Annotated in this window: 103 protein-coding genes and 2 pseudogenes (1 of these 105 cut by a window edge); 33 read left to right on the plus strand and 72 right to left on the minus strand. The window is 70.8% G+C overall.

The window, feature by feature from the left end; all coding sequences use genetic code 11:
* A protein-coding gene (gene secA2, locus ID554_RS01045; protein ID WP_117229793.1) for an accessory Sec system translocase SecA2 crosses the window boundary here: on the minus strand, window positions 1–1,526 show its 5' portion. It extends 769 nt beyond the left edge of the window; only the first 1,526 of its 2,295 coding nucleotides appear in the window; it begins with the start codon at window positions 1,524–1,526; its stop codon lies off the left edge, out of view.
* 347 nt (window positions 1,527–1,873) lie between these two features.
* Between secA2 and ID554_RS01050 the strand changes: the two genes are divergently transcribed.
* From ID554_RS01050 to ctaD, 3 genes are all read left to right on the plus strand, one after another.
* A complete protein-coding gene (locus ID554_RS01050) occupies window positions 1,874–2,860 on the plus strand; it encodes a glucosyl-3-phosphoglycerate synthase (RefSeq protein WP_223884605.1) in 987 nt (328 codons plus the stop codon).
* A 136-nt stretch (window positions 2,861–2,996) separates the two neighbouring features.
* Entirely contained in the window at window positions 2,997–3,722 is a 726-nt protein-coding gene (locus ID554_RS01055) for an ATP-binding protein (protein WP_117229789.1), read from the plus strand.
* 87 nt (window positions 3,723–3,809) lie between these two features.
* Window positions 3,810–5,810 (plus strand): aa3-type cytochrome oxidase subunit I, encoded by a 2,001-nt coding sequence (gene ctaD / locus ID554_RS01060; RefSeq protein ID WP_117229788.1) that lies wholly within the window; start codon window positions 3,810–3,812, stop codon window positions 5,808–5,810.
* Window positions 5,811–5,907: 97 nt separating this feature from the next.
* Here the strand turns inward: ctaD and ID554_RS01065 are convergent, their stop codons facing one another.
* From ID554_RS01065 to ID554_RS01080, 4 genes are all read right to left on the minus strand, one after another.
* Window positions 5,908–6,774 carry a SigB/SigF/SigG family RNA polymerase sigma factor gene (locus ID554_RS01065; RefSeq protein ID WP_117229787.1) on the minus strand — a complete coding sequence of 289 codons (867 nt, stop codon included), beginning with the start codon at window positions 6,772–6,774 and terminating at the stop codon, window positions 5,908–5,910.
* A gap of 218 nt (window positions 6,775–6,992) precedes the next feature.
* Window positions 6,993–8,414: a hypothetical protein gene (locus ID554_RS01070; protein ID WP_117229836.1), complete on the minus strand. Its 1,422-nt coding sequence runs from the start codon at window positions 8,412–8,414 to the stop codon at window positions 6,993–6,995.
* A 75-nt stretch (window positions 8,415–8,489) separates the two neighbouring features.
* Window positions 8,490–9,575, minus strand: a complete 1,086-nt coding sequence (locus ID554_RS01075; protein WP_158573796.1) for a thiamine pyrophosphate-binding protein — start codon at window positions 9,573–9,575, stop codon at window positions 8,490–8,492.
* Window positions 9,568–10,686 carry a baeRF2 domain-containing protein gene (locus ID554_RS01080; RefSeq protein ID WP_117229785.1) on the minus strand — a complete coding sequence of 373 codons (1,119 nt, stop codon included), beginning with the start codon at window positions 10,684–10,686 and terminating at the stop codon, window positions 9,568–9,570. Before ID554_RS01080 ends, ID554_RS01075 begins: the two co-directional genes overlap by 8 nt.
* Before the next feature lie 148 nt (window positions 10,687–10,834).
* Here ID554_RS01080 and ID554_RS01085 point away from each other — a divergent pair, with 148 nt between their 5' ends.
* Window positions 10,835–11,374 carry a hypothetical protein gene (locus tag ID554_RS01085; RefSeq protein WP_117229835.1) on the plus strand — a complete coding sequence of 180 codons (540 nt, stop codon included), beginning with the start codon at window positions 10,835–10,837 and terminating at the stop codon, window positions 11,372–11,374.
* Window positions 11,375–11,378: 4 nt separating this feature from the next.
* Here the strand turns inward: ID554_RS01085 and ID554_RS01090 are convergent, their stop codons facing one another.
* Window positions 11,379–11,726 carry a DUF3817 domain-containing protein gene (locus ID554_RS01090; protein ID WP_117229784.1) on the minus strand — a complete coding sequence of 116 codons (348 nt, stop codon included), beginning with the start codon at window positions 11,724–11,726 and terminating at the stop codon, window positions 11,379–11,381.
* Window positions 11,727–11,827: 101 nt separating this feature from the next.
* Here ID554_RS01090 and ID554_RS01095 point away from each other — a divergent pair, with 101 nt between their 5' ends.
* Together ID554_RS01095 and ID554_RS01100 are read left to right on the plus strand one after the other, a co-directional pair.
* Window positions 11,828–13,306 (plus strand): glutamate--cysteine ligase, encoded by a 1,479-nt coding sequence (locus ID554_RS01095; RefSeq protein WP_117229834.1) that lies wholly within the window; start codon window positions 11,828–11,830, stop codon window positions 13,304–13,306.
* An 87-nt stretch (window positions 13,307–13,393) separates the two neighbouring features.
* Entirely contained in the window at window positions 13,394–14,437 is a 1,044-nt protein-coding gene (locus ID554_RS01100) for a hypothetical protein (protein ID WP_147333529.1), read from the plus strand.
* 57 nt (window positions 14,438–14,494) lie between these two features.
* Here ID554_RS01100 and ID554_RS01105 read toward each other — a convergent pair whose 3' ends face one another.
* The 6 genes from ID554_RS01105 to argG form a co-directional block, all read right to left on the minus strand.
* Window positions 14,495–15,514, minus strand: a complete 1,020-nt coding sequence (locus ID554_RS01105; protein WP_117229782.1) for a LacI family DNA-binding transcriptional regulator — start codon at window positions 15,512–15,514, stop codon at window positions 14,495–14,497.
* A gap of 133 nt (window positions 15,515–15,647) precedes the next feature.
* Window positions 15,648–15,806, minus strand: coding sequence for a hypothetical protein (locus ID554_RS31210; protein WP_223884387.1), 159 nt, complete (start codon window positions 15,804–15,806; stop codon window positions 15,648–15,650).
* A gap of 4 nt (window positions 15,807–15,810) precedes the next feature.
* The gene (locus tag ID554_RS31215; RefSeq protein ID WP_223884388.1) at window positions 15,811–16,026 is read right to left on the minus strand and encodes a hypothetical protein; all 216 of its coding nucleotides are present in this window, start codon (window positions 16,024–16,026) and stop codon (window positions 15,811–15,813) included.
* Between the two features lie 133 nt (window positions 16,027–16,159).
* Entirely contained in the window at window positions 16,160–20,050 is a 3,891-nt protein-coding gene (locus ID554_RS01115; protein ID WP_223884389.1) for a LamG-like jellyroll fold domain-containing protein, read from the minus strand.
* Between the two features lie 589 nt (window positions 20,051–20,639).
* Window positions 20,640–20,963, minus strand: coding sequence for a hypothetical protein (locus tag ID554_RS01120; protein WP_147333528.1), 324 nt, complete (start codon window positions 20,961–20,963; stop codon window positions 20,640–20,642).
* A 159-nt stretch (window positions 20,964–21,122) separates the two neighbouring features.
* Entirely contained in the window at window positions 21,123–22,571 is a 1,449-nt protein-coding gene (gene argG, locus ID554_RS01125) for an argininosuccinate synthase (protein ID WP_117229779.1), read from the minus strand.
* A gap of 469 nt (window positions 22,572–23,040) precedes the next feature.
* Here argG and ID554_RS01130 point away from each other — a divergent pair, with 469 nt between their 5' ends.
* Genes ID554_RS01130 through ID554_RS31225 form a run of 3 tightly spaced genes read left to right on the plus strand, consistent with a single transcriptional unit; the run spans window position 23,041 to window position 24,255 of the window.
* Window positions 23,041–23,388, plus strand: coding sequence for a hypothetical protein (locus ID554_RS01130; protein WP_147333527.1), 348 nt, complete (start codon window positions 23,041–23,043; stop codon window positions 23,386–23,388).
* Window positions 23,389–23,420: 32 nt separating this feature from the next.
* On the plus strand, window positions 23,421–23,948 hold the full coding sequence (locus ID554_RS31220) for a hypothetical protein (RefSeq protein ID WP_223884390.1): 528 nt from the start codon (window positions 23,421–23,423) through the stop codon (window positions 23,946–23,948).
* Entirely contained in the window at window positions 23,932–24,255 is a 324-nt protein-coding gene (locus tag ID554_RS31225) for a hypothetical protein (RefSeq protein WP_223884391.1), read from the plus strand. The genes ID554_RS31220 and ID554_RS31225 overlap by 17 nt, the downstream gene beginning before the upstream one ends.
* A gap of 33 nt (window positions 24,256–24,288) precedes the next feature.
* On the opposite strand, the gene ID554_RS01140 is transcribed toward ID554_RS31225, so the two are convergent.
* A complete protein-coding gene (locus tag ID554_RS01140; RefSeq protein ID WP_117229777.1) occupies window positions 24,289–25,191 on the minus strand; it encodes a LysR family transcriptional regulator in 903 nt (300 codons plus the stop codon).
* Window positions 25,192–25,273: 82 nt separating this feature from the next.
* Here ID554_RS01140 and ID554_RS01145 point away from each other — a divergent pair, with 82 nt between their 5' ends.
* Window positions 25,274–26,263, plus strand: coding sequence for a DMT family transporter (locus tag ID554_RS01145; protein ID WP_117229776.1), 990 nt, complete (start codon window positions 25,274–25,276; stop codon window positions 26,261–26,263).
* 57 nt (window positions 26,264–26,320) lie between these two features.
* On the opposite strand, the gene ID554_RS01150 is transcribed toward ID554_RS01145, so the two are convergent.
* The 6 genes from ID554_RS01150 to ID554_RS01175 all read right to left on the minus strand — a co-directional run bounded on the left by ID554_RS01150 (window position 26,321) and on the right by ID554_RS01175 (window position 31,680).
* The gene (locus ID554_RS01150; RefSeq protein WP_117229775.1) at window positions 26,321–27,499 is read right to left on the minus strand and encodes an acyl-CoA dehydrogenase family protein; all 1,179 of its coding nucleotides are present in this window, start codon (window positions 27,497–27,499) and stop codon (window positions 26,321–26,323) included.
* Window positions 27,496–28,443, minus strand: a complete 948-nt coding sequence (locus ID554_RS01155; protein ID WP_158573795.1) for an NAD(P)-dependent oxidoreductase — start codon at window positions 28,441–28,443, stop codon at window positions 27,496–27,498. The genes ID554_RS01150 and ID554_RS01155 overlap by 4 nt, the downstream gene beginning before the upstream one ends.
* A 5-nt stretch (window positions 28,444–28,448) precedes the next feature.
* The gene (locus ID554_RS01160) at window positions 28,449–28,856 is read right to left on the minus strand and encodes an aldehyde dehydrogenase family protein (RefSeq protein ID WP_223884392.1); all 408 of its coding nucleotides are present in this window, start codon (window positions 28,854–28,856) and stop codon (window positions 28,449–28,451) included.
* A gap of 25 nt (window positions 28,857–28,881) precedes the next feature.
* Window positions 28,882–30,054 carry a helix-turn-helix domain-containing protein gene (locus tag ID554_RS01165; protein ID WP_117229773.1) on the minus strand — a complete coding sequence of 391 codons (1,173 nt, stop codon included), beginning with the start codon at window positions 30,052–30,054 and terminating at the stop codon, window positions 28,882–28,884.
* Entirely contained in the window at window positions 30,038–30,205 is a 168-nt protein-coding gene (locus ID554_RS01170) for a hypothetical protein (protein ID WP_191088693.1), read from the minus strand. Before ID554_RS01170 ends, ID554_RS01165 begins: the two co-directional genes overlap by 17 nt.
* 236 nt (window positions 30,206–30,441) lie before the next feature.
* Window positions 30,442–31,680 (minus strand): helix-turn-helix domain-containing protein, encoded by a 1,239-nt coding sequence (locus ID554_RS01175; protein WP_117229771.1) that lies wholly within the window; start codon window positions 31,678–31,680, stop codon window positions 30,442–30,444.
* 458 nt (window positions 31,681–32,138) lie between these two features.
* Here ID554_RS01175 and ID554_RS01180 point away from each other — a divergent pair, with 458 nt between their 5' ends.
* Window positions 32,139–32,348: a hypothetical protein gene (locus ID554_RS01180; protein WP_147333526.1), complete on the plus strand. Its 210-nt coding sequence runs from the start codon at window positions 32,139–32,141 to the stop codon at window positions 32,346–32,348.
* A gap of 63 nt (window positions 32,349–32,411) precedes the next feature.
* Here ID554_RS01180 and ID554_RS01185 read toward each other — a convergent pair whose 3' ends face one another.
* From ID554_RS01185 to glgX, 4 genes are all read right to left on the minus strand, one after another.
* Window positions 32,412–34,112, minus strand: a complete 1,701-nt coding sequence (locus ID554_RS01185; RefSeq protein WP_117231419.1) for an IS1634 family transposase — start codon at window positions 34,110–34,112, stop codon at window positions 32,412–32,414.
* Window positions 34,113–34,394: 282 nt separating this feature from the next.
* The gene (gene treZ / locus ID554_RS01190; RefSeq protein ID WP_117230095.1) at window positions 34,395–36,119 is read right to left on the minus strand and encodes a malto-oligosyltrehalose trehalohydrolase; all 1,725 of its coding nucleotides are present in this window, start codon (window positions 36,117–36,119) and stop codon (window positions 34,395–34,397) included.
* The gene (treY, locus tag ID554_RS01195) at window positions 36,116–38,419 is read right to left on the minus strand and encodes a malto-oligosyltrehalose synthase (protein WP_117230096.1); all 2,304 of its coding nucleotides are present in this window, start codon (window positions 38,417–38,419) and stop codon (window positions 36,116–36,118) included. Before treY ends, treZ begins: the two co-directional genes overlap by 4 nt.
* Window positions 38,420–38,421: 2 nt before the next feature.
* Window positions 38,422–40,539 (minus strand): glycogen debranching protein GlgX, encoded by a 2,118-nt coding sequence (gene glgX / locus ID554_RS01200; RefSeq protein ID WP_117230097.1) that lies wholly within the window; start codon window positions 40,537–40,539, stop codon window positions 38,422–38,424.
* 327 nt (window positions 40,540–40,866) lie between these two features.
* Between glgX and ID554_RS01205 the strand changes: the two genes are divergently transcribed.
* Window positions 40,867–42,270, plus strand: coding sequence for a glycosyltransferase family 4 protein (locus ID554_RS01205; RefSeq protein ID WP_117230098.1), 1,404 nt, complete (start codon window positions 40,867–40,869; stop codon window positions 42,268–42,270).
* 228 nt (window positions 42,271–42,498) lie between these two features.
* Here ID554_RS01205 and ID554_RS01210 read toward each other — a convergent pair whose 3' ends face one another.
* The 5 genes from ID554_RS01210 to ID554_RS01230 all read right to left on the minus strand — a co-directional run bounded on the left by ID554_RS01210 (window position 42,499) and on the right by ID554_RS01230 (window position 48,317).
* Window positions 42,499–43,782, minus strand: a complete 1,284-nt coding sequence (locus ID554_RS01210; RefSeq protein WP_117230099.1) for a citrate synthase — start codon at window positions 43,780–43,782, stop codon at window positions 42,499–42,501.
* Between the two features lie 257 nt (window positions 43,783–44,039).
* Window positions 44,040–46,070 carry a sulfatase-like hydrolase/transferase gene (locus ID554_RS01215; protein WP_117230135.1) on the minus strand — a complete coding sequence of 677 codons (2,031 nt, stop codon included), beginning with the start codon at window positions 46,068–46,070 and terminating at the stop codon, window positions 44,040–44,042.
* Window positions 46,071–46,116: 46 nt separating this feature from the next.
* Window positions 46,117–47,616: a class I SAM-dependent methyltransferase gene (locus ID554_RS01220; protein ID WP_117230100.1), complete on the minus strand. Its 1,500-nt coding sequence runs from the start codon at window positions 47,614–47,616 to the stop codon at window positions 46,117–46,119.
* Between the two features lie 10 nt (window positions 47,617–47,626).
* Window positions 47,627–47,776 carry a hypothetical protein gene (locus tag ID554_RS01225; RefSeq protein WP_191088694.1) on the minus strand — a complete coding sequence of 50 codons (150 nt, stop codon included), beginning with the start codon at window positions 47,774–47,776 and terminating at the stop codon, window positions 47,627–47,629.
* 316 nt (window positions 47,777–48,092) lie between these two features.
* Window positions 48,093–48,317 (minus strand): hypothetical protein, encoded by a 225-nt coding sequence (locus tag ID554_RS01230; RefSeq protein ID WP_117230101.1) that lies wholly within the window; start codon window positions 48,315–48,317, stop codon window positions 48,093–48,095.
* 166 nt (window positions 48,318–48,483) lie between these two features.
* Here ID554_RS01230 and ID554_RS01235 point away from each other — a divergent pair, with 166 nt between their 5' ends.
* The 3 genes from ID554_RS01235 (at window position 48,484) to ID554_RS01245 (ending at window position 51,152) form a co-directional block, all read left to right on the plus strand.
* Window positions 48,484–49,428: a serine/threonine-protein kinase gene (locus ID554_RS01235; protein ID WP_117230136.1), complete on the plus strand. Its 945-nt coding sequence runs from the start codon at window positions 48,484–48,486 to the stop codon at window positions 49,426–49,428.
* Between the two features lie 53 nt (window positions 49,429–49,481).
* A complete protein-coding gene (locus ID554_RS01240; protein ID WP_117230102.1) occupies window positions 49,482–49,901 on the plus strand; it encodes an OsmC family protein in 420 nt (139 codons plus the stop codon).
* 372 nt (window positions 49,902–50,273) lie between these two features.
* Complete coding sequence (locus ID554_RS01245; RefSeq protein ID WP_117230103.1) at window positions 50,274–51,152, plus strand: hypothetical protein; 879 nt, start codon at window positions 50,274–50,276, stop codon at window positions 51,150–51,152.
* A gap of 81 nt (window positions 51,153–51,233) precedes the next feature.
* Here the strand turns inward: ID554_RS01245 and ID554_RS01250 are convergent, their stop codons facing one another.
* From ID554_RS01250 to ID554_RS01270, 5 genes are all read right to left on the minus strand, one after another.
* Window positions 51,234–51,680 (minus strand): response regulator, encoded by a 447-nt coding sequence (locus tag ID554_RS01250; RefSeq protein WP_117230104.1) that lies wholly within the window; start codon window positions 51,678–51,680, stop codon window positions 51,234–51,236.
* 57 nt (window positions 51,681–51,737) lie between these two features.
* Entirely contained in the window at window positions 51,738–52,097 is a 360-nt protein-coding gene (locus ID554_RS01255; RefSeq protein WP_117230105.1) for an STAS domain-containing protein, read from the minus strand.
* Window positions 52,098–52,174: 77 nt separating this feature from the next.
* Window positions 52,175–52,591 carry a hypothetical protein gene (locus tag ID554_RS01260; RefSeq protein ID WP_223884393.1) on the minus strand — a complete coding sequence of 139 codons (417 nt, stop codon included), beginning with the start codon at window positions 52,589–52,591 and terminating at the stop codon, window positions 52,175–52,177.
* Window positions 52,507–52,698 carry a hypothetical protein gene (locus ID554_RS01265; protein WP_191088695.1) on the minus strand — a complete coding sequence of 64 codons (192 nt, stop codon included), beginning with the start codon at window positions 52,696–52,698 and terminating at the stop codon, window positions 52,507–52,509. The genes ID554_RS01260 and ID554_RS01265 overlap by 85 nt, the downstream gene beginning before the upstream one ends.
* Window positions 52,695–54,224 carry a PP2C family protein-serine/threonine phosphatase gene (locus ID554_RS01270; protein WP_396888447.1) on the minus strand — a complete coding sequence of 510 codons (1,530 nt, stop codon included), beginning with the start codon at window positions 54,222–54,224 and terminating at the stop codon, window positions 52,695–52,697. Before ID554_RS01270 ends, ID554_RS01265 begins: the two co-directional genes overlap by 4 nt.
* Before the next feature lie 528 nt (window positions 54,225–54,752).
* On the opposite strand from ID554_RS01270, the gene ID554_RS01275 reads away from it, so the two are divergent.
* Window positions 54,753–55,079, plus strand: a complete 327-nt coding sequence (locus ID554_RS01275; RefSeq protein ID WP_263407318.1) for an STAS domain-containing protein — start codon at window positions 54,753–54,755, stop codon at window positions 55,077–55,079.
* A gap of 223 nt (window positions 55,080–55,302) precedes the next feature.
* Here ID554_RS01275 and ID554_RS01280 read toward each other — a convergent pair whose 3' ends face one another.
* The 3 genes from ID554_RS01280 to ID554_RS01290 form a co-directional block, all read right to left on the minus strand.
* Complete coding sequence (locus ID554_RS01280) at window positions 55,303–55,605, minus strand: hypothetical protein (RefSeq protein ID WP_117230108.1); 303 nt, start codon at window positions 55,603–55,605, stop codon at window positions 55,303–55,305.
* 381 nt (window positions 55,606–55,986) lie between these two features.
* Window positions 55,987–57,288, minus strand: a complete 1,302-nt coding sequence (locus ID554_RS01285; RefSeq protein WP_117230109.1) for an NAD(P)/FAD-dependent oxidoreductase — start codon at window positions 57,286–57,288, stop codon at window positions 55,987–55,989.
* Between the two features lie 220 nt (window positions 57,289–57,508).
* Window positions 57,509–58,525, minus strand: a complete 1,017-nt coding sequence (locus tag ID554_RS01290; RefSeq protein WP_117230110.1) for a TerC family protein — start codon at window positions 58,523–58,525, stop codon at window positions 57,509–57,511.
* Between the two features lie 258 nt (window positions 58,526–58,783).
* On the opposite strand from ID554_RS01290, the gene ID554_RS01295 reads away from it, so the two are divergent.
* Window positions 58,784–59,956: a CaiB/BaiF CoA transferase family protein gene (locus tag ID554_RS01295; RefSeq protein ID WP_117230137.1), complete on the plus strand. Its 1,173-nt coding sequence runs from the start codon at window positions 58,784–58,786 to the stop codon at window positions 59,954–59,956.
* Window positions 59,957–59,986: 30 nt separating this feature from the next.
* On the opposite strand, the gene ID554_RS01300 is transcribed toward ID554_RS01295, so the two are convergent.
* Window positions 59,987–60,394, minus strand: coding sequence for a DUF2267 domain-containing protein (locus tag ID554_RS01300; protein ID WP_117230111.1), 408 nt, complete (start codon window positions 60,392–60,394; stop codon window positions 59,987–59,989).
* A 143-nt stretch (window positions 60,395–60,537) separates the two neighbouring features.
* On the opposite strand from ID554_RS01300, the gene ID554_RS01305 reads away from it, so the two are divergent.
* Entirely contained in the window at window positions 60,538–60,810 is a 273-nt protein-coding gene (locus ID554_RS01305) for a DUF2795 domain-containing protein (RefSeq protein ID WP_117230112.1), read from the plus strand.
* A gap of 295 nt (window positions 60,811–61,105) precedes the next feature.
* Here the strand turns inward: ID554_RS01305 and ID554_RS01310 are convergent, their stop codons facing one another.
* The 3 genes from ID554_RS01310 to ID554_RS01320 all read right to left on the minus strand — a co-directional run bounded on the left by ID554_RS01310 (window position 61,106) and on the right by ID554_RS01320 (window position 63,510).
* The gene (locus ID554_RS01310) at window positions 61,106–62,077 is read right to left on the minus strand and encodes a pirin family protein (protein WP_117230113.1); all 972 of its coding nucleotides are present in this window, start codon (window positions 62,075–62,077) and stop codon (window positions 61,106–61,108) included.
* 32 nt (window positions 62,078–62,109) lie between these two features.
* Window positions 62,110–63,045: a hypothetical protein gene (locus ID554_RS01315; protein WP_223884394.1), complete on the minus strand. Its 936-nt coding sequence runs from the start codon at window positions 63,043–63,045 to the stop codon at window positions 62,110–62,112.
* Between the two features lie 120 nt (window positions 63,046–63,165).
* Complete coding sequence (locus ID554_RS01320; RefSeq protein WP_117230139.1) at window positions 63,166–63,510, minus strand: MazG-like family protein; 345 nt, start codon at window positions 63,508–63,510, stop codon at window positions 63,166–63,168.
* Between the two features lie 116 nt (window positions 63,511–63,626).
* On the opposite strand from ID554_RS01320, the gene gdhA reads away from it, so the two are divergent.
* Together gdhA and ID554_RS01330 are read left to right on the plus strand one after the other, a co-directional pair.
* Entirely contained in the window at window positions 63,627–64,964 is a 1,338-nt protein-coding gene (gene gdhA / locus ID554_RS01325; protein WP_117230140.1) for an NADP-specific glutamate dehydrogenase, read from the plus strand.
* A gap of 179 nt (window positions 64,965–65,143) precedes the next feature.
* Window positions 65,144–65,890 carry an NADPH-dependent FMN reductase gene (locus ID554_RS01330; RefSeq protein WP_199489273.1) on the plus strand — a complete coding sequence of 249 codons (747 nt, stop codon included), beginning with the start codon at window positions 65,144–65,146 and terminating at the stop codon, window positions 65,888–65,890.
* Here ID554_RS01330 and ID554_RS01335 read toward each other — a convergent pair.
* The 3 genes from ID554_RS01335 to ID554_RS01345 form a co-directional block, all read right to left on the minus strand.
* Entirely contained in the window at window positions 65,887–66,501 is a 615-nt protein-coding gene (locus ID554_RS01335) for a hypothetical protein (protein ID WP_117230114.1), read from the minus strand. The genes ID554_RS01330 and ID554_RS01335 overlap by 4 nt on opposite strands.
* Before the next feature lie 13 nt (window positions 66,502–66,514).
* A complete protein-coding gene (locus ID554_RS01340; protein WP_191088696.1) occupies window positions 66,515–68,299 on the minus strand; it encodes a DUF4012 domain-containing protein in 1,785 nt (594 codons plus the stop codon).
* Window positions 68,300–68,368: 69 nt separating this feature from the next.
* Window positions 68,369–69,628, minus strand: coding sequence for a glycosyltransferase family 4 protein (locus ID554_RS01345; protein ID WP_117230115.1), 1,260 nt, complete (start codon window positions 69,626–69,628; stop codon window positions 68,369–68,371).
* A gap of 162 nt (window positions 69,629–69,790) precedes the next feature.
* Between ID554_RS01345 and ID554_RS01350 the strand changes: the two genes are divergently transcribed.
* A complete protein-coding gene (locus tag ID554_RS01350) occupies window positions 69,791–70,345 on the plus strand; it encodes an arsenate reductase/protein-tyrosine-phosphatase family protein (RefSeq protein ID WP_117230116.1) in 555 nt (184 codons plus the stop codon).
* On the opposite strand, the gene ID554_RS01355 is transcribed toward ID554_RS01350, so the two are convergent.
* The 9 genes from ID554_RS01355 to ID554_RS01395 form a co-directional block, all read right to left on the minus strand.
* A complete protein-coding gene (locus tag ID554_RS01355; RefSeq protein ID WP_117230117.1) occupies window positions 70,326–71,786 on the minus strand; it encodes a polysaccharide biosynthesis tyrosine autokinase in 1,461 nt (486 codons plus the stop codon). The two genes, ID554_RS01350 and ID554_RS01355, sit on opposite strands and share 20 nt — an antisense overlap.
* 305 nt (window positions 71,787–72,091) lie before the next feature.
* Window positions 72,092–72,370: a DUF1622 domain-containing protein gene (locus ID554_RS01360; protein ID WP_117230118.1), complete on the minus strand. Its 279-nt coding sequence runs from the start codon at window positions 72,368–72,370 to the stop codon at window positions 72,092–72,094.
* Window positions 72,367–72,729, minus strand: a complete 363-nt coding sequence (locus tag ID554_RS01365; protein WP_117230119.1) for a DUF1622 domain-containing protein — start codon at window positions 72,727–72,729, stop codon at window positions 72,367–72,369. Before ID554_RS01365 ends, ID554_RS01360 begins: the two co-directional genes overlap by 4 nt.
* A gap of 43 nt (window positions 72,730–72,772) precedes the next feature.
* A complete protein-coding gene (locus ID554_RS01370) occupies window positions 72,773–73,360 on the minus strand; it encodes a TMEM165/GDT1 family protein (protein ID WP_117230120.1) in 588 nt (195 codons plus the stop codon).
* A 258-nt stretch (window positions 73,361–73,618) separates the two neighbouring features.
* The gene (gene egtD, locus ID554_RS01375) at window positions 73,619–74,584 is read right to left on the minus strand and encodes an L-histidine N(alpha)-methyltransferase (RefSeq protein ID WP_117230121.1); all 966 of its coding nucleotides are present in this window, start codon (window positions 74,582–74,584) and stop codon (window positions 73,619–73,621) included.
* A complete protein-coding gene (egtC, locus tag ID554_RS01380; protein ID WP_117230122.1) occupies window positions 74,581–75,366 on the minus strand; it encodes an ergothioneine biosynthesis protein EgtC in 786 nt (261 codons plus the stop codon). Before egtC ends, egtD begins: the two co-directional genes overlap by 4 nt.
* Before the next feature lie 22 nt (window positions 75,367–75,388).
* Window positions 75,389–76,723 (minus strand): ergothioneine biosynthesis protein EgtB, encoded by a 1,335-nt coding sequence (gene egtB, locus ID554_RS01385; RefSeq protein ID WP_117230123.1) that lies wholly within the window; start codon window positions 76,721–76,723, stop codon window positions 75,389–75,391.
* Window positions 76,720–77,955, minus strand: coding sequence for an ergothioneine biosynthesis glutamate--cysteine ligase EgtA (gene egtA / locus ID554_RS01390; protein WP_117230124.1), 1,236 nt, complete (start codon window positions 77,953–77,955; stop codon window positions 76,720–76,722). The genes egtB and egtA overlap by 4 nt, the downstream gene beginning before the upstream one ends.
* A gap of 127 nt (window positions 77,956–78,082) precedes the next feature.
* Window positions 78,083–78,295 (minus strand): hypothetical protein, encoded by a 213-nt coding sequence (locus tag ID554_RS01395; RefSeq protein ID WP_117230125.1) that lies wholly within the window; start codon window positions 78,293–78,295, stop codon window positions 78,083–78,085.
* Between the two features lie 258 nt (window positions 78,296–78,553).
* Here ID554_RS01395 and ID554_RS01400 point away from each other — a divergent pair, with 258 nt between their 5' ends.
* Both ID554_RS01400 and ID554_RS01405 read left to right on the plus strand, forming a co-directional pair.
* Window positions 78,554–79,909 (plus strand): serine/threonine-protein kinase, encoded by a 1,356-nt coding sequence (locus ID554_RS01400; protein ID WP_117230126.1) that lies wholly within the window; start codon window positions 78,554–78,556, stop codon window positions 79,907–79,909.
* Between the two features lie 97 nt (window positions 79,910–80,006).
* Complete coding sequence (locus tag ID554_RS01405) at window positions 80,007–81,269, plus strand: nucleotide sugar dehydrogenase (protein ID WP_117230127.1); 1,263 nt, start codon at window positions 80,007–80,009, stop codon at window positions 81,267–81,269.
* Between the two features lie 106 nt (window positions 81,270–81,375).
* Here ID554_RS01405 and ID554_RS01410 read toward each other — a convergent pair whose 3' ends face one another.
* The 3 genes from ID554_RS01410 to ID554_RS01415 are packed head-to-tail and all read right to left on the minus strand — an operon-like array spanning window position 81,376 to window position 84,396.
* Window positions 81,376–83,520: an ABC transporter permease gene (locus ID554_RS01410; RefSeq protein WP_317985207.1), complete on the minus strand. Its 2,145-nt coding sequence runs from the start codon at window positions 83,518–83,520 to the stop codon at window positions 81,376–81,378.
* Entirely contained in the window at window positions 83,517–83,639 is a 123-nt protein-coding gene (locus tag ID554_RS32270) for a hypothetical protein (protein WP_263407319.1), read from the minus strand. The genes ID554_RS01410 and ID554_RS32270 overlap by 4 nt, the downstream gene beginning before the upstream one ends.
* Window positions 83,640–83,691: 52 nt before the next feature.
* The gene (locus ID554_RS01415) at window positions 83,692–84,396 is read right to left on the minus strand and encodes a DUF305 domain-containing protein (protein WP_117230128.1); all 705 of its coding nucleotides are present in this window, start codon (window positions 84,394–84,396) and stop codon (window positions 83,692–83,694) included.
* 141 nt (window positions 84,397–84,537) lie between these two features.
* Here ID554_RS01415 and ID554_RS01420 point away from each other — a divergent pair, with 141 nt between their 5' ends.
* Window positions 84,538–85,992, plus strand: coding sequence for an LVIVD repeat-containing protein (locus ID554_RS01420; protein ID WP_117230129.1), 1,455 nt, complete (start codon window positions 84,538–84,540; stop codon window positions 85,990–85,992).
* Between the two features lie 125 nt (window positions 85,993–86,117).
* Here the strand turns inward: ID554_RS01420 and ID554_RS01425 are convergent, their stop codons facing one another.
* From ID554_RS01425 to ID554_RS01435, 3 genes are all read right to left on the minus strand, one after another.
* A complete protein-coding gene (locus ID554_RS01425; protein WP_117230130.1) occupies window positions 86,118–87,071 on the minus strand; it encodes a DUF5715 family protein in 954 nt (317 codons plus the stop codon).
* A gap of 158 nt (window positions 87,072–87,229) precedes the next feature.
* The gene (locus ID554_RS01430) at window positions 87,230–87,835 is read right to left on the minus strand and encodes a response regulator transcription factor (protein WP_117230131.1); all 606 of its coding nucleotides are present in this window, start codon (window positions 87,833–87,835) and stop codon (window positions 87,230–87,232) included.
* Window positions 87,832–88,989, minus strand: a complete 1,158-nt coding sequence (locus ID554_RS01435) for a sensor histidine kinase (RefSeq protein ID WP_223884395.1) — start codon at window positions 88,987–88,989, stop codon at window positions 87,832–87,834. The genes ID554_RS01430 and ID554_RS01435 overlap by 4 nt, the downstream gene beginning before the upstream one ends.
* Before the next feature lie 133 nt (window positions 88,990–89,122).
* On the opposite strand from ID554_RS01435, the gene ID554_RS01440 reads away from it, so the two are divergent.
* From ID554_RS01440 to ID554_RS01455, 4 genes and pseudogenes are all read left to right on the plus strand, one after another.
* Window positions 89,123–89,392 (plus strand): hypothetical protein, encoded by a 270-nt coding sequence (locus ID554_RS01440; RefSeq protein ID WP_117230132.1) that lies wholly within the window; start codon window positions 89,123–89,125, stop codon window positions 89,390–89,392.
* Window positions 89,356–89,742, plus strand: coding sequence for a DUF6010 family protein (locus ID554_RS01445; RefSeq protein WP_117230133.1), 387 nt, complete (start codon window positions 89,356–89,358; stop codon window positions 89,740–89,742). Before ID554_RS01440 ends, ID554_RS01445 begins: the two co-directional genes overlap by 37 nt.
* A 105-nt stretch (window positions 89,743–89,847) precedes the next feature.
* On the plus strand, window positions 89,848–91,545 hold the full coding sequence (locus ID554_RS01450; RefSeq protein ID WP_117230134.1) for a DEAD/DEAH box helicase: 1,698 nt from the start codon (window positions 89,848–89,850) through the stop codon (window positions 91,543–91,545).
* A gap of 352 nt (window positions 91,546–91,897) precedes the next feature.
* Window positions 91,898–92,661, plus strand: a pseudogene (locus ID554_RS01455) (IS5 family transposase); the annotation flags it as partial.
* A 358-nt stretch (window positions 92,662–93,019) separates the two neighbouring features.
* Here the strand turns inward: ID554_RS01455 and ltrA (ID554_RS01460) are convergent.
* A complete protein-coding gene (ltrA, locus tag ID554_RS01460; RefSeq protein ID WP_223884098.1) occupies window positions 93,020–94,270 on the minus strand; it encodes a group II intron reverse transcriptase/maturase in 1,251 nt (416 codons plus the stop codon).
* Between the two features lie 739 nt (window positions 94,271–95,009).
* On the opposite strand from ltrA (ID554_RS01460), the gene ID554_RS01465 reads away from it, so the two are divergent.
* Window positions 95,010–95,852 (plus strand): transposase family protein, encoded by an 843-nt coding sequence (locus ID554_RS01465; RefSeq protein WP_396888441.1) that lies wholly within the window; start codon window positions 95,010–95,012, stop codon window positions 95,850–95,852.
* A gap of 7 nt (window positions 95,853–95,859) precedes the next feature.
* Here ID554_RS01465 and ID554_RS01470 read toward each other — a convergent pair whose 3' ends face one another.
* The 4 genes from ID554_RS01470 to ID554_RS01485 form a co-directional block, all read right to left on the minus strand.
* Window positions 95,860–96,306, minus strand: a complete 447-nt coding sequence (locus tag ID554_RS01470) for a DDE-type integrase/transposase/recombinase (protein ID WP_191088697.1) — start codon at window positions 96,304–96,306, stop codon at window positions 95,860–95,862.
* 151 nt (window positions 96,307–96,457) lie between these two features.
* Window positions 96,458–96,751 carry a transposase gene (locus ID554_RS01475; RefSeq protein ID WP_191088698.1) on the minus strand — a complete coding sequence of 98 codons (294 nt, stop codon included), beginning with the start codon at window positions 96,749–96,751 and terminating at the stop codon, window positions 96,458–96,460.
* A gap of 64 nt (window positions 96,752–96,815) precedes the next feature.
* Window positions 96,816–97,937 carry a group II intron reverse transcriptase/maturase gene (ltrA, locus tag ID554_RS01480; protein ID WP_223884396.1) on the minus strand — a complete coding sequence of 374 codons (1,122 nt, stop codon included), beginning with the start codon at window positions 97,935–97,937 and terminating at the stop codon, window positions 96,816–96,818.
* Window positions 97,938–98,391: 454 nt separating this feature from the next.
* Complete coding sequence (locus ID554_RS01485; protein ID WP_191088674.1) at window positions 98,392–99,309, minus strand: IS5 family transposase; 918 nt, start codon at window positions 99,307–99,309, stop codon at window positions 98,392–98,394.
* Between the two features lie 302 nt (window positions 99,310–99,611).
* Here ID554_RS01485 and ID554_RS01490 point away from each other — a divergent pair.
* Both ID554_RS01490 and ID554_RS01495 read left to right on the plus strand, forming a co-directional pair.
* Window positions 99,612–100,169 (plus strand): annotated as a pseudogene (locus ID554_RS01490) (IS630 family transposase); the annotation flags it as partial.
* A gap of 69 nt (window positions 100,170–100,238) precedes the next feature.
* The gene (locus ID554_RS01495; RefSeq protein ID WP_117231265.1) at window positions 100,239–100,799 is read left to right on the plus strand and encodes an IS3 family transposase; all 561 of its coding nucleotides are present in this window, start codon (window positions 100,239–100,241) and stop codon (window positions 100,797–100,799) included.
* Between the two features lie 191 nt (window positions 100,800–100,990).
* On the opposite strand, the gene ID554_RS01500 is transcribed toward ID554_RS01495, so the two are convergent.
* The 5 genes from ID554_RS01500 to ID554_RS01520 all read right to left on the minus strand — a co-directional run bounded on the left by ID554_RS01500 (window position 100,991) and on the right by ID554_RS01520 (window position 109,257).
* A complete protein-coding gene (locus ID554_RS01500; protein ID WP_158573880.1) occupies window positions 100,991–103,285 on the minus strand; it encodes a rhamnogalacturonan lyase family protein in 2,295 nt (764 codons plus the stop codon).
* Window positions 103,286–103,491: 206 nt separating this feature from the next.
* Window positions 103,492–105,003, minus strand: a complete 1,512-nt coding sequence (locus tag ID554_RS01505) for a family 43 glycosylhydrolase (RefSeq protein ID WP_223884397.1) — start codon at window positions 105,001–105,003, stop codon at window positions 103,492–103,494.
* Between the two features lie 383 nt (window positions 105,004–105,386).
* A complete protein-coding gene (gene arfA / locus ID554_RS01510; protein WP_117231263.1) occupies window positions 105,387–106,913 on the minus strand; it encodes an arabinosylfuranosidase ArfA in 1,527 nt (508 codons plus the stop codon).
* A gap of 51 nt (window positions 106,914–106,964) precedes the next feature.
* The gene (locus ID554_RS01515; protein WP_223884398.1) at window positions 106,965–107,576 is read right to left on the minus strand and encodes a carbohydrate ABC transporter permease; all 612 of its coding nucleotides are present in this window, start codon (window positions 107,574–107,576) and stop codon (window positions 106,965–106,967) included.
* A 253-nt stretch (window positions 107,577–107,829) separates the two neighbouring features.
* The gene (locus tag ID554_RS01520; protein WP_199489339.1) at window positions 107,830–109,257 is read right to left on the minus strand and encodes an IS1380 family transposase; all 1,428 of its coding nucleotides are present in this window, start codon (window positions 109,255–109,257) and stop codon (window positions 107,830–107,832) included.
* 127 nt (window positions 109,258–109,384) lie between these two features.
* Here ID554_RS01520 and tnpC point away from each other — a divergent pair, with 127 nt between their 5' ends.
* Window positions 109,385–110,833 carry an IS66 family transposase gene (gene tnpC / locus ID554_RS01525; protein WP_191088556.1) on the plus strand — a complete coding sequence of 483 codons (1,449 nt, stop codon included), beginning with the start codon at window positions 109,385–109,387 and terminating at the stop codon, window positions 110,831–110,833.
* A gap of 45 nt (window positions 110,834–110,878) precedes the next feature.
* Here tnpC and ID554_RS01530 read toward each other — a convergent pair whose 3' ends face one another.
* From ID554_RS01530 to ID554_RS31230, 3 genes are read right to left on the minus strand one after another with little or no spacing between them, the layout of a single operon-like run.
* Window positions 110,879–111,121, minus strand: coding sequence for an ABC transporter permease family protein (locus ID554_RS01530; RefSeq protein WP_147333661.1), 243 nt, complete (start codon window positions 111,119–111,121; stop codon window positions 110,879–110,881).
* Window positions 111,118–112,014 carry a carbohydrate ABC transporter permease gene (locus ID554_RS01535; protein ID WP_223884399.1) on the minus strand — a complete coding sequence of 299 codons (897 nt, stop codon included), beginning with the start codon at window positions 112,012–112,014 and terminating at the stop codon, window positions 111,118–111,120. The genes ID554_RS01530 and ID554_RS01535 overlap by 4 nt, the downstream gene beginning before the upstream one ends.
* Before the next feature lie 50 nt (window positions 112,015–112,064).
* Window positions 112,065–113,162, minus strand: a complete 1,098-nt coding sequence (locus ID554_RS31230) for an ABC transporter substrate-binding protein (protein ID WP_117231388.1) — start codon at window positions 113,160–113,162, stop codon at window positions 112,065–112,067.
* Between the two features lie 86 nt (window positions 113,163–113,248).
* Here ID554_RS31230 and ID554_RS01540 point away from each other — a divergent pair, with 86 nt between their 5' ends.
* On the plus strand, window positions 113,249–114,142 hold the full coding sequence (locus ID554_RS01540; RefSeq protein WP_191088568.1) for an IS982 family transposase: 894 nt from the start codon (window positions 113,249–113,251) through the stop codon (window positions 114,140–114,142).
* A gap of 21 nt (window positions 114,143–114,163) precedes the next feature.
* Here the strand turns inward: ID554_RS01540 and ID554_RS01545 are convergent, their stop codons facing one another.
* Window positions 114,164–115,321 (minus strand): ISAs1 family transposase, encoded by a 1,158-nt coding sequence (locus tag ID554_RS01545; protein ID WP_117230052.1) that lies wholly within the window; start codon window positions 115,319–115,321, stop codon window positions 114,164–114,166.
* Window positions 115,322–115,343 lie beyond the last annotated feature (22 nt).

Consider the following 115,343-nt stretch of genomic DNA (forward strand, 5'->3'; position numbering starts at 1 on the left):
AGGCCGCCCAGCTCGGCGACCTGGTCCCGGTCGATCTGGTCGCTGCCGCCGAGGCGGATGTCCACGCCCCGGCCGGCCATCTGGGTGGAGACGGTCACCGTGCCGTGGGCACCGGCCTCGGCGATGATCGCCGCCTCCTCGTCGTCGTTCTTGGCGTTGAGCACCACGCAGGGCACGCCGGCCGCGTTCAGACCGGCGGCGAGCTGCTCGGACTCCTTGACGTCGAGCGTGCCCACCAGCACCGGACGCCCGTCGGCGTGGCAGCGCTTGATCTCGTCGATCAGCGCCTCTTCCTTCTCGGCCCGGGTGGCGTAGATGCGGTCCGGCTCGTCCACCCGCACACACGGGGTGTTCGGCGGGATCACCGCGACCTCCAGGCCGAAGAACTCCCGGAGTTGGTCGCCGACCAGCACCGCGGTCGCGGTCATGCCGCACACCTTCGGGTAGAGGCCGATGTACGCCTGCACGGCGATCGTGCCCAGCACCTCGCCCTCGGCGGTGGCGTCCAGCCCCTCCTTGGCCTCGACCGCGGCCTGGAGCCCGTCGGGCCAGCGACGCCGCTGGGCGACGCGGCCGCGCATCTCGTCGATCAGCTCGACCGTGCCGTCCCGGACGATGTAGTCCACGTCCCGGTGCAGAAGGGCGTGCGCGTGCAGCGCCACGTTCACGGCCGAGAGCTGCTCGACGTTCTCCTCGTCGTACAGGTCGACGCCGAGCTTGGCCTCGACGGCGGCCAGGCCGCCGGAGGTGAAGGCGGCGCTGCGGCCGTCCTCGGCGACGGTGTAGTGCTTGCCCTTGCGCAGGCCACGCACCAGCCCGGCGGCGGTGTGCACCGGGTCCTGATCGCCCGGGACCGAACCGGCGAGCACCATCGGCACCCGGGCCTCGTCGATCAGGATCGAGTCCGCCTCGTCGACGATGGCGGTGCGCAGCGGCGGCTGGACCCGGTCGGCGATGTCGGTGACGAGCTGGTCGCGCAGGAAGTCGAAGCCCGCCTCACTGACCGAGACGTAGGTCACGTCGCAGGCGTACGCGGCCCGCCGCTCGATCGGGGTGGACGCCTCGTTGACCCACCCGACGGTGAGCCCGAGCAGGGTGTAGACCGGCTCCATCCACTGGGCGTCGCGGCGGGCCAGGTAGTCGTTGACGGTGAGCACGTGCACCGGGCCGTTGCCGAGCCGGACGTGCCCGTACGCGGCGATCGCGGCGGTCAGCGTCTTGCCCTCACCGGTGGCCATCTCGGCGACCTTGCCGGAGAGCAGCGACATCGCGCCGAGCAGCTGGACGTCGTACGGCCGTTGGTCGAGGCCACGACCAGCCGCCTCGCGGCCGAGCGCGCAGATCTCTTCGTAGCTCGACGCGGCGTCGGCGGCCTCGGTGAGCTCGGCGTCGTCGAACGCCGAGACCTTCTCCTCGCGGGCCTCGATGGCCGGCAGCAGCTTCTCCAGCGGGGCCAGATCAACCGTGGTCCCCGGGCGCTGGAGGAACCGGCGGAACCTGGTCTTCAACCGTTGCGACACACCCATGAGCCGCAACGGTACGCGACCGGAGGCCGGTTGTGACGGCCCGACGGGACTGCTGTTGCGTGAGCCTGCCCGGCCGTCTCCTCCGTTCGGCCCGTCGGGAACGGCGAGTCAGCAGGTCAATGGCGTGTCGCGCGCTTGCGGTCCCGGCCACGTTCCCCGTCGGGCAGGTGCCCGGACCGGCCGCAATCAAACGTTCATCCGGCGGGAACGTGCCGGGAGCACGGTGGTGATCAAGCTGGGGGATGGATCCGATTAGCGTGCGGGGTGCTGGGAAATCCGACTCCCGGTCTTCCCGCGACGATCAGGGGGTGCCTGTGCGGAACACTGAATCTCTGGTCTCGCCCGTGGTGGAGGCCTGGGCCACGTATCGGACGACCTCGGCGGCCGACTGGCCGACGCGACGGCTGCTGCGGGCCAAGGGCGACAGCCGGGTCAGCGTGGTGCTGCCGGCGCGCAACGAGGAGGCCACCGTCGGGGCGATCGTGTCGACCATCCGCGAACACCTGATGGACCGGGTGCCGCTGGTCGACGAGCTGATCGTGGTCGACTCGCGGTCGACCGACCGGACCGCCGAGGTGGCGCGGGCGGCCGGCGCCGAGGTGGTCGGCCAGGACGCGATGACCCAGGGCTTGCCCCGGCTGACCGGCAAGGGCGACGCGCTCTGGGCCGGACTGGCCGCGGCGGAGGGCGACGTGGTGGCGTTCGTCGACGCCGACCTGCGGGAGTTCCGCCCACACTTCGTCACCGGCCTGATCGGCCCGCTGCTCACCGACCCGTCGGTCGACTTCGTCAAGGGCTTCTACCACCGGCCCCTGATCAACACCAGCGGCGTGGAGGCCGACGGCGGCGGCCGGGTGACCGAGCTGATGGCCCGTCCGATGCTCAACCTGTTCTGGCCGGAGCTGGCCGGTTTCGTGCAGCCGCTGGCCGGTGAGTACGCCGGCCGCCGCGAGGTGCTTGCCCAGGTGCCCTTCGTCTCCGGCTACGGCGTGGAGACCGCGATGTTGATCGACCTGCTGGAACTCGTCGGGCTGGACGCCCTGGCCCAGGTCGACCTCGGGGAACGCAAGCACCGGCACCAGGACACCGCCGCGCTGGGCCGGATGTCCGCGCAGATCATGCTCACCGCCTGGTCCCGGTTGCAGCGGCGGGGCTGGGCCAGCCCGGACGTGCTGCCCACCGCGCTGCTCACCCAGTTCCGCCGGGGCGGCACCGACGCGCTGCCGAACCTGGACCGGGAGATCGTGGTCAGCGACGTCTCGGTGCAGGAGCGACCGCCCCTGGCGGAGCTGCGGCACCGGGTGCCGCGACGGCGGGTGGTCGCGGCGTCGTAGGACCGCTCGTCGCGGTACCGCTCCCACACGTGCCGGCCGCCCGGGAGGGCGGGTCGCCGCCGCCACGACGCGGTTTCGCCGCACGGCCTCCCGGGTAGTTGGCAGGCCGTGCGGCGGTCGAGTATCGAGGGCGGAGATGGCGAGCCGGATCATCTGTGAGGTGGACGACGGGGCACCGGTCACCGTCGTCCGGCTCGCCGGCACCCTCGACCTGACCACCACGCGCGCGGCGTACCGCGTCCTGGATCGGTGCCTGGCCGCCCAGCCCGACGCCCTGGTGGTGGACCTCTCCGGGCTGCGGGTGGATCACCCGCTGGCGGTGTCGGTCTTCGCCGCCGCCGCACGCCGGGCGGCCGGCTGGCCGGTGGTCCCGATGGTGCTCTGCGCGCCGGGGCCGGCGGTGGAATCGCTGGCCGACTCGGGTGCCTGTCAGGTGGTGCCGATGCGCCGCTCCTGCGACGAGGCGGCCCAGGTGGCCGGCGCGTCGGCCGTGCCCCGGCTGCGGATGCGGCTGGAGCCGGTGGCGGCGGCCTGCCGGCGGGCCCGGGAACTGGTCGTCGACGCCTGCGCGCGGTGGAATCTGCCCGAGGCGGTCGGCCCGGCCTCGGTGGTGCTCAGCGAGCTGGTCGGCAACGTGGTCCGCCACGCCGGCACGCCGATGCAGGTGACCGTGACCCTGCGGCGGCCGTGGCTGCACCTGGCGGTGGTCGACGGCAGCAGCACGCCGGCCCGGCCCGGCGAGTCCGGGCACCGTGACGAGGGCGGCCGGGGCCTGCTGCTGGTACGCGAGCTGGCCGATCGCTGGGGCAGCGCGCCGGCCGGTGACGGAAAGGCCGTCTGGGCCACGCTACCGGCCAATTGACCGAAATTCCCCTTCTCGCCTGGTTACATGGTCGACGGGGCGGGTAGCCACGCCCGTCCTTTTGCGTCGTCAGCGGGGTGAGAGCGCATGCCCGAGCGGGTAACCACCGAACCCGGACGTGACCGAGGGCCGGCCATTCTGGCCCCGGCCCGGTTCGGCGGCTATCCCGGCCCGCTGCGTACGCCGCTCCCCGGCGCGAAGCTGGTCAGGTTCCTGGCCACCACCGACCACAAGCAGATCGGGCTGCTCTATCTGCTGACCTCGTTCGCGTTCTTCGTGCTGGCCGGGATCGAGGCGATGCTGATCCGCGCCGAGCTGGCCCGCCCGGGTATGCAGTTCCTCTCGCCGGAGCAGTACAACCAGTTGTTCACCTCGCACGGCGCCGTGATGCTGCTGCTGTTCGCCACGCCCGCCGCGTTCGGCTTCGGCAACTACATCGTGCCGATCCAGATCGGCGCGCCGGACGTGTCGTTCCCCCGGCTGAACGCGCTGGCCTACTGGCTGTACCTGTTCGGCGGTCTGATGGTGATCGGCGGGTTCTTCACCCCGCAGGGCTCGGCCGACTTCGGGTGGACCGCGTACACGCCGTTGAGCACCGTCGAGCACTCCCCCGGCGTCGGCGCGAACATGTGGGTGGTCGGCCTGGTCGTGTCGGGTCTGGGCACGATCCTCGGCGCGGTCAACCTGATCACCACGATCCTGACCCTGCGTGCCCCCGGCATGACCATGTTCCGGATGCCGATCTTCACCTGGAACATGCTGTTCACCAGCGTGCTGGTGATCCTGGTCTTCCCGCTGCTGGCCGCCGCGCTGCTGGCGCTGACCGCCGACCGGCTGCTCGGCGCGCAGGTGTTCAACCCGGACACCGGCGGCCCGATGCTGTGGCAGCACCTGTTCTGGTTCTTCGGGCACCCCGAGGTCTACATCATCGCGCTGCCGTTCTTCGGCATCATCACCGAGGTCATCCCGGTCTTCTCCCGCAAGCCGATCTTCGGCTACACCGGCCTGGTGCTGGCCACCATCGCGATCACCGTGCTGTCAATGACCGTGTGGGCGCACCACATGTTCGCCACCGGCCAGGTGCTGCTGCCGTTCTTCAGCATCCTCAGCTATCTGATCGCGGTGCCGACCGGGGTGAAGTTCTTCAACTGGATCGGCACGATGTGGAAGGGACAGCTCACCTTCGAGACGCCGATGCTGTTCTCCATCGGATTCCTGGTGACCTTCCTGCTCGGCGGCCTCACCGGTGTGCTGCTGGCCAGCCCGCCCGCCGACTTCCACACCCACGACACCTACTTCGTGGTGGCGCACTTCCACTACGTGGTCTTCGGCACGGTGGTCTTCGCACTCTTCGCCGGCTTCTACTTCTGGTGGCCCAAGATGACCGGGCGGCTGCTCGACGAGCGGCTCGGCAAGCTGCACTTCTGGACCATGTTCATCGGCTTCCACGGCACCTTCCTGGTGCACCACTGGCTGGGCAACGAGGGCATGCCGCGCCGGTACGCCGACTACCTGCCCACCGACGGCTTCACCACGCTCAACACGGTCTCCAGCATCTTCTCGTTCGTGCTCGGCGCGTCCACGTTGTTCTTCATGTGGAACGCCTGGAAGTCCTGGCGCTTCGGCGCCCAGGTGACGGTGGACGACCCGTGGGGCTTCGGCAACTCGCTGGAGTGGGCGACCACCTGCCCGCCGCCGCTGCGCAACTTCGACCGGATGCCGCGGATCCGCTCCGAGCGCCCGGCCTTCGACGCCAAGTACGGCGAACTCGTCTCCGACCTGGGCCGCGACCTTCCCCAACGGGCGGTCAAGCCGCCCCAGGAGTTCCGCGACGAGATCCACCGCGAGACACACCCGCCCGAGTCGCCGGCGCCCGGAGGCGCGCACGGCGCGCCGGAGGCGGAGGCGTACCAGCCCGCGCCGCAGTCCGGGGCCCGGCCGGTGGAGGTGCCGACGCCGGAGGAGGTGCGTCGGCCCAGCTTCGCCGACACCGACGAGCCGGAGGACAACCCGCTGGGCGCGGAACGCCGGGAGCAGAACGACCGGTGGCGGCACCCGCGCGGGCCCGGTGACAGCACCGAGAACTGAGCCCGATCGCACGTACTGCACACCGATCGGGATACGCGGGGGAAAGTGTTAGGAGGGGTCCCCTGCTATGCACGAGGCGTTAGCAGGGGACCCCTCCTTACCGAACCGTCGTCCGCGCCGCCGTCTTCGTGGTCTCGGACTCGGCCGGGCCGTTCTGCCAGGGCGGCGGCGCGTCGGCGAGCATCGCCTGCCGCAGCCAGGTCAGCGCCCGGGACAGCAGCCGGGAGACGTGCATCTGGGAGATGCCGAAGCGGGCGGCGATCTCGGCCTGGGTCTGGTTGCCGTAGAACCGCATGGCCAGGATCCGCCGTTCCCGCCAGGGCAGCCGGTGCAGCAGCCCGCTGACCGTCACCCGGTCGTCGACGGATTCCAGCGAGATGTCCGACTCGCCGACCAGGTCACCGAACTCGGCCGAGCTCTCCCCGCCGACCGGCGCGTTGAGCGACGCCGGGCTGTAGCCGGCCGCCGACTCCAGCGCGGCGAGGATCTCCTGCTCCGGCGTCTCCAACCGCTTGGACAGTTCCGCGACCGTGGGCGCGCGGGACAGCTCGCTGGTCAGCGCCGCCGTCGCCTGCCCGACCTCCAGGATCAGGTCGCGCAACCGGCGGGGCACGTGCACACCCCAGGTGCGATCCCGGAAATGCCGTTTGATCTCACCCACGATGGTGATCGCGGCGTACGCGGTGAACGAGCCGCGTTCCGGGTCGTACCGGTCGACGGCGTTGACCAGCCCCAGACGGGCCACCTGTTCCAGGTCCTCCAGCGGTTCCCCGCGTCCCCGGTAGCGGCGGGCCAACCGGCCCGCGAACGGCAACGCGAAGCGGACCAGGTCGTCACGCGCCTCCTGGCGCCGCTCCGGCGGCACTCCCTCGATCCGTGCCGCGTACGCGAGCGCCGCCGCGTCGAGATCCTCCAGCCCCCGGTCCGTCGGTGGTGGTGTGGTCGTGCTGGTCTGTCCGAACATCCAGCGCCTCCCTCAGGAAGGACCCCGCCCGGATCGGTGGACACCGGGCACGCGCGTGGACACGCACGGGCCGAAGAGTGGGTTGGTGATTGGGATGCCAGCGGGCGACGCCGCGCCACGGCAACGGTGATCAGCCTGTCGCAGCCGGCGGTGTTCCCGCTCCGTAGGTACTCAATCACGGCGGCGCGGCTTCGCGAGGATGTTTCGTCAGCCCCACCTCAACAGATGAGCAGGCCGTGCGGGGTGCCGCTGGCGCGCAGCGTGGCCAGCGCGTCGGGCACCGCCAGCGGCGGCGGGGTGGGCAGGTCGTACGGCTGGGCGCGGAGCACCTCGGTGGCGCGGCGGGTGGGCACGGAGGTCACCGGGTAGCCCCGTGCGGTGGCGCGGTCCAGTGCCCGGCGGCGGCGGCCGAACCCGGCCACGGCCAGCCACTGCGGCAGCCCGGCGAGGGCCGGTGAGCGTACTCCGGGCGGCTCGGGGAGCACGTCGACCGAGACGAACGGCTCGCTGCCGGCCAGCCACCACTCGACCTGCTCGACGTTGCGCCGGGTGGCGTTCTCGCACCAGTACGGCACCATCCCCGCCCGCACCACCTGCCACGGGTCGAGCAGTCGGCCGCATTCCACCACCAACCGGTCACCGGTCTTGCCGGCGGCGCGCAGCCAGCGACGGTACAGGTCGGCGACAGCGGCGCTGAGCACCTCCGGCCCCGGGAAGAGAAGCCGGTGCACGGGATGCCCGGCGCGGGCGGTCCACTCCCGGACGGCGCGGTCCAGACCGGGCTCCACGCCGTGCTCGGCGGCGGCGGGCGGGGCGGAGATCTCCGGCGGCTCCCAGTGCGCGCCGTCGCCCCCGGCTAAGCGCAGCACCTGCCGCAGCGCGTGGCTGTCCGGGTGGAAGTCGACCGGCTCCAGCCCGCTGCCCGGGCAGCCGACCTGGAAGCTGTGCCCGTCGGCGGCGTCGTGCACCGGCCAGGTCCGCGCGTCGCAGAGCACCAGCACCGGCGCACCCGGCGCCAACCGGCCGGCCAGGAACCGCCGGTACGCCACCGGCAGCGTCCGCCACCGGGCGGTCAACGCGACCGTCACCCCGGCCAGCGAGCCCCGACTCGCCGGGCAGTGCACCTGCCGGACGTGCAGGTCGGGGTTCCCGGCGAGCAGCCGACCGGCGAGGGCGGCGCCGTGGTCCAGGGCGGCGCGGGGACTGTCCACCGCACCGCGCGGCCAGTGCGCGGTCATCTCGAAGCCGGCCGGCAGCCACGGCATCCCGAGCGCCATCGCCAGGTGGGCGGCCCCGCCGTGCGGCGAGCCCAGCAGCACTCCCGGGTACCGGCCGTGCGGGTACTGGTCGACGAACCACCGGGCGACCCGGCCCGCGTCGACCTCGGCGGCCTGGCCGGCGGTGAGGGCGACCCGGCCGGCGGTGCGGGCGGCGGCGGCCCGGCGGATCGGGTCCGGGGTGCCCGCGAAGCGGGACGTCGGCCCGACGTGGCCGAGATCCGCGCAGTCGGCGTCGCGCAGCGCGCGGGCGATGGCCGCGACGAGCACCCGGGCGGCACTACCGACCGCGACCACCCGGTCACCGGCCAGTCCCGCACCCGCTGCCGTGAGTCCCGGTCGCGATCCTCGCGCCGGCCCCACCGTGCCCCGTTCGCTCACGCGGCCCGGCTTCCCGCCCGGATGCGGCTTAAACAGGGCATCCCTCCCCGAGTGGGATCAATCAGGTGATCTTCCACCGTCCACCCCGACGGGGCGCAACGCCCCGGCGGAGCCCACACCGGCCGGACCGACCACCAGCTCCAGCAGGCACGGCCGGTCCGCGCCGAGCGCCTCGTCCCCGGCCGCGCCGACCAGCTCCGGGCGGTCGAGGCGGAGGCCGTGCAGGCCGAGCAGGCGCGCCCAGCCGGCGTACGGGACGTCGTCGGCGGGCGGGTGGGGCGACTGCGCGTACCGGGGATGCCCGGATCGGGTGTTCAGCACCAGCAGCACCAGGCGCGGGTCGGGCCACGCCGTCCGGTGCCGGGCGACGGTGACCAGCTCGGCCAGGCCCGAGGCGCGCATCCCCTCGTCGGCGACGACGGCGAGCACCGGGCGGTCCGGGGCGGCCAGCTTCGCGGCCAGCGCGTACGGCAGGGCGGTGCCTGGCGCCCCGTCGGTGCGCAGCACCTCCACGCCGGACGGCACACGCAGGTGCCGGGCGTACCCGGCGACGGTGGCGCCGCCGTCCACGGTCACCGCGCTACCCGGGGGCAGCCGGGCGGCCAGGTCGTCGAGGGCCTGCCACGGATCGACCACCCGGCCGGCGTCCGTCGACGGGCGGCGGACGGACGCCTCGCCGGGCAGCACCAGGCACACCGGTCCGCCGCCGCGCAGGGCGCTGCCCAGCACCTCGTCCACCAGCTCCGGCACCCGGGCCGGGTCGGCGGCGTACCGGACGTGCCGGCACGTCCCGGCGAAGCGCGGGCCGTCGTCGCGGTGCCCGTCCGGCTGCTGCTCGCCGAGCACCGCCAGCACCGGCAGGCCGGCCCGCCGGGCGGCGTCGAGGCCGCCGAGCAGACCCAGCGCGTCCGGTCCGCCGCCGGAGAGGCAGACGCCGACCCCACCGGCGAACCGGGCGTGCCCGGCCGCCATCAGCGCGGCGCTCTCGGCGTGCCGGACGGGTACGAACTCCGGGTCGCCGCCGGCCGCACGCACGGCCTCGACCAGCGGCGCGGTCGCCGCACCCGGCACGCCGTAGACCCGCGCGACCCGCCAGGCCAGCAACCGCGCGACGACCGCGTCCGCGACGGGCGGGTCAGGCACCGCCCCGTCCCGGGGTGACCGGGTCGACGTAGCGCAGCACCGCACCGACGCCCTCCACCAGTTCCGGAGCCTCGTCCGGGCCCAGCACGGTCAACTCGGCGTCGGTACCCACCAGCGCCCGCACCAGCGCCGCGTCGGCGCGTACCCGGGCCGGGTCGGCCACGGTGGCGAGCTGGTTCGGGTCGGTGGCGATGTCGGTGGCCGCCGGGCCGATCCAGAGTTGTCCGTCGGCGGACGGGTCGTCCACCAGCAGCATCGTGTCGACCTGGTGGCGTTGCAGCGCGGCGACCACGGCGTCGAGTCCGGCGCCGACGTCCTCCTGCGTGCCGAAGCGGTCCAGCGCGGCGGTCACCCGCTGGTCGGCCACCTCGGCGATGGTCTGCACGGTCAGGTCGTCGAGCAGGCTCTGGTCGGCCCCCTCCGCCCGGGACCCGGCGTCGGTGCGGACCACCATGTCCTGCCAGCGGGCCGGCATCTGGGCGGCGATCATGCCGGTGGCCCGGATGTCGCCGGCCACCACGACCACCTCGGCGCCGACCCGTTCGGCCAGTTCCACGGTGGCGGCGGTGACGTCGCCCGCGTTGTGGTGCCATGCCTCCATGGCGGCACGCTGGTAGCGCGACTGCGACCAGCCGCCGGGCTTGACCCGACGCAGCGGGAAGCTCTCCCGACCGGCGACGTGCGCCCGCCGGGGCACCCCACCGGCGCTGACCGACATCGCGTCGGCGCCGGTCCGGTCGGCCAGCACCCGCACCCAGGCGACCTGCTCACCCCGCTGGGCCAGCAACGGCATCACGTGCGGCAGCGGCGCGTACGCGGCCAGGTCCCGCCGGGGCGGCGCGGCCAGGTACTCGGAGAGCACCACCCGTCCGTGGGCGCCGAAGACGGCCAGCCCGTAGTCCCCGGGCATCGGGTCGTGGCCACGCACCACCCGGTCGATGGCGGCGATGGTCGGTTCGTCGGCGCCCTGCTCGGCGAGCTGCTGTTGCAGACCGCGCCAGCGCAGGTCGAGTGCCGCGTGGGCGTCCTCGGTGTCCAGCGAGGCGTCCAGGTAGACCGCGCACCACGGACCCGGACGCTGGTAGAGCGGGCGCAGGAAGGACAGCTGCATGCTCGACCCCTTTCCAGCTCGGCCCACCGCTTACCCGCGCCACCCGGCTTGTCACCTGCCAGCCACCGCGTGACCGGTTTTCATTCACGTCGTTCAACCTCGGGAATCGATACGATCTGTAGGCGAAAGCGGACTCTGGGTGGTGGACATGGACACGACGTCGTACTCCCGGCGCAGCCTGCATCCGACCGGTCGGATCCTCACCGCGCAGATCGTGCGGCTGATGGACGGCTACCCCCGGGAGGTGCGCGTGGGGCAGCCGGTGCTGGTGGTGGTGCTGGCCGCCGCCGGGGTGATCGGCCTGCTCGCCAAGCTGGTCCGGGCCGCGCTCAGCGCCGGCTCCGGCACCGGCCGGCGCAGCTTCAAGGAGCTCAAGAAGGGGCCGGAGTACCTGGTCACCCCGGTCCGCCTGCGCGACTCGGACGGCAAGCTGTACGAGGTGGAGCTGCACGGACACCTGCCGCAGAGCGCGCTGCACCCGGCCGACCACGTCCAGCTCACCCTGCGCGACCAGGGCGACCCGGACCTGGCGCCGAAGATCGAGCGGATCGTCAACCTGACCACCGGTCAGCTGCTACGACCCCGCACCGCCACCATGTGGTCGCACCTCGGCCCGCCGCTGCTGCTCCAGGCCATGCTGGGTCTGCTGCTCCTCGCCGGCCTGGCCGCCTGTACCGCCCTGACCTGAGCGGTCAGCCGACCGGCGCGGGCTCCCGTTCCGGCGCGGGGGTGGTGGCGAGCATCCCGCGTCGGCGGGCCCAACGCTCGAAGACGATGGTGGCGAACGGCGGCACCGCGCAGGCCAGCGCCACCACGGTGGCCGTCAGGCTCCACCGCTGCACCCGGGCCACGGCGAGCACGAGCAGCCCGTACACCACGAACAGCGCACCGTGGATCGGGCCGAAGATCTGTACACCCAGCTCGTTGCCGGGCGGACCGTACTTGACCGCCATCCCGGCCAGCAGGCCGGCCCAGGAGATCGCCTCCGCGATCGCCGCCACCACGAACAGTCGGGTCACCTTTTCGCGGACGTCAGCCATGGTATGCGGCGTCGAATCCGTAGTCCGCGCGCGGTCGGGGCTTTCGCCCGGATGCATGGACGTGCGACGTTGTGGGTACCAGGGGTGACAGGGTGGTGACCATGGGCGAGGAAGTCGGCGCGCAGACCTTCAGTCGCCAGGATCGGGCTCGCTACCGGGACAAGGTGCGGCGCTGTCTCGACGTCTTCGCCGAGATGCTGCGCGAGTCCCGGTTCGATGTCGACCGGCCGATGACCGGCCTGGAGATCGAGCTGAACCTGGTCGACGACGACTCCATGCCGGCCATGCGCAACGCCGACGTGCTGCGCGCGGTGGCCGACCCGAGTTTCCAGACCGAGCTCGGGCAGTTCAACGTCGAGATCAACGTGGCGCCCCGGCGGCTGGCCGGCACCGGCCTTCACGAGTTCGAACAGAGCGTACGGGCCAGCCTGAACGCCGCCGACCAACGGGCCCGGACGGTCGGCGCGCACCTGGTGATGATCGGCGTCCTGCCCACCGTGCGCCCCGAGCACCTGACCGCCGCCACGCTGTCGGCCAATCCCCGCTACGCGCTGCTCAACGAGCAGATCTTCGCCGCCCGCGGCGAGGACCTGCGGATCTCGGTCAACGGGGTGGAACGGCTGTCGGTCACCGCCGACACCATCACCCCGGAGGCGGCCTGCACCAGCACCCAGTTCCACATCCAGGTCGGGCCGGCGCAGTTCGCCGACTACTGGAACGCCGCCCAGGCCATCGCCGGGATCCAGGTGGCGCTCGGTGCGAACTCGCCGTTGTTCTTCGGCCGCGAACTGTGGCGGGAGACCCGCATCCCGCTGTTCCAGCAGGCCACCGACACCCGACCCGAGGAGATCAAGACGCAGGGCGTACGGCCCCGGGTGTGGTTCGGGGAACGCTGGATCACCTCGGTCTTCGACCTGTTCGAGGAGAACGTGCGCTACTTCCCGGCGCTGCTGCCGGTCTGCGACGACGAGGACCCGTCGGAGACGCTGGCCGCCGGTGGCGTACCGCACCTGGCCGAGCTGCGGTTGCACAACGGCACCATCTACCGCTGGAACCGGCCCGTCTACGACGTGCTCCGGGGCCGACCGCACCTGCGGGTGGAGAACCGCGTGCTGCCGGCCGGGCCGACCGTGCTCGACACCGTCGCCAACGGCGCGTTCTACTTCGGACTCGTCCGGGCGTTGGCCGAGGCCGACCGGCCACTGTGGTCGCAGATGTCGTTCAGCGCCGCCGAGGAGAACTTCAACTCCTGCGCCCGGCACGGCATCGACGCGCACGTCTTCTGGCCCGGCCTGGGCTACCTGCCGGCCACCGAGCTGGTGCTGCGCCGGCTGCTGCCGCTGGCCCAGCACGGGCTGGACCGGTGGGGCGTCGACCCGGACGAACGGGACCGGCTGCTCGGCGTCATCGAGCAGCGCTGCCTCACCGGCCGTAACGGGGCGAGCTGGCAGGTGGCGACGTTGCACCGGCTGGAGTCGGCCGACCAGCTCGACCGCCCGGAGGCGCTGCGCGGGGTGGTGCGGCACTACGTGGAGCTGATGCACAGCAACCGGCCGGTCCACGAGTGGCCGATACCCTGACGGCCTCCCGACACAGACAGCGACCGGACGGACGCAGACGATTACCGTAGGTGCGATTCCTTACCGCCGGGTCGAGAGGATCCGCCGATGTCACCGTCACGCCGTCACGCCGTCGCCCGTACCGCCATGCTCCTCACCGCGCTCGCCCTCGTCGCCGGCGCCGTCCCTCCGCTGCCCGCCACCGCCGGTCCGCGTACCGTCACCGCCACCACCGGCGAGGTGCGGACCACCGTCCGGGACGCCGCCACCGGCGCCGACGCCCGCGCCTGCCTCGCCCTGGTCCCGGTCGACCGCGACCCGCTCACCGTCGTCTTCCTCGGTGAGGAGCAGCTCGGCCGGCACGGCGGCTGCACCGGGGTCGAGGGAGGCGCGGTGCACATCACCAACGTGACACCCGGCCGGTACCGTCTGCTGGCCGACCCCTACGACATCAGCCGCCACGGCCTCCAGTGGGTCGGCGTGCGTGGCGGTAAAGGGCAACGGGAACGGGCGGCCGTCATCACGGTGCGAGCCGGCCGTACCGTCACCGCCCCGGCGGTCCGGCTCGACCCGCCGGGCACCGTGACCGGGCGGATGACCCGGACCACGGACGGCACGCCGGTCTCCGGCGGTTACGCCGCGCCGATGCCCTCCGTCCCGCATCCCAAGTACGGCAGCCCGGGTGCCATCAGCGACGATGACGGCCGCTACACGCTGACCGGCCTCGGGCCGTACCAGTGGCCGCTGTACTTCACCGGCAACGGCCTGGCCAGCCAGTGGTCCGGCGGGACCGGCGACCGGCGCCAGGCCAGCACGGTCCGGGTACGCGCCGGTCGCACCGTCACCCTCGACCAGGCACTCACCTCCGGCACCGCCCTCAGCGGAACCGTCACCGCCCCGGACATCTCCCACTACGCGCAGGTGGTCGCCTTCCATGCCCGGACCGGTGACGTGGTGGGCGTGGCGGACGCGGGCTCCGACTACACGCTGCGCCTGCTCCCGGGGCAGCGGGTGGTGCTGCGCTGCGACTGCGTGTACGCGCCGAGCCGCTGGTACCCGAACGCCGACGGGATCGGCGGCGCACAGTCCCTGCGCGTACGCGCCACGCCGCTCACCGCCGACTTCGACCTGACCGGCCCTGCCGCGCCCTGACCCGGCGCGCTCGGCGCAGGGCGTCCAGGGTGAGTTCGGCGGCACGGGCGAGGGGTGCTAGGCCGGTGGGGGTGCGCTGCTTTCCCGGTCGTGGAATTCGGGGGCGACGAGCCGCAGCACGTACGGCTCGTTCGTTTCCGCCTCGGCGCCGATCCGGCGGACGAGTTGACGGACGGCCAGCCGCCCGAGGCGGTCGGGGGCACTGTCCACCGACGAGTACGGCAGGGAGAAGAGTTGCGCGAACTCGTCCGAGTAGCGACCGACGACCGACATGTCCCGCGGCACCTCGATGCCGCGCGCGTGCAGCACCATCGGCAGCGCCGCAGCCGCCGCCTCGTTGTCGACGAGCAACCCGGTCGCGTCCGGGTACGCGTCAAGCGCCGCGTGGAGCGACCGGCCGACCGCCGGCTGCCGTGACTCACCGAAGACGGCGTGCAGCACGATCCCGCGCCGCCGCGCCTGGTCCAGCGCGGCGCTCCGCAGGCGCCAGACCCACGCGCCGCCGCGTTGTACCACGAGTTCCGGCTGGGAGATCAGAATGATCTCCCGGTGACCGAGGCGGTGCAGGTGGTCGACCATCGACCGACCGGTCTTTTCGAAATCGAGGTCGAACACGTCGACACCGGAGCAGTCCTCCGGCAGCCCCACCAGGGCGCCGGGCTGGGGAGCGGCCCGCAGCACCGGCAGCCGGGGGTCCTGGTGGGCGACGTTGAGCAGGACGATCCCGTCGACCATGCGGGATCGGGTGATCCGGCTCAGGGCGTGGGCGCCGTCGGCCTCGGTGATGAGCAGGGTGTCGTAGCCCAACTCCCGGCTCGCGTCGCAGACGCCCAGGATGTACTGCAACATGGCCGGGGCGAACTCGCCCTCCAGGAACTGCGCGAGCAGGCCGATCACCATCGTCTGCGAGGTGGCCAGCGCCCGCGCGCCCGCGTTGGGCGTGTAGCCGAGCCGGCGTACGGCGTCGTTCACCCGCTCCCGTACCTCGGCGGAGATCGTCCGCTTACCGGAGAGCGCGTACGACGCGGTGCTACGGGACACCCCGGCCGCCCGGGCGACGTCGCCGATCGTGACCACGAATCCTCCTGTCGTCACTGGGGCACCCGCACCGCCGGTCGGTCCGGCGGTGCGGGTGCCGTGGTTCGGGTGGGGACGACAGCTCAGGGAGTGTCGTGGGGGCGCAGCCGCGGCGGCGCCCCCACCCGTTGTACTACTCGAACAGGGACAGCGTCAGGGTCGAGGTGTACTCGCCCGCGGCGACGTCTGCCGGGGTCCGCAGGAACAGGTCCGCGTCGACCGAGTACTCGCCGCCCGCGACCGCACCCGAGTCGAACGTGGAGACCAGCAGTTCCTGGTCGACCAGACCCACGTTGTTACCCGGCTGGGGTCGGCTCGTCCAGGACGGTCACGACCTCTTCGCCCTCGGACACCAGGCCGTCGTCGTCACCCTCGATCAACCGAGGCTTCCAGCCCAGATGCCCCGCACCGATCGGGTCCTGGCCCTCGCCACCGACGAAGGCGGTCGCCCTGCCCAGCACCGCCCACGCGGCGCCCTCCGGCACCTCGTCCACCGTCCGGGTGTCCGTCACCACCGTCACCCGGCTCAGCCAGGGCCGGCGACGCCACCGCCACCGAACCGGCCAGCATGGCGCCGGCGGCACCCGCCGCGAACAGCCGCTTACGACTGCGTGTGTTCATCCGATACTCCGTTGTCGCTCGCGGTTACTGGGCTTGACGAGGGTCGGCGGCACAGTTCAGGGCGGCGTATTCCTGCGTGACGACGGTCGTCACACTCTCGCCGTCGACCGACCCGGTGGCCGTCACGGTCGCCGACCCTGCTGGCACCGAGGCCGCCCGGGTGTTGAACTGCTGGAACGCGTTCCCACCCGGCGCGATGTCCGCCACCGACCGCTGGCCGTACGCGCTCTCCAGCACGATGTCCACCGGCCCGTCATGGTCGTTACGGGCCTGCACCGCCACGTACGCCCGACCGGCCACACACCGCGCCTGCGCCGTGACGGTGACGGCGATGTTGCCCGGCGTGCCGCTGAACTTCGCGACGGAGATCTTGTCGATCACCGGCGCCTCCTTCGCCCGGAGCAGGATGCCGGGCCAGAGGCTCTCGGCGTACGTCTCGCCGTCGAAGTTGCGTGCCTCCTCGGACGAGAACGTTATGGTGTTACGACCCTGCCTCAACTCCACCGGGACGGTGAGTTCCCAGAAGTTGTTCCGGTGGAAGCTGCCGGGGAAGAGCACACTCTCCACCGCCGACCCGTTGATCGTCAGGTCGGCGCGACGGGTCATCGGGTTCGGGTTGTAGTGCGACGCCTGCGACTGCTCGGGGTTCGCGTACCGGACCCGCATGGCGTAGACCCCCGCGCTGTCGACGTCGACGTCGAAGGTCAGCGTGTTCTGGTTGTCCGCGTCGCCGCCGATGCCGGTGACCGCCTGCCCGCCGCTGGCCAACGTCAGCGGCGTGACCTGCGCCGTACCGGCCGTACGGGCCGCCTCCGCCTCGTACTCGACCACCTTGAGGTTGCCCTCGGTGGGCTCGACCACGATCCGGTCCACCAGCAGCTCGCCGCTGTCCCCGGTGACCGTCACCTTGTTCACCCCGCCGGAGAGCGAGACCGCCACGGCCGTCGACGGCCCGGCGACCCGACCCACGTCGCGTCCGTTGACGGCCAGGTCACCGTTGCCGCCGCCCAGCGTGTGGACCGTGACGGTCGACTCCGCGTCCTCGGCCGAATAGACCCAGAACGTGACGGAGTCGTCGCGGGACACCTCCACCACGCCGGAGCCGGAGACGTCCCGGTCGTCCAGGCGCGGGCCGTCGTACACCGGGGTCGCCCCGGCGAGGTCGGCCAGCTCCGCCTCGTAGCCGACGCGGGCCGCCGCCGGGTTCGGCAGGGCCAGCGTGATCCGGTCCACGAGCGCGTCGCCCCGGGTCGAGCGGCTTCCGTCGAGACTGCGCGCGGCCAGCGAGATGACGTTGCTGCCCTTGGTCAGCCGCACGGTCGTGTCGGCGTGGTCCCAGACCACCCACTTGTAGCCCAGCGGCAGGAACAGCTCCTGCTCGGCGCCGCCGTCGACGCGCAGGAACACGTTGGTCGGCCCCTGCTCCTGCACCAAACCGAAGGTGTTCAGCGAGTTGGCGAAGACGCTCAGGTCGTAATCGCCGTCCTCGGGGACATCGACGGTGAAGTCGAGCACGACGTCCGAGCCGGTCCGCAGTCCGCCGACGTTGTAGCGGCCCGAGGTGTAGAACTTCGACACGTCCGACGGCGAACCCTCCGGTCCGTTACGGCTGTAGCCGCTACCCCGGTGCGCCGCGTCCTCCGCCTCGTAGCTGCCCTTCCACAGGGTGGGGGCGACAGCGCTCGCCGCGCCGGCGCCGGCCGGCGTCAGCACGATCTCGTACGCCGAGGACTCCGACAGCGTCGGCAGATCGTCGCCGAAGTCGAACGCCACCACGCCGTCGGTCACGTCGACGACCCGCTCGGCGATGATCTCGGGCGGGGCCGAGTCACCGATCTGCCCGGTCCACGGGATCTCCCGGATCCACGCCCGCGCCTTGCCGCCGATCACGTCCGGCACGTTGTCGAACCTGATCGACGCCTTACCGGAGGAACCGCCGAAGATCGCCCTGGCCTGGGCGCGCTCCTCATCGAGCGTGGCAACGCCCTGAAGGCTGTAGTTCTGGCCGGGGAAGGGCGGACTGACCTCGACGGTGTGCCCGGTCATGCTGGCGTACGCGTTGAACAGCCACCACTGGCCATTGGCCCGGTTGGCCTGGACCGCCGAGTCGGAAAGATTGCCGTTGATGTTCCAGAAGGCGATCATCGCGTCGATCTTCGACTCCTCGATCGCGGAGATCCACTGGATCATCTGCCCCGGCACCGAGGTGTGGTAGTTGAAGGCGTACTCGTTGACGTTGATCGGCAACTGCCTGCCCTCGTAGCGGGTGCCGGCGAAGACCTCCGCCTCCCACTCGCGGTACCGCGTCACGTTGGTCCGGACCTGGGCCGGGTGGCTCAGCTCGTGCCAGGTGGCGATGTCCGGCACGGTCCCGGCCTCGACGGCGTGCTCAAGGAAGCCCTTGACCTGCGTGTAGAGGACGCTGGTGTTCGGGCCCGAGATCCGCACGTCGGGCAGCTTCTGCTTGATCATCGCGTACGCCTGGTCCCAGGCGCGGAAGTAGTCGGTCGGGTCGTTCAGCCAGCTCACCCGGTTGTAGCTCCACTGGCCGGTGCCGAACATGTTCCCTTCCGGCTCGTTGAACGGCTCGATGACGATGTTGTCGCGGTACTCGGGATCGAGCTGTGCGATCTGGTCGAGCTGCCGTTCGAGGACCTGCATGTAGCCGGAGAGCTTCGCCTCCGGAGTGCTGCCGGGCCACTGGTACGGGAAGCCGCGGTAGAAGTCGGTCGTCCGGACGTATACGTCGCCGCCGGTGCTGTCGGCCAGCGGCTTGACGATCTCCAGCGCGTCGGATCCGGGGTGCTGGGCGCCGTCCTGCCCCTTGGTGGCGACCGTACGGAGGTTCATGCCCTCGATCAGGTTGTTGGTCGGGACCCCCGGGGCGTACAGCCCGTACAGGGCGCCCGCCGCGCCGCCGTGGAAGTCGCCGGTGTCGGTCGCGAGGTCGATGGTCAACTCGCCTTCACGTACCACCGTCACGGTGGCGCTGACCTGCCGTCCGGCCACCGTGCCGGTGACCTGGAAGACACCGGGTCGACCGTAGTCGCCGGGGTCGACGGCGTTCCAGGCGGCGGCGACCGACCGGTCGTAGTCATCGGAGAAGGAGGCGCGGACCGTGGCGGGCAGGGGCGGCGCGGCGCCGATCGTGGTCCGGACGTCGAAGGTGTCCTGCGCCAGTCCGGTCAGGGTGGGAGTGGACCCGACCAGCTCGGCGACCTGCTCGGTGGTGAGCGCCGTGCGGTAGAGGCGGAAGTCGTCGACGGCGCCGGCGAAGAGCGGGTCCTGGTAGAAGGACCGGCCGATGAAACCGGCGGTGCTGCCCGAGCCGGTGAGCAGGTCACCCGCTGAGATGGTGGTCGCGGCCGAGGCCACCGCGACGCCGTCCAGGTAGGTGGTGATCCGGTCGGCGGTCGTGTCGAGGGTGGTGGTGAGCGTACGCCACTGCCCGGCCGGCAGTTGCGCGAAGCCGTTGACCTGCGCCTCGCCGTTGCCGCCGGACGTGGTGACGGCGGTACGGAGCCGGCCGTCGCCGTTGTACGGGGTGCTGAACAGGTAGCGGGTGGTGTTGGTGCCGAGCGCGTACATCCACTGCCAGGGGGCCGTGGCGCCGTCCCACCTGACCCGCGTCGAGACGGTCAGGTCGGAGGCGCCCTGTAGCGCGGCGCGGGGCAGGCTGACGTAGGCACCGTTGGAACTCGGCGCCCCACCCGGCAGTCTGAGCGCCGTCCCACCGCCCGCGCCGTCCACCAGGGACGCCGTCGCGGGGTTCACCAGCGTGCCGGCGAGCCCGTTGCCCGAGCTGTCGGCGACGACCCCGGTGGAGAGGTCGATCCCGCCGAAGTCGTAGTGCAGGGATGGAGACGGCAGGTCGGCGGCGGCGGCCGGCGCCGCGAAGACCGCGGTGCCCACCATGGTGAGTGTCACGGAGAGCGCGACCGCTCGCCGGAATGTTGATCTCGACAACGCCTTCATGTGGCAGCTCCTAGTTGTCGTTCTCGTGGTGGTGGTGCTGGGGCGACCCGCTTCGGCCCGCGGCCGCCGAACCGGCGTCGCCAAGGTGGCCCGCGGAGTGTCGAACCGGTTCGCTAACCGCCTGGGAAGGACCTCCCTCCAATGGAGAAATTGGTCGTCTACGTCGGTGCCGACAGTCCCGAACCGGCAAGGCGAAGCACCCGCGGCCCGCCCTCGCGAAGCCACCGGCGCCATGGGAGTGCGGACCGGATGACACCCGGTCCGCCGCTGTCCGTGAAGCCGCCCAACGAACCATCGGCCCGCTGGTCACCGCATTGTTAACGTTCACTTCCGGGAACGTCAACCCCGCGACAGAACGGAAACGATGTCGCGACGGGAGAACTGTCCCTGTGGGCGAGGGCCCTATGACCCGCCCGGCCATCGACACGGACGCAGGAGTTCGTCGGGTCGGTCGTGATCGTGACGAGCCGGGCGCGGGTCCGTGCCGCTCCCCGCTCCAGCCGTGCGCCGCCCGGCGACCGGGCTGCGGTCAGCCGCCTGCCTGCCACACCGCCCACAGGCCGTACAGGGCCGAGACGCCGAGCGCCACCGTGCCCAGCAGGACCGCCTGGCGGCGCTGCGCACTCGGACGTACCCGGGCGACGACGGTGGCCGCATAGAGCACCGCCACGATGATCGTCCAGGCCCAGGCGGTGGAGATCCGCTCGTCGACCCGGCACCCGGCCGGCGCCGGGTGGACCGCCCGGCACACGTCGACGCGCGGCACCGCCAGATACCAGAAGCCGGCCCAGGCGAGGACCGCGACGGCGCTCGCCACGGCGACCGCCAGCCAGGGTCGCAGCGCTGTGGGCACGGCCACCTCCTTCGGGACACCCGGGGCGTCGGACGTGCGGGACACCCGGGGGCGGTCAGCGTACCGGTCGGGGATCGGCACGCCGGAGGCGGCACCGCCCGCCGCCGACGGTGGGTGACCGTCGACGGCGGGCGGGGAGTCTGGTCGAAGCCCCGGCGGTCAGTCGACGCCGAACTCCATGGCGGCGCGGTCGAGGGCCGCGTCCTCGGTCGAGGAGACGCCCCGGGAGGCGATGGCCTCCGCGCCGCCCTCCGGCATCGCCCCGATCAGCCCGGTCGAGGCGGCCTGCGCGGCACCGACGACCCGCTGCGGCGCGCCGCCGACCATGCCCAGGTTGGCATACTGCTCCAGCTTCGCCCGGGAGTCGGCGATGTCCAGGTTGCGCATGGTGAGCTGGCCGATCCGGTCCGCCGGCCCGAACGCCGAGTCCTCGGTACGCTCCATGGACAGCTTGTCCGGGTGGTAGCTGAAAGCCGGGCCGGTGGTGTCCAGGATCGAGTAGTCCTCGCCCCGCCGCAGTCGCAGCGTCACCTCGCCGCTGACCGCCGTGCCGACCCAGCGCTGCAGCGACTCGCGCAGCATCAACGCCTGCGGGTCCAGCCAGCGGCCCTCGTACATCAGGCGACCGAGACGACGGCCCTCGTTGTGGTAGTTCGCCAGGGTGTCCTCGTTGTGGATGGCGTTGACCAGCCGATCGTAGGCGGCGTGCAGCAACGCCATGCCGGGCGCCTCGTAGATGCCCCGGCTCTTGGCCTCGATGATCCGGTTCTCGATCTGGTCGGACATGCCCAGGCCGTGCCGACCGCCGACGGCGTTGGCCTCCAGCACCAGGTCCACCGCGCTGCCGAACTCCTTGCCGTTGATCGTGACCGGGCGGCCCTGGTCGAAGCCGATCGTCACGTCCTCGGTGGGGATCTCCACCGTCGGGTCCCAGAACCGGACGCCCATGATCGGATTGACCGTCTCGATGCCGGCGTCCAGGTGTTCGAGGGTCTTGGCCTCGTGCGTGGCGCCCCAGATGTTGGCGTCGGTGGAGTACGCCTTCTCGGTGCTGTCCCGGTAGGGCAGGCCGCGCTCCTGCAGCCACTCCGACATCTCCTTGCGCCCACCCAACTCGGTGACGAAGCTGCTGTCCAGCCACGGCTTGTAGATCCGCAGTTGCGGGTTGGCCAGCAGGCCGTACCGGTAGAAGCGCTCGATGTCGTTGCCCTTGAAGGTCGACCCGTCACCCCAGATCTGCACGTCGTCGGCGACCATCGCCCGCACCAGCAGCGTCCCGGTGACCGCGCGCCCCAACGGCGTGGTGTTGAAGTACGCCCTTCCACCCGAGCGGATGTGGAAGGCGCCGCAGGTCAGCGCGGCCAGCCCCTCCTCGACCAGGGCGGCACGGCAGTCGACCAGGCGGGCCAGTTCGGCGCCGTAGCTGAGCGCGCGACCGGGCACCGAGGCGATGTCGGGCTCGTCGTACTGGCCGATGTCAGCGGTGTAGGCGCAGGGCACCGCACCCTTGTCGCGCATCCACGCGACCGCGACCGAGGTGTCGAGTCCGCCGGAGAAGGCAATGCCGACACGTTCGCCCGTGGGCAGGGAGGTAAGAACCTTGGACACAAGGAAGAGTATGCACCATCCCGCATACCCATGCAAGCCGGGTGCAAGGAAGGGCCCCCTACTAACGCCTCGTGCATAGAAAGGGTCCCCTCCTAACGGCAGGCCGGCACATCGGGCAGGCGCGCGCCAGGGCAGGGAGATCCACGAGTTCGAATCCCGCCCACCGTCGTCTGGCCGGCGGAGTTCGTCGACCAGACGATCGGCGACAACGTCGCTGACAGCATGCTGGGCCACGACGCCAAGGAGACCTCACGTCTTCACCTTCCTCTCCTGGGACGTCCACCTGCTCGCCCGCCGGGAGATCATCCTCTGGCACCCGACCGCCCTCTGGGCCTGACCGCCGATTCCGTCTCGATGTCACCCGATCGAACAGCCTTGCAGCCTGCCGGCGACCTACCACAGAGAAGCGGCGCGGGTAGCCTCCCTGACCCGCAGCGCACGCTCGCAAGCCCCGCCGCACGAATTCGCCATGGCCGAGGCCGGCTACGCCCTGAAGACGCGTACCACATCACAGACGCTGGACATGCTCCGTACCGCCCTGGATCTCACCGGCCTCGCGGCGAACGCACCGCGCTTCGACCTCTTCTACCGTCCCCGCCAGAAGGTCTGGGACGGTCTCGCGGGCTTGTGCCTCGGTGAGATCGTCGGTCTAATGTCCACGGACGTGAATGCCAATCGGCGCCTTCCGGTGCCGATGGAAACGCTCGCCCAGCCAGAGCCGACTTTCGCCAGCACCGTGATGGGTCGCCCGGAGGCCGTGAAGTGGTTCGTGGAGCTAGCTCGGGACTCCCCCACCGGAACACCGAAATCCTCGTAGACGTCACGTCGATCATCAGTGCCGAGGATTTCGTGGTTGCCCAGAACCACGGCACTCGCCCCGGCGATCCGTTCGCCCGCCAGTCGTTCGTGGAGTTGATTCAATCCCTGATCTTCATGGAACGGGTCTGGGTCGCCCATCCGGTCCTCGCCCGACCCGGCGCCGCTGACTTCGGCGGTAAGCCGTACCTGCTCCGCGTGCTCGCCGAAGCCGGGCTGCTGCACCCGCTGCAACTCGACGACGCCGAGGCGAGCCGGGTCCGCAGTGCCGAGGAGGAGGCACTGGACGAGTTGCAGAGTCGGCGGGGAGATCAGGTGCTCGGCCAGTTCATCGAGCAGGCGATCGCCTGCGATGACGCCATACCGGGCGAGCGCAACTCGCTGTCGAAACGCATCCACGGTTGGTGCGCCTTTCAGGCGGCACACGTGCGGGTGGCGGGCCACCACACCGATCGCATCGGCACCGCCGACGGTGTGGAGGACCGATCCCTTCGGAATCTGGGCACGAGCGGCGTCGATCGTGCTCCGTGGCCCGCTGCGATCGATGGCACCGCCCGGTGAGGAGGTGTACGTCGCGGCGACCCTCGCGCGGGGCCTCAAGTACCGATCACGAGCTGACGCCACCCGGCTTACCTACCAGGCACATCCGATCCGACGCGACTTCCTGCTGACCTTCGACCCCTCCACCGAACAGGAACTGGTCAACGGGGTCGCGTCGGTGACCGAGTCGGTGCCCGGCGTGCCCAAGGTCGCCGGCATGTGGATCGGCGCACGGGCGATCGGCAAACAGGTCTCCGCCACGGGTACGCCGGTGCAGCGTTTCCTCTACAAAGAGTTCTACCGCGCCTGGAAACGCGCCGGTCGCTGAGGACACGCGGGCCTTCACGCCCCGGGGCCTGGCCTACCGTACGTGCCGGGCGCCGTCGGCGGCCTCGTGTAGGGCGGCGACCGTCGTGCGTACGGCAGGGGTGTGCTCGACGGCGTCGTGTACCACCACGTGGATCGAGCGGATCGGCATGGGGCGGACCGCCCGGACGACTGTCACGCCCTCCGGCAGGTGTGCCGCGCCGAGGGCGGGTAGCACCGTGAGGCCGATGCCGGCCGCGACGAAGGCCAGCGCCGTACGGTAGTCGTGCGCCTCGACCCGGAACGCCGGGCTGAATCCGGCGGCGGTGCACGCTTCGAGGAGTTTGGCGCGACACCAGCCTCGGGCGAAGTCGTTGTCGACCCAGCGTTCCTCGGCGAGTTCGGCCAGGTCCACCTCGTCGTGGCCGGCGAGGGGGTGCCCGGCGGGCAGGACGGCCACGTAGGGGTCGTCGACGATGTGCTGGGCGGTGAAGCCCGAACCGGGGTCGAAGCCGGTGTCCGCGACGACCACCTGGACGTCGGCTCGTTCCTCCCGGCTGTCCGGGATGTGCTCCCGTAGTTGCAGGTCGAGCCGGACGCCGGGAAGTTCGGTGAGGATGCGGCGGACCACGAGCGGCATCCACGCCGCGCCCACCGACGCGAAGTACGCGACGGACAGTGCACCGGTGCGGCCGGTGCGCAGGTCCGCGATGAGCGACTCGGCCGCACCGACCCGGGCGAGCACCCGGTCCGCTTCGGCGGCGAGGGCGTGGCCGGCGGCAGTGGGGCGCAGGCCGCGTCCCGCGCGGGCGAGGAGGGTGAGGCCGGTCTCGCGTTGCAACGCGGTGAGGTGCTGGCTGACGGCGGAGGGTGTGTAGCCGAGGTTGGCGGCGGCGGCCTGGACCGATCCGGACGCGACGACGGAGCGGAAGACCCGGAGGCGGTGGACGTCGAGCACCCCACAACCGTAAAGCACGACTTAATCGTCGTGAAGAAACAGTCGCTGGTGCTGAATCGTCGGGCGTTCGAGAATCAGTCACATGACGCTCACCGAAGCCCCCGCCGGGGCCGCCACCGACGGCTCCCGCGCCACGGCGTACCCCCGACCGGTGGCACGGCGTCGGTCCTGGCCGATCATGGTCGCCGCCGGGACCACGGTGGTGCTGTGGGCCTCGGCGTTCGTCGGCATCCGCTTCGCCGGCCACGACTACTCGCCGGGCGCGATGGCGCTGGGCCGCATGCTGGCGGCGTCCGTCGCGCTGACCGCGTTCATCGCGTTCTACCGGCGCACCCGGGCACCGCACGCCGGGCCGACGCCGGAGGCGCTGACGCCCCGCCGGGCCGCCGTCCTGCCCCGGCGCGGCACGTTGGGGCTGATCATGCTGTGGGGCGTGGCCTGGTTCGGCGGGTACAACGTGGCGCTCAACGCCGCCGAGCGGCTGGTCGACGCCGGGACGGCAGCGCTGCTGGTGTCGGTCGCGCCCATCCTCGTCGCGGTCGCCGCGACGCTCGTGCTCGGCGAGCGGCTCACCGGCCGCCTCGGCGTCGGGGTGACGATCGCCTTCGCGGGGGTCGCGCTGATCGCGGCCGGCGGCTTCACCGGGCACGCCGACAAGGTGGGCGTCGCGCTGGCGGCGCTGTCCGCCGTGCTCTACGCCTTCGGCGTACTGCTGCAGAAACGTCTCCTGGCGCGGGTGGACGCGGTGACGATGACCTGGCTCGGCGCGCTGGCCGGTACGGCGGCCCTGCTGCCGTTCGCACCCACCCTGCTCGCGGAGTTCGCCGCCGCCCCGCTCCCGGCGACCCTGGGCGTGCTGTTCCTCGGCGTGTTCCCGACCGCGATCGGCTTCCTCACCTGGGGCTACGTCCTGTCCCGCTGGACGGCGGGCCGCACCACCGCCGCGACCTACCTGGTGCCGCCGGTCACGGTCCTGCTGTCCTGGACGCTGCTGGGCGAGGTACCCGCGCCGCTCGCCCTGCTGGGCGGTGCGCTCTGCCTGACCGGCGTGGTGTTCGCGACGCGCCGCTGACCCCGACCGACGCGCAGGCCCGCCGGACGACGGGTCGTCGGGCAGGACACGGGCGGGTCAGCGGAAGGCGGCGTGCCCGGTCAGCACCTGGCCGATGATCAACTGATGGACCTCGGACGTGCCCTCGTAGGTGAGCACGGACTCCAGGTTCGCCGAGTGCCGGATCACCGGGTAGTCCAGCGTGATACCGGCGGCGCCGAGCAGCGCCCGGCACTCGCGGGCGATGGCGATGGCTTCCCGGACGCTGTTCAGCTTGCCCAGGCTGATCTGCCGATGGTCCAGCGTGCCAGCATCCTTGAGCGCACCCAGGTGCAGCGCCAGCAGCATTCCCTTGCCCAGTTCCAGTCCCATGTCCGCGAGTTTGAGCTGGGTCGCCTGGTACGCGGCCAACGGCCGGTCGAAGATCTGCCGGCTACGGGTGTAGTCGACGGTGGTCTCCAGGCAGTCGTGGGCGGCGCCGAGAGCACCGAAGACGATGCCGAAGCGTGCCTCGTTGAGGCAGGACAGCGGCCCGGACAGCCCGGCGGCCTCGGGCAGCAGCGCGTCTGCGGGCAACCGGACGTCGTCGAGGACCAGCTCGGAGGTGACCGAGGCGCGCAGCGACTGCTTGCGGGTGATCTCCGGTGCGGTGAACCCGGGGGTGCCGGCCGGCACGAGGAAGCCACGGACACCCTCATCGGTACGAGCCCACACCACCGCGACGTCCGCGATCGACCCGTTGGTGATCCACATCTTGGTGCCGTTGAGCAGCCAGTCATCGCCGTCACGGCGGGCCCGGGTCCGCATGCCCGCAGGATCGGAGCCGAAGTCCGGCTCGGTCAGCCCGAAACAGCCGATCGCCTCGCCGGCGGCCATCCGGGGCAGCCACCGCTGCTTCTGCTCCTCGGAGCCGAACCGCCAGATCGCGTACATGGCCAGCGAGCCCTGCACCGACACCAGCGAGCGCAGGCCCGAGTCGCCCGCCTCCAACTCGAAGCAGGCCAGCCCGTAGGCGGTCGCCGAGGCACCGGCACAACCGTAACCCTCCAGATGCATGCCGAGCACCCCGAGTCGGCCCAGCTCCCGGGCCAGCTCCCGGGCCGGCAGCCGCCCTTCCTCGTACCAGCCGGCGATGTGCGGCCGCACCCGCCGGTCGACGAAGTCGCGTACGGCGGCGCGCAGTTCCCGGCTCTCGTCATCGATGAGGTGCTCGGTGCCGAGATAGGTGAGCGCGGAGGCGGGGACGGTGAGGGTCATCGAGTTCCTTCCGGGAGCAGGTACGCGAGCACGCCACGCGCCACGGCGATCGCCATGGCGTCCAGCGCGTCGTGGGTCATCGCCGCCATGTGCGGAGTGGCCAGGGCCCGGGGATGGTGCAGCAGCGGGTCGGTGAGGGCGGGCGGCTCAGGCGCGAAGACGTCCACCGCGTACCCGCGCAGCCGCCCGGCGTCGAGGGCGGCGAGCACCGCGGCGGCGTCCACCACACCGGCCCGGGCCGTGTTGACCAGCAACGCGTCGGGACGCATCCGGGCCAACGCGGCGGCGCCGATCAGCCCGCTGGTCGCGGGAGTCTGTGGCACGTGCAGGCTGACCACGTCCGACTCGGACAGCAGCCGATCCATCTCGACCAGCCGCACCCCTGGTGGTGGTTCGACTGCGGCGACGTCGTGCGCGAGGACGGTCATACCGAGACCTCGGGCGCGGGCGGCGACGCCCCGGCCGATCGCGCCGCATCCGATCAGGCCGAGGGTCCGCCCGGCGAGCATGGCGCCGGTCAGCTCGGCCGCGACCACCGCCGACGGCAGTGAGCGACCGGTCGGGAACTCGCCTTGCGCCAGTGCCGCGACAGCCCTGGGTAGCTGCCGGGACAGGGTGAGCGCGGCCAGGATCACGAACCCGGCGACGGACTCGGCGTTGGCGCCGGGCGTACTGACCACCGGGATGCCGAGCCGGGCGGCGGCCTCCAGGTCGATGCCGTCGAGACCGGCGCCGTGCCGGCCGACGACCTTGAGCCGGGGTGCCGCCGCCAGCATGTCGGCGGTCACCGAAGAAGAGCGCACCAACAGGGCGTCGGCGGTGGCCAGCGAATCGGCCAGGGTCGCCAGGTCCGTGGCATGCGCGACGTGTACCTCGCCGGCCGCGCGCAGCAGGTCCAGCCCGGCGGTGGCGATCGGTTCGGTGAGGAGGATCCGTGGTGTCATGGCGCTCACCATCCCGTATAGCAGGTGACCGGCACGGTGTAGAAGTCCCGGGCGTAACCGCCCTGCTCCCGCGGGCCGTGGTTGGATGCCCCGGTGCCGCCGAACGGCAGGTGCAGTTCGGTGCCGGCGGTGGGCAGGTTCACGGTGACGATGCCGGCCCGCGCGTCGCGCTTGAACCGTTCCGCCGCAGCCAACGACGTGGTGACGATTCCGGCGGAGAGCCCGTACGCGGTGTCGTTGGCCACGGCGATCGCCTCGTCCAGATCCTCGACCCGGATGACGCAGCTCACCGGGCCGAAGATCTCCTCCCGGGCCACCCGCATCTCGTTGCCCGCCCCGGCGAGCAGGGTGGGCCGCATGAACTGCTTGTCCTGTCCGGGAGCAGCAGGCCGGTACGCCACATGTGCGTCCACCGCCGAAGCGGCCTGGCGCAGATGATCAGCGGGTGAGGCCGACCAGGGTGGCCAGGCGCGCCACACCCGCCGGGGCCGGTCGTCGCCGGGCGATCTCGGCCAGGAGGGTACGCGTCGACGGCCGCACCCGGACCTCGGCCGGCGCCACGCTGTCCGCGCCGACCAGCATCCGTCCCGCCCCGGCCAGGTCACCGGCCGACAGGTACGCCCGCGCCACGTCCACCAGGTAGGCGCCCCGGTACTCCGGCGACAGGCTCCGCCACCCGTCCCGCCGGATCACCGCGTCATGCCGAGCGACCGCCTCCACCGGGTCACCCTGCTCGGCCGCCACCACCACCCGCGCCATCTCCACGGGCAGGGGCCCGAAGCACGTACGCCGCGCGTCGTCTGCGGCCCCGAGCCGGTCGGCGCACTCACCGGCGCGATCCAGCAGGTGTGCCGCCTGGCGGGCCTCGTCGCAGGCCGACGCGGCCAGGGCGGCCTGGACCAGCAGCGTCCCACCCACCGACAGGTCCGCTTCCGACCGTTCAGGCGCGAGTCGATCGGCGGCGGCGAGAGTCACCGCCAGCGCCAACCGCTCACGCCCGCCAGTCCGCAACGCCGCTGCGGTCGCGATCGCGGCCGTACCCGCCAACACCCGATCGCCGCCGGCCACCGTCACCGCACGGTCGGCGGCCAGCCAGGCCAGGTCGGCCTCGCCCAGCTTGACCAGCACCGACGAAGCAACCCGGTAGACCTGCACCAGCACCTCCACCGGCACCGGATCAGGCAGTCCCCGCGTCGCGTCGAGCAACCCGGGCAGTGCGCGGACCACCTGCGGATACCGGGCATGCTGGTACGTCAGCCAGGCGTGCCCGACGTGCCGACGGAGATCGGCCAGCACCACCGGACGAACCGGCACTGGTCCGTTGCCGTACCGGGCCAGGGCTGCCCGCACCTCATCCAGCCCGTCCAACGCTCCCCCACCGGTCGGCGTCGACGACGCCTGCCCGACCAACACCCCAGGATCCACCCGCAGCACCTCGGCGATCGCCTGGATCACCGAGAACTTGTCCAACTGACGGGCACCCCGCTCGACCTTGTCCACCCAGCTCTTCGACTTCCCGAGCCGGTCGGCGAGCGCCTGCTGCGTCAGCCGCCGCCGCGCCCGCCACTGCGCCACCCGCCGACCGATCGGCACCTCACCCCTGCCGGTCACGCCGCCACCGCCGGTCCGGCACCACCCGCGTGACGTCCTCCACGGGTACGCGCTCCGCCTCGGCCTGCGCCAGCAGCCGACGCCTGGCCGCCTCCCGTTCAGCCGCCTGGATCTGCTCGCCCCGACTCCCCGACGTTCCTTCGCCCTGCATTGCCCCTCCGTTCGCAGAGGCGGTGATCCGCTCTGAGGAGGGCATCACCGCCGACAGATGTCAGCGATCAGTGGGCAGGTGCCAGAACAACCGATCGCCACGGCGAGGCTTCCACTACGCAAGGTGCCCACCCAGGTGCGGAAAGTGCGATCTGAGTAGCTGGTCAGAATGAGTGGGACGCGTCGCACCGCAGGTGACCATGATCTGACGACGAAGACTCGGACGGGGTGTACCAGTTAGCGCGAGCAGCCCATCATCTCTGCCAGTTCAGTCAACTCATGCGTCATTGCTCGACGACGGCCAGCCACGATCTGCTCCACGATGTCTCTCGCATATCGCTGCTGCCGCAGCCAAGTCGGCGACATGTCTCGCAAGTGCGTCAACACTGTGGTCGCTTTGCCATAGCGCCGCAGGTGCGTGTACGCCCACGCCACGTCCAAGCGATGGCGCCGCCAAGCTGACCTGCTGATGGTCGGAGCTGGGGGAACCTTTTCGGACAGCTTCAATACACGCTCTGCCTCACCGGCCACTGCCGCTGCCTCGACCCGCTGCATCTGCACCTTGGCGGTGTCGAAGCCACCCACCAACATCAGTTGATCGGCAGGCGGCACCCGCTCTCCGATCCGGACGGCAGCAGCACCCGCAGCGTCGATCAGATCGGTCACCTCGTCCGGCCGGTTGTCACGGGCACATGCGGCGGCGGCACCCAAGAGGAGCCACCCCCAGGCCGCCAACTCACCGGGAGTCGCCCGAGAGAACTGCGGTTCCACCTCGTCGGCCGTTGCGATCGCGAGCCGGGCCGCCTCGCCGATCCTGCCCTGGCGCATCAATAACCAAGTAACCGTTTGGATGACGGTAGCCGCGACGACACGATTACCCGACCGCTGCGCGGAGTCCAGGGCCCCCGACAAAGCCGTCTGTGCCAGGTCCTCGGCCCGCAACTGGATCAGTAGCCCTCCGGCCAACCGCTGAGTACGAGCGAACAGGTCATTGGCCGCGACCAACTCTTCGTCGGTCGCCAGGCCGACTGCCGCTCGCGCGTTCATCAACAATGGAGGCAGCGCTCTCAGCGCGACGGCATAGTCGCCAGCGTTGACGACGCGATCAGCAACATGAAGGTGGGCGCGTAGCGTGTCGAGTCCAGGCGGATCAGTCGTGGGCCCCACCACCGGAGCGCCGGCAAGGCCCCGAACCGGAGCGATCGCACGACGGATCTCTGCCAGAGACAACGGCTGGTGATCCGGCTCGCGCCGAGCAGCGGCCCCCGAGGCGTCTCCAATCAGCGCTGACGTGGGCACTCGCAGGGCGCGCGCGAGTGCGTGCAGAGTTTCGAGTCGGGCAGTACCCCGGCTACCCTGCTCCAGCTTGCGGATGACCTCGATGCTGACGCCGGACCGCTCGGCAAGCTGCTCCTGGGTGAGCGTGGACTCCCGCCGGATCCGCGCCAGACGCTCACCGACAGTCGGACTGCTCATGGGAGTCTCCGATCGAGATCCGCGTGTAGAACGGCGTCAACCTGAGGTGCCGGTTGCCTCTTCGGACGGTACACCTCGATTCCGACAGTGGGACGCCACGATCGCCTCGGAAGCAAAGCCAAAAACCGTCACCTATAGGCGCGACGCATGTGGTCTACTCGGCGATCGTGAACGTGGCAGTGTAGCTGTTCGACACGCCGGGTCGGGAACAGTTGCACTGCCACGAAAAGGGGTCGACGATGACTCGGCACCGGTGCGGGCGAGGCGCAACGAGGGAAGCCGAGGGCAGCGACGGGACCGGTCGTAGGCTCCCCGGGTCGCGCCGCCGGACGGCGCGCCAGATCGGGAGGAAGTCCGTGGCGAGGAACCCGCACGAACCCGGCGAGGTCTCAGCTGTCTCCGGTGTCGAGGTGCCACCGGAGGGCGGGCGCAGAAGCCGGATCCTGATCCTCGGAGCCGTGACGACCGTGCTGGCGGTGGCGGCGGGCCTGACCGTGTGGTTCAGCCGCCCGGCACCGGAGACGGACGACACCTCGGGCGGCCCACCTCGTTCGGTACCCGTCCGATTCGACCCGAGCCAGCAGTTGCTCCGCCTCGGCTATCTGCCTGGCCCCATCGCCTGCGTTCCGCAGCTCGGCGTCGATATAGGCGGCGGATCTGGGCTGTGAGCTGGGCAAACAGCGGTGGGCCCGGTGACGGGGCGTGTCACTAGGCGGCTGTGTTGTCGCAGGTCAGGCGGTTGCGGGTGTGGCGTCGAAGATCCGGGGCGGCTCGGCGATCTTCAGCTTGGTGAGCAGGGCCTTCTGGGGTTGGGACAGCTCGGTGCGCTGGGCGAACGTGCCGGCGGGGCCGGTGAACACGCCCAGGTGCAGCCGGTCGATCTCGGTGCGGATCGCGGTCCAGGTGCGGCCGGTCTCGGTCTCGGCGACCCGGATCAGCAGCAGGGCCAGCCAGCAGAGCAGGATGTGAGCGCGGATGCGGTCCTCGCGGCGGTGGAACACCGGGCGCAGGTCGAGGGTGGTCTTCATGTCGCGCCAGCCGCGTTCGACTTCGAGGAGCTGCTTGTAGCCCAGGGCGATGTCCTCGGCCGACAGTGTCGGGTCGGAGCAGCGCAGCAGGTACTTGCCGTCCAGGCGCTGTTCGGCCTTGACCTTGGCCTGGTCGAGGCGCAGCAGGCCCTTGGGGGTGACGCGCAGGAACCGGTTCAGGCCGGGCTTGGTGGAGATCACGCCGCGTAGCTCGGCGCGTTTGGTGGCCGGCAGCCGGTCGGTGTCGTCGATCAGGTCCGTGAGCTGGGCGATCAGCCGTTGGCGGACAGCGGCGTCCCGGTCGGCGGCCTCGGGGTTGTAGCAGATGACGAACCGGTCGTCGGTGTCGATGTTGACTTCCTTGACCTGCAGGTTCTCCGCGACGGTGGCGTAGCGGCCCTGCCGGGCGAGCGCAGCGTCGGCTTCGCTGGTGCCGGCACGCAGCTTCTCACCCAGGATGTAGTGCCCGCCGCCCTGTTGCAGGAAGCGGCGGTTCTCGGCGGAGGCGAAGCCGCGGTCGGCGACCCAGACGACGCGAGCCAGGCTCCACTCGCGCATGTCGGTCTTGACCTGCCGGATCAGGGCGGAGTCGCTGGTGTTGCCGGGCCAGCACCACACCCGCACGGGAATGCCGGTGCGGGTGACGGCCATCCCGACCACGACCTGGGGCAGGTCGTCGCGGGAGTCCTTGCTCTTGCCATGGGTGCGGAACCCTGCCTGCTTGACCGCCGCCGGATCGTCCTCGGCCACGACCCGGCCCTGCTGGTCACGCCACAGCGGTTCGTCGGCCTCATCGAGTTCGAAGTAGGTGCTGGTGGTGTCGAAGAACAACAGGTCGACCTCAAGGTTGAGCAGGTCGGCGATCTGGTCGTAGACCCCGCGGGTCAACGCGGGCTCGACCTCGATCAACTGGTCCATCGCCCGGTAGCAGGTGTCGTCGGTGACGTGCGGCAGGTCGGGCAGGTACACGTCCTGGCAGACCCAGTCGGCGGCGGCCAGCTTGCTCGACGGGGCCAGGGCCCGGTTGGCGACCAGCGCGAACAGCACCCGTTCGACGTCGACCTCCCGGCGGGACGAGCCGACCAGCGGCCGCAGGACGGTGTCGATGCGCAGCCGGCGCCACAACCCGTCGAGCAGCCACGCCCCGCCCAGCGAACGGGACTCCACAAACGACAGGCCGGCCGGCGCGGCCGCGGCCAGGGCGTCGGCCGGGGCGAGCAACCGCGACAACGCGTCGACCAAGCGGCGGATACCGGCCACGTCGAGCTGGTCTTCGCGGCCGAACGAGTACAACACCCGGGTCTTGGACGCCTTCGCGGCCGGGTCCCACTCGTTGTGAGCCAGTTGCAGGTAGCGGATCGTCTGCCCGTCGCGGGTCTTGCGGGTCGACGCTTTCACGTACACGAGGCACGACCGTACACCGACTATGAGACCAGCAACAGATCAGCAGCTCAACAAAGTTATCCACAGGCAGGCGTGTCACTAGGCGTTTTCGCCGTTCCCGCCAGGCCGCAACGCCCTGAACTGCACCTTCACACCGCGACGCCGACTATATCGACGCTGAGCTGCGGAACGCAGGCATCGACGTCGCCAATTACACCGCCGGGCCGGAGGTTCACCGCCTCGATCTTTACTGATCACGGGACCACCGACGACCCGCACCGGTGGCAAAAGACCACCGGCCGGTCAGAGCGCCACGATCGCTGCCGTCTCCGCCGGTAGTTCGATGCGGTCGCGTTGCACCGTGACGCCCTCCCCCGTGGCCAGCAGCACCCGGCGCGCCACCCCGGGCAGGGTCACCCGCTGCGGCTTGTCCGCGAGGTTCGCCGCCACCAGGCAGCCGCCGCGCCGCATCACCAGGAACCGGTCGCCGTGGCGTACGTCGATGGCGAACAGGTGCGGGTCAGACAGCTCGGGACGGGACTTCCGCAGCGCGATCAGGCGGCGGTGGAACTCGTACATCTGCCGGTGTTCGGGTTTGTCCAGCTCGGCCCAGTCCAACCGGGAGCGGACGAAGGTCTGCCGGTCCTGCGGGTCGGGAACGTCGCCGGGGGGCCAGCCGTGAGCGGCGAACTCGCTGCGGCGGCCGGTCACCACGGCAGCCGCCAACTCGGGCTCCGGGTGCGACGTGAAGTACTGCCACGGCGTCGAGGCCGCCCACTCCTCCCCCATGAACAGCATCGGCGTGAACGGTGCGGTCATCAGCAGGGTCGCGCCGACGCGCAGCAGCGCCGGGGACAGCGTCGCCGACAGGCGATCGCCAATCGCGCGGTTGCCGACCTGGTCATGATTTTGCAGGTACACGACGAAGCGGTGGCCGGGGGTACGCGGGTCGACCGGGCGGCCGTGCTGGCGGTGCCGGAAGCTGGACCAGGTGCCGGTGTGGAAGAACGCGCCGGTGAGCACCTCGGCGAGGCACTCCATGGTGCCGAAGTCGCCGTAGTAGCCCTGCCGTTCGCCGGTGAGCAGGGTGTGCAGGGCGTGGTGGGCGTCGTCGTTCCACTGGGCGTGCAGGCCGTAGCCGCCGGCCTCCCGGGGGCTGATCAGCCGGGGGTCGTTGAGGTCGGACTCGGCGATCAGGGACAGCGGGCGGCCCAGGTGCACCGAGAGCGACTCGACCTCGACGGCGATCTCCTCCAGCAGGTGCACCGCCCGGGAGTCGGGCATCGCGTGGACGGCGTCCAGGCGCAGACCGTCGACGTGGTAGTCACGCAGCCACATCAGGATGCTGTCGGTGATGAAGCGGCGTACGCCGTCGGAGTGCGGGCCGTCCAGGTTGACCGCCTGGCCCCAGGGGGTGTCCCGCTCGCTGAGGTAGGGGGCGAACATCGGCGCGTAGGCCCCGGAGGGCCCGAAATGGTTGTAGACGACGTCGAGGATCACCCCCAGCCCCTTGGCGTGGGCGGCGTCGACCAGCCGTTTGAGGCCGTCCGGGCCGCCGTACGGTTCGTGCGGGGCGAACCAGCAGACGCCGTCGTACCCCCAGTTGTGCTCGCCGTTGAAGGCGTTGACCGGCAGCAGCTCGATCATGTCGACGCCGAGGTCGACCAGGTGGTCGAGCCTGCCGATCGCGGCGTCGAAGGTGCCTTCCGGGGTGAACGTGCCGACGTGCAGTTCGTAGAGGACGCTGCCGGGCAGTTGCCGGCCGGTCCAGGCGCTGTCGGTCCACTCGAACGCCGCGTGCTCGTAGCGGCGGCTCGGGCCGTGCACGCCGGAGGGCTGCCACCGTGACCGGGGGTCGGGCAGCGCCCGATCGTCGTCGTCCAGCAGGAACGCGTAGTCGTCGCCGGCGTCGGGCACCTCGGCCCGCCACCAGCCGCCCCGGGACGCCCGCATCTCGTGGTCGGCGGCGCCCGGCCGGCGCAGTCGGACCCGGGACGCCTCCGGCGCCCAGACGGTGAACTCGGTCATGACGCCTTCCCGGAGCCTTCGGTGGGGGCGAGCAGCGCGACGGGATAGGTGGCGAGCAGATCGGCCAGACGGACCTGAACCTCACTGTAGACCCGTCCGGTGAACTGGCACGACATCTCGTTAACAGGTAGTGACAGGGTGGTGTCGCGCCAGCCGCCGCCCGCCGCCAGGCGCAGCGGGAGCCGGGTGGCGACGGCGAGCGCGCCGCCCCGGTCAAAGGCGACGGCGTGCCGGGCGGCCGGGCCGTGCACGACGACCGGCTGGTAGTCGCCGAACAACTCCGGGCGGTCGCGGCGCAGCCGCAGGGTGCGGGACACCACGAGCAGCTTGGCCGCGCCGCTCTCGTCCACCGGCGGCTGCCAGCCGGCGTCGAGCCGGGCCAGCAGGTCCCGGCGTACGTCGAAGTCGACCGGGCGGCGGTTGTCCGGGTCGACCAGGGAGTCGTCCCACAGCTCGGCGCCCTGGTAGGTGTCGGGTGTTCCGGGCATGGCGAGCTGCACCAGCTTCTGCCCGAGCGAGTTGGACCAGCCGGCCGGGGTGATCTCGGCGGCGAGCGCGGCGAGCGAGGCGTGCACCGCCGGGTCGTCGTACATGGCGTCGACCAGGGCGTGCATCGCCTGCTCGAAGGCCGGGTCGGGGTCGGTCCAACCGGTCGAGGCGGCGGCCTCCCGGGCGGCCTTCTCGGCGTACGCGTGCATCCGCTCGCGCGCGATCGGCCAGGCGCCGACGACGGTCTGCCAGAGCAGGTGGGCCAGCGCGGCGTCCGGCAGCGGCACGGCGGACGTCCAGGCGGTGACCTGCTCGGCCCAGCGGCGCGGCAGCTCGGCGAGCACGGCGAGGCGGGCGCGGACGTCCTCGCCGCGTTTGGTGTCGTGGGTCGACAGCGTGGTCATGCTCGCCGGCCAGCGTTCGTGCCGGGCGGCGGCGAAGCGGTGGAAGCGGCCGGGCAGGGTGCCGAAGTGGGCGGGGCTGCCGCCGACCTCGTTGAGCGCGACGAACCGCGTCCACCGGTAGTAGGCGGTGTCCTCGACGCCCTTGGCCATCACCGCGCCGGTGAACTGCGGGAAGCGGCGGGCCAGCTCGTCGTCGGGGTCGCGCAGCCGCCGGGTCACCGCGTCCAGCGCGCCGGTCAGGTCGGTGCGGCGGCGACCCGCCTCGGCGCGGGCGTTGGCCAGGTGCCGGGCGCCGTCGGGCGGGTAGCCCCGGTAGACCGGGAATGCGGCGGCCAACTCGGCCAGGGCGGCGCGGGCCGCGTCCGGCTCCACGTCGGGAGCGAGCGCGGCCAGCCGGGTCAGCTCGGTGGCGAGCAGCCGGGTGGCGGCGCCGAGCTTCGTGTCGTGGGTCAGGTCGGCCCAGGAGGTGGCCCGGCCGACCAGCCGGGTGTCCAGGGCGGTGAAGGCGGCCTCGGCGTCGCTGTCGACGAAGAGTCCACCGACGGCGTTGAGGGCGTCGTAGCCGGTGGTGCCGTCCACCGGCCAGGACGGCAGCTCCTCGCCGTACTCCAGGATCTTCTCCACCACCAGCCAGGCGTCGGGGGCGGCCTCGCGCAGCCGGGCCAGGTAGCCGCCGGGGTCGCGCAGCCCGTCGGGGTGGTCGACCCGGATGCCGTCGACCTCGCCGGCCGCGACCCAGGCCAGGATCAGCTCGTGGGTGGCGGCGAACACCTCCGGGTCCTCCACCCGCAGCCCGGCCAGGGCGGCGATCGAGAAGAACCGGCGGTACGTCAGCTCGGCGTCGCCGCGTCGCCAGGAGACCAGCTCGTAGTGCTGCCGGTCGTGCACCTCGCGGGGACTGCCGTCGCCGGTGCCGTCGGCGACCGGGAAACGGTGCTCGTGGTAGCGCAGCTCGCCATCGGCGATCTTCAGGTCGGCCAGCGCGTCGGGGTCGTCGGCGAGCACCGGCAGCAGCAGCCGGTCCCGCGTCCAGTCGATGTCGAACCAGCGGGCGTACGCCGAGTCGCGTCCCCGGCGCAGCACGTCCCACCACGCCGGGTTGGCGGCCGGTACGGCGACTCCGGCGTGGTTGGGCACGATGTCCACGACCAGGCCGAGCCCGGCCGCGCGCAGCGCCCGCAGCAGGCGCTGCCGGGCGGGCTCGCCGCCGAGTTCCGGGTTGACCCGACGGTGGTCGACGACGTCGTAGCCGTGCGCGCTGCCCGGCGCGGCGGCCAGCAGCGGCGCGCTGTAGAGGTGGGTGACGCCGAGGTCGGCGAGGTAGCCGGCGAGGCCGGCGGCGGCGTCCAGGTCGAAGCCCGGGCTCACCTGCACCCGGTACGTCGCTCCGACGGGGGTCACGGTCATGGTCAGGCCACCCTCTCCAGCACCACCAGCGAGCGGTCCGGTACGCAGACCGAACCGCCGGTCTCCACGGTGGTGCTCTTGTCCTGGTCGGGTTCGGCGGTGCTGATCACGAGCTCCCAGCGCTGGCCGAACTCGGCCGGCGGCGGGGTGAAGTCCAGTGGCGCGTCGTGGGCGTTGAAGCAGAGCCAGAACGAGGCGTCGTGGTGGCGTTGGCCGTACTGGCCGCGTTCCCGGATGCCCTCGCCGTTGACGAACAGCGCCACCGAGCGGCCGAAGTCGTTGCCCCAGTCCTCGCCGGTCATCTCCCGCCCGTCCGGGGTGTACCAGGCCAGGTCGGGCAGGGGCTCGTCGACCCCGCGACCGTGCACCGGCAGGCCGGTGAAGAAGCGGCGGCGCTGGAACACCTGGTGCTGGCGGCGGAACTCGACCAGCCGGCGGGTGAAGTCGAGCAGGTCGGTGTCGACCGCGTCCCAGTCGACCCAGGCCAGTTCGCTGTCCTGGCAGTACGCGTTGTTGTTGCCCCGTTGGGTGCGGCCCAGTTCGTCGCCGTGGCCGATCATCGGTACGCCCTGGGACAGCAGCAGGGTGGCGATGAAGTTGCGCTGCTGCTTGGCGCGCAGCGCGCGTACGCCCGGATCGTCGGTCTCGCCCTCGACGCCGCAGTTCCAGGAGCGGTTGTGGCTCTCGCCGTCGCGGTTGTCCTCGCCGTTGGCCTCGTTGTGCTTGTCGTTGTAGGAGACCAGGTCGGCCAGGGTGAAGCCGTCGTGGCAGGTGACGAAGTTGATGCTGTGGAAGGGGCGGCGGCCGTCGTCCTGGTAGAGGTCGGCGGAGCCGGAGATCCGGGAGGCGAACTCGGCGAGGGTGGCCGGCTCGCCGCGCCAGAAGTCGCGGACGGTGTCCCGGTACTTGCCGTTCCACTCGGTCCACTGCGGTGGGAAGTTGCCGACCTGGTAGCCGCCGGGGCCGACGTCCCACGGCTCGGCGATCAGCTTGACCCGGCTGACCACCGGGTCCTGCTGCACCACCTCGAAGAAGGTGGAGAGTCGGTCGACCTCGTAGAACTCGCGGGCCAGGGTGGCGGCCAGGTCGAACCGGAAGCCGTCCACGTGCATCTCGGTGACCCAGTACCGCAACGAATCCATGATCAGTTGCAGCGAGTGCGGGTTGCGGACGTTGAGACTGTTGCCGGTGCCGGTGTAGTCGACGTAGAACTGCCGATTATCTTCCGACAGGCGGTAGTAGCTGGGGTTGTCGACGCCCTTGAAGCTGAGCGTCGGGCCGAGGTGGTTGCCCTCGGCGGTGTGGTTGTAGACCACGTCGAGGATGACCTCGATGCCGGCCGCGTGCAGCGCCTTGACCATGCCCCGGAACTCCTGCACCTGCTGGCCCAGGTGGCCGAGTGCCGAGTAGGCGTGGTGCGGGGCGAAGAAGCCGATGGTGTTGTAACCCCAGTAGTTGCGCAGCCCCAAGTCGGCCAGGCGGTGGTCGTTGACGAACTGGTGCACCGGCATCAGCTCGATGGCGGTGATGCCGAGCCGGGTCAGGTGCTCGATCATCGGGGGCGAGGCGATGCCGGCGTACGTGCCGCGCAGCTCCTCGGGGATGCCGGGCAGCCGCATGGTCAGCCCCCGGACGTGCGCCTCGTAGATGACCGAGTGGTGGTACGGGATGCGCGGCGGGGCGTCGTTGCCCCAGTCGAAGTACGGGTTCACCACCACCGACTTGGGCATAAACTGCGCCGAGTCGGTGACGTTCATCCGCTCCGGGTCGCCGTGCTCGTAGTCGTAGACCGCCGGATCCCACTGCACGTCCCCGTCGATCGCCTTGGCGTACGGGTCGATGAGCAGCTTGTGCGGGTTGCACCGCAGCCCGTTGCCCGGCTCGTACGGGCCGTGCACGCGGTAGCCGTACCGCTGGCCGGGCCCGATCCCCGGGATGTACGCGTGCCAGACGTACGCGTCCACCTCGCGCAGTTCGACCCGGCGTTCGTGTCCGACGTCCCACTCGTCGAAGAGGCACAGTTCGATCTTGTCCGCCACCTCGGAGAAGATCGCGAAGTTGGTGCCCAACCCGTCGTACATGGCCCCGAGGGGGTACCGCTCGCCCGGCCAGACCTGCATGTCGCTCCTTCGCACCACGTGTCACGGGCGCGCGCCCGCACCCGTGAGCACACCCGTCCGGGGGATCCCCGCGGATGCGCGCGGCGGTAATGCCCCGCACGGTCCGCCACCAATCCATCCGATCGGGTGAATGCCTGGTATCCGCCCGGCTGATGCGAGATGAACCCTTGTGGTGCCGTCCGTCACTGTGGCCGTCCTCAAGGTGCGGAATCACCCATCATGCCGTTTCCTTGTTACCGGGCAAGCTCTCGCGTGCCCGAAACCCTACGCTGTTCCCCCGCCGCCACCGACGCCGGCGCGTTTTCTGCTGCACGGACGGAGACTGATGTGACGACCCTGCGGGTCGGTGGGCGTACCGCCACCGCCGCGGACCGGATCCACCGGCCCACCCTCACCTCGCGCCCCCAGATCCCGGCCCAGCCCGGTCCGGCCACCCCGCCGCGCACCCACCGCATCCTGATGCTGTCGTGGGAGTTCCCGCCGGTGCTCGTGGGCGGCCTGGGCCGGCACGTACACGCGCTCTCGGTGGCCCTGGCCGCTGCCGGCCACGAGGTCACCGTCGTCACACGTCACTGCGAGGGCGCTCCGCTGGAGGAGTACGTCGACGGCGTCCGGGTCGTCCGCGCCGCCGAGGACCCGGTGGCCTTCCCGCTGGCCACCGAGAGCCTGCTGGCCTGGACGATGGCGTTCAACCACACGCTGACCCGGGCCGCGCTGCGCGCCGCCTCCTCCGGCGGCTACGACGTCATCCACGCGCACGACTGGCTGGTGGCGCACGCCGCGATGACCCTGCGCGACCACCTGGACCTGCCGCTGGTCAGCACCATCCACGCCACCGAGGCGGGTCGGCACCAGGGCTGGCTGCCCGAGGAGATGAACCGCACCATCCACGGCGTCGAGCACTGGCTCAGCACCGAGTCGACCCGGGTGGTGGTCTGCTCCGGGTACATGCGCGAGGAGGTCAGCGCCCTGTTCGGCGTACCGACCGACCGCGTCGACGTGGTCCCCAACGGCGTGGAGCCGCACCGGTGGCGGGTGTCGGCCAGCGCGGTGGCGCAGGCCCGGGCCCGATTCGCCGGGGACGGCCCACTGGTCACGTTCGCCGGGCGACTGGTCTACGAGAAGGGCGTGCAGCACCTGATCGCCAGCCTGCCCAAGCTGCGGGAGCGGCACCCCGGGCTGCGTGCGGTGATCGTCGGCGACGGGCCGTACCGTGGCGAACTGGAGGCCGACGTGCACCGGCTCGGCCTGGGCGGCATGGTCAGCCTGCCCGGCTTCCTCGGCGGCACCGACCTGCCCGCGGTGATGGCCGCCTCGGACTGCTTCGCGGTGCCCAGCATCTACGAGCCGTTCGGCATGGTGGCACTGGAGGGCGCCGCCGCCGGCGCCCCGCTCGCGGTCGCCGAGACCGGCGGCCTCGCCGAGATCGTCGAGCCGGGCGTCACCGGGATGACCTTCCGGCCGCACGACCCGGACGCGCTGACCGACGCGGTGCACGCGGTGCTCTCCGACCGGGAGCGCGCCCGCATGCTGGCCCGTCGCGCCCGCGCCATGGTGCACGAGCAGTACGGCTGGGCGGCCATCGCCAGCCGCACCGGCTCGGCGTACGCGACGGCCATCGCCCAGGCCCCGAACGTCGCCGCCGAACGCGCCGCCCAGCAGATGGCGCTCGGCCGGTCGCGCCCGGTGGTCCCGGACGGCAACCTGCTGGCCGCCGCCGGCCTGCGCTGACCGACACCAGCACCGTCGCACGACACGGCCCTGGCTCCCGCCGAACGCTGGAGCCGGGGCCGGCACCGTTCCGGCCGCACAGCGGAAGGGCCGCGTGGGCACTGTCCGGGTGAGGCCGCCGCCGGCCCGGAGTGGCCAGCCCGGCGGTCGGTGGCGGCGGCAGCGGTGTCGTTGTAAGGAAGGGTCCCCTCCTAACGCCTGCGGTATAGGAGGGGACCCTTCCTAACATCAGCGCTTCTCGAAGGGGAGGTAGTCCCGTTCGGTGGCACCGGTGTAGACCTGCCGCGGGCGGCCGATCTTGGTCTCCGGGTCGTTGATCATCTCGCGCCACTGCGCGATCCAGCCCGGCAGCCGGCCCAGGGCGAACAGCACGGTGAACATCTTGGTCGGGAAGCCCATCGCCTTGTAGATGAGCCCGGTGTAGAAGTCCACGTTCGGGTAGAGCCGGCGGGATACGAAGAAGTCGTCGGCGAGCGCGATCTCCTCCAGCTGCATCGCGATGTCCAGCAGCGGGTCCGGCTTGGCCATCCGGCCGAGCACGTCCTGCGCCGCGTTCTTGACGATCGCGGCACGCGGGTCGTAGTTCTTGTAGACCCGGTGGCCGAAGCCCATCAGCTTGACGCCGTCCTGCTTGTCCTTGACCTTGCGGACGAAGGACTGCACGTCGCCGCCCTCGGCCTGGATCCGCTCCAGCATCTCCAGCACCGCCTGGTTGGCTCCGCCGTGCAGCGGGCCGAACAGCGCGTTCACGCCGGCCGAGACCGAGGCGAAGAGGTTGGCGTTGCTGGAGCCGACCAGCCGCACGGTCGACGTTGAGCAGTTCTGCTCGTGGTCGGCGTGCAGGATGAACAGCATGTCCAGCACGCGGGCGATCACCGGGTCGACCTCGTACGGCTCCGCCGGCACGCCGAACGTCATCCGCAGGAAGTTCTCCACGTAGCCCAGCGAGTTGTCCGGGTACAGCAGCGGCTGCCCGATCGACTTCTTGTAGGCGTACGAGGCGATGGTGGGCACCTTCGCCATCAGCCGAACCGTGGACATCTCCACGTGCTCGGCGTCGAACGGGTCCAGACTGTCCTGGTAGAAGGTGGAGATGGCGCTGACGGCCGAGGAGAGCACGGCCATCGGGTGCGCGTCCCGGGGGAACCCGTCGAAGAACCGGCGCATCTCCTCGTGCAGCAGCGAGTGCCGCCGGATCCGCTCGGTGAACTCGGTCAGCTGCTCGGTGGAGGGCAGCTCACCGTAGATCAGGAGGTAGGAGACCTCCAGGAAGGAGCTCTTCTCGGCCAACTGCTCGATGGGGTAGCCACGGTAGCGCAGAATGCCCGCATCGCCGTCGATATAGGTAATCGCGGACGAACAGGCGGCGGTATTGACGAAACCGGGATCGTAGGTCGTCATCCCGGTCTCCTTCAGCAGCTTGCCCACGCCGATCCCGGCGGGGCCCTCGACCGCAGGATGTACCGGCATCGACAGCTGCCCGCCGGGGTGATCGAGCTTGACTTCCGTCATGTGGTTCCTCGCTTCGCCGGCAGATCTACGTTGAATTGCCTTCGCTTCTACCGTAATTGCGGTTGCGGCGACACCGCCTGCCGTGGTTCGGCGGTGAGGTATGCGTCACCCGATTCCCGACCACACGGCTGGGAAACCCCGACGACGAGGACGAACAGGCACGAAGGAAGCACGAAGAGTGTCAGTTCGCGGCAGATGCGGAACTGTCCGAGCGCTCAGTCACGCGGCCCTCGTGGGGCGACGGCGGCGCGTCGGTTTCAGGCGATGGCGAGCCGGCGCAGGTCCCCGGCGGCGCCGACGAGATACAGGTCGAGCCGGTTGGCACCGGGGCGGAAGAGCCGGTCGTCGGCGAGCAGCGCGGCGAAACGGCGACCGCCTGCGTCCGGGGACACGACCGGCACCACGGCCCCGACCACCCCGTTGACCGCCACCGCCAGCGACGTGCCGTCGGCGACCCGGTCGGGCACGGTGCCCCAGACCATCGCCGGCAACCGCCCGTCGTCCGGGTCGACGGCCCGGAAGGCGTCCTGTCCGCCGACGACAGCGGTGCCGCCGGACGGCGCGTCACCCACACTGGTCCCGACCAGGGGGTGCGGCTGCGGCGGCGGCATCGCGGCGGGCACTCCCCCAGGGATCGGCATGGGCTGCGACGGCCGGTCGTAGAAGACCTTGCCCGGCTCGGTACGCGGCGCCTGCCGGGCCGAGCGGCCGTCGACCTGCCACGGCAGCCGGATGGCCGCCTCGTCGGCGATGGTGGGCAGCAGGTCGACGTGTTCCCAGTTGCGATCGTCCACCCGCCCGGCGCGCTGCCCCGGCGTCCGGACGAACGTCGGCACCCAGGCCACCTGATCGGGGGCGGCACGGATGGCGCCCTCGCCCCGGCCCTGCGCCCCCTCGGTGAAGCTGACGCCGTGGTCGGCGGTGACCACCACCAGCGCCCGGTCCCACAGCCCGCTGGCGCGCAGCGTACGGATCGTCTCGCCGATCAGCCGGTCGGTGTAGCCGAGCTGCGCCAGGTGCCGCTGCCGGGCCAGGTCGACCCACCCCTCCCCCTCGTTCGGAAAGTCCTCGGGGGCCTCGTAACGCGCACCTGACGGCAGGTACGCCCACGGGCTGTGCGGCATCAGCAGGTGCAGGAAGTGCAGCGTCGGCCGGGACGACGGGGTCAGGCCGTTCAGGAAGCTGGTGAACCGGGCCGGCTGGTTGACGTTGAGGCTGTCCCAGCGGAACTTCGGGTCGTTCGGCACCGGTTCGGCGGCGTCGATACCCGCCTCCTCGGCGGTGCGCTCCCGGTACGAGTCCTCCGGGTCGATCCGGCTGTCGTGCGGTGCGGTGATCTGGCGTGCCAGCTTCCCGGTCTCCCGGACCAGCACCCCGATCCCCTGTTCCGGGGCGACCGGCTGCTCGCAGCGGCTGGGCGGGCAGAGCCGGGTGATGCTCTCCTCGGCCCGGATGTCGTACAGGCCGCCGAAGGCGGTGAAGAGGTTGTCCGGGTAGTGCGAGTAGTGCGGGGCGAACGGCTGGGCCGGGTAGCGGCCGGTCAGCATGGCCGGCAGCGCGTACGGCGTCCAGCCGCTGACCCCGGTCGAGTTGCGGTACCAGGTGGAGCCGGCGGCCAACTCGGCGAAGTGCGGGTAGCGGGCCGTGTCGACGCCGCCGTCCGCGCCGAGCAGCGAGACCAGCGGCAACTCGTCCAGCACCAGCATGACCACCGGCGGATGCAGGTCGCCGATCGCCGTACCGGCCGCGCCGCCGTCGCCCCGGGGCAGCACCACCGGCCCGGTCGGCGAGGCGAACAGGAACAACCCGACGAAGAGCAGCGGCCCCACGGCGGCCACCCGCAGCACCCGCCCCGGGGCCCGCCACCGCCGGTGGGCGAGCGCCGCCGCCACCCCGGCCACCGCCGCCACCAGCAGCAACGGTACGCCCCGCAGCGGCGTGACGTGCCGGCCGACCTGCACCGCCAGCGCGCCGACCAGCAGGCCGACCAGCAGGGTGTGCGTCGCCGCCCGGGTGGGGCGTCCGGCCAGCCCGGACAGCATGCCGAGCAGCCCGAGCGCGACGGTGGGCAGCACCGCGACGAGGGCGACCAGCAGCAGGATCTCGCCCCGGTCGGCCCGGTGGAACAGGAAGAAGTCCGGGCTGCGGCCGAGCACGTCCAGCAACGGCTGGGTGACTGCCAGCCCGACCAGGGCGGTCACCTCCAGCACCCGACCGCCCTCGGCCCGCCAGCCGCCCCACCCCCACCGGCGACCGGCTTTCCGGGTGCCGTCCGGGTCGCCGGGCACGACCGGTGCGGCCGGCTCGCTGGCCTCCGTCGCGTCAGCAGGTCGGTCAGCCACCCAGGGCCACCCGGTAGAGGGTGCGGGTGCCCGAGGGCAACTCCAGCCGGTCCTCGACGGTGCCGTGCGCGCCGAGCAGCGCCTCGAAGGTGTCCCGCCGGTAGTCGGGGAAGAGACCGTCGGGCTTGTTCGCCAGCAGTCGGGCGGCCATCGGGTCGTCGGGGTGGACGAACTCCACCACCAGGCGGCCGCCCCGGGCGGCGTACCCGGCGAGGCAGGCGACCACCTCGGGCAGCGGCACGTTGCGGCCGATGGCCAGGTGGTGCACCAGGGCCAGGGCGAGCACGGTGTCCGCGTCGGCGCGGGCGGCGAACGAGGCCCGCTCCACACCGCGCCAACCGCCACCGGGCGACGGGTCGGCAAGGTCCATCACCAGTGGCAGGATCCGCGGCTCGCCCTCGTCGCGCAGCGTCCGGTAGAGCCGGTCGAGCACCGCCGGATCCTGCTCGACGGCGACGACGTAGTCGGCGTGCCGGGCGGCGAGGCGGGCGTACCGGCCGTCGTTGGCGCCAAGGTCGAGCACCAGGCGCGGCCGGGCGGCGCAGGTCAGCGCGGCGACCACGAACCGTTCCTTGCCGGCCCGGTCGTCGCCGGAGTAGCCGCAGGTGCGCTGGTAGTCCACCCAGTGGGTGGCGGGGGGCCGGTGGTCGAGGCGACGGACCAGCTTCTCGATCCCCCGGACGGTGGCCAGCGCCAGTTCCCGGGTGTAGCCGGCGGCCCGCAACTGGGCACGCACGTCGGCGGTGCTGGTGGCGGCGCTGCGCCGCTGCACGCTGCCGTGCAGGTGCACGTGGGTCGGTACGCCCGGCAGCAGCCGCCGTACGCCCCGGAACAGCGGAACCATCTGCTCCGGTTCGATGCCGTCGATCCGGGCCCGCAGCCACGGCTGGAAGTCCAGCCCCAGGTGGGCGCCGAGCATCAGCGGATAGAGCAGCGTCTGGCAGAACTGCCGGTAGCCGGCCCACGGTTCGCCGTCGCGCAGCGGGGCGAACGACCCGACGTCGATGAAGACCGGCTCGATGCCACGCCACTGGAGGTTGTACGCCGAGCCGTCCTTGGTGGTGAAGCCGGCCGGCAGGGCCGCCCGAAGGATCTCCAGGTGCAGCAGGGCCGCATCGCGCAGCATCGCGAAGGACCATTCGTACGGGTGGGAGACGAACGGGATCCGCTCGTGCCGCAGCACCGCCGCCCAGGCCGGGTGTCCCGGGCCGGCCGGGTCTTGCGTGCCGGCCGGTGCGGCGGAGGGCGGCATCTGCGCGGCCGGTAGCTCCTCGGTGCCGCACACCTTGCCGGCCGCGAGCAGGGGCGGGAAGAAGGTGCTGTCCGCCAGGGCCCGCCAGTGCTGTGCCGCCGTCTCGTCCAGGGCCCGCAGCACGTCGTGACCGGCGTGGAAGACCCGGTTGGCCGGGTCGCGGAAGGAGCCGGGCTCGGGCCGCAGCTCGACGCCGGGCAGCGCCGGCCGGATCGACCGTCCGAGGTCGGGGATCGCCATGCCAGGCGGGTCAGTTCTGGTCGGTGGGCTGGCGGCGGAACCGGTCGACGAGTCTGCGCCAGTAGAGTTTGGCCGCCACCGCGACACCGGCGACGCCGCCGACCACCGCCTGCACGATCAGGCTGCCGGATCCCGCGTCCAGGTAGGCCAGGTGCTCCACCGACCGCTCCTTACTCTCGCTGTTCACTAACCCTGCCGACATCAACCGAATTGCACGTTTTGCCGGGCTCCTGCCACCGTACGCGGCTTGTCGCTGCCGGCCGGGCACAAACGCTCACTTCCCCGCGTTCGATTCGATTCCACAGCGCCGGCGATGTAAGGAGGGGTCCCCTGCCGACGACCAGCAGCCCGGCCGTCGACGACCCGCGACCGTCCCCTCCCTCATCATGGTCCCCATCGTGGGCCGACGGGCTGGGCTCCACGTGTGCGGTAGCTGTGTGCCGGCTGCGCGGACCCGCCCTGCGAGTGCGGGCTCGTCACTCGGTCACGCCGACCGGGTCGGTGCGGACGAAGCGCATCGTCCAGGCCCCCGTCCCGTCGGGTCGCTGCCGCGCGTAGAGATGGTCGGCGGCGGGCTCCGGCGCGGACACCGACCGGCGCAGCACCCACAGCCGGGGCGGTGCCCCGTCCGGGCCGGCCGGCAACGCCCGGACCAGGTCGTCGGCCGGGCCGCCAACGAAACGTACGGTCACCTCACTCATCGTGTGCTCCGCTCTCCGTTCGTCCGGTTCGTCGCCGTCCCGGCTCGCACGCTAACGCACCGGCCGCCGCCGGAGGCCGGTTTGCCCTGATCAACGACGGGGTACCGTGCCCGACGCCGCAGACAGGTGGGGCGCGGCACAGCGGCACGAGGGCGAGGAGCGGTCCATGCGGACGCTGGACGGGCGATACCGGCTCGAACAGCGCATCGGCGTCGGCGGGATGTCCGAGGTCTGGCGCGCCCACGACACGGTGCTCGACCGGCCGGTCGCGGTGAAGCTGGTGTCACCGGGGCAGCCGGACGGGGACGCCTCGGTCGAACGGATCCGCGCCGAGGCTCGGTCGGCGGCCCGCCTGGTGCATCCCAACGTCGCCAGCGTGCACGACTTCGGCACCTGCGCCGGCCTGCCCGGTCACGAGCAGCCGTACATCGTGATGGAGCTGGCCGAGGGGCTGACGCTCGCCGCCCACCTGCGCGCCGGGCCGCTGGACTGGCAGATCGCGGTCCGGGTCTGCGCCGAGGTCAGCGCGGCGCTGGCCGCCGCCCACGCGCACGGCATCGTGCACCGCGACGTGAAGCCCGCGAACGTGATGCTCACCCCGTCCGGGGTGAAGGTGCTCGACTTCGGCATCGCCTCCCCGACCGGCGCCGCCGACACCGCCCCCGAGGGCGTGGTGGTCGGTACGCCCGCCTACCTCGCCCCCGAGCAACTGCGCCGGGCGCCCGCCACCCCGGCCGCCGACATGTACGCCCTCGGCGTCCTGCTCTACTGCTGCCTGGCCGGGCGGCTGCCGTACTCGGCGGACAGCGTCACCCAGTTGCTCGCTCCACACGGGCGGCAGCCACCGCGCCCCCTTCCCGAGGTGCCGGGCCTGCCCGCCGAGGTGGCCGACCTGTGCCGGCGGTGCCTCGCCGACGATCCGGCCCTGCGGCCGACCAGCCTGGTCACCGCCCTGCTGCTGGCCGAGGCGGTGGACGCCCGGGTGTACGTGCCGATGCGCCAGCCGCTGCTGCCCCGCCAGGATCCGCCGGTGAGCCCGTGGACCGACCGGGCCGCGGCCGAGGTCACCGAGGCCGCCGCGCGGGTCCAGTGGAGCCATCATCCGCGGTGAGTTTCACCCGATCGGGCTCGGGTAGCCGGGCGGGGAGCGACGGGAGGAACGCGATGAGTTCCTGGCTGAACGAGGTTGCCACGGCCACCGCCGAGGGTGGCCACATCCACACCGACGACGAGGCGCTCTCCACCGGCCTCGCCTCTCCGTTGGCGGCACACTGCAGCGGGCTCACCCCGTCGCAGCTGCTCGCCGCCGCCTTCGCCTCCTGCCTGCACCACGCGGCGGTCGAGGCGGCCGGAGGGATCACCGACGAGGCGCACACCGTGCAGGTACGGGCGGAGGCCAGCCTCGGCCGCGACGACGACGGCCGGTACCGGGCGGACGTGCACGCCTCGATCTCGTCGGTGGGCCTGACCCGCCAGCAGCTCACCGAACTCGTGGAGCAGGCCGACCGGCTGTGGCCGTTCTCCAGCGACGACGGCGGCCGGCACCGACTGACGGTCACCTCGGCGGAGAACGGCCGGCACTGACCCGCCTGGGCGCAGCGGCCCGCACCGCCGACCCTCGCCGATCATGGCGTCGTGGCACCCGGCCCGGGGCGGTGGGGACGGTGGGGCGGGTGGGGACAGGGGGGCCGACCGCCCGGGCGGCGATGACACGGTGGGCCTAGGCGACCCTCCACCGTTCAGGGGAGGCACCGCCGGTCGTCGATAGACGGCAATGAGATCGCTATTTCGTCCTTTTCAGACCGGCAAATCCGTCATAGCGGGAACGACGGATAGCCGAGGTGCATCCGCTATCCGGTGAACCGTGCAGTATCGACCGGTCAACAACCACAAATTGTGACGCATGCCACCAAGCGGGCCGGTGGCATCGGGCCGAGGGCTTTCTAGCCTCGGCGGGTGCATCCCGACGACCCCATCGACCAGAAGCTGACCCCCGAGCCACCGACGAGCCGTACGGCCGACGGAGCATCGTCCGAATGGGCGATACGACGGCACCGCCGCGTGGCATCCCCACGCATCCGTGCCCTGTTGGCCTCCACCCCGGTCCGGGTGGCCCTCGCCACCGGCCTGACCTGCTGCCTCGGCGTGGCGGCGGTGGCCACGGCGAACCGGGACGACGAGACCCCCCGGGCCCAAGTCGCCGAGTCGGTGGCCGATCGCGCCGTGGCCGCCGAGGACGACCCCGCCTCCCGCTCCCTCGATCGCAGCCCCTCACCCACGCCCGCCAGTCCGAGCCCCAGCGCGTCGCCGAGCGCCTCGTCGAAGCCGACGCCGAAGAAGACGCCGAAGAAGACGACCTCACCGAAGCCGAAGAAGACGACGCCCGCCCCGCCGGCCCGCCCCAAGCCGGTCGCCGGGCTGACCCAGTCGCAGATGGACAACGCCAAGGTGATCGTGGACGTCGGCGTGGACCTCGACATCCCGCGCCAGGGACTGGTCGTCGCCGTCGCCACCGCCATGCAGGAGAGCACGCTGCTCAACTACGCCAGCGGGGTGCTGCCCGAATCGCAGAACTACCCGCACCAGGCCATCGGCTGGGACCACGACTCGGTCGGGCTGTTCCAGCAGCGGCCCAGCAGCGGCTGGGGCAGCGTCCGCGACCTGATGCGGCCCGCGTACGCCTCACGCGCCTTCTACGAGGCGCTGCTGAAGGTGCCGGGCTGGCAGCAGATGAGCCTGACCCTGGCCGCCCAGGCCGTGCAGATCTCCGCCTACCCGTACGCGTACGCGCAGCACGAGCAGCGGGCCGCCACGATCGTGGCCGCGCTGACCTGACCCGTCCTCGACGGTCCGGCCCGTCGTCGTACCCGGGCGGCGGCCGGACCGGCGCGGCAGTGCCGACCGTGGCGGCGGGTGTCAGGCGCGCTTGGGCAGCACGACCACCCGGCCGAAGAACTCGTCGATGCGGTGCACGACGTCGTTGAAGTCGTCCAGGTCGATCGGCTTGGTCACGTACGCGTTGGCCTGCAACGTGTAGCTGCTGATGATGTCGGTGTCGGCGTTCGACGTGGTGAGCACGACGATCGGGATGGTCCGCAGGTCCTCGTCGTTCTTGACCTCGCCCAGCACCTGACGTCCGTCCATCCGGGGCATGTTCAGGTCGAGCAGGATGACGTCCGGCCGGTGCGCCCCGATGTGCCGCCCCTCGCGGCGCAGGAACTCCATCGCCTCCTCGCCGTCACTGACCACGTCGATGACCTTGTCGACGGTGGAGCTGGCCAACGCCTCCTCGATCATGAGCACGTCACCCGGGTCGTCGTCGACGACCAGGATGTGTACCGGGTCAAGGGTGCGTGCGCCCATCGTTACCTGCCTCAGGTCTGCGAGGACGGGACCTCCCGGTCCCGCGCTGGCGGAAATCTAGCCCATCCCCGGACGGTCGGTGGTCGCCGGGTCGACGGCGTCAGCACAGTACCCCAGCACCTCGGCGAGACCCGTCACCTTGAGCACCCGCTCCACCCGGCCGGTCGCGCCGGTGACGCGCAACCAGCCACCGTGGGCCGCCGCCCGGTTGTCCCCGCGGACGAAGACCGAGATGCCGGTCGAGTCGCAGAACGTGAGGTCTGTCAGGTCGACGAGCAGCCGTCGCTCCCCGGCGTCGGCCAGCCGGTCGATGACGGCGTTGAGCTCTCCGGCGGTACTCATGTCCAGCTCACCGGAGAGCCGGAGGCGGGTCGGCCCGCCACCGAGACGCTCGGCGTACGTGACGGTGAACGTCACGGTGATCCCTCCCGCCGCCCAGAGACGGATGCTTGCAGTGGCGCAAGTATAGTGCGAGCCTGACGGCCGGCCGGATCTTACGCCTCGGCGCGCGCCGAGCGGGCGCAGCGCGCCGCCACCACCGAGCGGCCCGACCGGAGATATCCGGCGGCGCGGGGGAAGTCCTGCAGGACCCGTGCGTAGTGGCTCAGCACGGTGTCCACCGCGGCCTCCGGCACCCCGCGGCTGTTCAGTACGGCCACCAGCCAGTCGACGAACTCGGTGAACAGCGTGTCGTCGTCGACGTAGAGCGCGGCGGCCAGGAAGTCCAGGATGTACCCGAGGTCGCTGACCGTCGAGTCGAGCTGGGCCGGGATGTAGTCACGAGCTGCCGCATGCCGCTCTGCCAGGTCGGCCAGCGCACTGTCGATCAGCTCGCCGCGCCGCGAGACCAGGGCGGCGTACTCGTCGTCGGCCAGGTGCGCCAGGCGGGCCGGCGACGGTCCCGCCCACAACAGCCCCGGGCCACCTCGATGGCGGCCGGCTCGTCGGCCTCGGCGAGACAGTGCAGATACTCCTCGTACGCGGCGGCGGAGAGGACACCCCTGGTCGCGGTGATCACGAGCCGGTCGTCCCTTCCCCATCGCCGGGCGGGGTGGGCACCGCGTGCAGGTGCCGGTGTGAGCGTGGGTCGCTGCCGGTGGCGCGCAACGCGAGCACCGCGATGTCGTCGTGGTCGCGGTGGGCCAGCCAGTCGCAGGTGACCTGCTCGATCCGCTCGGCCAGGGCGGGCGCGGGCATCCGCTGGCAGCCGCTCACCGCCTGCACCAACCGGTCGGTGCCGAGCTGCTCCTCGCCCCGCCGCCCGCCGCGCGCCTCGGTCACCCCGTCGCTGTAGAGCAGGCACGTCTCACCGGCAGCGAGCCGGACGGTGACCTGGCCGACGCGCGGGTCCGGCACCACGCCGATGAGCATCCCGCGCAGCGGCAACTGCTCCACCTCGCCGGAGGCCCGCAGCAGCAGCGGCGGCAGGTGCCCGCCCCCGGCCAGGGTCAGCGACAGGCCACCGTCGCGGTGCGGCCGGAACACGCCCAGCACCAGCGTGGCGAACCGGCCCTGCCCGTGGGCCAGGGTGGTTTCCAGCAACGCGTCGTTGAGCAGGTGCAACAGTCGGCCGGGCTGCTGCTCGACCCGGTGCAGCGCATGCAGGCACTGGCGGAGCTGACCGGTGAAGACGGCCGCCTCGACGCCCTTGCCGGAGACGTCGCCGAGGAAGAACACCGAGCCGCCGTCGGGCAGCCGGTGGGAGCCGTAGAAGTCACCGCCGATCCGCAGGCCCGCCTGGGCCGGGCGGTACGCCGTCCCCCACTGCACGCCCGGCGCCTCCGCCGGTTCCACCGGCAGCAGGCTGGACTGCAGGGTGTCGGCCACCTCCGCCTGCTCGCGATAGAGCAGCGCGGTGGTCAGGGCCGCACCGGCGCGGGCGGCGAACGCGCGGATCAGGTCGAGGTCCTCCTCGGCGTACCAGTCGCTGGCCGTGCGGGCCACCAGCAGCACGCCGGCGGGCGCGTCCCGGCCGGGCAACTGCACCAGCCGGGCGCAGAGGTCGGCGGCGGACAACCCGGGCAACCACCCCGCCTCGACGGCCTGTTCGACGAGCCAGTCGACGGTGGGCGGCTGTACCCCCTGCAGGCTGTCGGCGACCGCCGGCGGCAGTTCGGTGGCGGACAGCACGCCCCGGTCCACCACCGGCGCCTCGTCGTCGGCGCGGCTGGCCCGCCACCAGCGGGCCCGACCGGAGCGCGGCGCCAGCACCAGCACCGCCACCTCCGCCAGAGTCGGTACGGCGAGCCGGACCACGGCTGCGGCGGCCCGGTCCGGGTGCAGCGGGTTGCCCAGCTTCTCGCCGACCACGGCCAGGAAGGCGGACCTGGCCCGCTCGGCCGCCAGCGCGTCGACGCGTTCGGCGCTCTCGCTGACATCCTCCACGTACCAGCAGTTCCGACCGGCCGACAGCGTCACCCGCCGGGCCCGGAGACGACGGCCGTGGTGGACGAACTCGGTCCGGTCGGCCCGCAGTCCGTCGACCGCGCCGAGCGTGCCGCCCACGGTGATCTCCGGCAGCAGACGTGCGGCGACGGGGCTCACGTGCCACACGGTGTCGTCGGGACCGCACACCACGAGTCCCTCGCGGAGGTGCTCGACCACTTCCGGCCATTCGGCTGCGGCGCGGGAGCGCTCCAGGGCGGAGAGGCCGGCGGGCCGGGACGCATCCGGGTGCCATGCCGAGACCCGGGCGACACGAGGCGGGGCAAACCGTCCGTCGCCGGGCTCGAGATCCCTGACGTCGGCACCCGTCACCAGCTCGGCCCTACTCCTTTGTCGATTCCGCACCCGCGTTGCGCGGTGTGCACGGTCGCGTTCCTCCACCCACCCTACGCTGCTCCCGCCGTACCGCCACCCGACAGCGATCCCGGGGCGGCGGCCCGCAGGGGCGGGGTCGGCCGGGGACGCGGGCGCACCGCCCGCGCCCGGGAGGCGGCGCAGATCAGGGATTGTTACGATCCGGGTCGCCCCTGCCCGCCAACCCCCGCGGAAGGCTGATCGTTGCTGTCACACGGTCGGAGATCCGAGACGACGCCGCTGAGCATGTCCGTCGACCGGTCCGATCCTGCGGTGCCCGTCATCCGGGTGGGCGGCGACCTGGCCTACACCACGGCGACCCCGCTCCGGATGGAGGTCGACCGACTGCTGGGCACCGACCCCGCCACGCTCGTATTCGACTTCACCGAGTTGCAGTTCATCGACAGCACCGGGCTCAGCGTCATCGTGCACGCCTGGCGGGAGGGCCAGCAGCACGGCAGCACGGTGCAGCTGAGTGCGGTGCCCCGGTTCCTGGAAACCATCCTCGACATGACCGGCGTCACCGGGCTGCTCGCCCGTCCGGTCGGTGACGGCGGGCCGGCGACCGGGCCGCAGGGCCAGCCGACGATCACCGCGTGAAACGGTCTCCGGACAGAAACGCCGACCCCGCGACTTGCGTCAGGCGCATGGAAAACCCGACACTGCGTCAACTGCTGGATCGCACCGGCCTGGCCGAGTTGCTGCTCCTGCCGCCGGCTGTGGCGGACGACGGCATCACCGCGGTCGGCTGACCGTACGGCGCGCGGGTCCGGCAGGGGTGGCCCCCGACCCTGGGACCAGGGGCCGGGGGCCGGAGGATGGCTCAGGGCGCCGGGACCGGACGGGTGGCGGCGCGATACGGCTCGGCGGTGCTCTCCGCGTCGTCGGGAGGTCCCGACTCCGGTGGCTGGAACAGATAACGGACGAACTCCCCATCCGTGCCGTCGTCCTCCGCACCGGGCCACTGGCCGGCGCAGTCGACGCCGATCACCTCGCGGCCGGTGCCGTCGGGCTCCTCCAGCAACGCCCACAGCGTCACCGGGTAGCACCGGGTGCTCTCGGCGGTCAGACGCCATCGCGCGTACCAGCCCGGTCGGGCGGGGACGATCTCGACAATCTGCTTCATCGGACCTTCCCTTCCGCGTGCCTCGGAAGTTCATGCCTCACACCGGGTTCCCCGGTCATCCCGAGCGTCCGTCCGGCGCGGGTGAGCGTCCCTCACCCGCGCCGGATGAAGCCTTCCGGCACGGTCCCGGGCAGTCGTCTCGCAGCCCCGCAGCGATCGTTTCGTGCCCCGCCAGGCCCGCAAGCGAGGCAAGCAGGCCGCCGACACCGGCGTGAGCCTGGGCGCCTCCAAGCAGCTCACGCACGACGACGTCGTCCGGCGTGCCGGCGTCGACTTCCGTACCGCCAGGGTCCGCGACCTGCTCGCACCGCCGGCAGCCGGCGGCTGGTCCATGCGGCGTGCACGGGGGCGGCGGACCTGTGGTCCGCCGCCCCGAGCCCGTCAGCGGGCGTGGGTCGGCAACTCCGGCGACTCGCTCTCCAACGGCACCGCGTCGGCGGGGATCAGACCCAGCTGCACCGCCGAGCGGGGCAACGCGGCGTCCAGCAGCCAGTCGACACTCACCCGGGCCCGGTTGCCCGGCATCGCCAGCAGGTGGTAGCCACGGGTGACGGCCTTCGCCGGCAGACCCGACAACGGCACCTTGAGCGGGTTCGCCGCCGCCTGCTTGCCACCGAGGTCGACCACCCAGCCGAGGTCGTGGTGCTGGTACGGTCGGCGCCGCCCCTGCCCGTACGACGCGGCGACATTGTGCGCGGCGAGTTTGCCCTGCCGCTGCGCGTGCTGGGCGGTCATCGTGCAGATCTCGCCGGGCCGGGTCAGGTCGGGCACCGCCGCGGCGTCGCCGCACGCGTACACCTCGGGGAAGCCGGGCACGTTGAGGTACTCGTCGACGACCAGCCGCCCCTTCTCCGTACGCAGGCCCAGGTCCGCCACGAACGGGTCGGGGCGGACCCCGACGCACCAGATCAGGGAACACGTGGGCACGTAGTCCCCGTCGGTGAGCGTTACCCCGTCTGCGGTGGCGACCGCCACCGAGGTGCCCATCCGGACGTCGACCCCGCGTCGGCGCAGCACCCGGTCGGCGGTGCGGGACATCCGCTGGTCCAGCTCGGGCAGCACCCGGGGCGCGACGTCCAGCAACATCCACTGCGGGCGGATCGGCAGCCGGGGGCGCTGGGCGGTCAGCTCGTCGGTGAAGAGCTGACCGTGCGCGGCCACCTCGGTGCCGGTGTAACCGGCGCCCACCACCACGAACGTGGACCGGGCCCGCTGCTCGGCCGGGTCCTCGGCCTGCTCGGCCAGCTCGATCTGGCGCACCACGTGATCGTGCAGGTAGAGCGCCTCGGGCAGGCCCCGGAAACCGTGCGCGTACTCGGTCACGCCGGGGATGGGCAGCAGTTTGTTGACGCTGCCGACGGCGAGGACGAGCCGGTCGTACGCCAGCCGGTTCCGCTCGCCCTCGGGCTGGGTGAACCCGACCCACCGGTTCTGCAGGTCGACGTGGTCCGCCTCGCCGATGACCACCCGGACCCCGTTCAGCGTTCCGGTCAGCGGCACGGCGATCCGACCCGGCTCCACCACTCCGGCGGCCACCTCGGGCAGCAGCGGCAGGTAGAGGAAGTAGTCGGTCGAGTTCAGCAGGACGATCTCGGCCCGGTCGCGGGCCAACCGGGTCAGCGTCTTCGCCGCGTGGTACCCGGCGAAACCGGCCCCCACGATCACCACACGAGGCTTCGTCATCCCGGGCCGGTTCCCGCCCCAAAGGCCGGCAAACGTCGACCCGGTGACCTACCGGCCCGGGGGCCGATCCGGCGGCATCGGGTCGGTCTGGGTCGGCCGCCGGACGGACCAGCCGCCGACCGGGCCGCCTGGTACCCGTCGGCCGCGGTGAGCCGCAGGTCGACGTGCTGCCCGGGTACGTGGCCGGGCGTACCACGCCCGGCTCCGCCACGGTGGCGGGTCACTGCCGTTCGGTGACGACCTCCTTGGAGCCGGGCACCACGTTGCGGGTGGCCCGCAGGCTGGTGATCGTCACGATCGTCAGCACACCGATGATGACCAGCAGCGACGCCAGGGTCGGGATCTCCGGCACACCCTCCCAGATCCCGTGCGCCCAGTGCAGGCCCAGCTTGACGCCGATGAATGCCAGGATGATCGCCAGGCCGTAGGTGAGGTGGACCAGGCGGCTCAGCGCCGCGTGCAGCACGAAGTAGAGCGCCCGCAGGCCCAGCAGCGCGAACGCGTTGGTGGCGAAGACGAGGTACGGGTCCTCGGTGATGCCGTAGACCGCCGGCACCGAGTCCACCGCGAAGACCACGTCGGTGGCGAAGACCGCCACCACGACCAGCGCCAGCGGCGTGAGAGCGCGGCGGCCGTCCACCCGCACGGTCATCCTGGTGCCGTGGTACTCCTGGACCACCGGCATGAACCTGCGCAGCAGCCGGACCGAGCGCATGTTGCCGATGTCCACCGACTGTTCGTGGCCGGTGAACGCGTCCCGCAGCAACTTCGCCGCGGTGAACAACAGGATCAGGGCGAAGATCAGGAACGCGAAGTCCAGCGTCTGCAACGCCGCCGCACCCAACGCGATGAAGATGCCCCGCAGCACCAGCGCGCCGGTGATCCCGAACAGCAGCACCCGCTGCGCCAGCTCGGTCGGCACCGCGAACGCCGCCAGCAGCAGCATGAACACGAACAGGTTGTCCACCGACAGCGACTTCTCGACCAGGTAACCGGTCAGGTACTCGAAGCCCCGTTCGGAGCCGAACTCGGACCACACCCAGGCGCCGAAGGCCAGCGGCAGCGCGATGTAGAAGGTCGACCAGCCCAGCGCTTCCCGCAGGGACACCTCGTGGGGCTTGCGGGTCACCACGAAGTCGAGCACCAGCAGGCCCAGCACACCGGCGATCGTCACCGCCCAGAGCGTGGGCGTACCCACCGTTTGCAAACCGGCAGCAGAATATGACAATTCGGACATGGGGCCTCCTCGAACACCGTGTCATGTTCGAGGTCTCCTTCACCCACCTTTCGATGGGCAACCACCCGAGGCACACCCGGGGCGTGCCGTACTGACCGGTATGGTTCGTGGGAAGTACTCCCCTCGTACCGCCAAGGTTAGGACAGCCCGATCCGGGCCGCCAGGTGGGGGCACCTGATCGGCGTGTTCCGGGCCCGGCCAGGGCGGAACCCGGAGTGACGATGCCGGCACCGGACCCGGACACGAGCGCCTATCGTGATGGCGGTGACCGCAGAGCAGGCGGCCGGCCCGCTGGCCGGCGTACGCGTGGTCGAGCTGGCCGGGATCGGTCCCGGCCCCTTCGCCGCGATGATGCTGGCCGATCTCGGCGCGGACGTGATCCGGGTCGACCGGGTCACCGACGTGGACCCCTCGGCCTTCGGCACCGCCCACCCGGACCTGCTCAACCGGGGACGGCGTTCCGTCGGCGTGGACCTCAAGTCCGCCGGTGGGCGTGAGGTGGTGCTGGCCCTGGTCGACGGCGCGGACGCGCTGATCGAGGGGTTCCGGCCCGGGGTGACCGAGCGCCTCGGCCTCGGTCCGGCCGACTGCCACCGGGTCAACCCGAAGCTGGTGTACGGCCGGATGACCGGCTGGGGGCAGGGTGGCCCGAGCGCCCCGTACGCCGGGCACGACATCGACTACGTCGCGCTGACCGGCGCGCTGCACGGCATCGGGCGGGCGGGTGAGCGGCCGGTGCCGCCACTGAACCTGCTCGGCGACTTCGGCGGCGGCGGGATGATGCTGGCCCTGGGCGTGGTCGCCGCGCTCTACGCGGTGCGGGGCGGCGGCACCGGTCAGGTGATCGACGCGGCCATCGTGGACGGGGTGGCGGTGCTCGGCACACAGATCCACGCGTTGCGGGGGCTCGGGCTCTGGCAGGACCCGCGCGGGGTCAACCTGCTCGACGGCGGCGCGCCGTTCTACGACACCTACGAGTGCGCCGACGGGCGACACGTCGCGGTCGGCGCGCTGGAGCCGCGCTTCTACGAGGAACTGGTGCGCCGCACCGGTTTCCCGCTACCGGGTGACGAGGCGCCGGACCGTACCGACCCGGCGAACTGGCCGGCGTTGCGCGCCGCCTGGGCGCGGTTGTTCCGGACCCGGACCCGGGACGAGTGGGCGGCCCTGCTCACCGCCTCCGACGCCTGCGTGGCGCCGGTCCTGGACTGGGCCGAGGCACCGGAGCACCCGCACCTGACCGCGCGGGACACGTTCGTGGTCCGGGACGGGATGGTCCAGCCTGCCCCGGCCCCGCGCTTCTCCGGCACCCCCACCTCGGTACGCCGACCGCCGCCCTGGCCGGGTGAGCACACCGACGAGGTGCTCGGCGAGATCGGCTACGACCCGGACCGGGTCGCCGCCCTACGGGCCGACGGGGCGGTCGGCTGAACCACCGGCCGCCGCCTCACCGACGCCGCCTCACCGGCGTCGCAGCGTCGCGCCGGGGGCCAGCGCGGGCTCGACCATGTCGCGGTAGTCGCGGGGCAATTGGACCATCAGCGTGTCGAACTCACCGGCCAGCGCCTCGCGCAGCGCGGTGAAGACCGCGCGCACCCCGCCCCGGGCCGCCGACGTCTCGACCCCGATGCGAAACGCCACCCGGGCCGCGAACTCGTCAGCGTCGAAGAGCTGTGCCGCCTCGCCGTCGGGGGTCGCCCGCATCGACTGCTGTAGCGGAGCCGGCAGTTGCAGGGCCAGGTCCAACGCCTCCCCGCCGGTCAGCCGCTCGCCCAGCGTCGTCAGCGTCGCCCGGGTCAGGTCCACCGCCCGCTCCGGCGTGGTACCGGCCCGCCGGGCCACCTGGTCGACGAACGTGTCGTAGTTCATCGCGTACCCCCTCAGCCGGGCGGTTACCCGGCGGAGCGGGCCGGAAACGGCGGCCGAATTTCCACCGGGCCGGGCGTGACGGCAGCAGTGGCGGGTAACCGCGGCCGGTCGTGGCCGGATCGAAGCCGGGAGGAGCCGACACCATGGCGAGTTACGCCGACGTCCTGCAGTACCTGTCCAGCCTGGACTACCCCGCCGGCAAGGACGACGTGGTCCGCGAGGCCGAACGCGAGGGGGCGCCGCCGGACGTGGTGCAGGCCCTGCGCGCGCTGCCGCCGGTGGAGTACACGAACAGTACCGAGGTGGCCCGTTCCGCGCACATCGACGCGAGCGAGGACGCCGACGACGCGCAGCGCGGCGCGGTCGGACGTGACAAGCGTCATCAGCGGGTGTCGCAGCACCTGCGCAGCATCTGACCCGACGGCCGGTCGACGGGCGAGAGCCCGGACCGGCTGTCGGCGTGACGAGGTCGGGGCACCCTACAGGGCTCCGACAGGCGGGCGTCCCGGCCGCGAACCGCGACCGGGAGCGCCGCTACGTAACCGCCTGCCCTGGTGGCACGGCTTGACCCGAACCGGGTCGCCATGACCAGACGGCGACAACCACCCGAACCGGGTGGCTGCTACTGCGGCCACCATACAGCACACCATCAGCCGAACGGACAGGGGGTGCCGACGAAGGTATTTATCCGTTTTGTTCAGCAGGCTGTGGTCAGTCCCGGAAGCCACCGGAGCGGTCGCGGGCCTTGAGTCGGACCGTGGGCAGAGCCGGGGCGGGCAGCGGCGGGTCGGGGTCGTCGGCGACCTGACCGAAGCGCCGCCCGGCCATCCAGTCCTCCCGGGCGGCGGCGATCTCCTCGTGGCTGCGACCGACGAAGTTCCACCACATCACCAGCGGCTCCTCGAACGGCGTCCCGCCGAGCAGCATCAGCCGGGTACCTGGTTCGCCACGCACGGCCAGGACGTCCCGGCCGGCGCCGAGCCAGAGCAGCGCCCCGGGCTCCAGCGACACGTCGTCCACCTCGGCGGCGCCGTCGAGCGCCAGCAGGGCGTACTCGAAGTCGCGCCGCAACGGCACCGCGACCGGGCCCGCCCCGCGCAGGTCGAACTGCGCGCCGAGCAGCGGGATGTGCACCCGGGCCGGCGAGACCTCGCCGCCGAGTTCGCCGACCAGCAGCGTGACGTCCAGGTCGCCGTCGCGCCACCGGGGCAGCTCGGCGTGGTGGGCGAAGTCGGCCGCGCCGGCCCGGGCCCGATCCGGCAGCGCCACCCAGAGCTGCACGCCGTGCATCAGCGGCGGATGGACGGCCGGGGACCGCTCGGAGTGCGCGATGCCGTGACCGGAGGTCATCACGTTGAGCTGGCCGGGCCGGATCGGCTGCACGCTGCCGAGGCTGTCGCGGTGCAGGATCTCGCCGTCGAGCAGCCAGGTCACGGTCTGCAGGCCGGTGTGCGGATGCGGCGGCACCTCCATGCCCGGCCGGTCAGCCACGTCGTCGGGGCCGAAGTGGTCGACGAAACACCAGGCGCCGACCATCCGACGGGTGCGTTGCGGCAGCAGCCGACGCACCGTGGTGTAGCGCCCCAACGGCACGTCGTGGCCGGGCAGCAGGACGCTGCCGGGATCGACCGTGGCCACTCCGGGTGGTCGGGTCTGCGCGGGCATCGACTCGGCACGTTCCACGGCCCGACTGTACGCCCGTGCGCCGGGCCCGCTCAGTTTCCGCGTACGGTCACCACGTTCGCGCCCGCCACCAGGTCCAGGAAGATGCGGTCACCGGCCCGGTCCCAGCCCGGCGAATCGAGCACCGTCTGCGGGGCGACCCCGTCGAGGCGCTCGTCGTACACGGTGACCGCACCGGCACCGGCGACCGACCGGACGCGTACCGGGACGCTGCCGACCACGATGACGTCGAAGCGGTTGACCCCGCCGGTGACCCGCACCACCACCAGCCCCTCGACGGCGGGCAGCCGCAGGCTGGTCCGGGTCGCTCCGCCGGCCAGTTCCAGGCCGCCCAGCCGGGCAGCGGCGAGGTCCAGCCACCGTTCGGCGCTTCCGCCGCTGATCGACAACTGCCAGCGCACTCGGGAGTTGAGCAGCACCTCGACCTCGCCCGGCGCCTCCCCGCCACGAGTGAACCGCAGCCGCACCCGGTCACCGACCAGCTCCGACCGGGGGCGCGTCCCCGACTCGGCCGGGCTGATGATCCGGTACAGCTCCTCCCCCAGGTCCGCCACCCGCAGGTCGAACCGGGTCACCCCGTCGACCAGCTCGAAGGTGGCCCGTCTGCGACCGTCCAGCGGCGCGGTCTCGACCTGTTCGGGGCTCTGCGCCGCCGCCCGCTCCGCGCCACCCAGTCCGCTGGTGCCGTCGGGCGCGGCGGTGACCTCCGGCGTGGGCAGGTCGCCGGAGAAGACCCGGCCGAGCCGGTGCGGATCGGAGAGGATCACCACCACCGCGCCCGCGCCCAGCCCGAGCATCAGCACCGCGGCGGCCGCGAGCAGCCGCGCCCCGGCCGACCAGGTCGGCCGTCCGCCCCCGGTCTCGTCCCGGATCCCGGGCTCGTCCTCACCCACGGGCGCGTCGTCACCCACGGTCACGCCGCCGGTGACTCGCATGTCGTCACCGACGGTGGTCGGTGGTACCGGCACCCCGTCTCCCGACCCCCGCCCCGAGGGTGTCGGACGGTACGCCTCGTGCTCTGACTCGGCCATGCCACGTCCCCTTCCACGGTCCCCTACCAGCAGGTACGCGCCAGGAGGCGGGTCGGATCAGTCAGCGCGGCGACGAACCTCGCCCTCGGCCGGCGGGTCCAGCCGCCCGGCGACCTTGCCGGCGCAGTCCCCGAGGACCTTCCGAGCGTCCAGGCCCAGGCTCTCGATGGCGACCAGGGCGGTGAACGCCACGTCGGCGAGCTCCGCCGCCACGTCCGCCCGGGTGTGCGTGACCCCCTTGCGCGGGTTCTGGCCGAGGAACCCGATCCAGGCGCCCGCCACCTCACCCGCCTCCTCGGTGAGCTTGAGCATCCGGCAGGTCAGCTCCGCCTCCCCGGTGCCGTTGGCCGCGTCCAGCCAGCCACGCGCCGTGCGTACCCTCGTCCAGATCGTCTCGTCCACGCCGCCAGTGAACCTGACGGCGGCCACCATCCGTATTCTGGGGGCACCGCCGTGACGGCGGCGGTGACGAGGCGCGGCAACGACGCCATGCCCGAAACCGGAAGGACGTGTCGGTCATGCCGGAGACGGTCGAGTCGGTGTTCGCCAGTGTGGTCAGCCGCAACCCGGGTGAGCCCGAGTTCCACCAGGCCGTACGGGAGGTGTTGGAGAGCATCGGCCCGGCGCTGGCCCGCCACCCCGAGTACGCCGACGCCCGGATCATCGAGCGGATCTGCGAGCCGGAGCGCCAGGTCATCTTCCGCGTGCCGTGGGAGGACGACCGGGGGCGGGTCCGGGTGAACCGGGGGTTCCGGGTGGAGTTCAACAGCGCCCTCGGCCCGTTCAAGGGCGGTCTGCGCTTCCACCCCTCGGTCTACCTGGGCATCGTGAAGTTCCTCGGCTTCGAGCAGATCTTCAAGAACGCGCTGACCGGGCTGCCGATCGGGGCCGGCAAGGGCGGTGCCGACTTCGATCCGAAGGAATGCTCGGACCGCGAGGTGATGCGGTTCTGCCAGAGCTACATGACCGAGTTGTACCGCCACATCGGCGCGCAGACCGACGTGCCCGCCGGTGACATCGGGGTGGGCGGCCGGGAGATCGGCTACCTGTTCGGCCAGTACAAACGAATCACCAACCGGTACGAGTCGGGCGTGCTCACCGGCAAGGGCCTGTCGTACGGCGGCGCGCAGGCGCGCACCGAGGCGACCGGGTACGGCGCGGTGTTCTTCGCCGAGGAAATGCTCACCCAGAGCGAGGACAGCATGGACGGCAAGCGGGTGGTGGTCTCCGGCGCCGGCAACGTAGCGATCTACGCGATCCAGAAGGTGCACCAACTCGGCGGCAGGGTGGTCGCCTGCTCCGACTCGTCCGGGTACGTCCTGGACGAGAAGGGCATCGACCTCGACGTGCTGCGGGAGGTGAAGGAACGCCGCCGGGACCGGCTCGCCGACTACGTACGCGAGGTGCCGCACGCGGTCGCCGTCTCCGGGCGTACCCCCTGGGAGGTCCCCTGCGACCTGGCCCTGCCGTGCGCGACGCAGAACGAGATCGGCGGCGCCGAGGCCGCGCAGCTCGTCGCCGGCGGCTGTGTCGCGGTGGTGGAGGGCGCGAACATGCCGACCACCCCGGAGGCGGTCCGCATCCTGGGCCGGGCCGGGGTCCGGTTCGCGCCCGGCAAGGCCGCCAACGCCGGTGGGGTGGCGGTCAGCGCCCTGGAGATGCAGCAGAACGCCGCCCGGGAGTCGTGGACGTTCGCGGAATCGGAGCAGCGCCTGCGCGAGACCATGCGCGACATCCACGCCCGGTGCTGGGCCACCGCCGACGAGTACGGCCTACCCGGCGACTACGTGGCCGGCGCCAACATCAACGGCTTCCGCCGAGTAGCCGAGGCGATGCTCGCCCAAGGCCTCATCTGAACCGCTCCCTCCCCTCCTCTCCCCCGCCACCCCAGCCCGGTTGATCAAGAGGTTTCGGTGCTCGACGAGCGCCCGAGAGCACCGAAACCTCTTGATCGACAGCGAGGTCGGCACGCAGACGCTCTACGTCGGATGGATCGCACCGCACGGCGGACGGCGCGACGCCCTCCGGCGTACGCGTGGCCGTGATCTCCGCGAGCGTGCGCAAGGACCGGATGGGGCCGACGATCGCCGACTGGATCGTCGCCGCGCTGGGGAGTTCCGCCGACGTCGATCTGATCGACCTGGCGGACACACTCCTGCCCGACGACAGTCTCCTGTATCCGGGCGGTGGGCCGAAGAGTGCCGTGGCCGACCGGATCGACGCGGCCGACGCCTTCGTCTTCGTGATGCCGGAGTACAACCACAGCTACCCGGCCTCGCTCAAGCGCCTGATCGACTGGCACTACGCGGAGTGGCGCCTGAAGCCCGCGACGATCGTGGCGTACGGCGTGCACGGCGGATACCCCGCGATCGAGCAGCTCCGCGGGGTGCTGGCCGAATTCAACGTCGTGACCACCCGCCGGGTCATCGGCCTGCCCGCGCCGTGGGCGTCCCTGGACGAACAGCAGCGGTACGCGCCGGACGACGGCCTCTCCAGTCGCCTGGCCGGTTGTCTGAACGAGCTGCGGTGGTGGGCGACGTGTTGGCCGACGCACGCCGAACCCGCCCCTTCCCGACGTAGGACCGACCTGGCTGGGCTACGACGAACCCCCACCCGGTTGATCAAGGAATTTTGGTGCTCGACGGGCACCTGCAAGCACCACAACCTCTTGATCAACCGGGTGAGGGGGGCCGAGGCGTGGGGTGGACACGACGGTGCCGGTGCCCGCCGGAGGGAACGGCGGGCACCGGCACCGGTGTTCACTGTGGGTCAGTCGGATTAGCTCGCGCTGCCGAAGCGGCGGCGGCGCCAGAGCACCGTGCCGAGCAGCATGACCGCGCCCGCGGCGACGAGACCGCCACCGACCTTCATCGGCGTGCTCGTGCTGCTGCCGGTGACCGGCAGGTGCTTCTTCTTGTGCAGCACCCGGAGTTCGGTCGACGCGGTCCGGCCGGACTCCCGGCCGACGGCGGTGAAGGTGAGCAGACCGGTCACCGACGGGGTGTACCGGCGGCTGAACTCGCCCCGCGCGTTGGTCCGGGCCGTGAAGGTCAGCGGCGCGCTGGCCTGGAAGGCGACCGGAGCCATCGCGACGGTGCTGCCGTCGCTGCGGCGGGCGGTGCCGGCGGCGGGTGCCGCCAGCGGCCGGGTGGTGACGGTGATGTCGACCGTCTCGTTCGGCCCGAAGTTGCGGCCGGTCAGGATGACCGTCTCACCGAGGATGATGGTGGGTCGGTTCACCGTGAGCGAGGCCAGCACCGGCGGGTAGGGCGGTGGCTGCGGTGTTCCGGTGGCTGTTGGCGCCGGCTGCGGCTGCGCCGCCCCCGCCGCGCTCGGCACGGCTACCACGGCCAAACCGACCGTGAGCGCCATGATGATGCGGGATAGCCGCATTGTTGGTTCCCTCCTACTGAGTACAGCTTGGTGCGGTGACAACATGGGTGGTCCATGGGGTGGCGGTGGGCGTGAGCCACAGTTCGGCCGTGCCGCTGTCCGTCTTGCCGGTCAGCAGCGAGACCTGCAGCGTCCGGGTGTCACCCGGTCCTGTCTCGACGTTCACCGTGGCCACCTGGCGACGTCGCTCGGTCCCGTTGCCCACCGACGTCTCGGTACCGTCGAGGCGGGTGTCGAGCACCGCCCCGCCGGCCGGGCCGTAGACCGAGACCAGGGTCCGAACCGTGTACGGGTCTCCTGCCTGGGCCAGTCCGAGCACGGACTCGGTGAGGCCCGAGGCCGGCGCGGTGGATCGCAACGTCACCCGGAGGTGCAGTTCGCGACGGCCGTCGGCGTGGCAGTCGCCGACGGTGAGGTCGGCGGCCTGCCGGAGGTAGTAGCCGAGCTTCGCGCCACTGCCGTCGTTGAGGAACACGCCGACAGTGGGCACGGTGTCCTGTTCCGGAAGCGTCCCGGCCATCCGACTCTCGTCGAACACCCGTTGTTCCTCCGGATGGGCACTCCAGAACAATATCCGACGTTCTTGTATGGAGCGGCTAAAAGCGGACAATAGCCCGTTCGGGTGTGTGTTACGGGTGAAAAGGGTGTCGAACACGGTCGCGGCGGCGGCGGCGAAGAAGGTGTCCTGCTCCTTCGGGGCCATCTTCTGATAGGTGTCGCTGAGCAGGGTCCGCACTGCGTTCTCCGCGCTGAGCGACACGCCGCCGGGCACCCGAACCGGCCCGGTGGCCTGCAACAGGTACGACAGCACCACCGGGTCGACGGCGAGCACCCCGTCCACGGTGTCGCCACTGTGCCGCCGGTACATCTCCCGATAGAGCGCGGCGGCGGTCGGGAAGTGCGGGCTGAGGTTGACGTCGGCCGGGTACATGCCGGGCAGTTCACCCCAGAGGACGCGCTGCTCGGCCGGGACCTTCAGCGGTGTGGCAAACATCCCCATGCCACTGCTGGCACCCTGGTCGCCCATCTCGATGCGGCCCTTGTCGGCCCGGATCACCGCGTACGCGCCGAACATGCCGCCGGTGGAGCGCAGTTCCGCCGAGTTCTGCGACACCAGCAGGTAGCGCCGTGTGCCGTCCACCCCGAGCAGCGGCGGCAGCAGTCGGGTGGCCTTGCCGGCCGCCGAGGTCATGGTGGCCAGCCGGTCGATCTCGGCGCGCAACTCCTGGAGCGCCTCGCGCACCTGGCCGACCAGCCGGTCGGCGGGCACCGTGGACAACTCGGTGCGGACCCGCTGGATGATGGCGTCCACCTCGACCAACTCGTCACCGACGCCACGCAGACCGGTCAGGTCCAGCCGACCCTCGCGCGGCACCAGGCCACCGAGATCAACCCGCAACAGTGCCGGGAACGCCTGACGGGCCAGGTCGTCGACGGCGATGGAGATCTGCCGGACGGCGGCGAGGTTGGCGCCCGCGTACGGCGTGTGCTGGGCCGTCCACCAGCCGGGGTCGGCGGTGGCCTGACGGGCGGCGCCGGACTGCACCTGCAACGCGGCGAGGGTCCGCTGCGCCCGGTCGGTGTCGCCGCCGACCAGGTGCGCGCTCAGCTCACCGGCCAGCCCGGCGGCGTTGACCAGGTGCGCCCGGGCCTGCCAGCCCCGGAACCCCACCCATCCGGTCACGCCCGCCAACAGCGAGCCGACCACCAGCGTGACGAGCAGGGCGCGGCGCAGCCGGGCCCGTCGCCGCCGGCGCGACCGGCCGCGGGTACGGTGCGGGCTCTCGCGTTCCGTCACACCACTCTCCACTCCGAAATCGGACAGAAGCCACCATTGTTCCTAGCAGGTAACGAGCTTGTTGGTGACTTAATGACGCTCTTGGGTCATATGTGAGTTTCGGTCGTGGCTCATGTTCCGGGTCCGGCCGTCGGCCACTGCCCGCAGCAGCGCCTCGACGCGGTCCACCCCGGCCGGCAGCGACATCTCCCGCAGGTACGCCTCACGACCGCGCCGGCCCATCTCGACACGGGCCGGCGGGGGGATGTGCGCGGCCAGCCAGAACCGGTCCGCCAGGGTGGCCCAGTCCTCCGGCGGGCAGGAGAGCCCGGCCCGGGTCCGCTCGACCAGGGCGGCCGTGTCGCCGCCGGTCGAGACGACGACCGGCGCGCCGCAGGAGAGCGCCGCCTGGAGCTTGTCCGGCACGGCACTGCGCAGAGCCGGTACGTCCCGGGACATCACCAGTTGGTAGTCGGCGGCGGCGTACAGCTCCGGCATGTCCAACGGCGAGCGCCGGTCGACGAACCGGACGTTGTCGGCGCGCAGTTCGTCGGCGAGCCCCCGCACCCGCCGCTCGTCCGCGCCCGAGCCCACCAGGACCAGGTCCACGGTCTTCTCCAACGCGGCGGCGGCCCGTACCGCCGTCTCCAGCCCCTGCCGCGCCCCGATGGTGCCGGCGTGCATCACCACGCACCGGTCGTCGCGGCGCACCAGGCGACATGCGGCAGGTCCGGCCGTGGCTGGCTGGAAGATCCGCTCGTCGGTCCAGTTCAGCACCACCCGCACCTTGGCCGCGTCGACACCGACGCCGACCACCGCGTCCCGCAACGACGGCGCGGTCACCGCCACCACGGTGGCGGCCCGGTAGGTCAGGGTCATCGCCGCGCGGACCCGGGCCGCCCATCGCCCGTCGCCGCCGTCCGGCAGGTCCTCGGCCCACACGTCCGGCACGTGCAGCACCAGCGGGACCGGGCCGAGCAGGCGCAGCAGGGCCGCCGTGGCGAACGCGGTGGCCGGCGGCTGGTGCACGTAGAGCACGTCGACGCCGCTGAAGAACCGGCGCCCGACCAGCGCCGCGCTGCCGGCGAAGGAGAGCCAGGAGGCCATCCGGCCGCGCGGCGTGACATCGCCGGTGCTGTACCGGGGTACCCGCCGCACGGTCAGCCGGCGGCTGTGCGTCTCGTACCGCCAGCGCTGGCGCCAGCCCGGGTACACGTGCCCGCCCGGGTAGTCCGGGAAGCCGGTCAGCACCCGTACCTCGTGGCCCCTGGCGGTCAACTCCTCGGCCAGGCTGCCGGGGATGAAGGCCGGTTCCGGCGGGAAGTGGTACGTCAGCAGGCCGATCCGCATCCCGCCACCTCCCTCGGCGGACGCCGGTCCGGCGCGGCGGCCGGGTCCAGCGGCGGCCCGGCTGCGTACGATGCCGACAACCCCTCTCCGGGCGGTCGCCACCGGCGGCCGTCCCCGGCCGCGGCGCTGCCGCCCACGGTCACGACGTCGAGGGGGTCACCCATGCTCACCGGGGTGCTGTTCGTCTGCCACGCCAACCTGTGCCGGTCGCCGATGGCCGAGTTCACCGCGCGTCGCCTGCTCGCCGGACGGCCGTTGACCGTCGCGAGCGCCGGCACCGACGCCGTCGAGGGCCTGGCGATGCATCCGTTCGCCGCCGAGATCGCCGCCGGGACCGGCGAGGACCCGGCGGCGTTCCGCAGCCGGCGGCTCGCCCCGGAGCACCTCACCGAGGCGGTGCTGGTGCTGACCGCCACCCGACGCCAGCGTTCCATCTGCACCTCGCTGGCGCCGGCGGCACTGCACCGGACGTTCACGGTGCGCCAGTTCGGCCGGCTCGCTGCGGCGGCCGAGCCCGCGACGGACGAGCCGGAGGACTCGCTCCAGGCCGCGGTGGCCGCCGCCGCCCTGGCCCGGGGACGGCTGCAACCCGCCCCGGCCGAAGCCGACGACCTGCGTGACCCGGTCGCCGGCACGGCCGCCGACTTCCGCTCCTGCGCGGAGGAGATCGAGCGGTCCCTGCGCCCTCTGGCGGCGCTCATCGGGGCAGCCGGGTGAGTTCCTGGGTGTGATCGGGCCGGTCGGCGACCGGCTTGCGCTCGGCATGCCGACCGGCACCGGCCCGCCCGGCCTTCGTCGTCGCCGGTGTCTCGGCGACCACCCGGTACGCCTCGTACTGGTAGGCCTCCGCCTTGGGCACCCGGGCCATGTTCAGCACGCAGCCGAGCAGCCGGACCGAGACCGAGTGCAGCGCCCGTGCCGCCGCCGCCACCTGCGCCCGCGAGGTACGCCCCTGCTGGGTGACCAGCAGCGCGCCGTCGGCCTGCACCGCGACCACCACGCCGTCGGTGACCGCGAGCAGCGGCGCGGTGTCGATGATGACGATGTCGGCGGACTCGCGCAGGGCCGTCAACAGGTCCGACATGGCCTTGGAGCCGAGCAGTTCGCTCGGGTTCGGCGGCGCCGAGCCGCTGGGCAGCACCAGCAGGGACTTGTCGCCCCAGCGCTGGACCACGTCGCCGACCTGCACGTCGCCGACGAGCACGTCGGTCAGCCCGACCCCGGAGTCGATGCCCAGATAGTCGCCGACCTTGGGCCGACGCAGGTCGGCGTCGACCAGCAGGACCCGCCAGCCCGCCTCGGCCAGCGCGATGGCCAGGTTGCACGACATGGTGGTCTTGCCCTCGCCCTGCAACGCGCTGGTGACGGCGATGACCCGGGCGGGTTCGTGCACGTCGACGAAGCGCAGGTTGGTGCGGAGCTTGCGGACTGCCTCGGCACGCGCCGAGGTGGCGGCGTCGCCGACGATCAGCGGGGCGCTGCGGGCGCTGGCGTCGATCGGGATCTCGCCGAGCAGCGGGCTTCCGGTCACCCGTTGCAGACCGGCCGCGTCCCGCAGGCGTACGTCGGCCATGCCGCGCAGGATCGCCAGGGCCACGCCGGCCAGCAGGCCGATCAGGGTGCCGATGGCGGTGTTGCGCAGTGGCTGCGGCGAGACCGGGGTGGGGGTGACCCGTGGTCCGCTGACCACCTCGATCTTGATGGGTCCGGCGCTGCCGTCCGGTCGGGCCTCGACCTTCTGCACGAGTTCGACGAACTTCGCCGAGAGTGCCTCGGTCACCCGCAAGGCGCGGGTCTGGTCGGTGTCGGTCACCGACGCCCGCAGCAGGACGGTGCCGGTCTCGGTCGAGGTGCTGACCCGCCGCTGGATCTCCTCGGCGGTCAGCCCGAGCTGTCTGTCCGCGACCGCGGCCTGCGCGAGGCGGTCGCTGGTCAGCAGTTCGGCGTAGGACTTCACCCGCTGTTGCAGGAAGAGACCGCCCTGGTAGGCGTCGGTGACGCCCTGGCTCGGGGTGGTGACGAAGAAGGTGACCGAGGCGACGTAGCGAGGTTGCGCCCGGACGGTGATCAGAGCGGTCAGCCCGAGGGCCACCACGAGGGTGACCAGGACGATCCACCAGCGCTGGCGGACGAGTCGCAGTTGGCGGTACAGGTCCATCAGGCGAGCCTCCGTACCGGGCCGGTAACGCCAAAGAAACTCACGAAAACCCCCAAGGTCTATTTAATCTCGTGAACCATTAAAGCCGCACATAGGCGCTATGTCCGGAGTTAGGGGTTTTCCTCGGCAGAGGACCCGCGCCCGCAATGACCAACCGGACCGACCGTCCGTCGGAATCGCCTCTCGACCGGGAAAAATTCGATTTCTCGGCCGCGACGTGCCGGGCCCGAGCGCGCCTGGCCCCGCTGCACCCGCCGGATGTCACCCAGCCGGCCGCTGGCTGATCCGGCACGGCCTGCGCCCGGTCAGCCTCCGGCGGCCCGGCCGACCGGGTCGGCCGGGCGTGCCGACCGGCGAAAGTTCTCCGTCAACGCGCTGCTGAGCATCCGCCGCAGCAGCACGATCACGACGGTGGCGGCGAGTTCCCGCCAGGTCTGCTCACCGGTCAGCCGCAACAGGCCGGCGGCGACGAGCATGTCCAGCAGCACCCGCAACGCGGTCGACCGGGAACCGGTGGTGACCAGCGCGATCCCGGCGCCAAGCACGCCGAGCGCGGCGACGACGGTGGCCAACACCTGGATCACGACGCCCGCCCCGGCCGGTCGACCTGCCCCTGCTCGCGCTCGATCTCCCGGCCGAGGACGTGATTCAGCACCGTCCGGATGGCGGCGATCGCGGCGAGCTGGCCGATCTGGGCGAAGGTCGGCGACAGCGCGGTCCGCAGGATGTCCGCCGCCAACTGGAACTCCAGGCCGAGCACCAGGAACCGGCCGAGGGTCAACCGGATCCGGGTGAACACGGCGGCGTCGCGGTAGCGGATCCCGTCGACCACGAACCGCAGCGCGGCCCAAGCCGCTCCGACGACGATCACCGCCGCTCCGACGAGTTCCACCGCGATCACCAGTGTGTGGTGACCGCGCTCCAGGAGCACGTCGACGTTCACGCGGGCGACTACCCGGCGGGGCCCCGGGTAGTCGCCCGCGGTGTCAGGTCAGCTCCGCGACCGCCTCCACGATCAGCCAGATGCCGCTGAGCGCGAACAGGGCGGCGGCACCGTACTTGATGGTGCGCTCCGGCAGCTTACGGCCGAGCAGCCGGCCGACGACGATGGCAAGCGCGTCCGCGGCGACCATGCCGATCGTGGAGCCGATCCAGGTGCCGAACCAGCCGTACTGGGTGGCCAGGGTGATGGTGGCCAGCATGGTCTTGTCACCGAGTTCGGCGAGGAAGAACGCGATACCGACGGCGAAGACGGCCGACTTGCCACCCTTGGCCGCCTTGCGCTTCTCGTCCTCGGTGAGCGTGTCCCCGCGCAGGGTCCAGAGACCGAAACCGATGAAGGCCAGCCCGGCCAGCAGGCTGATCCAGCCGGTGGGCAGCGCGGCACCCAGACCGGCGCCGATCGCCACCGACGCCAGGTGCACCACGGCGGTGGCGATGGTGATGCCGATCAGGATCGGCACGGTGCGGTATCTGGTGGCGAATGCCAGGGCCATGAGCTGGGACTTGTCTCCCAGCTCGGCAACGAAGATCACGCCGAAACTGACCGCCAGCGCGACGAGGAACCCCTCCATGATGTCCTTCCGGATCAGGCCGGGAGGAGGATCTGGGGCACCCTCGACCCGGCTGTCAAGCCTGGGTCGAAGGTCTCGCCCACCTCGTCATGACGAGGCCGCGTGGCCGGATGCGGAACGCACCAGTATGTCGACCACGGCGTTGCGGGCTACTCCCCTTCGCTGCGGCACAGCCTAACCGATCGCCGACCGGCCAGACCATCTGGTGACCCGACACACGCCCGGGGTGTTCCGGTGCGCCCGTCATGCGGCAGTGGTTCAGTCCGCACGGGCCAGGGTCACCCCGAACAGGTCGTCGGGGTCGGTCCAGAAGCGCTCGGCGTGGAGCCCGGCCGAGGCCAACTCCGCGGCGATCCCCTCGGGGTGGAACTTCGCCGACACCTCGGTCCGCAACTCCTCCCCCTCGGCGAAGGCGACGTCGAGGTCGAGGACACGCACCCGTACCGGCCGCTGCGCCCGCAGCCGCATCTCGATCCACTCCTGCTCCGGATCCCAGAGCGCGACGTGGGTGAACGCCGCCGGATCGAAGTCGGCGCCCAGTTCACGGTTGAGCACCCGCAGCACGTTGCGGTTGAACTCCGCCGTCACCCCGGCCTCGTCGTCGTACGCGGGCACGATCACCGCCGGGTCCTTCACCAGGTCGGTACCGACCAGCAGCCAGTCCCCCACCTCCAACGCGGCTCGCGTCCGGGTCAGGAACTCGGCCCGCTCGGCCGGCAGCAGGTTGCCGATGGTGCCGCCGAGAAAGATCACCAGTCGCCGCCCACCGGCGGGCAACCGGTCCAGATGCCGGGTGAAGTCGCCGACGATGCCGCGTACCCGAAGCCCGGCATAGTCGGCGGCGAGCGCGGCGGTGGACGCGGCCAGTGCGCTGGCCGACACGTCCAGGGGCACGAACGTGCCCAGACCGCGCCGCCGGGTGAAGGCGTCCAACAGCAGCCGGGTCTTCTCCGACGACCCGGAACCGAGTTCGATGAGCGTCTTCGCGCCGGTCAGCTCGGCGATCTCCGTCGCGTGCGTGGCCAGCACCGCGCGTTCGGCGCGGGTCGGGTAGTACTCGGGCAACCGGGTGATCTCCTCGAAGAGTTCACTGCCCCGTGCGTCGTAGAACCACTTCGGCGGCAACCACTTCGGTACGCCGGTCAGCCCGACCCGGACGTCGTGCCGCAGGCTGCGGCCGATGTCCCGGTCGTCGAGGTGGATCTTCAGCGGCTCGGTGCTCATCCGTCTTCCCTTCCGTCGGGCGGTCGGTGGTGATCGGGTCGGCTCAGGGGGCGCAGGTGCAGCCCGGTGGCGGTGGCGGTGACCAGGTGACCGTCGGGCACCTCCCGCCAGGCCGGGTCGTCGTCGTGTGGTTCCGAGGCCAGCAGCACGGAGTCCGGTGTGGTGCGGACCGACAGGGCGTGCCCGGCCACGCTGGCGACCACCGTGCGACCGTCGGTGAGCAGCAGGTTGAGCCGCGACCCCGGGGCCGCCGCAGCGACCGAGGTGACCGTCTCGGCGACCGCCGGCCCGGGCGACAGCCCCGCGCGCAGCCGGTGCCGGACCAGCGCCCACAGCAGTGCCGAGTCGGTGGTGGCGTCGAGGGTGAGCAGGTCGCGTACCGGCAGGGTGGCGGCCAGCGGCACCACCGAGTCCGGCCAGCCGCGCACCACGCCGTTGTGGCTGAACAGCCATTGGCCCTCGGCGAAGGGCGCGGCGGCGGCGTCCACCACCGCCATGCCGACCGTGGCCGAGCGCACCGCGGCCAGCACCGCGCCCGTCGAGGTGACCGCCGCCAGGTCGGCGATGGTCGGGTCGCTCCAGATCGGCTGCGCCCGCCGGTACCGCACCGGATCGCCGCCGGCCGGCGGGTACCAGCCGACACCGAACCCGTCCGCGTTGATCGTCCCGCCGCCCCGCATGTCGCGGGGGGCCCAGGACTGGCGCACCAGCGAGTACGGCGGATCGAACAGCAGCTCCCGCAGGGTCAGCGGCGGCCCGAGGTAGGCCAGGTGGCGGCACATCAGGCGAACCGGACCACGACCGTCACCGGTCGGCCTCCTCGGGCCGCGCGTCCCGGGCGCAGCGGAAACCGCTGAAGATCTGCCGACGGATCGGGTAGTCCCAGTTGCGGAAGGTGCCCCGGCAGGCGGCCCGGTCGGTGCCGAACGACCCACCGCGCAGCACCCGGTGGTCGTCGCCGAAGAAGACCTCGGAGTACTCCCGGTAGGGGAAGGCGGCGAAGCCGGGATAGCCCCGGAACGGCGTCGACACCCACTCCCACACGTCGCCCATGAGCTGATGCACGCCGAGCGGGGACGCCCCGGCCGGGTACGCGCCGACCGGCGCCGGCCACAGGTGCCGCTGGCCCAGGTTGGCGTGCGCCGAGGTCGGCTCGTCGTCGCCCCACGGGTAGCGGCGGGACCGGCCGGTGGCCGGGTCCCAGCGGGCCGCCTTCTCCCACTCCGCCTCGGTGGGCAGCCGCTTGCCGGCCCAGGTGGCGTACGCCCACGCCTCGTGGAAGCAGACGTGCACCACCGGCTCGTCGTCGCGGACCCGGTCCCACCGGCCGAACCGCCGGTACGCCCAGCCGTCGCCGTCGCGCCGCCAGTGCATCGGCGCGCCCAGTCCAGCCTCCTGCCGGTGCCGCCAGCCCGCCTCGCTCCACCAGCGCGGATCGTCGTACCCGCCGTCGGCGATGAACTCCCGGTACGCCCCGTTGGTCACCGGGGCGGCGTCGATGACGTACGCGGGCAGCTCGACCCGATGGGCCGGGCGTTCGTTGTCCAGCGCCCACGGGTCGGCGTCGGTGCCCATGGTGAACGGGCCGGTCGGCACCAGCACCTCCTCCGCCACCCGGGCGGCCGGCTCGGGCGGCGGCGGCGCGTGCAGCACCGCAGGACCGGTGCGCAGCTGGTGGGTGGCGAGCATCGTCTCATCGTGCTGCTGCTCGTGCTGCACCATCATGCCGAAGGCGAACCCGTCGGTGACCAGCCGACGCTCGTCGAAGGAGACGCCGTCGAGCAGGTCGTACACCTTGTCGCGGACCGTCGCCACGTACGCCCGCGCCTCGGTCGGCGGCAGCAGCGGCAGTGACGGGCGGTCCTTGCGGGGCTGCTTGAAGGCGTCGTAGAGGTCGTCGATGTCGCACCGGACCGGTTCGCGTCCGCCGACGTCCCGGACCAGCCAGAGTTCCTCCTGGTTGCCGATGTGGGCGAGGTCCCAGACCAGCGGGGACATCAGCGGCGAGTGCTGCCGCGTCAGGTCGCCGTCGTCGACCGCCTCGGTCAGCCCGACGGTGCGGGCCCGGGTGCGGTCCAGTTCCGTCGCGATCCGTGCGCGCAGGTCCTCCGTGCCGAGGCCGGTGGTGGTGTCGGTCATCGCTGCCTCCTCTGGGCGGCGTCGCGCCGTCGTCGTACTCCCTGGTCGATCTCGTCGTGCAGGGCCGCCGGCAGGTCGAGCCGGGGCAACGCCGCCAGTGCCAGGTCGAGCAGGCCCACGGCGACGGTGGCCAGACACGGGTCGTGCAGGCCGTGCCGGGCGGCGATGAGCCAGCGGTCGGCCACCGGGAGGGCCAGCGCCATCGCGGCCTCGGTGGTGTCGGTGGCGCCGAGCAGTGCGGCGAGCACCGCCAGCGGCAGCGTCCAACCGCGCCCGGGTTGGGCGTCGACGTAGCGCAGTTCCAGGTAGCCGCGCGGTCGTACCGGTGGGAACAGCGTGCTCACGTGGTATTCGAGATCGTCGACGGTGGGCCGGCGGGGCAAGGCCCCGTCGATCCAGTCGGCGAACGTCACGTCCGGCGGCGGGGTCCAGTCGCCGCTGTCGTCCCGTACACAGAGCAGTGGGGCGGCCAGTGCGTACCGGGCCCAGGCGGCGGCCGGGTCGACACCGGCCGCGTCGGGTGTCCAGACCGGCGCGGTGCGCGCCGGGTCGATGCGGGCCCAGGCCCCCATCCGGGCCGACGCCCACCCGGTGTCCCGACCGGCGTGCCGGCCGGCGGTGGCGAAGGCGGCCAGCAGCGGTGGCCCGGCCGCGTGCACCAGCGCCCACCGGGCGGCGGCCTGCTCGGATCGGCCCGCGTCGAGGCAGACCTGCAGGCCGGCGGTGCTGTACATCATCGTCCGGCCGTCCGGGCCGTACCGGTCGAAGACCCGGCGCATGGCCCGGTAGCGAGGTGTGTCGATCGCCGGTCGCGGCGGCCGGTACGCGTCGATGCCGGTGCGGCCGAGGGCCAGGCCGGCGGCGTCGAGCAGTCGGGTGACCTGGTCGATGTCAGACTGGGTGGCGTCGATCAGAGCGGTGACGGAGGCTTGCGGCGGGGTGGAGATCTCCAGTTGCCCGCCGGGCTCGACGGTCACCGTGCCGCCCCGCAGAAGTCTGCGGGCGGGGCTGGCACGATCCAGGGTGGTGGGGCTGTAGGGCCCCAGTGCCGCTCTCAGCCGGGCGGCGTCGACGTGACGCGTGGGGTCGACGGTCTCGTGGACCGTCCATTCGAGCTCGACACCCGTGTACGTCGGTGGGCCGGTCTTGAAGCAGATCCGGGCGAGATGTCGGGCGGCTGCGGCGCGGTCCCGCAGCACGGGTATGTGATCGACTTCCGGTGAGGTAACCACGCGACGGCCCCCTGTTCCGATGCCGGCTCGGCAAGCGTCACCGTAACGTGCCCCGGTGACATCTTCGCGATGTCGACGCTTCCGTCATCATCTGTCTAACAGCGGCCGGCCGCCCGTCGAGTCGAATTCACATTCCTGTCGCAATCGGCGTGCCGGGCATCGCTTCCGGCCCTTCAAGACCGCCGCCGCCCCCTCGGCCAGCACGGTACGCCGCCACGTTCTCGGCACCGCCGGCCGCGTCCCGCAGGTCGGCGAAGCCGGGGCTCTCCATCGCCTTCTCCCGCTGCCGCTCGGACTTCGACAGGTAGGACCGGCAGTGGCCGGTGTTGCCGGAGTCCACCGGAGGCGACGTACGCCGTCGCCTCCGGTGCGCCCGCCGCCGACGGACTGGGCGGGGCGGTGTGCGAGGGCGGGACGGAGGTCGGTGCGCTGCCGGTCGGGTCGGCCGTCTGACCTCGACCGGCCAGCACCCCACCCGTACGCCCTGACTCACGGTACACGTCACATCACGACACGCCCCGTCACCGGTACGGTCGGCGGTAGGATGCGCGGGCACACCAGGCGCACCCTTCGGCCCCTCTGTGGGTACGGTGGTCACGTGTTGTCTTCGGAGGTCGTACTCAGCGGTCGGTACCGCCTGGACGAACGCGTCGCCACCGGCGGCATGGGTGACGTCTGGCGCGCGTCCGACCTGATCCTCGGCCGGCAGGTCGCGGTGAAGGTGCTGCTGCCCTCGCTGGTCTCCGACCCCGACTTCATCGCCCGTTTCCGCGCCGAGGCCCGGATCATGGCCGCGCTGCGCCACCCGGGCATCGTCCAGGTCTTCGACTGCGGCGAGGACGACCTGCCCGACGGTGGGCGGGCCGACTACCTGGTCATGGAGTTCGTCACCGGCCAGCCGCTGGCCAGGCGGATCGAGGCCGAGGGTCGCCTGGACGTGGGCCTCGCGATGTCGGTGGTGGCGCAGGCGGCGCAGGCGCTGCACGCCGCGCACCTCGGCGGCATCGTGCACCGGGACGTGAAGCCGAGCAACCTGCTGGTGCAGGAGGACGGCACGGTCGTCCTGGTCGACTTCGGGGTGGCCCGGTCCACCAACGTGACGAGCATCACCAGCACGAACGCGGTGCCGGGCACCGCCCTCTACATGGCGCCGGAACAGGCCGCCGGGCGTCCGGTCTCCGGGGCGACCGACCTGTACGCGCTCGGCGCCGTCGCCTACTGCTGCCTGACCGGCAGCCCGCCGTTCACCGGGGACAACCCGCTCCAGGTCGCCGTCCGGCATCTCGACGACCCGCCGCCGGACCTGCCGCCCGACATCCCGGAGGCGGTGCGGGTGCTGGTCGCCCGCGCGCTCGCCAAGGACCCGGCCGACCGGTTCAGCAGCGGCGCGGCGATGGCCGAGGCGGCACGGGCCGCGGTCTCCGACGGGTCCCTGCCGACGGTCCTGGCGCCGGCCGCCGGGGCGTTGCGCGAGCCCGGCCCGGACACCCGCACGGACCTTCCGGCGGGCGGCGCCGCGCCGGCAGGTCGGCGGCGGCGCGGCGCGCTGGTCGGCGCGCTCACCGCCGTGCTGGTCGGGTTCGTGGCGCTCGGCGCGGCCCTCGGCGCGACCAGCGATGCCAACACCCCGGCGGTGCAGCTGCCGACGACCTCGCCGAGCTCCGAGACCGCCGGGCCCGACGAGACGCCGGAGAGCCCCGGGGAGAGCGGTCCCGCCCGCGTCCCGCCACTGCGCCCGGCGGGTTCCACGGCCAGCCCGACCGAATCCCCGTCGGTACAGCCGAGCTCCCCGCAGCCCAGCGAGTCGAGTACGACCGAAACCCCGACCCCGACCCCGACCAGCGCCGAGCCGACCACGCCCAGCGCCACCCCGTCGTCGCAGACGCCCACCACGACGCCGACCACCACCACGCCGCCGGCACCCGAACCGCCGGACAACGGCGAGGCCAGCTGAGTCCCACCAGCCCGTATATCACCGAAACGGACGTACGGGGTCACACTCCGCTCTAGGCTCCTGACCAGCAGGTACTGTCTACCGGTCAGGAGCAAGTGTGAGCCTGGAGAAGTTGGTCGTCATCGGGCAGGGTTACGTCGGCCTGCCGCTGGCCATGCGCGCCGTCGAAGCCGGCCTGGACGTGGTGGGCCTCGACGTCGACACCGACCGGGTCAAGCGGCTCGCCTCGGGTGAGTCCTTCGTGGCGGACATCCCCGCCGACCGGCTCGGCCGGGCGCTGTCCAGCGGTCGCTACCGATCCAGCAGCGAGTACGCCGACGCGCGGGACTTCGACATCTGCGTCATCACCGTGCCGACACCGCTGCGGGACGGCACCCCGGATTTGAGCTACGTGGAGCAGGCCGGTACCGGGATCGCGCCGTACCTGCGACCCGGCTGCACGGTGATCCTCGAATCGACCACCTACCCGGGCACCACCGAGGAGCTGCTGCGCCCGCTGCTGGAGTCGGCCAGCGGGCTGCGCAGCCCCGGCGACTACCACCTGGGGTACAGCCCGGAGCGGATCGACCCGGGCAACCCGACCTGGCGGCTGGAGAACACCCCGAAGGTCGTCTCCGGGGTCGACGAGGCCTCCCTGGCCCGGGTCGACGAGTTCTACCGGCGGCTGGTGGAGCGTACGGTCCCGGTCGACTCGACCCGGGTGGCCGAGTTGACGAAGCTGATCGAGAACACCTTCCGCCAGGTCAACATCGCCCTGGTCAACGAGCTGACGATGCTCTCCCACCAGCTCGACATCGACGTCTGGCAGGCAATCGACGCGGCCGAGACCAAGCCGTTCGGCTTCATGCCGTTCCGGCCCGGCCCCGGCGTCGGCGGGCACTGCCTGCCGATCGACCCGTGCTACCTGTCCTGGCAGGTCAAGCGGCGCCTCGGCCGGCAGTTCCGGTTCATCGAGCTGGCCAACGACATCAACCACGAGATGCCCGAGCACGTGGCGCAGCGGGTGATGGCCGGGCTGAACCGGTCCGGCCGGGCGATCAGCGGCGCCCGGCTGCTGCTGCTCGGGCTGGCGTACAAGCGCAACACCGGCGACATGCGCGACTCCCCGGCGGTGGAGGTGGCCCGGCGGCTGCGGGACCTCGGTGCCGAGGTCCGCGCGGTGGAGCCGTACGCCGAGGCGCATCACCTGCCGGACGGGGTGGCGACCGTGGACCTGACCGAACGGGAGCTGCGGGAGGCGGACGGCGTGGTGGTGGTGACCGACCACGACGCGTTCGACTACGACCTGGTGGCACGGCACGCCCGCTACGTCTTCGACACCCGCAACCGCTGCACCGGCCCCACCATAGAACGCCTTTGACGCCTGAGGCCGTGGCGGTGCACGTTTCACCGTGGCGGTGTGACTGTTCCCGTGTCGGCGTGTCGAGCAGCCACACTGCCACGATCATGCGTCAGGAGGCCCCGCGTCACTGGTCGGCCAGCGCCTCGACGACGGGCCGGGACAGCGCCCGCCGAGCCGGCAGCACCGACGCCAGCAGTGCCGCCAGCATCGCGACGGCGAGCACCCCGGCGAGCCGTGCCCAGGGCACGACCAGGGTGAACTCCCCGGCGAGCCGGGCCAGCAACGCCATCGCCCCGGCGGTGACGCCGGTGCCCAGCGTGACACCGAGCACCGCACCGACCAGCGCGGTGAGGACCGCCTCGACGGCCAGCATGGCGCGCATCCGCCCGCCGGTCAGCCCGACGGCGCGCAGCACCGCGTTCTCCCGGGTCCGTTCCACCACCGACAGGCTCAACGTGTTGGCCACTCCGACCAGGGCGATCACCACCGCCAGCCCGAGCAGCGCGACCACGAACGCGAGCAGCATGTCCACCGTAGAGGTGAGCATCCGCTCGTACGCCGCCTGGTCCATCAGGTTGATCGTCGGGTAGTCGGCCAGGACCGCCTCGATCGCGGCGCGTGCCGAGCCGGCCGGCACGCCCGGGGCCGGTTCGACCTCGGCCAGGACGCCACGCTCGTCGGGGAGGAGCCGGGTGTGGTCGGCGTCGACCAGACCCACCGCGTGCCCGGGCGGCACCGTCGACCCGGTGCCGCCGGAGCCGAGTCCGACGACCACCGCCGCCACCTCGAACGTCCGGGACCGCAGGGTGACCTGGTCCCCCGCCGACCAGCCGCGTCGCTGGGCCAGCTCGCGGTCCACCAGGATCCGTCCCGGACCGATCCGGTCGACGCTGCCGGAGATCACCTGCTCGACCTGGTCGCCGACCAGCGCCGGGTGGATCGCCCGGTACTCCACGTCGTCGACGGACCGGGTCCGTGCCTCGTGCACCACGCCCAGCTCGGGTCGGGTGGCCAACGCGTCGGTCAGCCCGGCGGGCAGCTCCACGCCGATGCCGGTGACCAGGAAGTCCACCCCCACCTCGGCGTCCACGGTCCGTTCGATGGCCGCCTTGGTGCTCTGCGCCCCGACAAGGAACGACGAGACCAGACCGATCCCGATGACCAGCGCGGTGGCGGTCGCCGCCACCCGCCGGGGACCGAACAGCACAACGCCGAAAATACTCAGCACTCCGCCCAGGGCGACCAGCACGATCTGCCCGGCGGAGGCCGCGCCGGCCAGGGCGGTCAGCGCGGCGGCGAGCCCGGCCCCGGCCAGCACGCCGAGCGTGGAGGCGGCCAGGCCCACCACCGCCGACTCCAGCACGGCCGCCTGGAAGACCTGTCCCCGGGTGGCCCCGACCAGGCGCAACAACGCGGTCCGGCGGGTGCGCTGGGCCAGCACGATGGTGAAGGTGTTGCCGATGACGAAGGCCGCCACCACCACCGCCACCGCGGCGAAGGTGAGCAGCGCCATGTGGAACTGGTCCACGTCGCGGACCGCGGCGGCGACGGCGGCGTCCAGGATCTCCGCGCGGGTGCGCACGGTGGTGTCCGCCCCGGCGATGTCGGCGAGCCGGGCGGCCAGCTCCGTGTCGGCGATCCCGGGTTCGGCCACGACCATGATCCGGCCGTATCCCGACGAGCCGGTGACGGCGAGTGCGTCGACGCCGACCAGCCCGATGAACGGCCCGCCGATGTCGTGCGGGGTGTCGGCCACGTCGACGCCGACCAGGGTGTACGGCTCGGCCGCCCCGGCGGCGCCGCCGACGCGTACCGTGCTGCCGAGCCGGAACGACTGGGCGTCGACGGTCCGTTGGTCGAGCACCACCTCGCCCGGCCGGGCGGGCAGCCGCCCCGCCACCACGTCGTAGGACCGGAGTGCCGGATCGGTGGGCACGGCGGCGAGTACGCCGAAGCCGAGGACCGGTCGCCCGTCGCCGCCCACCACTCCGGCGGCGCCGGTCAGCTCACCCTCGGCGGCGCGGACCCCGTCGACCGCGCGTACCCGGTCGACCAGCGCCGGGTCGATCGGCTCCCGGGCGGCGTAGATCCCGGCGTCGGTGTGCCGGTCGAAGGTGCCGGCCCGGTCGTACGCGCCGGCCCGCATCCCGTCGATGAAGATCAACGTGCCGGCGATGAATGCCACGCCGAGCACCACGGCGAGGGTGGACATCACCATCCGTGCCGCCTCGGCACGCAGGGAACGAAGCGTCAGCCGGAGCACGGTCACCGCCCCCGCGTCGACGCGCCGGCCGCAGTGGCGGACGGGTCCAGCCCGGCGAGCAGGCCGGAGACCGCCACGTCGAAGGCGACCCCGCGCAGCGGGCGGCCCAGGACCGTCGCTCTCATCGTCACCCAGCGTACGGGTGGTGCGGGGTCCGGCCGCGGCGGCCGGCGGTGCTCAGGGGGCGAGGTCACGCATCCGGACGATCTCCACGCCCTGCTCGGTGGCGACCGAGGTGGCGAACTCCGACATCCGTAGGTCGAGACCGACCTTGAGCAGGTCGGTCGCCATCACCACGGCGCCCTCGTGATGTTCGGTCATCATCCGCAGAAAGAGACGGTCGAAGTCGACGCCCCGGGCGACGGCGAGCCGGCCCATCGCCTCCGGCGACTGCATGCCCTTCATCGTGGCGTGGTCGTGCCCGGACACCTCGGTGGAGAGATTGCGCTCGGCCAGCCAGGCCCGCAGCACGCCGATCTCCGGCCGCTGGCCGGCGCGGATCCGGTCGGCCAGGGCGCGTACCCGGGGGTCGGCGGCCCGGTCCGGGGCGAGCGCCGCCATCTCCAGCGCCTGCTCGTGGTGCGGGATCATCATCCGCGCGAACCAGGCGTCCAGGGTGTTGAAGCGCGGCGGCGAGTCGTCGCGTACCTCGGCGCCGGGGCGCTCGACGGCCGGTTCGCCGGGACGGCCGGGCACGATCACCAGCGGCGCGTCGGGATCCGCCGGTGACGGATCGACCGGCGGCAACGCCTGGGCGGTGGCGGCGGGTGCCGGCTCGCGCGGCGCGGACTCGTCGCGGTCGCGCAGCGCGAAGGCCGACACCGCCAGCACCACCACGACCGATGTGACGACGGCCAGCAGGCGTCCGCGTCGGGCGGTCATGCGACACCCCCTCAGGGTCGAGGTCGCAGCGATCGTATCCATTCACGATGTTCGTCAGATGTGACCCAGGTCACATCGACGAGTGTCGTCGTGGATATATGGTACGGCCTATCGCCACTCGCCTCTCGAAGGGCATCACCGATGGTCGGATTGACCCCGCCGCGGAGGCGGCAACTACGCGTCGTCAGCGTGGCCGCCACCGGGCTCCTCCTCGCCAGCATCGCCGTCGCCTCACCCGGCAACGCGCAGACGGTCACGCGGACGGCCACCGAGTCCGCCGCGGTCGAGGCACCCCTCGGTGTCGACGAGATCTCCCACAGCCCCAACCTCAGGCAGATCGCCAACCTGCCCAAGCAGGCGCCGTTCGACACCACGGCGGCGCTCGGCACCGACATCGCCTTCCAGGGCAAGTACGCCTTCGTCGGCAACTACGACGGTTTCGTCATCTATGACGTGGCCCGGCCGAGCAAGCCGAAGATCGTGTCGCAGGTGCACTGCCCCGGCTCGCAGAACGACATCTCCATCTACGGTGACCTGCTCTTCCTGTCGACCGACTCGTCCCGCAGCGACGACTCGTGCAGCAGTGTCTCCCAGTCCGCCACGATCAAGGAGTCGTGGGAGGGCATCAAGATCTTCGACGTCAAGGACAAGAAACGGCCGCGCTACCTCAAGGCGGTCGAGACCGCCTGCGGCTCGCACACCCACACGCTGGTGCCGGCCAAGGACAAGAAGTCGGTCTACCTGTACGTCTCCTCGTACAGCCCGCAGGCCACCTTCCCGGACTGCCAGCCGCCGCACGACTCGATCAGCATCGTCAAGGTCCCGGTGAGAAAGCCGACCGACGCGGCCGTGGTCGCCACGCCGAACCTCTTCCCGGACGGCGGCTACGAGGGCCGCACGGGCGGGTCTGCGACCAGCGGGTGCCACGACATCACCGCCTACCCGGAGAAGGACCTCGCCGCCGGGGCGTGCATGGGTGACGGCGTGCTGCTGGACATCAGCAAGCGGGAGGCGCCGCGCGTGCTGCACACGGTGCGCGACACCGTCAACTTCGCGTTCTGGCACTCGGCCACCTTCAACAACCGTGGCACCAAGGTCGTCTTCACCGACGAGCTCGGCGGCGGTAGCGGGGCCACCTGCAACGAGGAGATCGGCCCGAACCGGGGCGCCAACGCGATCTACGACCTGACCGGCCGGGGCGACAACCGGAAGCTGGAGTTCCGCAGCTACTTCAAGATCCCGCGGACCAACGGCGACACCGAGAACTGCGTGGCGCACAACGGCTCGCTGATCCCGGTCCTCGGCAAGGACATCATGGTCCAGGCGTGGTACCAGGGCGGCATCTCGGTGTGGGACTTCAGCGACTCCCGTAAGCCGAAGGAGATCGGCTTCTGGGAGCGAGGTCCAATCTCGGACACCCAGTTGATCGTCGGCGGCTCCTGGTCGGCCTACTACTACAACGGGCACATCTACTCCTCCGACATTCAGAAGGGGCTGGACGTGCTCGAACTCAACGACTGGCGGACGTGGTCGGCCAAACTGGTCCACTACCGCGAGTTCAACGTCCAGACCCAGCCCAGCTACCTGAGCTGGTAGCACCACCCGCGCTCACCGGGCCCGGTCCCCGCCTCGGGGGCCGGGCCCGGCCGAGTACACCCCGCGCCGTCGGAAGATCGCCGGGCCGGCCTCCGGACCGACGCTCAGCACGATGCCACAGATCGTCAGGCCCCCATCTCGGCTTCGTACGCGCGGCGCAGCCGCCGCGTAGCCGAGGGCGCGAGGCAGATGTGCCAGGCCTGCCCCTCGTCGATCACGTTCAGTTCGCCGGCACGCTGCCGGTCCAGCAGGATCCCGGCCAACGTGTCCCGCGCGCCGAAGCGCTGGTGCCAGGCCATCTCCACGTCCACCGCCCAGCCCAGGCAGTGCCCGCTCGGCAGCATCGCGGCATACCCGAGGCGGCGCAGCCGGTACTGGTGCTCGGCGCTGCGGACCAGGCTGGTCACCCAGAGCGGTGGGGTGCCCACCACGGTGGCCGCGCTGAACTCCCGGGCGATGTCGTTGAGCAGGGCGACCACCTCCCGCCTGGCCCGGCGGAACAGCAGCCCGGCGGTACGCGGGGTGGCGTCCGGCAGCACCCGACGACGCACCGCGCGCACCCCCCGGCCGAGCACCGTCCGGGGCTGTTCGGTGTAGCGGAACTTCAGCAGCCCACGGCGGCGCAGCCACTCCAGGTCGACGAGTTGTGTGCTGTGGTGCACCTCGGCGTCGGTGACGAAGGTGGACGCGTCCCGCCACCACATCACGTCGATGCGCGACAGCAGGTAGATCCGCACCAGTGCGGCCAGGTCGCTGGCGGAGCTGCGCGCGTTGGGCTGGTATCGGGCCATCTCCAGCAGCAGGGTCTCCCGCGCGCCGATCGCCCCCTGCGGGGTGTCGTCGAGCACCGCCGTGATGGCCGGCTCCCGCAGCCGCTGGTCGATCAGCACCTGGCGGGCCTTCGTGCTGCTCGCCGCCGCGAGCGCACCCACCTCGACCAGCAGTTCGCCCACGGCCTCCCGGTAGGCGTCCAGGTCCGGCCCGTCCGCCGACCGGGGACGTGCCGCCACGCGGGGATGCCGACCGGCCGGCGAGGGCGGACCGGACTGGTGTCCCGGGCTTCGGCTCGGCACTCGCATGGTGGGTCCCCTCTCCCGTCGCACGGTGATCGCCTGTTGCAGACGGTAATCACGCCGATCGGGACAGGTCCGACATTCCTCTTCTCTCCCCCGAAGGGGGCCGGGCAGGGCGAGACCACCCGGACCAGTGGTACCGCCACCGGTCTCGGGCGAAACGGTCACAGCCAGCCGTTGTCCCGCGCGATCCGCCGGGCCTCCGCCCGGCTGTCCGCACCGAGCTTCTGCACCGCGATGGCAAGGTAGTTACGCACCGTGCCCGGGGACAGCCTGGCCCGGCGGGCGATGGCCGTGACCGACGCGTCCTCCTCGGCCAGCCGCAACGTCTCCAGTTCGCGCGGGGTCAGCGGGCACGGCGGAATGGTGAGCGCGTCGGCCGCCAACGCGGGGTCGACGTACCGGCCACCGGTGTGCACCCGGCGGATCACGTCGGCAAGCGCCCCGCCCGGCGCGCCCTTGGGCAGGAAGCCGCGCGCTCCTGCGGACAGCGCGTGGGCCAGGTGCGGCGGGCGTCCCTGCCCGGTGAGGATGACCACCGCGCAGTCCGGCAGCACCCGGGACAGTTCGGCGGCGACTCCGAAGCCGTCCTGGCGGGGCATGGCCAGATCGACCACGGCCACGTCGGGACGGTGAGCGAGGGCGGCGGCGACCGCCGTCGCCCCGTCGGCCGCCTGCGCGACGACCGTCAGGTCCTCCTCCAGCTCCAGCAGGGCCGCGAGGGCGGTACGGATCAGCTCCTCGTCGTCGGCGAGCAGGACCCGGATCATGCGACGGCCGGTACGGTCGCCTCGACGGTGAACACGCCGTCGGCCCGGTCGACGCGCAGCCGTCCACCGGCGCCGGCGAGCCGGTCGGCCAGCCCGCGCAGGCCGTGGCTGTGCCGGTCCGCCGTCCCGGTGTCGGTCACTCCGTCGTTCGTCACGGTCATCCGCACCTCGTCCTCCCGCTGGGTGATCTCGATGCGGCACCAGCCGGCCCGGCTGTGTCGCAGCACGTTGGTGCCGGCCTCGCGGAGCACCGCCGCGAGTTGGGTGGCCGCCTCCGGCGGCAGCTCACCGGCGGGCGGCACGACCGTGCACCGTACCCCGGACGAGCGCAGCACCTGTGCCACCGCAGTCAACTGCTCGCCGAGGTCGACCCGGCGGTAGCCGTGCACGGTGCGGCGCAGCTCCGTCAGGGCGGTGGCCGCCAGCCGTTGCGCCTCGCCCGCCTCCCGGGCGGCCCGCGACGGGTCGGCGGTGGCCAGCCGGGCGGCCAGCTCGGCCTTCAGCGCGATCACGGTCAGGTGATGCCCGAGCAGGTCGTGCACGTCCCCGGCGAAACGCAACCGCTCCTGTGCGGCGGCCAGCCGGGCCTGGGCCGCCCGCCCCCGCTCCGCCTGCACCAGCAGCCGCCAGAACCACACCTGGAAGCCGTTCACCAGCGCGACGCCCGGGCCGGCGGCGCCGACGACCAGCACCGCCTGCCCGATCGACGCGCCGGTCACCTGGGCCACCGCCCCGGCGACCAGCATCGCCAGCGCGGTGGCCGGAAGGGCCGCCCGCAGCGGGGCCAGCAACGGCACCCCGCCGACCGTCGCCGCGCCCAGCCAGGCCCAGGTGGGCCAGTCGCCCATGGCGACCGGTGCGGCCAGCGGCACCCCGAGCACCGCGACGGCGGCGTACCCGATCCGCAGGCGTCGGCGCCGCGCGACAGACCACCCGGTGGTCACGGCCGCGCCCACCGCCGCCGTCAGGACCAGCGCAAACGTGCCGATGGCGAGTACGCCGCAGGCCGTTCGCCACGGGTCCGGCTCCCGTCCGAGACCGACCGCCGGCAGGAGCAGGGTGGCGATCATGCCGGTGGCGAGGGAGACCATCGTCGCCGTCCGGGCGCGGCGTAGGGTCCGTTCGCCGCCCGGCACCGTCGCGTCCGTCACCACGCCGGTCAGGGTAGATCCCGCTGCCCCACCGGCGGAGTCCCCGTTCCGCCCGGTCCGACCGGGCATCGTGCCCGGCCGACCGGTGACACCACGCGGATGGTCGTCGCCTCCGCTCGCCACGACGATCGACGTCATGACCGACGCCCTCGCCGTCACCGGCGGACCGAACCCGTCCACCCCGACGATCCCCGGGCAACCGGCCGCGCCGGTTCGCCACTCGCGCCTGCCGCCGGTGGCCCGGCACCTGATGGAGATGGCGCTGGCCATGGTGGCCGGCACGGGCGCGGTGCTGCGGCGTCGGGCCGAGTACGGCGTACACCGTCCGAACCGCGCCGCGCCGCGCCGCGACACCCGTGGGCACGGGCGGTGGCACACCGCTGGCCGGCCGGGTTGGCGCTGCTGATGACCGCCGACACCTGGAGCTCACCCGTACCGCTGGCCGGGTACACGCTGCTGGTCCTGCCCGCCGGGTATCTGATCATCGGTACCGTCCGGCGGCAGTGGGGCGTACCGGGTGCGCTCCGGCTCCAGCTCGCCGGCCTGGCCGGCTGGTCGGGCCTGGCGCTGCTCGCCGTGGTCGTCGGCGGCACGGCCGGGCAGTGGCTGGTCGCGATCGGGTGGCTGGCCCACGCGGGCTGGGACGTGATCCATCACCGGACCGGCCAGGTGGTGCCCCGCGCCTACGCCCAGTGGTGCGGCGTGATCGACGCGGTCCTCGGGATCACCATCATCCTGGCGCTGGTCACCACGTAGTCGGTCGCCGCCCGGCGCGGCCCGCCGCCACCCGGCGCCGGGCCGCACCCACGCGTTGCGGTGGTCGCCGCACCGGCCGGGTGGGCGTGATGAAAGGCTTGACCCATGAGTTCCACGCCCGTACCCCCCGACGCGACCATGGATCCGCCCGCCTTCACGGACCTCGGCCTGCGGTCCGAACTGCTCGCCGCACTCGCCGCACTCGGCTACGAGGAGCCGACGCCGATCCAACGGGAGGCGATCCCGACCCTGCTGACCGGCCGTGACCTGCTCGGGCAGGCAGCCACGGGTACGGGCAAGACGGCCGCGTTCGCGCTGCCGCTGCTGCAACGGATGCCGGACGACCGACCCGGCGGCGATCCCCTCGCGTTGGTGCTGGTGCCCACCCGGGAACTCGCGGTGCAGGTGTCCGAGGCGTTCCACCGGTACGGCAAGGATCTCGGTGCGCGGGTGCTGCCGATCTACGGTGGGCAGCCGATCGGCCGCCAGCTGCGGGCGCTGGACTCCGGCGTGGACGTGGTGGTGGCCACTCCCGGGCGTGCCCTGGACCACATCGCCCGGGGCACGCTGCGGCTCGGCAACCTGATCACCGTCGTGCTCGACGAGGCCGACGAGATGCTGGACATGGGGTTCGCCGAGGACATCGAGGCGATCCTGGAGCACGCCCCCGAGCAGCGTCAGACGGTCCTCTTCTCGGCGACCATGCCGTCGCGCATCGAGGGCATGGCCCGGGCGCATCTGACCGACCCGGTCCGGATCCTCATCGCCCGCGAGCAGCCGGTGGCCGGCGCGGCGCCCCGGGTACGGCAGAGCGCGTACCTGGTGGCGCGGGCGCACAAGCCGGCGGCGCTGGGCCGGGTGCTGGACGTCGAGTCGCCCACCGCGGCGATCGTCTTCTGCCGCAGCCGGGAGGAGGTCGACCGGCTCACCGAGACGATGAACGGGCGCGGTTACCGGGCCGAGGCCCTGCACGGCGGGATGAGCCAGGAGCAGCGGGACAGGGTGATGGGCCGGCTACGGAGCGGCACCGCCGACCTGCTGGTGGCCACCGACGTCGCCGCCCGGGGACTCGACGTCGAGCAGCTCAGCCACGTGGTCAACTACGACGTGCCGTCGGCGCCCGAGTCGTACGTGCACCGCATCGGCCGGGTCGGCCGCGCCGGTCGGGAGGGTGTGGCGATCACCCTGGCCGAGCCCCGGGAACACCGGATGCTCAAGACCATCGAGCGGGTGACCGGCCAGCGGATCACGATCGACAAGATCCCCACCGTCGCCGATCTGCGGACCCGCCGGCTGGAACTGACCCAGGCGGCGCTGCGGGAGAGCCTGCTGGAGGACGACCTGGAGCCGTTCCGGGTCATCGTCGAGACGCTCAGCGACGAGTTCGACCTGATGGAGGTGGCCCTCGCCGCGGTGAAGCTGGCCCACGAGGCGACCCTGCCCGGCTCCGACGAGGCCGAGGAGGAGATCCCCCAGGTGGCGGTCCGCCCGCCCCGGGACACCCGTCCCGGCCAGGACACCCGGGGCGACCGCCGGCCGGCGCGACCCCGTACCGGCGGCATGACCCAGGTCTTCATCGGGCTGGGCCGGCGTGCCGGAGTCCGGCCGCAGGACCTGGTCGGGGCGATCACCGGGGAGACCGGCATCCGTGGCCGGGACATCGGCTCGATCGAGATCGCCGACCGGTTCTCCCTGGTCGAGGTGCCCAACGGGTTGGCCGACGAGGTGATCGCCGGGTTGCGCGGCAGCACCATCAAGGGCCGCAAGGCCACCGTACGCCGCGACCGCGACGAGCGTCGCTGAGGTGTAAGGAGGGGGCCCTGGTTAACGCCTGCGGTAGAGCAGGGAGCCCTTCTCACCACGGCATGCCCCCACATGCGGCGACTGGCGCCACCCCGCACGGGATGACGCCAGTCGGCGCTGCCTCATGTTAGTACGGGACCCCTGCTCTACCTAAGGCGTTAACCAGGGCCCCCTCCTTACATGTCTTAGAGACCGTCGGGTAACCGGCTCGGGGCGTTGTGTGACGGCGAGACACGTCGATGCGGGACGCTCGACAAATAGGTCATCCCCGCCATGATCGGGTTGTGTGTGCAACGTAGACCTTGGCGGGGATGACGCCCGCTCATGCTATCCGTCGAGCTTGACCGACGCGATGTGGGCGATCCTGGCCCCTCTCATGCCGGTGCGTGACCTGCGTAGAGGCGGCCGGCCCCGTAAGTGGGACGACCGGCTGATCCTCGACTCGATCTTCTACGTGCTGCGGTCGGGCTGTGCGTGGCGAATGATGCCGCGTGATCTGGCGCCGCCGGATGCGGCGCATCGCTGGTTCACCGCTTGGCGTAGAAACGGGACGTGGGATGCGATCCACGACGAGCTTCGCCGGCAGGTACGGGTGGCGGCGGGTCGTGGGCCGGAGCCGACCGCGGCGGTGTTGGACGCCCAGTCGATCAAATCCAGCGAGGGTGGCGAATGCCGTGGGTTCGATATGGGCAAGAAGACGACAGGCCGTAAGCGGCATCTGGTTGTCGACACGATGGGGTTGATCCTGGTGGTGATGGTCACCTCCGCCTCCGTCAACGACCGTCCTGGAGGCCGGCGGATCCTGCAACGACTGGCCGAGGCATTCGCCACCGTCGCGCTGGTGTGGGCCGACGGCGGCTACGCCAACAGCATCGACTCCAGCCTGTTGAGCTGGGCAAAGGACAAGCTCGGAATCCTGCTGGAGATCGTCAAGCGCACCGACGATGTCAAGGGCTTCAAGGTCCTGCCGCGTAGGTGGGTGGTGGAGAGGACGTTCGGACGTTCGGCTGGCTGGTACGTAATCGGCGTCTGGCCCGGGACTACGAGCGGTTGACCGTCAACTCTGAGGCCATGATCAAGGTAGCGATGATTCGACTCATGACGATACGTCTGGCCGGGCAGGCGGTCCGGTGGAGCAACACTACCGAACGCGAAGCCGCCCGACGTATCAACGCTGAACGACTTATCGCCACGTAGTCACCTGGTTACCCGACGGTCTCTTAGGCTGCCGCCAGCGCCTCACCGCCCAGCGACGCCGGGCAACGCCACGTAATCGGATCACTGCGGCGCCGGTGGCGCGGCGAGCCCCAGTTACGATGGTCATTTGAAGATCACGTATCTTCGCTTAACGCGACTTTCCCGAACGATGGTCCTCAAGGGCCTAGTGCCGGGTAGACGGCGGGAGTTTCACCCGCCGTCCCCCACAGATCCGGACGTGAACCTCTCGACTCATCCGGCTCGTGCCGTTCGGTTGTCAGGTCGTGTACCGCATCGCCCAGTGCGCGAACAGGTCGGGCGACCGTTGCCGGACGTCTCGTAGCCATACTCGAGCTCTGTCGTCGCTGCGTTTGAGTCGCTTGTACTTCCACTTCGCCCAGCGCATCAGATGACGATCGATGCGCTTGCCGATCGGGTAGACCGCGCTCGGGTAAAACACGGTGAAGTAGTTCAACCAGCCCCGAAGGACAGGGTTGACCTCTACGGCGAGGTCTGCCAGGTTGCCGGTCGTGCGTCGATGTAGCCGCCAGGACGCGACCTTGCGGCTCATATCGGTCAGCTTCCCCGGGGCAACCGCGGGTAGGAACCCGGTCCGGGCCCTTCCGCGGATCTTGTCCCATGCCTTCCGGGGACGAAACGCGTACCCGCAGAACGTGAACGTCACCAGCTCGTAGTCGAGACGGCGCCGGTCGTCTTTGCAGTACACGATGCGCGTCTTGTCGGGGTGCAACTGCAACCCGATGTCCGCGAACCGACGATCGATCGCCTGACGCACCTGTTGCGCCTGACGTTCGGTCACGCAGTGGACCACCACATCGTCTGCGAACCGCTCGAACCCGACCCCGGGAAACTCACGGCCCATCCAGGTGTCGAAGCCGTAGTGCAGAAAAATGTTGGCGATCAACGGGGAGATCGGACCACCCTGCGGTGTCCCCTTGTTCCGATGGGTCAGGGTCCCGTCGGGCATCAGCATCGGCGCTCTCAACCAGCGCTCCACATACAGCATGACCCACGGGTGAGTCGTGTGACGCGCCACCGCCTTGAGCATCAAATCCCACCGCACGGAGTCGAAAAAGGCCTTGACGTCCAAATCGACGACCCAGTCCTTCTTGAAACACCGCTGCCGACACACCCGAATCGCATCAATCGGGGACCGTCCGGGACGATATCCGTAGGAGTCGTCGTGGAACACCTTCTCCACCTCCGGCTCCAACACCAGCACCGCCACCGTCTGCGCCACCCGGTCGACCACATTGGGAATGCCCAGAATCCTGACCCCACCCTTCTTCGGGATCTCCACCGCCCGGACCGGGCCGGGGAAATAGCTGCCCGACGACATACGGTTCCACAGTCGGTAGAGGTTGTCAGCCAACCTCGTTTCGAACTGTTCGATCGTCACTCCGTCGGCCCCGGCCGCTCCGCCATTACCTTTCACCTTCAACCACGCGGCCCAGATCAGCCGCTTTGGGATATCGTGCGACTTGCCTGTCAACCCTGGCTGACTCACGCGGTTCCTCCCTCACGGTTGACCGCACAAACCAGCCTGAACGACCCCGCCCCTTCGCTCCCCGACCCACTGCGATACGCAGGCGGTTCACAGCTACTACGGGCGAGTCCGCCAGCGTCCCCGCATCGGTACTCTGCTCCTCGCGGTTTCCTCCGCTTGGAGTCCTCCCTCTCGCCGCCGGTAAACCGACGGACGGTATCGGGGTCCGCCTTCACACGTTCCGTATGAGAGCCTGGACCGGGCTCATGCTGCCTATATGCCGGACACCACCTGGGCAGTAAGCGGATATCCCCCAGGCTCATCCCGAGACTCACCTCCGGCCTCGGTTCTGATGTCGTCTGACTGAGTTTCGACACGTCAACGGCAGAGAACTCGACGTTCATCGCTCATCTTCCCGGTCCATACCTGACGCGATCACAGTCACGCCTTTTCCAACGACGCTCAGGACGACGGTCTTCAGCCAACGCCCCTCGTGGTGGTTTGAAGCCTGCTTCCGCAAGCCGGCTCCGGAGGGCCAAACAACCTCCATCTCCCATACAGCACCGCAGTCCACGAGACCGTCATCAATCTTTGCCTCGCTTTCCACGTTCGTGTTCACAAGAGCTGATCTCAGCGACGCGAATGTGTTGATTGGTGCGACACGGGCGAAGCTGTTGAGATCGGACTGTGCTGGAAGAGGACGCGGAGTCCTCGGTAGGTAGTTCTCACCACAAGATCACCTACACCATGAGGACTCCGCGTGATCGCCTATCGTGCCATGATCGATGTCCCCAGGGAACTCGTGCAGTACCTCGGCCGGCTGCTGGCCGCCGAACGCCGAGCCCGCGGAACCCGGCGTGACACCCGCGCCCTGACCTGCTTCCACCAGGCACTTCTCGTGCTCATCTGGTTCCGCAAAGCCGAGGACCTGACCCTGCTGGCCGCCGGATTCGGGATCTCCCGGGCCACCGCCTACCGCTACCGCGACGAGGGCGTAGCCGTACTCGCCGCCCAGGCGACCGACCTGCACACCGCTCTGCGTCGGGCCGCCGCCGACGGCTGGCCGTACGTGATCCTCGACGGCAAACTGTTCGACTGCGACCGGCTCACCGAGACCACCCTGTCCGTCAAGGGCGAGACCATCGACGCCTGGTATTCGGGAAAGCACCGCGACTTCGGCGCGAACATCCAAGCCGTCATGCGCCCGGACGGGCTACCGATCTGGACATCGGCGGCGATGCCCGGGCATCTGCATGACACCAGCTGCGCCCGCGAACTCGGCGTCACCGCCGCCCTGAACTGGTCCGCCGCCGAACTCGACCTGCCCGCCCTGGCCGACTCCGGCTACGAAAGCACAGGCCACGGCATCAAGACCCCGATCAAGCAGCCCACCGACGGCAGCCGCCTCGCGCCCGACAACCGTGCCTACAACCAGCTGCTCCGCGGCCTGCGATGGCAAGGCGAACGCGGCTTCGCCATCCTGATCGGACGCTGGAAGACGCTCCGCCACACGAACATCAGCCCACGCCGAATCGGCGACATCGTCGCCGCCGCATTACACCTGACCCACTTCGAATACAAATACCTATCCGAATCTTGTTGAGATAACTTCACTGGCTGCCGCGATCGGAATGAAAAACAGCCCCGTCCGGCAGCGGAACACGCCGCGCTGCCATGTCCACGGCAGCGCACACCAAAGAAGCCGGGTAACGCTCGTCGACCGCCCACCCGATAACACTCTTCGAATAGCAATCGATAACCGAAGCCAGATACAACGGCCCCTCGCCGGTATCGATCTGGGTGATGTCGCCGACCATCTTCACGCCCGGCACCGTCGCGGTGAAGTCCCGGCCGACCAGGTCCGGGATCGGCCCCGCAGCACGGTCCGGCACGGTCAGCCCTCGCCGCCGCTTCACCTGCACCGGCACCAGCCCCTTCGCTCCCATCAGCCGCCGCACCAGGTCATCGTCGACCTCGACCCCACCGCGGACGAGCTCGGCGTGCACACGCCGATACCCGTACGTGCGGCCCGAGCCGATAAACACGGCTTCGATCATCGCGGTCAACTCCACACGACGTCGCTCTCCGGCCGACGGCGGCCGATCCAGCCATTCGTAGAAACCGCGGACCGGGAAACACCGACCAGGCGGCACATCATCGTCACGTCGAAGGCAGCCTTCTCCGCAGCGACAAGCGCGTAACGCTCGCTTATCGTTGTTCTCTCGCGAAGAAGGCCGCAGCTTTTTTCAAGAAAGCGTTCTCCTGCTCCAGCTCACGGATACGCCGTTCCATCTCCGCGACCCTCGCCCGATCGATCGCATCCCGCGTCTCGTCGGTCTGCCCAGGATTACGCTTCTTCTCGGCGATCACCCAGTTCCGGACTGTCTCGGCGACCAGACCGAAATCACGCGCAACCTCAGCATAGGTACGCCGACCCTCGACCACCGAACGCACCGCTTCTGCCCGCAACTCAGGCGAATACTTCGCAGGTTTCTTGCTCACGTACTGTTCCTCCCGGACTCCTCGTCACCCTACTTGGGGACGTGTCCGGAGTTCTCGGGTCACCTCAATGTGACGATCTGCTGGTCAACGCGCGTACCCGGCCGACGATGGAGGCCAGCGCCTTCTTCGACGGGTAGGTGTAGACCACGTGCTTATCGGTGCCTCGTTTGTGCCTCCGCTGGATGTGGAAGCCCAGAAAGTCGAAGCCCTCGTCAACGTGGCAGACCTTCGTCTTCGCCTCCGACAGGCGCAGGCCCATCGGTGCGAGGACCTCGGCGACCTCTTTTCGCAGGGCCTCCGCGTGTGCCTGGCTGCCGCTGACCATCACCACGAAATCGTCCGCGTAGCGGACGATTCTGTAGTTGGGCAGCCCAGCCCGGCGACGCTTGGTCCGTTGGTAGTCGGTGCCGCTGTTGGTCTGCCAGTGCTCGGTGAAGTGTTCGTCGAGCACCGACAGTGCCACATTCGCGAGCAGGGGCGAAAGGACGCCCCCTTGCGGGGTGCCGGCAACGGTGGCCTGCGCCTGGCCGTCCTCGCTGAGGATGCCCGCGCGCAGGAATGCCTTCACCAGACCCAGGACGCGTTTGTCCCCGACCCGACGACGGACCCGGTCCATCAGCACCGGATGCGAGATCTGGTCGAAGCACGCCTCGATGTCAGCCTCGAACACCCACTCGTAGGAGCGGGAGGTGAACTGATGAATCTCGGCGATCGCGTCGTGGGCTCGGCGTTTCGGGCGGAACCCGTAGGAGCACGGGCGAAACCCCGCCTCGAAGATCGGCTCCAGCACCAACTTGAGGGCGGCCTGCACGACACGGTCCCGCGCAGTGGGGATGCCGAGCCGGCGACGTTTCGTCGCCCCCGGCTTCGGGATCATCCGCTCCCGCACAGGCATCGGGGTGAACCGACGGGCTTTGAGATCAGCTCGTAGTTCCGCGATGAACCCCGCCTCCGGCGCCTCGATGGCGTCAGGTCTGACCCCATCGACCCCGGCGGACCGCTTCCCTCGGTTGCCCCGCACCCGCCGCCAGGCCACGACCAGCACGGCGGGATCACAGACGAGGTTCCACAAATCGTCGAACCGGCGATCAGGATCATCGATCGCCCATTGGTGCAGCTTGGTCTGGATCCGCAGTACCCGGTCCTCGGCCAGTTCGGCCTCCGGTCCCGGCACGCCGGTATTCACCGGCGATCTCCCGCCATGCCAGTCCCTACGCTGCGAACTCGCTGCCGCCCTTGGCCCTGCGGACGGCTTTCCCGTCCTCCGTGATGGGGCGTTACGCCCACGACTACTACGGCGGCTCCGCCACGTCCCGAACCCATCAGCCGAGCGCGAGCCTGCCCGCCTCCGGCCTGGACGGCCGGACAACGGGTCGAGCCCGGGACGCTTCCCACGTTCACCGCGCACCGGTCGACGGGTGAGGTGCCCAACTTTGCCCCTGCGACATCGCCACGAGTACGCCGCAGGCCTTCCTCGTGGCCTCCCTACCGGCGTCTTCACCCGACGCAGGAGTCGCCCACCCACCGTGGGCGTGCATCGCACCCCGGCCCATATCCACCAGATTTGAGCCGGTGTATCTCTTGAGAGGATTTACCCGCTGGTTCCTCACGTGCACCTTCCCGTCTCGCTAGGTCGTGTGTCATAAGTGCCGTTCGAGGCGCCGGAGCCAGTTGTCGATCATGCTGATGGTGGCGGTGGCTTCGTAGCGCACTGCGAGTTTGTCGTAGCGGGTGGCCACGGCACGGTGCTGTTTGAGCAGGCTGATGCCGCACTCCACGGCGTGACGCTGCCGGTATGCGCTGGGGTCGAAGGCGGGTGGCCGGCCACCCGCCGAGCCCTTCTTACGACGGTTCGCGGCCTGGTCGGCCTTGACCGGGATGACACAGCCGATACCACGGCGCCGCAGGTAGCCGCGGTTGGCCTTGCTGCTGTACGCCTTGTCCGCCAGGACCCGCTGCGGCCGACACCGGGGCCGCCCGACACCGAGACGAGGCACCCGGATGCGGTCCAGCACAGTGGTGAACTGCGGGCTGTCGCCGCGCTGCCCACCGGTGATGACGAACGCCAGCACCATGCGGCCCTGCTCGCAGGCCAGGTGCAGCTTGGTCGTCAGACCGCCCCGGGACCGGCCCAGCGCGTGATCCGCCGGCTCGGCGGCGCTGCTGCCGCCCGGCGGCTCGACCTGCGTGTGACTGCCCCGGCGGGCGCCGGCGGCGTGCTGATGCGCCCGCACGATCGTGGAGTCCACACTCACGTCCCAGGAGATCAACCCGAGCGCGTCGGCCCTACCCTGCAACCCGGCCAGGATCCCCGCCCACACCCCCGCCCGCTGCCAGCGCCGGTACAGCCCGTACACCGTGCGCCAGTGCCCATAGCAGTCCGGCACGTCCCGCCACGGCGCACCCGTACGGACCCGCCACCTGATCCCGTCAATGAGCTGCCGCTTGCTCCACTTCGGCGGCCGACCCGGCTTCTTCCGCCCGGGCAGCAACGGCTCCAGCACCGCCCACTGCGCGTCGGTCAGGTCGTGCCGCCTCGTCACCACTACGCTGGCCACGAGGTCTCCGTGCAGATGGTTGTCTTGGTCGATAACCCATCTACCGGAGACCTCACCGCATATCGATCACCGACACACCCAGCCGATCACCTCACAGCAGGGCCACGGGCACTTATGACACACGGCCTAGGCGGACCCCGGTCGTCTGGCAGTGCCGACCGGTCCCGCCGTTGTCAGGGCTGCTCCCACCATCCCCGGCGCCTCCCGGTTCCGGCTGCCCTCAGCTTCACCGGCCTGCTGCGACAGACCGGCGGTGGAGCCCTTCCATCTCCACCCGGTAACACAGCGCCTCGTGGCGCACGAAGTCACAGATCCAGGCCCTGGACCGCACGCAGCCGAGCCTGCCGCTCAAGCCCGGCCGGGCCGGCACGATGACCCACGACTACAAGCGGCACGGCGCCACAACCCTGTTCGCCGCGCTGGACGTGTTGACCGGCAAGGTCATCGGCAAGCGCTTCGCCCGGCACCGCCACGACGAGTTCCTGCGGTTCCTGCGCACCATCGACACATCGGCGCCCCGCAAGCTGCAGATCCACATGATCGTCGACAACGACGGCACCCACACCCACCCCAACGTCAAGGCGTGGCTGGCCAAACATCCCCGCTTCCACCTGCACTTCACCCCGACCAGCTCGTCCTGGCTGAACATGGTCGAGCGCTGGTTCGCCGACCTGACCGACAAGATGATCCGCCGAGGCGTGTTCCACAGCGTGCACGACCTCACCACCGCGATCGAGGAATACCTGCGAGTACACAACGACGACCCGAAACCGTTCGTATGGACCGCCACCGCCGAATCGATCCTCGCCAAGGTCCGACGTGAACGCGTCACCCTCCAACAAACGGCAAGTCAAAACTGAGACAGAACACTAGGAACGGGCCAGAGAGTCGGTGGGTAGTGCCTGCGGCGTTGAGCCAGGCCCGCTGACCTGGTCAAACGCGACTTCACCGCCGTGCGGCCGAACCAGCTGTGGGTCGCCGACCTGACCTACGTGCGCACCAGCCTGGGCTGGGTGTACGCCGCCTTCGTCCTCGACGTGTACTCCCGCATGATCGTCGGCTGGCAAGTCTCCACGTCGCTCTCCACAGATTTGGCTCTCGACGCGCTGAAGATGACGATCTGGCGCCGCGAGAATCAAGGCGCTGACCTGGGCGGACTGGTCCACCATTCCGACCGGGGAGTCCAACATCGAGCGATCCGCTACACCCAGCGGCTCGCCGAGGCCGGCGCCGTCACCTCCGTCGGCTCCAAGGGCGACTCGTACGACAACGCGATGGCCGAGGCGTTCAACTCCCTGTACAAGGCCGAACTCGTCCGCAACACCGGTCCGTGGCGCGGGCTCGACGACCTGGAGATAGCCACCGTCGAGTACATCGACTGGTACAACAACCGCAGGCTGCACGGCGAACTCCGCCACGTCCCACCCGCCGAACACGAGGCACTACACGCGATGACCCACCCGGTCACCGCACCCCTGAAAACCAGCTAACCAACTCTCCATCAAACCCGGGGCTTGACACGCTGTGGCATGCCTGTGTCACTGTCAGGAGGCGCCTGCCAGAGGTTGGCTGAATCGCTGGGCAGCCATCAGCGGCATGCCCACGCGCGGGCGGCCGGCGCCCAGCAAGTGTGCTGGGCACCGGCCGTCTCGTGTGCCCGACGAGCGGAGTTCCTGCGACGTTATCGGCGGGTGTAGGTGATTCTCGGTGGCGGCGGCTGGGTCATGCCGGCGCCGAGGAAGTAGTCGAGATGGTGCGACTGGAGATAGCCCTTGAGGGTCATGGCGTTCCGGTAGGCCGGGTTGTGCGCCAACGTGTACAGCCGGGTGCTGGTCGGTTGGTTGGTGGTGAAGACCAACAGTTCGGTGGAGTTGCCGTTGGTGACCACCACTTCTTCTCGCCAGTCGCCGAGGATGTCACCGATCAGCGTCGGGTACACCCCGTACGTCTGGCCGCCGTGTTGGCCCACGGTGAGTAGCCGTGGCAGGCGGTTGCTGGGGGTGGGGTTGTTCGGGTCCCACTTCTCGATCTTGCCGTCGTTGAACAGCTCCATGGTCAGGTCGCCGTCCCACCACAGGCCGTGCTGCGGCCAGGGGGCGGTGTCCGCGAGGCGTTGGTTCGAGGCGGCGTTGTAGACGCCCGAAAAGGACCAGACCTCCATGCCGGGCCGGCGTGGATCGATGTCACCGGCCATGCCACGCCCGACATCCGCAGTGCCGGCCTCGGTGTGTTTCCAGATCATGGCACCGGTGGCAGCGTCGTAGTAGTACTGGCGCAGGCCGCTGGGGTTGTCCTGCTGGACACCGAAGCCCTGCAGGCCCGGACGGTTGGGATCCATCTTCGCGATGTGGAACCGGTCGCCGTGCGTGATGCCCTGCGGTGCCAGCGAGTAGCGCAGGCGGCCGTCCCCGTTGAGCACGAACCCGATCTCGACGATCTCGTCCCGACCGTCGCCGTCGACATCGATGATCCGGGTGTTGTGCCCGTCCGGCAGGTTCTGGTTACCGCGCAGGAACTTCCACTGCTGGGTCAGGGCGCTGCCGGTGAAGCGCCATGCCGTGAACATGAGGTTGAAGTCCCCGCTGCCGATCCGGTTCTTCATGTACGCGACCAGGCTCGGGTTCGTGCCGTCGAGGTGACCCACGCCGAAGCGGGCGTACATCGGGCCGTCGCTGAGGTAGTCGGTCGGCACCGGCGCCGTGGCGCGTGGCGCACCGGTCATGCCGTCCAGGATGGCGATGTGCTGACGGTTGTTGTCGCTTCCCTGGCTGAACGTGGTGCCATTGCCGAACCGTACGCCGTTGGCGATCCGCACCGCGACCTCCGCACGGCCGTCGCTGTCAAGGTCGTAGACCGTCACCCCGTCGTTGTGCCCGACGTTGATGGTCGACGACCCGCCTTCGATGTTGTTCTGGTTGGTGCTGTTCGGACCCATGTCGACGTCCCAGAGGAACCGCCCGTCACTGCGGTACGCCTCGATCCGCTGCGGGCTGGTCTGGCGGTCCACCACGTAGTCGTACTCGCCGTCGCCGTCGAGGTCGCCCACCCAGACGAACTTCACCGTGCCGGTGTTGCGCAACGGCACCCGGACCACCGGCTCGACGGCGTTGTTGGCCCGCAGCGTGAAAGCGCCGCTCGCCTGCTGTTCCACCCCGTTGACCACCGGCCGTACGTGGTAGCTGTTCGACTGCGACAGGTTCGCGGTGGTGTCCGTGTAGTTCGTCCCGCCAGTGAGCACAGTCGAGTTGAGCTTGACGGCAGCGCCGCCCCCGGTGGACCGGTAGACGTTGAACCCGATGCCCTGCGGGTCGAGACCGAGCAGCCGCCACGAGACGAGCACGCTCGACGTGGCGGATCGCACCGCCACGACGCCCCGACCCAGATTCTCCATCAGCCGGGAACCGTTGGCGGGCGGCGGGCCGGTCGTCGGCGGCGGGCCAGTCGTCGGCGGCGGCGGGCTGCCGCCGTCGACCCGGACGAGTTGCCACTGTTGGTTGCTGGCGCCGGTGTCCGGCCACTGGACGAGTTCGGCACCGTCGGCGGTGGACCAGTCCAACACGTCCACCGCCTTGTTGGAATGCCGGGCGATCAGTCGGACATGACCACCATCGGAGTCAGCCAGCCGGAACTGCTGGTGCGAGCCGTTGTTGTCGCTCCACTGCACCAGCGGGGTGCGGTCGGCCGTCGACGCCTCGGACACGTCCAGCACCTTGCCGGAATGCCGCGACCGCAACCGGTAGAAACCGCCACCGGAATCCACGAACTGCCATTGCTGCCATGCACCGTCGTTACGCGTCCACTGGGTGATCCGAGCGCCGTCCCCGGTGGCCAACTCGAACACGTCCAACGCCTTACCCGAATGCCGGTTGACCAGTACGTACCAGGCGTTCGTGTCCACCGTCGCCGCCGAGGCGGCGGGCAGCCCGACGGCCACCCCGGTAATGGCGAGAAGCACGGTCACGCCCGCCGTCAGCAAGCTACGCCACCATCGGCGGCGATGTGATAGAGCCAAAATGGGTGTCATGGGAACTCCTATGATGGAAAGTGCGTCAGGCGATAGCTGGCCTGACCGACCAATTGAGGCAGATACCCGAAGGGCCACTCGGCTGTCAAAGGTCACCGCCTAGCGGGGCAGTGATCCTTCTACAGCCTCACCAGGCCCGACGGCCCGCTGACGAGGGATCAGTACACGTAGGGCCAGGCAGCCGAGTCGTAGCCGATGCGATTGATGCCGAGCAGTGCGGCACCGTTGTTGGCGTAGTAGTGGTAGAACAGGTGGTCGCCGTCGTTGTCGGCGAGGAACGCCTGATGGCCTGGTCCGTTGATGCTGCCGTGCGAGGCGAGGACCTGGGTGCCTCCGCCGGAGAGCATGGCCCTGCCGGCCCGGTCGACGTACGGCCCGGTCGGGCTCGCCGAGCGGCCCACCATGACGCGATACGTACTGTTGGCGCCCTGGCAGCAGCGGTCGAACGAGACGTACAGGTAGTACCAGGCGCCGCGCTTGACGATCACGGGCGCCTCGATGCCCGGGCCGTAGTTGGCAAGACTGTGCATCGTCGTGCCGAGCCGGTGTCCCGTCGCCGGGTCGACCTGGATCATCTTGATGCCTGACCAGAACGACCCGAAGCTCATCCACCACCGGCCCTGGTCGTCAACCAGCAGGTTGGGGTCGATCGCGTTGAAGTTGTCCGACGTCCGCGACTCGATCACCAGGCCCTGGTTGGTCCAACTTCCAGAAACGCCGGTGGTGCTGGTGGCCAGGAAGATCGCCGAGCGGTTGGAACCGAACGTCGATGCCGAGTAGTACAGGTAGTAGCGGCCGTTGCGGTACGACAGGTCCGGTGCCCACAGGTTGGCCGCGCCGCCGGTGTAGGCGGTGGTCCACGGTGCGCCGCCGGGGAAGACCGCTCCGGCGTTGCGGTAGGTGATCCGGTCGGTGGAGGTCTTCAGCGCGACATTGTTGCCGGTGTGCGCGACCAGGTAAGTGCCGTCGGGCCGCTTGACCACGGTGGGGTCGTGGACGCCGACGTCACCGGAGACCCTGCCCGGCTGCGGGTAGGTCGGCGGCGGAGTACCGGTGGGCGGAGGCGACGTGGGGGTGCCGCCGGGTGGGGTGGTCGGTGTCCCGCCGGCACCCAGGCGTACCAGTTGCCACTGCTGGTTGGCGCCGTCCACATCGGTGTAACCGGCCAGACGACCACCGTCCGCCGTCGACCACTCCCACACATCGATAACCTTGCCGGACTGCCGGTTCACGAACCGCACGAAGCCACCAGCCGAATCCTGCAACCGGAACTGCTGCGTAGCCGCCCCCCGATCGGTTGTCTGCACCAACTGGGTACCGTCAGCCGCCGCCGGCAACTCCAGCACCTTTCCACTGTGCCGTGACCGCACTGTGTAAAACCCACCGCCGGCATCCACGAACTGCCACTGCTGTACCGCCAGATCATTTCGCGCCCACTGATTCACCGGCGCGTTCTCCGCCGTCGACCACTCGAAGACATCCATCGCCTTGCCGCTGTGCCGATTCACGAACACGTACGACGCCGACGTATCCACCGTCGCCGCCGACGCCGACGGCACCCCGAACACCACCCCCACCCCCGCCAGCAGCACCACCACAGCGGCGACCATCCCCGCCCGCCAGCCACGCCACCGCGAACCCACCCGCGGCAACCCACCCAAACCCATCATCACTACCTCCTTAAAGTTGTGGACCGAGCATTTTCGGACCCCGAGCAGGAGAACGGGCAGCAAGCCAATCGAAGCCGACCCGCATAGATCGGCGCACGACTATTGCTTCGCATTACACGGCGATCAACGCACGGCCATCGCCACGTTACGCTGCCGTTACAAATGATTGTTCGCGTTAACATCGACACCTGTCAAGCATATGGCGCGTCGAACCTCGTCGAAATTTTCAATAATTGAAACAATCACGTAGGGAGACTGCTCGATCACCGAGGAGCCGCCTGGCGTGTTCGACACTCCGTACAGGACGGCGGATGCGACGTCTGACATCACTGGCCATAGTCAGACGTCGCATCCGGGCCCGACCTTCTGGGCGGACTCGCAGGTCAGCCGCCCGGCTGCGACTGGAAGGAGCACCGCAGCACCGTCCAGGACACCGGTGGAAGTACAACCTCGGCGCCGCTGGCGTGGATCGAGAGCTTCCGGTTGGGTCGCAGTGTGACCCTGTCCTGGTCACCCACGGTGTTGCTGGCGCGGATGTCGTCATCGGCAAGGGTCCACGCCTGCGCACGGGACACAGTAGCGTCGAAGCGGCTCAGGTCTATGGTGATCTGGACCGGTCGGCTTTCGTCGCGATTGACCACGAAGATCGCCACATCACCCGTCTGCACATCGTGGGTCGCGACCGCATCGACCACCGCCGCCTCGCCGTAGCGCACGGTCGGGTAGGACGGACCGTCGATATCCGTGCGTAGCACGTCACCACGCGCCAGGGCAGCGGTGCGGGCAAACGGATGAAAGATGGTCTGTCGCCAGGCAGGCCCGCCAGGCTCGGTCCGGATCGGAGCGATCACGTTGACCAACTGCGCCTGGCAGGCAGCAGTGACGCGGTCGCTGTGTCGCAACAGGGAGATGAGCAGATTGCCCACGACGACGGCATCGGCCACGTTGTATTCGTCCTCGATGACGCGTGGAGCGACCTGCCACTCATCCGCCCTTACCTGACTCTGGAATCGGGTGAGATACCAGACGTTCCACTCGTCGAAAGACAAGTGGATCTTCTTCTTGCTACGCAGCCTGGCCCCGATGCTGTCGGCAGTGGCGACGACGCTGTCGATGAAGTGGTCCATGTCCGTCGCAGAGGCGAGGAATGAGCCTAGATCGTTGTCATGTTCCTCGTAGTAGGCATGGCAGGAGACGTAGTCCACGAGGTCGTAGGTGTGCTCCAGGACAGTGGCTTCCCAGGCTCCGAAGGTCGGCATACTGGAGCTGGAGCTGCCGCAGACGACGAGCTCCAGGTCTGGTTCCGCGGCACGCAACGCCCGCGCGGTGGCGGCGGCGAGCTGCCCGTACGCGTCGGCGGTCTTGTGCCCGAGCTGCCACGGGCCGTCGAGCTCATTGCCCAGGCACCACATCCGGATGCCGTAAGGCTCGTCGGCGCCGTTGGCTCGGCGCAGGTCCGCCAGGTGGGTGCCGGCTACCTGGTTGATGTACTCGTGAACGTCCAGGGCATCCTGTACGCCCCGGGTACCCAGGTTGAGCGCGTACATGATCTCGACGTCGGCCTTGGTCGCCCATCGCGCGAACTCATCGATACCGACCTCATTCGTCTCGATGCTGCGCCAGGCGAGGTCACGGCGGCGCGGGCGCCGGTCCCTCGGGCCCACTCCGTCCTCCCACCGGTAGCCGGAGACGAAGTTGCCGCCCGGGTAGCGGACCGTCGTCACGCCGAGTTCGCGGGTGAGGGCCAGGACGTCGGTACGGAAGCCGTCGTCGTCGGCGGAGGGATGGCCGGGCTCGTAGAGGCCGGTGTAGACGCATCGCCCCATGTGCTCGACGAACGTGCCGAAGGTGCGCCGGTTGACCGGCGCCACCACAGCCGCGGGATCAAGCGTGACGCGAGCGATGTGCACAGTCCTTCTCCTCGTTCGGCGAGCGTTGACGACGACAGTCGGTCGAGTCGGTCATTTGAGAGCGCCGATGGTCAAACCGCCGCGCCAGTACCGCTGCAGCAGCAGGAACGCGGCGATCAGCGGGATGATCGCCACCAGCGAGCCGATGACAATGACATTGAACAGGGCGGGCCCACCGTTGCCGATGGTCGCGGACAGGTACCAGGACCGCAGGCCGACGGTGAGCGGATAGAGATCCTGGTCGCTGAGCATTACCAGCGGCAGGAAGAAGTTGTTCCAGGTTGCCACCATGCTGAACAGCAGGACCGTGACCAGCGCCGGCCGCATGGCGGGCAGCGCGACGCTCCGAAAGACCCGGAACTCTCCGGCACCGTCGATCCGGGCAGCCTCCAGCATCTCGTCCGGCACCGAGTCGTAGGCGTAGACCCGTAACAGGTACACCCCGAACGGATTGAGCAACGAGGGCAGGATCACCGCCCACACCGAGTTGACGAGCTCGATCTCGGCCATCATCAAATACGTCGGCAGTACCAGGGCGGTAGCCGGCACCATGATGAGGCCGAGTAGCAGCGCGAACAGCGCGTTGCGGCCGACGAAGCGTAGTTTGGCGAAGGCGTAGCCAGCCAGGGCGGCGATCGCGGTGGCACCGATACCGCTGGTCACGGCATACAGTGCGGAGTTTCCCAGCCAACGCAGGTAGTAACTGGATAGGTGTCGTTGATCTTTCAGAGGTGTTTGGCCGGGGTGGGTCGTTGACCTCGATCCGTCAGAGGGTCTTGCTCCCTGCCTGACCGTTTCGGCTTGACCGTTTTGTCCACCCGGTTTGGGTGTGATATCGCCACGTGTCGCTGTGGAAGCGCGAGTTCTCCGGGCCCTCGGTCACGGTCTTTCTACTGGTAGGTACAGGGGTCCAGGGTCAGGTTGTCAGTGGTAGCAGGGTGAGGCGCTGCCAGCAGAGGGTGAACGCGTCGGCCCACGGCCAGGTCTCGGGGATGGACAGGACACGCCGGCGGGCGTGGGCGGCCAGTTTCGCGGGCAGGTGCAGCAGCCGGTAACGCAGTGTTGCGGGTTCGGCGTGGGCGAGGTCGTCCTGGTCGTGCAGGCCGAGCAACCGGGTCCAGGAAGTGATGTCCGCGGCGATGTTGGCGGCGAGGACCCAGCCGCGGTTGACGGTCCAGGCCTTCGACGGCAGGTTCCGCAGGCCCATGGCCTTGTTCGTGCGCACCTTGTCTTCCACTCCTGCGTGCGAACGATGCAAAGCGTCGATCCATTGCGGCTGGTGCGAGCCCGGCACCCCGGCGATCCGGCTGATGTTGGTGGCGACGATCGCGTACCGCCAGCCGGTCCGCTTCTCCAGCGCGGTGAGATTCTTCGCGTGCCGGGCCGACGGCTTCGTGCGCCGCACGAGCAGCCGTAGCCGGCCGTTCCAGTTCTCCAGGCGCTGGTTGAGGCCGGTCAGTTCCGCGACATGCGCGGTGTCGACGGCCGTGCCGTCCTGGGCGAGGCCGTCGGTCCACGCTTCAGCAGGCAGTTGCTCGATCGCGATCTCGTCGGCGTCGGTGATCGTCCAGCCGACGGTGAACTTCACGCTGCGCCACAGCCGGTTCATCGCCTCGATGTGCTCGAGCAGGTCGTGGGTGGCACCGGCCCCATCGACCCTGATCAGAATCTTGCGCCGGTAGGCGACCGGCAACTGAGCGATCGCCTCACCGAGAACCCGGATGTGATCGGCGACCGTATTCGAGCCGGCACTGCCGGGCCGCAGCAGCATGGCCAGGCATTCCGCGGTGTTCGCACACCACGCACCGAGCGGATGGAACCCGAAACCCTTCTTGAACGTGGCCGCCGCACCCTGCTTCGGTGAGTGAGCGGTGATCAGGGTGGCGTCCAGATCGATGACCACCCACCCGGACAGCAGCTTGCCCGCCACCGTCAGCCACGGGAACCCTTGCGGGCGGCGGGCGAGCAGGGCCCATACGTGAGCGCGGACCTTCGCCCGCGCTTTGCCGATCCGTTTCAGCGCGGTCTCGTCGAGACCGGCCAACGCTCGCCGGACGGTTGGCTCCGACGGCCGATCACCGAAGACCAATCCCTGATGGGCGAGGACCGCGATGTCGGACATGCTCGTGGCGCCGAGCACGATCGCGACCGCGAGTGAGACCAGGACCGTGCCGCGATCCCACCACCCAGGGCCCTTGCCGCGCGGTAGCACCTTGTTCAAACCGCTGGTCAGACCGGTCCGATCTGCGCATTTGCGCAGCAGGACCGCACCCGCGTGACCGACCAGACCCTTCCCGCCCGCGCCGACGACCAGCCGCTGATCCCACCCGCTACCCTTACTCACCAGAAAGGTGCACCCGCTTCTGCTGTGGACATGGACTCGACACCCAAATCCTTGCAGGTCAGGAGCACCTTTCGTTTATCGCCCTCGATCAGTCAAATCGCCTCTGACTCGGGGAGGTTGACCGTTCGTGCCCGCCGATCCTTCGCAGCCGTCGTATGAGCAGCTGCTTGCGCTGAACGCGGACCTGTTCGCCCGGTTGGATCAGGCGCTCGGGCGGATCGCGGAGCTGGAGGCTGACCTCAGTACGGCGAAGTGCCGGATCGCTGATCTGGAAGCCCAGCTGAAGCAGTCGTCGAAGAACTCCTCGAAACCGCCGTCGACGGACGGGCTGGCCAAGCCGGCACCCAAATCTTTGCGCGGTAGGTCCGGGCGGGGGCCGGGGCGCCCGGCCGGGCAGCCCGGCGCCACTCTGGAGCAGGTCGCCGACCCCGACGTCATCGTGCGGCACACCCCCGAGGTGTGCGCGGGCTGCGACAACGATCTGGCCGGCGCGGCCGAAGTGTCCGTGACCCGGCGGCAGGTGTTCGACATTCCGGAACCGACGGTCGTGGTGACCGAGCATCAGATCGTCACCCTCGCCTGCCCGTGTGGACATCGCACCACCGGCATCGGGCCCGCCGAGGCCACCGCGCCTGCCGTGTACGGGCCGCGGATCGCCGCGATCGGGGTCTACCTGTTGCACGGGCAGTTCCTGTCGATCGGCCGTACCGCCGACGCGCTGCGGGACCTGTTCGGCCTGCCGGTCGCGGCGGCCACGGTCACCGCCTGGGTCAAACGCACCGCCCTCGGCATCATCGAGCAGGTGCTGCCGGTGATCCGCGACCGGATCCGGCAGGCGCCGGTCGTGCACTTCGACGAGACCGGGATGCGCGTCGAAGGCCGTCTGGCCTGGCTGCACTCCGCGTCCACCGGCACCGACGTGCTCCTCACGGCGCACCGCAGACGCGGCGCCGCCGCCATTGACGACGCCGGTGTCCTGCCCGGCTTCACCGGTGTCGCCGTGCACGACGCGTGGGCGCCATACGACACCTACACCAGCGCCAACCACGCCCTGTGCAACGCCCACGTGCTGCGTGAACTGGTCTACGTCACCGACACCGCCACCGGCCCCACCGCCGACCTCGCCACCCAAGCCATCAACGCGCTGCGCCGGCTCAACCGCCTGGCCGACGACGCCCACACCGGGCAGGACACAGCGAACCCGGACGCCCTACGCGAGCAGCAGTACCTGCTGCGCTCCGCCGTCGTGCTCGGCGCGCAGGCCACCGCCGGCCGCGACGGCAAACTCCAGCGCAAACACCACGCCCTGTTCGTCCGGCTCCGCGACCGCCGCGACGACTACCTACGATTCGTCACCGACCCGGCCGTCCCCTTCGACAACAACGCCGCCGAACAGACCATCCGTATGCCGAAACTACGGATCAAGGTCTCCGGAAGCATGCGCACCATGACCGGCGCCGAACACTTCGCCGCCATCCGCAGCTACACCGCCACCGCCATCCGCCAAGGCAACAACATGCTCGACGCCCTGATCCAAGCCGTCACCGGAAACCCCTGGATCCCCGCCACCACCTGAGCAAATCGGCGTACACGCATACCCGATGTTCCAGCACCTATCCAGTTACCGCAGGTAAACGCCGTCATCCTGGGCAAATAGCAGGCGCATATTGCGGAGGAGTTGCATGTCGGCGAACCAGAGCGGATCCGAGCCGAACAGTCCGTCGTTGTCCTTGGTCGCCGCGACGAGCAGCCACCAAAACGGCAGCAGGAAATAGACGACGAACAGGGCCATGACTGCGTTTGCGGCGACGGTGCCACCGCTGCGTCGCGCCCGCTGGATGACCTTTTCGGTCGGGGTGCTCATCGCAGCGAACTCCTTTTCCGCGTGGCGAAAAGGAAGATGTAGGAACCCACGAAGACCACCGCGCCGAGTAGGAACGAGATGGCCGCAGAGTAGTTGTACTGCTGGTACGAGAACGCCTGGTTGTAGGCATAGACGTTGGGCGTGTAGCTATTGGTGATCGCTCCCGGGTTGAGTGGCTGCAGGATGAGTGGCTCAGTGAAGAACTGGAGCGTGCCGACGATCGTGAAGACGGTGCAGAGCACCAGGGCTCCAGAGATTATCGGTGTCTTGATCCGCACAGCGACTTGTACCGCTCCCGCACCGTCGATTCTGGCGGACTCGTAGATCTCTCGGGGCACACCCTGCAGTGCCGCGTACAGCACGATCATGTTGTAACCGGCCCACTGCCAGGTAACAAGATTGCCCAACGAGGCCAGGACGGTGCCACCGGCCAGAAAGTCGATTCCGGTGAATCGGAGCGGACCCGTGTTCTCGCTGTACAGGAAACCCCACATCAGCGTGCCGATGACCACCGGCACGGCGTACGGCACGAAGGCCGCCAGCCGTAGTGTCCGTCCGAGACGTGAGCCGACCCCGTCGACCAACAGGGCCAGTAGGAGAGCAACGCCGATCATCACCGGTGTCTGCACGAGCCCGAAGACAAGCACCCGCACCGCACCCGACCGTAGCTCGGGGTCACCGAATGCCTGGCGGTAGTTGTCGGCCGCGGCGAAGACCTCGCCCTCCAGCAGAGTAGAGCGGTACAGGCTGAGTTTGACCGCGTAGCCCATCGGCAACAGCAGGAACACGACGAGCAGCACCGCGAACGGCGCGACGAACAGCCATCCGACAGCCGATTGCCGGCCGTTTCGACGTCTGCTGGCTGCGGAACGCCGCCCGCCATCGCGGCGCACGGGCTCCGTAGCCGCCGAAGTGGCGGCTACGGAGGCCGGTCGGGTCCGAATCACTGGGCTACCTGGAAGCCCTGTTGCGACGCGTATGTCGTGATGTTCTGTTGGACGGTGTCCAGCGCGTCCGGCCACGACGTCTTCTTCTCCACCGCCTGGCCCACGGCAGTGGTCAACTGGTTGAAGCTGTAGCTGTTGAACGGGCTCCACGCGAACTCTTCGATGCCGTTGTAAGCCGGCACGAACACCTCGTTGACCTGCTGGCCACCGAAGAACTCGTAGCTCTTCGTACGGAAGTAGTCCCATTCGAGGATCGGCGTGGCGGTCGGGAACAGGAATGCCTCGTCAATGCCGATCTTCCACGCGTCCTTGTTGATCCCGAAGAGCTCCATGGCGACCTTCGTCGCCTGCTCGGGGTGTTTCGTCTGGTCAGTCACCGCGAACGACGACCCGCCCCAGTCCCCCTGGGCGTCCTCCCCGGCGACCCACTGCGGGAGCGGCGCTGCCCGCCACTTGCCCGCGGTTGTCTTCGCCACACTCGCGAGGTAGCCGGGACCCCACCCCGCCGCCAGATAGGTCGCATACTTCCCGCTACCCAGTCCGTTGTAGAAGTCGGTCGTTCCGTAGGCGGCGGTGTCGGCCAGACCGGCGTCGACCATGTCCTGCCAGTACGCCATCACCCGTTTGGCGGGCTCCTCGTTAACGCTAACATTGATGTGCTGCGGATTCGCGACGTCGTAGTCGAACGGCCGCGCGCCGGCCTGCCACATCAGTCCGGTCATGAACCCGCCGTCGTTCGCCCCGAAGTCGGTCATGAACGTGTCAGGTGCGGCAGCCTTCAACTTCTGCGCCTGTTCCTTGAATTCCGCCCAGGTCGTCGGCACGCTCAACCCGTACTGCTGGAAGATGTCCTGCCGATACAGCATCGCCATCGGGCCGGCGTCGACCGGGATGGCATAGACGGCGTCGCCGTTGCTGACCTGTTTCCACGCCCAGTCGACGTAGTTTCCCTTGAGGTCATTGGCCCCGTACTTACCCATGTCCACGAGATGCTTGGTGAGCTGGAACGTCGGCAGCTCCTGAAACTCGAGCATCACCACGTCAGGGGCACCCTTACCGGCCTTGAGCGCCGTCTGCAGCCAGGGCGTTCGCAAGGTCGAGGTATGTCCGTTCTAGACGAGTAGTTCCGAAGTCAGGGGTCGATGTCTGGGCATGAAGAGAGGGCATCCAAGATCATGGTGTGACGCAAGACCTGGATACCCTCTTGACCGCACTGTACGTGAAGATCGACGACAGCATCCGCACCCCCCGGTGGCGGGGACGGCCGCCGCTACTGACCGACTCCGAACTGGTATGCCTCGCGGTGGCGCAGGTCCTGCTCGGTGCCCGCTCTGAGGCGCACTGGATCCGCTACGCCCGTATCCACCTGCGCCCCTGGTTTCCCTACCTGCCGCAGCGGCCGGGCTACAACAAACGGCTCCGCGCTGCCCTGCCGCTGATCAAAAAGGTCATCCGGGACCTGGCCCGCGACAGTGACTTCTGGTTCGACCACCACTGGATCGTCGACTCCACCCCCATCCCGTGCGGCATGTCCCGCCCCACCGCCCAGCGCTCAGACCTCGCCGGCTGGGCCGGATACGGCTACTGCGCCTCCCATTCCCGCTTCTTCTGGGGACTCCGGCTCTACCTGGTCTGCACCCCGACCGGGATGCCGATCCTGTGGGCCCTCGCGAACCCGAAGATCGGCGAGCGAGAGGTCCTCGCCGCGATGCTGGACGTCGAGGCCGGCGTGGTGGCAGAGCACGACAGGATCCTGCTGATCAGCGACAAGGGATTCGCCTCCAAGCCATTCGAGCGGCAGTTGGCCGAGCAGGGCATCGAACTGCTGCGCCCGTCCCGCAAGAAGGAGAAGGCCCGCTACGGCGAGCCGATGCTCAAGAAGGTCCGCCAGTTGATCGAGTCGGTCAACGACACCCTCAAAGGCCAGCTTGACCTGGAACAACACGGCGGACGAACCTTCGACGGTGTGGCCGTCCGGGTCGCCCAACGCCTCCTCGCCATGACCGCGGCGATCTGGCACAACAACAAGACCGGCGCACCCGTCACCCGGTCACTGATCGCCTACGACCACTGACCGCAATTCGGAACAACTCGTCTAGGTGAGTCCGAGTATTTGTAGGGATCGGTATGGATCTCGGCTGTTTCGGCGCAGGGTTGCTGCGATCGAGGTGGCGCCGTTGAGGCGGAGGAGGCTGATCGCGGTGTTGCGAAGGGTGGCCAGGGCGCGAGGCGCGTTGCCTGTGCGTAGCCGGCTGGCGTCCTCGCGGTAGGTGGTGTCGCGAATATGGTGAAGGACCTCGATGGCCCAGTGTCCGCGTAGCCAGTCGGCCAGGTCAGCGGGACCGGCCGCGGCTGCGGTCAGGCTGGTGATCGCGTACACGGTGACGGTGGACCAACGTCCGGTGGCCGGGTTGTGTCGGCGGCGCCGGATACGCAGGGCCTGGGCCGCGTGTGGGAAGTCCAGCGCGAGCGGCCCCAGACAGGTGACCGCCTGCAACTCCCGGATGTCGTAGCGGCCGTGCCCGCGCTCACGGGTGGCGTCCAGGGCGGGGATCTTCCCCCAGGGCAGGGCCTTGACCTGTCGGTAGAGCCGTGGCTGATTGCGCTTGACGACGAAGACGTATCCGGCGTGTTTGTCCTCGACCAGCCAGCGGGCATGCTCGCGCTGGGTGTGCAGCGCGTCCGCCGTGATGACCGCCCCGGCCAGGTCCAGACCGTCGAGCAACGGCTGGAACCGGCTGATCTCATTCGTCTTCCCATTAACGTCGATCTGCGCCAGGACGATCTGCTCGGCCTGGTCCAACGCGGCCAGCAGGTGCGCCTGAGACCCGGCCGGGCCGCTGCCACGCAGCGTCTTGCCGTCAACGGCGATCACCCGCCGACCCCGCCCGGTCACACCGGCCCGGCCGAGCAGCCAGCGACACACCGCGGCATCCAACGCGTCGGCGTCGATGCCGGCCAGCACCCGGCCCAGCGTGCCGTCATCAGGCACCCGCCGGGCCCCGGTCAAGGCGTCGCGGGCCGCGCCGAGACGGTCCCACACCGCGTCCGGCAGATCCGCAGCCCACTCGACGATCTCCACGACCCGGCTGGATCCCGAGAGCACCGCCGCGATCGCCATCGCGAGCAGCCCCGGCAGCGCATAGATCCGACCCCGGGCATCACGCGGGTCCGGCACCTCGGCAAGGACCTGCAGCAACCCCGGCGTGTCCCGCTCCGACAACGGCGACACGCCACCCAGGCGTGCGGACAACCCGCCGATCAACAATGATGCT

Origin of the sequence: Micromonospora craniellae, assembly GCF_014764405.1 — a bacterium.
In the GTDB taxonomy this organism is placed as follows: domain Bacteria; phylum Actinomycetota; class Actinomycetes; order Mycobacteriales; family Micromonosporaceae; genus Micromonospora; species Micromonospora craniellae.

Bases quoted from the DNA above. Each gene is read 5' to 3' on its own strand.
- ID554_RS01240 (WP_117230102.1), top strand. From the start codon at position 49,482: ATGAGTTCCTGGCTGAACGAGGTTGCCACGGCCACCGCCGAGGGTGGC.
- ID554_RS01155 (WP_158573795.1), bottom strand. From the start codon at position 28,443: ATGACACCACGGATCCTCCTCACCGAACCGATCGCCACCGCCGGGCTG.
- ID554_RS01450 (WP_117230134.1), top strand. From the start codon at position 89,848: ATGAGTTCCACGCCCGTACCCCCCGACGCGACCATGGATCCGCCCGCC.
- ID554_RS01130 (WP_147333527.1), top strand. From the start codon at position 23,041: ATGGCCGAGGCCGGCTACGCCCTGAAGACGCGTACCACATCACAGACG.
- treY (WP_117230096.1), bottom strand. From the start codon at position 38,419: ATGACCGTGACCCCCGTCGGAGCGACGTACCGGGTGCAGGTGAGCCCG.
- ID554_RS01085 (WP_117229835.1), top strand. From the start codon at position 10,835: ATGGACACGACGTCGTACTCCCGGCGCAGCCTGCATCCGACCGGTCGG.
- ID554_RS01080 (WP_117229785.1), bottom strand. From the start codon at position 10,686: ATGCAGCTGTCCTTCCTGCGCCCGCTCTACCAGCGTCCGGGTCCGTGG.
- egtD (WP_117230121.1), bottom strand. From the start codon at position 74,584: ATGAGCACCGAGCCGCTGAAGATCCACCTCGACGACCGGGACATCGGC.
- ctaD (WP_117229788.1), top strand. From the start codon at position 3,810: ATGCCCGAGCGGGTAACCACCGAACCCGGACGTGACCGAGGGCCGGCC.
- ID554_RS01295 (WP_117230137.1), top strand. From the start codon at position 58,784: ATGGCGGTGACCGCAGAGCAGGCGGCCGGCCCGCTGGCCGGCGTACGC.
- ID554_RS01290 (WP_117230110.1), bottom strand. From the start codon at position 58,525: ATGTCCGAATTGTCATATTCTGCTGCCGGTTTGCAAACGGTGGGTACG.
- ID554_RS01440 (WP_117230132.1), top strand. From the start codon at position 89,123: ATGACCGACGCCCTCGCCGTCACCGGCGGACCGAACCCGTCCACCCCG.
- egtC (WP_117230122.1), bottom strand. From the start codon at position 75,366: ATGTGCCGCCACCTGGCCTACCTCGGGCCGCCGCTGACCCTGCGGGAG.
- ID554_RS01175 (WP_117229771.1), bottom strand. From the start codon at position 31,680: ATGAGCAGTCCGACTGTCGGTGAGCGTCTGGCGCGGATCCGGCGGGAG.
- ID554_RS01285 (WP_117230109.1), bottom strand. From the start codon at position 57,288: ATGACGAAGCCTCGTGTGGTGATCGTGGGGGCCGGTTTCGCCGGGTAC.
- ID554_RS01250 (WP_117230104.1), bottom strand. From the start codon at position 51,680: ATGGGCGCACGCACCCTTGACCCGGTACACATCCTGGTCGTCGACGAC.
- ID554_RS01370 (WP_117230120.1), bottom strand. From the start codon at position 73,360: ATGGAGGGGTTCCTCGTCGCGCTGGCGGTCAGTTTCGGCGTGATCTTC.
- glgX (WP_117230097.1), bottom strand. From the start codon at position 40,539: ATGCAGGTCTGGCCGGGCGAGCGGTACCCCCTCGGGGCCATGTACGAC.
- ID554_RS01470 (WP_191088697.1), bottom strand. From the start codon at position 96,306: ATGATCGAAGCCGTGTTTATCGGCTCGGGCCGCACGTACGGGTATCGG.
- ID554_RS01345 (WP_117230115.1), bottom strand. From the start codon at position 69,628: ATGCGGATCGGCCTGCTGACGTACCACTTCCCGCCGGAACCGGCCTTC.
- ID554_RS01415 (WP_117230128.1), bottom strand. From the start codon at position 84,396: ATGACCGCCCGACGCGGACGCCTGCTGGCCGTCGTCACATCGGTCGTG.
- ID554_RS01095 (WP_117229834.1), top strand. From the start codon at position 11,828: ATGGGCGAGGAAGTCGGCGCGCAGACCTTCAGTCGCCAGGATCGGGCT.
- ID554_RS01305 (WP_117230112.1), top strand. From the start codon at position 60,538: ATGGCGAGTTACGCCGACGTCCTGCAGTACCTGTCCAGCCTGGACTAC.
- ID554_RS01530 (WP_147333661.1), bottom strand. From the start codon at position 111,121: ATGAGCACCCCGACCGAAAAGGTCATCCAGCGGGCGCGACGCAGCGGT.
- treZ (WP_117230095.1), bottom strand. From the start codon at position 36,119: ATGACCGAGTTCACCGTCTGGGCGCCGGAGGCGTCCCGGGTCCGACTG.
- ID554_RS01170 (WP_191088693.1), bottom strand. From the start codon at position 30,205: ATGCAGGGCGAAGGAACGTCGGGGAGTCGGGGCGAGCAGATCCAGGCG.
- ID554_RS01235 (WP_117230136.1), top strand. From the start codon at position 48,484: ATGCGGACGCTGGACGGGCGATACCGGCTCGAACAGCGCATCGGCGTC.
- ID554_RS01350 (WP_117230116.1), top strand. From the start codon at position 69,791: ATGCTCACCGGGGTGCTGTTCGTCTGCCACGCCAACCTGTGCCGGTCG.
- ID554_RS01220 (WP_117230100.1), bottom strand. From the start codon at position 47,616: ATGGCGATCCCCGACCTCGGACGGTCGATCCGGCCGGCGCTGCCCGGC.
- ID554_RS01425 (WP_117230130.1), bottom strand. From the start codon at position 87,071: ATGCGAGTGCCGAGCCGAAGCCCGGGACACCAGTCCGGTCCGCCCTCG.
- ID554_RS01065 (WP_117229787.1), bottom strand. From the start codon at position 6,774: ATGTTCGGACAGACCAGCACGACCACACCACCACCGACGGACCGGGGG.
- ID554_RS01115 (WP_223884389.1), bottom strand. From the start codon at position 20,050: ATGGTGGGCACCGCGGTCTTCGCGGCGCCGGCCGCCGCCGCCGACCTG.
- ID554_RS01335 (WP_117230114.1), bottom strand. From the start codon at position 66,501: ATGCGGCTATCCCGCATCATCATGGCGCTCACGGTCGGTTTGGCCGTG.
- ID554_RS01055 (WP_117229789.1), top strand. From the start codon at position 2,997: ATGGCGAGCCGGATCATCTGTGAGGTGGACGACGGGGCACCGGTCACC.
- ID554_RS01420 (WP_117230129.1), top strand. From the start codon at position 84,538: ATGGTCGGATTGACCCCGCCGCGGAGGCGGCAACTACGCGTCGTCAGC.
- ID554_RS01145 (WP_117229776.1), top strand. From the start codon at position 25,274: ATGACGCTCACCGAAGCCCCCGCCGGGGCCGCCACCGACGGCTCCCGC.
- ID554_RS32270 (WP_263407319.1), bottom strand. From the start codon at position 83,639: ATGAGAGCGACGGTCCTGGGCCGCCCGCTGCGCGGGGTCGCCTTCGAC.
- gdhA (WP_117230140.1), top strand. From the start codon at position 63,627: ATGCCGGAGACGGTCGAGTCGGTGTTCGCCAGTGTGGTCAGCCGCAAC.
- ID554_RS01355 (WP_117230117.1), bottom strand. From the start codon at position 71,786: ATGGACCTGTACCGCCAACTGCGACTCGTCCGCCAGCGCTGGTGGATC.
- egtB (WP_117230123.1), bottom strand. From the start codon at position 76,723: ATGACCGACACCACCACCGGCCTCGGCACGGAGGACCTGCGCGCACGG.
- ID554_RS31225 (WP_223884391.1), top strand. From the start codon at position 23,932: ATGGCACCGCCCGGTGAGGAGGTGTACGTCGCGGCGACCCTCGCGCGG.
- ID554_RS01505 (WP_223884397.1), bottom strand. From the start codon at position 105,003: ATGATGGGTTTGGGTGGGTTGCCGCGGGTGGGTTCGCGGTGGCGTGGC.
- ID554_RS01230 (WP_117230101.1), bottom strand. From the start codon at position 48,317: ATGAGTGAGGTGACCGTACGTTTCGTTGGCGGCCCGGCCGACGACCTG.
- ID554_RS01150 (WP_117229775.1), bottom strand. From the start codon at position 27,499: ATGACCCTCACCGTCCCCGCCTCCGCGCTCACCTATCTCGGCACCGAG.
- ID554_RS01300 (WP_117230111.1), bottom strand. From the start codon at position 60,394: ATGAACTACGACACGTTCGTCGACCAGGTGGCCCGGCGGGCCGGTACC.
- ID554_RS01430 (WP_117230131.1), bottom strand. From the start codon at position 87,835: ATGATCCGGGTCCTGCTCGCCGACGACGAGGAGCTGATCCGTACCGCC.
- ID554_RS01280 (WP_117230108.1), bottom strand. From the start codon at position 55,605: ATGAAGCAGATTGTCGAGATCGTCCCCGCCCGACCGGGCTGGTACGCG.
- ID554_RS01210 (WP_117230099.1), bottom strand. From the start codon at position 43,782: ATGACGGAAGTCAAGCTCGATCACCCCGGCGGGCAGCTGTCGATGCCG.
- ID554_RS01100 (WP_147333529.1), top strand. From the start codon at position 13,394: ATGTCACCGTCACGCCGTCACGCCGTCGCCCGTACCGCCATGCTCCTC.
- ID554_RS01090 (WP_117229784.1), bottom strand. From the start codon at position 11,726: ATGGCTGACGTCCGCGAAAAGGTGACCCGACTGTTCGTGGTGGCGGCG.